This window comes from Tatumella saanichensis (assembly GCF_000439375.1).
GTDB lineage: Bacteria > Pseudomonadota > Gammaproteobacteria > Enterobacterales > Enterobacteriaceae > Tatumella > Tatumella saanichensis.
Genome location: NZ_ATMI01000003.1, coordinates 1 through 115,343 on the forward strand (window position 1 = coordinate 1; position 115,343 = coordinate 115,343).

The 115,343-nt window shown below is 52.2% G+C and carries 105 protein-coding genes, 6 tRNA genes, 5 other RNA genes and 6 pseudogenes (1 of these 122 running past the window's edge); 65 read left to right on the top strand and 57 right to left on the bottom strand.

What is annotated here, in order from left to right:
- Positions 1 to 568 (top strand): annotated as a pseudogene (locus tag DW47_RS16170) (IS3 family transposase); the annotation flags it as partial.
- 853 nt (positions 569 to 1,421) lie between these two features.
- Here DW47_RS16170 and suhB read toward each other — a convergent pair.
- Entirely contained in the window at positions 1,422 to 2,225 is an 804-nt protein-coding gene (gene suhB / locus DW47_RS0102015) for an inositol-1-monophosphatase (protein ID WP_029684656.1), read from the bottom strand.
- 119 nt (positions 2,226 to 2,344) lie between these two features.
- On the opposite strand from suhB, the gene trmJ reads away from it, so the two are divergent.
- The 11 genes from trmJ (at position 2,345) to DW47_RS0102070 (ending at position 10,920) form a co-directional block, all read left to right on the top strand.
- Positions 2,345 to 3,082 carry a tRNA (cytosine(32)/uridine(32)-2'-O)-methyltransferase TrmJ gene (trmJ, locus tag DW47_RS0102020; protein WP_029684657.1) on the top strand — a complete coding sequence of 246 codons (738 nt, stop codon included), beginning with the start codon at positions 2,345 to 2,347 and terminating at the stop codon, positions 3,080 to 3,082.
- 127 nt (positions 3,083 to 3,209) lie between these two features.
- A complete protein-coding gene (gene iscR, locus DW47_RS0102025; protein ID WP_029684658.1) occupies positions 3,210 to 3,710 on the top strand; it encodes a Fe-S cluster assembly transcriptional regulator IscR in 501 nt (166 codons plus the stop codon).
- 78 nt (positions 3,711 to 3,788) lie between these two features.
- Entirely contained in the window at positions 3,789 to 5,003 is a 1,215-nt protein-coding gene (locus DW47_RS0102030; RefSeq protein WP_029684659.1) for an IscS subfamily cysteine desulfurase, read from the top strand.
- Positions 5,004 to 5,025: 22 nt separating this feature from the next.
- Complete coding sequence (iscU, locus tag DW47_RS0102035) at positions 5,026 to 5,412, top strand: Fe-S cluster assembly scaffold IscU (protein WP_029684660.1); 387 nt, start codon at positions 5,026 to 5,028, stop codon at positions 5,410 to 5,412.
- A gap of 15 nt (positions 5,413 to 5,427) precedes the next feature.
- Positions 5,428 to 5,751: an iron-sulfur cluster assembly protein IscA gene (gene iscA / locus DW47_RS16775; protein WP_029684661.1), complete on the top strand. Its 324-nt coding sequence runs from the start codon at positions 5,428 to 5,430 to the stop codon at positions 5,749 to 5,751.
- A gap of 78 nt (positions 5,752 to 5,829) precedes the next feature.
- Complete coding sequence (hscB, locus tag DW47_RS0102045; RefSeq protein WP_029684662.1) at positions 5,830 to 6,345, top strand: co-chaperone HscB; 516 nt, start codon at positions 5,830 to 5,832, stop codon at positions 6,343 to 6,345.
- A 14-nt stretch (positions 6,346 to 6,359) separates the two neighbouring features.
- Positions 6,360 to 8,210: a Fe-S protein assembly chaperone HscA gene (gene hscA, locus DW47_RS0102050; RefSeq protein WP_029684663.1), complete on the top strand. Its 1,851-nt coding sequence runs from the start codon at positions 6,360 to 6,362 to the stop codon at positions 8,208 to 8,210.
- Positions 8,211 to 8,212: 2 nt separating this feature from the next.
- Positions 8,213 to 8,548 carry an ISC system 2Fe-2S type ferredoxin gene (fdx, locus tag DW47_RS0102055; RefSeq protein ID WP_029684664.1) on the top strand — a complete coding sequence of 112 codons (336 nt, stop codon included), beginning with the start codon at positions 8,213 to 8,215 and terminating at the stop codon, positions 8,546 to 8,548.
- Positions 8,549 to 8,600: 52 nt separating this feature from the next.
- Entirely contained in the window at positions 8,601 to 8,801 is a 201-nt protein-coding gene (gene iscX, locus DW47_RS0102060) for a Fe-S cluster assembly protein IscX (RefSeq protein ID WP_029684665.1), read from the top strand.
- Positions 8,802 to 8,831: 30 nt separating this feature from the next.
- Positions 8,832 to 10,103, top strand: coding sequence for an aminopeptidase PepB (gene pepB, locus DW47_RS0102065; RefSeq protein WP_420911392.1), 1,272 nt, complete (start codon positions 8,832 to 8,834; stop codon positions 10,101 to 10,103).
- A gap of 61 nt (positions 10,104 to 10,164) precedes the next feature.
- Positions 10,165 to 10,920 carry an enhanced serine sensitivity protein SseB C-terminal domain-containing protein gene (locus tag DW47_RS0102070; protein ID WP_029684667.1) on the top strand — a complete coding sequence of 252 codons (756 nt, stop codon included), beginning with the start codon at positions 10,165 to 10,167 and terminating at the stop codon, positions 10,918 to 10,920.
- Between the two features lie 28 nt (positions 10,921 to 10,948).
- Here the strand turns inward: DW47_RS0102070 and sseA are convergent, their stop codons facing one another.
- Positions 10,949 to 11,791 carry a 3-mercaptopyruvate sulfurtransferase gene (gene sseA, locus DW47_RS0102075; RefSeq protein WP_029684668.1) on the bottom strand — a complete coding sequence of 281 codons (843 nt, stop codon included), beginning with the start codon at positions 11,789 to 11,791 and terminating at the stop codon, positions 10,949 to 10,951.
- Between the two features lie 303 nt (positions 11,792 to 12,094).
- On the opposite strand from sseA, the gene ndk reads away from it, so the two are divergent.
- The 10 genes from ndk to DW47_RS0102125 all read left to right on the top strand — a co-directional run bounded on the left by ndk (position 12,095) and on the right by DW47_RS0102125 (position 22,571).
- The gene (gene ndk / locus DW47_RS0102080; RefSeq protein ID WP_029684669.1) at positions 12,095 to 12,526 is read left to right on the top strand and encodes a nucleoside-diphosphate kinase; all 432 of its coding nucleotides are present in this window, start codon (positions 12,095 to 12,097) and stop codon (positions 12,524 to 12,526) included.
- 185 nt (positions 12,527 to 12,711) lie between these two features.
- The gene (rlmN, locus tag DW47_RS0102085) at positions 12,712 to 13,881 is read left to right on the top strand and encodes a dual-specificity RNA methyltransferase RlmN (RefSeq protein ID WP_029684670.1); all 1,170 of its coding nucleotides are present in this window, start codon (positions 12,712 to 12,714) and stop codon (positions 13,879 to 13,881) included.
- 77 nt (positions 13,882 to 13,958) lie between these two features.
- Complete coding sequence (locus tag DW47_RS0102090; RefSeq protein ID WP_051150800.1) at positions 13,959 to 14,396, top strand: tetratricopeptide repeat protein; 438 nt, start codon at positions 13,959 to 13,961, stop codon at positions 14,394 to 14,396.
- Positions 14,397 to 14,639: 243 nt separating this feature from the next.
- Positions 14,640 to 15,692 carry a cytoskeleton protein RodZ gene (gene rodZ, locus DW47_RS0102095; protein WP_029684675.1) on the top strand — a complete coding sequence of 351 codons (1,053 nt, stop codon included), beginning with the start codon at positions 14,640 to 14,642 and terminating at the stop codon, positions 15,690 to 15,692.
- Positions 15,693 to 15,727: 35 nt separating this feature from the next.
- Entirely contained in the window at positions 15,728 to 16,849 is a 1,122-nt protein-coding gene (gene ispG, locus DW47_RS0102100) for a flavodoxin-dependent (E)-4-hydroxy-3-methylbut-2-enyl-diphosphate synthase (protein ID WP_029684676.1), read from the top strand.
- A gap of 109 nt (positions 16,850 to 16,958) precedes the next feature.
- A complete protein-coding gene (gene hisS, locus DW47_RS0102105) occupies positions 16,959 to 18,233 on the top strand; it encodes a histidine--tRNA ligase (protein WP_029684677.1) in 1,275 nt (424 codons plus the stop codon).
- A gap of 39 nt (positions 18,234 to 18,272) precedes the next feature.
- Positions 18,273 to 18,890 carry a YfgM family protein gene (locus DW47_RS0102110; RefSeq protein ID WP_029684678.1) on the top strand — a complete coding sequence of 206 codons (618 nt, stop codon included), beginning with the start codon at positions 18,273 to 18,275 and terminating at the stop codon, positions 18,888 to 18,890.
- 20 nt (positions 18,891 to 18,910) lie between these two features.
- Positions 18,911 to 20,092: an outer membrane protein assembly factor BamB gene (gene bamB, locus DW47_RS0102115; RefSeq protein ID WP_029684679.1), complete on the top strand. Its 1,182-nt coding sequence runs from the start codon at positions 18,911 to 18,913 to the stop codon at positions 20,090 to 20,092.
- 172 nt (positions 20,093 to 20,264) lie between these two features.
- The gene (der, locus tag DW47_RS0102120; protein WP_029684681.1) at positions 20,265 to 21,752 is read left to right on the top strand and encodes a ribosome biogenesis GTPase Der; all 1,488 of its coding nucleotides are present in this window, start codon (positions 20,265 to 20,267) and stop codon (positions 21,750 to 21,752) included.
- A gap of 324 nt (positions 21,753 to 22,076) precedes the next feature.
- Positions 22,077 to 22,571, top strand: coding sequence for a DinB family protein (locus tag DW47_RS0102125; RefSeq protein ID WP_029684682.1), 495 nt, complete (start codon positions 22,077 to 22,079; stop codon positions 22,569 to 22,571).
- Positions 22,572 to 22,603: 32 nt separating this feature from the next.
- Here the strand turns inward: DW47_RS0102125 and xseA are convergent, their stop codons facing one another.
- Positions 22,604 to 23,995: an exodeoxyribonuclease VII large subunit gene (xseA, locus tag DW47_RS0102130; RefSeq protein ID WP_029684683.1), complete on the bottom strand. Its 1,392-nt coding sequence runs from the start codon at positions 23,993 to 23,995 to the stop codon at positions 22,604 to 22,606.
- Between the two features lie 157 nt (positions 23,996 to 24,152).
- Between xseA and guaB the strand changes: the two genes are divergently transcribed.
- The 4 genes and pseudogenes from guaB to DW47_RS16780 form a co-directional block, all read left to right on the top strand.
- Positions 24,153 to 25,619, top strand: coding sequence for an IMP dehydrogenase (gene guaB / locus DW47_RS0102135; RefSeq protein WP_038027047.1), 1,467 nt, complete (start codon positions 24,153 to 24,155; stop codon positions 25,617 to 25,619).
- Between the two features lie 70 nt (positions 25,620 to 25,689).
- A complete protein-coding gene (gene guaA, locus DW47_RS0102140; protein WP_029684685.1) occupies positions 25,690 to 27,270 on the top strand; it encodes a glutamine-hydrolyzing GMP synthase in 1,581 nt (526 codons plus the stop codon).
- Positions 27,271 to 27,469: 199 nt separating this feature from the next.
- A pseudogene (locus DW47_RS16180) lies at positions 27,470 to 28,393 on the top strand (IS5 family transposase).
- 50 nt (positions 28,394 to 28,443) lie between these two features.
- A pseudogene (locus DW47_RS16780) lies at positions 28,444 to 28,678 on the top strand (IS1 family transposase); the annotation flags it as partial.
- A gap of 125 nt (positions 28,679 to 28,803) precedes the next feature.
- On the opposite strand, the gene DW47_RS0102150 reads toward DW47_RS16780, so the two are convergent.
- A complete protein-coding gene (locus DW47_RS0102150) occupies positions 28,804 to 29,379 on the bottom strand; it encodes a CGNR zinc finger domain-containing protein (protein WP_029684686.1) in 576 nt (191 codons plus the stop codon).
- Positions 29,380 to 29,590: 211 nt separating this feature from the next.
- On the opposite strand from DW47_RS0102150, the pseudogene DW47_RS16785 reads away from it, so the two are divergent.
- From DW47_RS16785 to DW47_RS0102165, 3 genes and pseudogenes are all read left to right on the top strand, one after another.
- Positions 29,591 to 29,785 (top strand): annotated as a pseudogene (locus DW47_RS16785) (alpha/beta fold hydrolase); the annotation flags it as partial.
- A 197-nt stretch (positions 29,786 to 29,982) separates the two neighbouring features.
- Entirely contained in the window at positions 29,983 to 30,375 is a 393-nt protein-coding gene (locus DW47_RS0102160) for a VOC family protein (protein ID WP_029684689.1), read from the top strand.
- 321 nt (positions 30,376 to 30,696) lie between these two features.
- The gene (locus DW47_RS0102165) at positions 30,697 to 32,709 is read left to right on the top strand and encodes a 2Fe-2S iron-sulfur cluster-binding protein (protein WP_029684690.1); all 2,013 of its coding nucleotides are present in this window, start codon (positions 30,697 to 30,699) and stop codon (positions 32,707 to 32,709) included.
- A gap of 214 nt (positions 32,710 to 32,923) precedes the next feature.
- Here DW47_RS0102165 and DW47_RS0102170 read toward each other — a convergent pair whose 3' ends face one another.
- The 4 genes and pseudogenes from DW47_RS0102170 to DW47_RS16190 all read right to left on the bottom strand — a co-directional run bounded on the left by DW47_RS0102170 (position 32,924) and on the right by DW47_RS16190 (position 34,680).
- Positions 32,924 to 33,130, bottom strand: a complete 207-nt coding sequence (locus DW47_RS0102170; protein WP_038027023.1) for a thiamine pyrophosphate-dependent enzyme — start codon at positions 33,128 to 33,130, stop codon at positions 32,924 to 32,926.
- Between the two features lie 27 nt (positions 33,131 to 33,157).
- Positions 33,158 to 33,848 (bottom strand): annotated as a pseudogene (locus DW47_RS17180) (IS1 family transposase).
- A gap of 168 nt (positions 33,849 to 34,016) precedes the next feature.
- Entirely contained in the window at positions 34,017 to 34,334 is a 318-nt protein-coding gene (locus DW47_RS0102180) for a helix-turn-helix domain-containing protein (RefSeq protein ID WP_029684694.1), read from the bottom strand.
- Positions 34,324 to 34,680, bottom strand: a pseudogene (locus DW47_RS16190) (type II toxin-antitoxin system RelE/ParE family toxin). The gene DW47_RS0102180 and the pseudogene DW47_RS16190 overlap by 11 nt, the downstream one beginning before the upstream one ends.
- A 435-nt stretch (positions 34,681 to 35,115) precedes the next feature.
- Here DW47_RS16190 and DW47_RS0102190 point away from each other — a divergent pair.
- Positions 35,116 to 35,886 carry an ABC transporter substrate-binding protein gene (locus tag DW47_RS0102190; protein WP_029684695.1) on the top strand — a complete coding sequence of 257 codons (771 nt, stop codon included), beginning with the start codon at positions 35,116 to 35,118 and terminating at the stop codon, positions 35,884 to 35,886.
- Between the two features lie 58 nt (positions 35,887 to 35,944).
- Here DW47_RS0102190 and DW47_RS0102195 read toward each other — a convergent pair whose 3' ends face one another.
- Entirely contained in the window at positions 35,945 to 36,616 is a 672-nt protein-coding gene (locus DW47_RS0102195; RefSeq protein ID WP_029684696.1) for a GntR family transcriptional regulator, read from the bottom strand.
- Between the two features lie 113 nt (positions 36,617 to 36,729).
- Here DW47_RS0102195 and DW47_RS0102200 point away from each other — a divergent pair, with 113 nt between their 5' ends.
- Positions 36,730 to 37,410 carry a DUF2848 domain-containing protein gene (locus tag DW47_RS0102200; protein ID WP_029684697.1) on the top strand — a complete coding sequence of 227 codons (681 nt, stop codon included), beginning with the start codon at positions 36,730 to 36,732 and terminating at the stop codon, positions 37,408 to 37,410.
- 327 nt (positions 37,411 to 37,737) lie between these two features.
- On the top strand, positions 37,738 to 39,039 hold the full coding sequence (locus tag DW47_RS0102210) for an MFS transporter (protein WP_029684699.1): 1,302 nt from the start codon (positions 37,738 to 37,740) through the stop codon (positions 39,037 to 39,039).
- A 195-nt stretch (positions 39,040 to 39,234) separates the two neighbouring features.
- Here DW47_RS0102210 and DW47_RS0102215 read toward each other — a convergent pair whose 3' ends face one another.
- Complete coding sequence (locus DW47_RS0102215; protein ID WP_051150801.1) at positions 39,235 to 39,720, bottom strand: hypothetical protein; 486 nt, start codon at positions 39,718 to 39,720, stop codon at positions 39,235 to 39,237.
- Here DW47_RS0102215 and DW47_RS0102220 point away from each other — a divergent pair.
- Entirely contained in the window at positions 39,710 to 40,018 is a 309-nt protein-coding gene (locus tag DW47_RS0102220; RefSeq protein ID WP_029684701.1) for an HNH endonuclease, read from the top strand. The genes DW47_RS0102215 and DW47_RS0102220 overlap by 11 nt on opposite strands.
- 80 nt (positions 40,019 to 40,098) lie before the next feature.
- Here DW47_RS0102220 and DW47_RS0102225 read toward each other — a convergent pair whose 3' ends face one another.
- The 4 genes from DW47_RS0102225 to ycgZ all read right to left on the bottom strand — a co-directional run bounded on the left by DW47_RS0102225 (position 40,099) and on the right by ycgZ (position 42,076).
- A complete protein-coding gene (locus DW47_RS0102225) occupies positions 40,099 to 40,857 on the bottom strand; it encodes a DUF3750 domain-containing protein (protein ID WP_029684702.1) in 759 nt (252 codons plus the stop codon).
- A 292-nt stretch (positions 40,858 to 41,149) separates the two neighbouring features.
- The gene (locus DW47_RS0102230; protein WP_051150802.1) at positions 41,150 to 41,407 is read right to left on the bottom strand and encodes a biofilm/acid-resistance regulator YmgB/AriR; all 258 of its coding nucleotides are present in this window, start codon (positions 41,405 to 41,407) and stop codon (positions 41,150 to 41,152) included.
- Positions 41,408 to 41,506: 99 nt separating this feature from the next.
- A complete protein-coding gene (locus DW47_RS0102235) occupies positions 41,507 to 41,722 on the bottom strand; it encodes a hypothetical protein (protein ID WP_152473126.1) in 216 nt (71 codons plus the stop codon).
- A 117-nt stretch (positions 41,723 to 41,839) separates the two neighbouring features.
- Positions 41,840 to 42,076, bottom strand: coding sequence for a regulatory protein YcgZ (ycgZ, locus tag DW47_RS0102240; RefSeq protein ID WP_029684705.1), 237 nt, complete (start codon positions 42,074 to 42,076; stop codon positions 41,840 to 41,842).
- 395 nt (positions 42,077 to 42,471) lie between these two features.
- Between ycgZ and DW47_RS0102245 the strand changes: the two genes are divergently transcribed.
- Positions 42,472 to 43,512, top strand: coding sequence for an FUSC family protein (locus DW47_RS0102245; RefSeq protein ID WP_051150804.1), 1,041 nt, complete (start codon positions 42,472 to 42,474; stop codon positions 43,510 to 43,512).
- 413 nt (positions 43,513 to 43,925) lie between these two features.
- Positions 43,926 to 46,364: a glucose/quinate/shikimate family membrane-bound PQQ-dependent dehydrogenase gene (locus DW47_RS0102250; protein ID WP_029684707.1), complete on the top strand. Its 2,439-nt coding sequence runs from the start codon at positions 43,926 to 43,928 to the stop codon at positions 46,362 to 46,364.
- 59 nt (positions 46,365 to 46,423) lie between these two features.
- On the opposite strand, the gene mgtE is transcribed toward DW47_RS0102250, so the two are convergent.
- The 6 genes from mgtE to purM form a co-directional block, all read right to left on the bottom strand.
- Entirely contained in the window at positions 46,424 to 47,854 is a 1,431-nt protein-coding gene (gene mgtE / locus DW47_RS0102255; protein WP_029684708.1) for a magnesium transporter, read from the bottom strand.
- Positions 47,855 to 47,998: 144 nt separating this feature from the next.
- Entirely contained in the window at positions 47,999 to 48,622 is a 624-nt protein-coding gene (gene tehB / locus DW47_RS0102260) for a tellurite resistance methyltransferase TehB (protein WP_029684709.1), read from the bottom strand.
- A gap of 11 nt (positions 48,623 to 48,633) precedes the next feature.
- Positions 48,634 to 50,160, bottom strand: coding sequence for an exopolyphosphatase (ppx, locus tag DW47_RS0102265; RefSeq protein WP_029684710.1), 1,527 nt, complete (start codon positions 50,158 to 50,160; stop codon positions 48,634 to 48,636).
- Between the two features lie 6 nt (positions 50,161 to 50,166).
- Positions 50,167 to 52,227, bottom strand: a complete 2,061-nt coding sequence (gene ppk1, locus DW47_RS0102270) for a polyphosphate kinase 1 (RefSeq protein WP_029684711.1) — start codon at positions 52,225 to 52,227, stop codon at positions 50,167 to 50,169.
- Between the two features lie 162 nt (positions 52,228 to 52,389).
- Positions 52,390 to 53,028: a phosphoribosylglycinamide formyltransferase gene (gene purN, locus DW47_RS0102275; RefSeq protein ID WP_029684712.1), complete on the bottom strand. Its 639-nt coding sequence runs from the start codon at positions 53,026 to 53,028 to the stop codon at positions 52,390 to 52,392.
- Complete coding sequence (gene purM / locus DW47_RS0102280; RefSeq protein WP_029684713.1) at positions 53,028 to 54,068, bottom strand: phosphoribosylformylglycinamidine cyclo-ligase; 1,041 nt, start codon at positions 54,066 to 54,068, stop codon at positions 53,028 to 53,030. Before purM ends, purN begins: the two co-directional genes overlap by 1 nt.
- 241 nt (positions 54,069 to 54,309) lie before the next feature.
- Here purM and upp point away from each other — a divergent pair, with 241 nt between their 5' ends.
- The 3 genes from upp to hda all read left to right on the top strand — a co-directional run bounded on the left by upp (position 54,310) and on the right by hda (position 57,249).
- Positions 54,310 to 54,936 (top strand): uracil phosphoribosyltransferase, encoded by a 627-nt coding sequence (gene upp, locus DW47_RS0102285; RefSeq protein ID WP_029684714.1) that lies wholly within the window; start codon positions 54,310 to 54,312, stop codon positions 54,934 to 54,936.
- 237 nt (positions 54,937 to 55,173) lie between these two features.
- Positions 55,174 to 56,445: a uracil permease gene (uraA, locus tag DW47_RS0102290; protein WP_029684715.1), complete on the top strand. Its 1,272-nt coding sequence runs from the start codon at positions 55,174 to 55,176 to the stop codon at positions 56,443 to 56,445.
- 102 nt (positions 56,446 to 56,547) lie between these two features.
- Entirely contained in the window at positions 56,548 to 57,249 is a 702-nt protein-coding gene (gene hda, locus DW47_RS0102295) for a DnaA inactivator Hda (protein WP_241430678.1), read from the top strand.
- On the opposite strand, the gene arsC is transcribed toward hda, so the two are convergent.
- The 4 genes from arsC to DW47_RS0102315 form a co-directional block, all read right to left on the bottom strand.
- Positions 57,246 to 57,602, bottom strand: a complete 357-nt coding sequence (arsC, locus tag DW47_RS0102300) for an arsenate reductase (glutaredoxin) (protein WP_029684718.1) — start codon at positions 57,600 to 57,602, stop codon at positions 57,246 to 57,248. The genes hda and arsC overlap by 4 nt on opposite strands.
- Before the next feature lie 6 nt (positions 57,603 to 57,608).
- Positions 57,609 to 59,084 carry a beta-barrel assembly-enhancing protease gene (gene bepA, locus DW47_RS0102305; protein ID WP_029684719.1) on the bottom strand — a complete coding sequence of 492 codons (1,476 nt, stop codon included), beginning with the start codon at positions 59,082 to 59,084 and terminating at the stop codon, positions 57,609 to 57,611.
- 164 nt (positions 59,085 to 59,248) lie between these two features.
- Entirely contained in the window at positions 59,249 to 59,713 is a 465-nt protein-coding gene (gene bcp, locus DW47_RS0102310) for a thioredoxin-dependent thiol peroxidase (RefSeq protein WP_029684720.1), read from the bottom strand.
- Positions 59,714 to 59,860: 147 nt separating this feature from the next.
- Positions 59,861 to 60,436 (bottom strand): glycine cleavage system transcriptional repressor, encoded by a 576-nt coding sequence (locus DW47_RS0102315; protein WP_029684721.1) that lies wholly within the window; start codon positions 60,434 to 60,436, stop codon positions 59,861 to 59,863.
- A 142-nt stretch (positions 60,437 to 60,578) separates the two neighbouring features.
- On the opposite strand from DW47_RS0102315, the gene dapA reads away from it, so the two are divergent.
- The 6 genes from dapA (at position 60,579) to ypfH (ending at position 67,201) form a co-directional block, all read left to right on the top strand.
- Positions 60,579 to 61,457, top strand: a complete 879-nt coding sequence (dapA, locus tag DW47_RS0102320) for a 4-hydroxy-tetrahydrodipicolinate synthase (RefSeq protein ID WP_029684722.1) — start codon at positions 60,579 to 60,581, stop codon at positions 61,455 to 61,457.
- Positions 61,458 to 61,471: 14 nt separating this feature from the next.
- On the top strand, positions 61,472 to 62,500 hold the full coding sequence (gene bamC, locus DW47_RS0102325) for an outer membrane protein assembly factor BamC (RefSeq protein WP_029684724.1): 1,029 nt from the start codon (positions 61,472 to 61,474) through the stop codon (positions 62,498 to 62,500).
- Between the two features lie 141 nt (positions 62,501 to 62,641).
- Positions 62,642 to 63,355, top strand: a complete 714-nt coding sequence (gene purC, locus DW47_RS0102330; protein ID WP_029684725.1) for a phosphoribosylaminoimidazolesuccinocarboxamide synthase — start codon at positions 62,642 to 62,644, stop codon at positions 63,353 to 63,355.
- A gap of 166 nt (positions 63,356 to 63,521) precedes the next feature.
- Positions 63,522 to 64,403 carry a KPN_02809 family neutral zinc metallopeptidase gene (gene ypfJ / locus DW47_RS0102335; RefSeq protein ID WP_029684726.1) on the top strand — a complete coding sequence of 294 codons (882 nt, stop codon included), beginning with the start codon at positions 63,522 to 63,524 and terminating at the stop codon, positions 64,401 to 64,403.
- The gene (locus DW47_RS0102340) at positions 64,400 to 66,415 is read left to right on the top strand and encodes a tRNA(Met) cytidine acetyltransferase TmcA (RefSeq protein ID WP_029684727.1); all 2,016 of its coding nucleotides are present in this window, start codon (positions 64,400 to 64,402) and stop codon (positions 66,413 to 66,415) included. The genes ypfJ and DW47_RS0102340 overlap by 4 nt, the downstream gene beginning before the upstream one ends.
- 90 nt (positions 66,416 to 66,505) lie before the next feature.
- On the top strand, positions 66,506 to 67,201 hold the full coding sequence (ypfH, locus tag DW47_RS0102345; RefSeq protein WP_029684729.1) for an esterase: 696 nt from the start codon (positions 66,506 to 66,508) through the stop codon (positions 67,199 to 67,201).
- Positions 67,202 to 67,242: 41 nt separating this feature from the next.
- On the opposite strand, the gene DW47_RS0102350 is transcribed toward ypfH, so the two are convergent.
- From DW47_RS0102350 to DW47_RS0102360, 3 genes are read right to left on the bottom strand one after another with little or no spacing between them, the layout of a single operon-like run.
- On the bottom strand, positions 67,243 to 67,431 hold the full coding sequence (locus DW47_RS0102350; RefSeq protein WP_029684731.1) for a YpfN family protein: 189 nt from the start codon (positions 67,429 to 67,431) through the stop codon (positions 67,243 to 67,245).
- A gap of 19 nt (positions 67,432 to 67,450) precedes the next feature.
- A complete protein-coding gene (gene dapE, locus DW47_RS0102355) occupies positions 67,451 to 68,578 on the bottom strand; it encodes a succinyl-diaminopimelate desuccinylase (protein WP_029684732.1) in 1,128 nt (375 codons plus the stop codon).
- Positions 68,578 to 68,961, bottom strand: a complete 384-nt coding sequence (locus tag DW47_RS0102360) for an ArsC family reductase (RefSeq protein ID WP_029684733.1) — start codon at positions 68,959 to 68,961, stop codon at positions 68,578 to 68,580. Before DW47_RS0102360 ends, dapE begins: the two co-directional genes overlap by 1 nt.
- Positions 68,962 to 69,514: 553 nt before the next feature.
- On the opposite strand from DW47_RS0102360, the gene ansP reads away from it, so the two are divergent.
- Positions 69,515 to 70,978, top strand: coding sequence for an L-asparagine permease (gene ansP, locus DW47_RS0102365; protein ID WP_029684734.1), 1,464 nt, complete (start codon positions 69,515 to 69,517; stop codon positions 70,976 to 70,978).
- 222 nt (positions 70,979 to 71,200) lie between these two features.
- Here the strand turns inward: ansP and ampH are convergent, their stop codons facing one another.
- The 3 genes from ampH to amiA all read right to left on the bottom strand — a co-directional run bounded on the left by ampH (position 71,201) and on the right by amiA (position 74,366).
- Positions 71,201 to 72,340 (bottom strand): D-alanyl-D-alanine-carboxypeptidase/endopeptidase AmpH, encoded by a 1,140-nt coding sequence (ampH, locus tag DW47_RS0102375; protein ID WP_029684735.1) that lies wholly within the window; start codon positions 72,338 to 72,340, stop codon positions 71,201 to 71,203.
- A gap of 211 nt (positions 72,341 to 72,551) precedes the next feature.
- Entirely contained in the window at positions 72,552 to 73,463 is a 912-nt protein-coding gene (gene hemF / locus DW47_RS0102385; RefSeq protein ID WP_029684736.1) for an oxygen-dependent coproporphyrinogen oxidase, read from the bottom strand.
- A 36-nt stretch (positions 73,464 to 73,499) separates the two neighbouring features.
- Positions 73,500 to 74,366 (bottom strand): N-acetylmuramoyl-L-alanine amidase AmiA, encoded by an 867-nt coding sequence (amiA, locus tag DW47_RS0102390; RefSeq protein ID WP_038027032.1) that lies wholly within the window; start codon positions 74,364 to 74,366, stop codon positions 73,500 to 73,502.
- A 219-nt stretch (positions 74,367 to 74,585) separates the two neighbouring features.
- Between amiA and DW47_RS0102395 the strand changes: the two genes are divergently transcribed.
- The 11 genes from DW47_RS0102395 (at position 74,586) to DW47_RS0102445 (ending at position 84,339) form a co-directional block, all read left to right on the top strand.
- Positions 74,586 to 75,011 carry a GNAT family acetyltransferase gene (locus tag DW47_RS0102395; RefSeq protein ID WP_029684739.1) on the top strand — a complete coding sequence of 142 codons (426 nt, stop codon included), beginning with the start codon at positions 74,586 to 74,588 and terminating at the stop codon, positions 75,009 to 75,011.
- Positions 75,001 to 75,489 (top strand): DUF2919 domain-containing protein, encoded by a 489-nt coding sequence (locus DW47_RS0102400; RefSeq protein ID WP_029684741.1) that lies wholly within the window; start codon positions 75,001 to 75,003, stop codon positions 75,487 to 75,489. Before DW47_RS0102395 ends, DW47_RS0102400 begins: the two co-directional genes overlap by 11 nt.
- A gap of 63 nt (positions 75,490 to 75,552) precedes the next feature.
- Positions 75,553 to 76,164 (top strand): RpoE-regulated lipoprotein, encoded by a 612-nt coding sequence (locus tag DW47_RS0102405; RefSeq protein WP_029684742.1) that lies wholly within the window; start codon positions 75,553 to 75,555, stop codon positions 76,162 to 76,164.
- Positions 76,165 to 76,249: 85 nt separating this feature from the next.
- Positions 76,250 to 77,149, top strand: coding sequence for a Dyp-type peroxidase (locus DW47_RS0102410; RefSeq protein ID WP_029684743.1), 900 nt, complete (start codon positions 76,250 to 76,252; stop codon positions 77,147 to 77,149).
- Between the two features lie 202 nt (positions 77,150 to 77,351).
- Complete coding sequence (cysP, locus tag DW47_RS0102415) at positions 77,352 to 78,365, top strand: thiosulfate ABC transporter substrate-binding protein CysP (RefSeq protein ID WP_051150805.1); 1,014 nt, start codon at positions 77,352 to 77,354, stop codon at positions 78,363 to 78,365.
- Positions 78,365 to 79,198, top strand: coding sequence for a sulfate/thiosulfate ABC transporter permease CysT (gene cysT / locus DW47_RS0102420; protein ID WP_029684745.1), 834 nt, complete (start codon positions 78,365 to 78,367; stop codon positions 79,196 to 79,198). Before cysP ends, cysT begins: the two co-directional genes overlap by 1 nt.
- On the top strand, positions 79,198 to 80,073 hold the full coding sequence (gene cysW / locus DW47_RS0102425) for a sulfate/thiosulfate ABC transporter permease CysW (protein ID WP_051150806.1): 876 nt from the start codon (positions 79,198 to 79,200) through the stop codon (positions 80,071 to 80,073). The genes cysT and cysW overlap by 1 nt, the downstream gene beginning before the upstream one ends.
- The gene (cysA, locus tag DW47_RS0102430) at positions 80,063 to 81,148 is read left to right on the top strand and encodes a sulfate/thiosulfate ABC transporter ATP-binding protein CysA (protein WP_029684747.1); all 1,086 of its coding nucleotides are present in this window, start codon (positions 80,063 to 80,065) and stop codon (positions 81,146 to 81,148) included. The genes cysW and cysA overlap by 11 nt, the downstream gene beginning before the upstream one ends.
- An 82-nt stretch (positions 81,149 to 81,230) precedes the next feature.
- Positions 81,231 to 82,121, top strand: coding sequence for a cysteine synthase CysM (gene cysM / locus DW47_RS0102435; RefSeq protein WP_029684748.1), 891 nt, complete (start codon positions 81,231 to 81,233; stop codon positions 82,119 to 82,121).
- A 107-nt stretch (positions 82,122 to 82,228) separates the two neighbouring features.
- A complete protein-coding gene (locus DW47_RS0102440) occupies positions 82,229 to 82,909 on the top strand; it encodes a response regulator transcription factor (protein ID WP_029684749.1) in 681 nt (226 codons plus the stop codon).
- Positions 82,906 to 84,339 carry an ATP-binding protein gene (locus tag DW47_RS0102445; protein WP_029684750.1) on the top strand — a complete coding sequence of 478 codons (1,434 nt, stop codon included), beginning with the start codon at positions 82,906 to 82,908 and terminating at the stop codon, positions 84,337 to 84,339. The genes DW47_RS0102440 and DW47_RS0102445 overlap by 4 nt, the downstream gene beginning before the upstream one ends.
- On the opposite strand, the gene DW47_RS0102450 is transcribed toward DW47_RS0102445, so the two are convergent.
- From DW47_RS0102450 to cysZ, 12 genes are all read right to left on the bottom strand, one after another.
- Positions 84,336 to 84,716, bottom strand: coding sequence for a DMT family transporter (locus DW47_RS0102450; RefSeq protein WP_029684751.1), 381 nt, complete (start codon positions 84,714 to 84,716; stop codon positions 84,336 to 84,338). The genes DW47_RS0102445 and DW47_RS0102450 overlap by 4 nt on opposite strands.
- Entirely contained in the window at positions 84,713 to 84,883 is a 171-nt protein-coding gene (locus DW47_RS17635) for an EamA family transporter (protein ID WP_241430676.1), read from the bottom strand. The genes DW47_RS0102450 and DW47_RS17635 overlap by 4 nt, the downstream gene beginning before the upstream one ends.
- 150 nt (positions 84,884 to 85,033) lie before the next feature.
- Positions 85,034 to 86,677 (bottom strand): lipid IV(A) 4-amino-4-deoxy-L-arabinosyltransferase, encoded by a 1,644-nt coding sequence (gene arnT / locus DW47_RS0102460; RefSeq protein WP_029684753.1) that lies wholly within the window; start codon positions 86,675 to 86,677, stop codon positions 85,034 to 85,036.
- The gene (gene arnD, locus DW47_RS0102465; RefSeq protein ID WP_029684754.1) at positions 86,674 to 87,579 is read right to left on the bottom strand and encodes a 4-deoxy-4-formamido-L-arabinose-phosphoundecaprenol deformylase; all 906 of its coding nucleotides are present in this window, start codon (positions 87,577 to 87,579) and stop codon (positions 86,674 to 86,676) included. The genes arnT and arnD overlap by 4 nt, the downstream gene beginning before the upstream one ends.
- A complete protein-coding gene (arnA, locus tag DW47_RS0102470) occupies positions 87,576 to 89,561 on the bottom strand; it encodes a bifunctional UDP-4-amino-4-deoxy-L-arabinose formyltransferase/UDP-glucuronic acid oxidase ArnA (protein WP_029684755.1) in 1,986 nt (661 codons plus the stop codon). The genes arnD and arnA overlap by 4 nt, the downstream gene beginning before the upstream one ends.
- The gene (gene arnC / locus DW47_RS0102475; protein WP_029684756.1) at positions 89,558 to 90,544 is read right to left on the bottom strand and encodes an undecaprenyl-phosphate 4-deoxy-4-formamido-L-arabinose transferase; all 987 of its coding nucleotides are present in this window, start codon (positions 90,542 to 90,544) and stop codon (positions 89,558 to 89,560) included. Before arnC ends, arnA begins: the two co-directional genes overlap by 4 nt.
- Positions 90,531 to 91,685: an aminotransferase class I/II-fold pyridoxal phosphate-dependent enzyme gene (locus DW47_RS0102480; RefSeq protein ID WP_029684757.1), complete on the bottom strand. Its 1,155-nt coding sequence runs from the start codon at positions 91,683 to 91,685 to the stop codon at positions 90,531 to 90,533. The genes arnC and DW47_RS0102480 overlap by 14 nt, the downstream gene beginning before the upstream one ends.
- Positions 91,686 to 92,411: 726 nt before the next feature.
- Complete coding sequence (crr, locus tag DW47_RS0102485; RefSeq protein ID WP_029684758.1) at positions 92,412 to 92,915, bottom strand: PTS glucose transporter subunit IIA; 504 nt, start codon at positions 92,913 to 92,915, stop codon at positions 92,412 to 92,414.
- Positions 92,916 to 92,957: 42 nt separating this feature from the next.
- A complete protein-coding gene (gene ptsI, locus DW47_RS0102490; RefSeq protein ID WP_029684759.1) occupies positions 92,958 to 94,685 on the bottom strand; it encodes a phosphoenolpyruvate-protein phosphotransferase PtsI in 1,728 nt (575 codons plus the stop codon).
- A 159-nt stretch (positions 94,686 to 94,844) separates the two neighbouring features.
- Entirely contained in the window at positions 94,845 to 95,102 is a 258-nt protein-coding gene (ptsH, locus tag DW47_RS0102495; protein WP_029684760.1) for a phosphocarrier protein Hpr, read from the bottom strand.
- Between the two features lie 367 nt (positions 95,103 to 95,469).
- Positions 95,470 to 96,441, bottom strand: coding sequence for a cysteine synthase A (gene cysK, locus DW47_RS0102500; RefSeq protein WP_029684761.1), 972 nt, complete (start codon positions 96,439 to 96,441; stop codon positions 95,470 to 95,472).
- 108 nt (positions 96,442 to 96,549) lie between these two features.
- Positions 96,550 to 97,350, bottom strand: coding sequence for a sulfate transporter CysZ (gene cysZ, locus DW47_RS0102505; protein ID WP_051150807.1), 801 nt, complete (start codon positions 97,348 to 97,350; stop codon positions 96,550 to 96,552).
- Between the two features lie 212 nt (positions 97,351 to 97,562).
- On the opposite strand from cysZ, the gene zipA reads away from it, so the two are divergent.
- The 3 genes from zipA to DW47_RS0102520 are packed head-to-tail and all read left to right on the top strand — an operon-like array spanning position 97,563 to position 100,888.
- Positions 97,563 to 98,594, top strand: a complete 1,032-nt coding sequence (gene zipA / locus DW47_RS0102510) for a cell division protein ZipA (protein WP_029684764.1) — start codon at positions 97,563 to 97,565, stop codon at positions 98,592 to 98,594.
- A 60-nt stretch (positions 98,595 to 98,654) separates the two neighbouring features.
- Positions 98,655 to 100,673 carry an NAD-dependent DNA ligase LigA gene (ligA, locus tag DW47_RS0102515; RefSeq protein ID WP_029684766.1) on the top strand — a complete coding sequence of 673 codons (2,019 nt, stop codon included), beginning with the start codon at positions 98,655 to 98,657 and terminating at the stop codon, positions 100,671 to 100,673.
- A gap of 2 nt (positions 100,674 to 100,675) precedes the next feature.
- Positions 100,676 to 100,888, top strand: a complete 213-nt coding sequence (locus DW47_RS0102520; protein WP_029684767.1) for a DUF3820 family protein — start codon at positions 100,676 to 100,678, stop codon at positions 100,886 to 100,888.
- 29 nt (positions 100,889 to 100,917) lie between these two features.
- On the opposite strand, the gene DW47_RS0102525 is transcribed toward DW47_RS0102520, so the two are convergent.
- The 4 genes from DW47_RS0102525 to DW47_RS0102540 form a co-directional block, all read right to left on the bottom strand.
- The gene (locus tag DW47_RS0102525) at positions 100,918 to 102,453 is read right to left on the bottom strand and encodes an efflux transporter outer membrane subunit (protein ID WP_029684768.1); all 1,536 of its coding nucleotides are present in this window, start codon (positions 102,451 to 102,453) and stop codon (positions 100,918 to 100,920) included.
- A 15-nt stretch (positions 102,454 to 102,468) separates the two neighbouring features.
- Complete coding sequence (locus DW47_RS0102530) at positions 102,469 to 104,040, bottom strand: DHA2 family efflux MFS transporter permease subunit (protein WP_029684769.1); 1,572 nt, start codon at positions 104,038 to 104,040, stop codon at positions 102,469 to 102,471.
- Positions 104,037 to 105,173, bottom strand: coding sequence for an HlyD family secretion protein (locus tag DW47_RS0102535; RefSeq protein ID WP_029684770.1), 1,137 nt, complete (start codon positions 105,171 to 105,173; stop codon positions 104,037 to 104,039). The genes DW47_RS0102530 and DW47_RS0102535 overlap by 4 nt, the downstream gene beginning before the upstream one ends.
- Before the next feature lie 229 nt (positions 105,174 to 105,402).
- Positions 105,403 to 106,410 (bottom strand): bile acid:sodium symporter family protein, encoded by a 1,008-nt coding sequence (locus DW47_RS0102540; RefSeq protein ID WP_029684771.1) that lies wholly within the window; start codon positions 106,408 to 106,410, stop codon positions 105,403 to 105,405.
- Between the two features lie 91 nt (positions 106,411 to 106,501).
- On the opposite strand from DW47_RS0102540, the gene DW47_RS0102545 reads away from it, so the two are divergent.
- The gene (locus DW47_RS0102545; protein WP_029684772.1) at positions 106,502 to 107,422 is read left to right on the top strand and encodes a LysR family transcriptional regulator; all 921 of its coding nucleotides are present in this window, start codon (positions 106,502 to 106,504) and stop codon (positions 107,420 to 107,422) included.
- A 79-nt stretch (positions 107,423 to 107,501) separates the two neighbouring features.
- Here the strand turns inward: DW47_RS0102545 and DW47_RS16800 are convergent.
- The 9 genes from DW47_RS16800 to DW47_RS0102565 form a co-directional block, all read right to left on the bottom strand.
- A non-coding RNA gene (locus tag DW47_RS16800) (RtT sRNA) lies at positions 107,502 to 107,624 on the bottom strand.
- Positions 107,625 to 107,668: 44 nt separating this feature from the next.
- Positions 107,669 to 107,791, bottom strand: a non-coding RNA gene (locus DW47_RS16805) — RtT sRNA.
- 62 nt (positions 107,792 to 107,853) lie between these two features.
- A non-coding RNA gene (locus DW47_RS16810) (RtT sRNA) lies at positions 107,854 to 107,976 on the bottom strand.
- 44 nt (positions 107,977 to 108,020) lie between these two features.
- Positions 108,021 to 108,143: non-coding RNA, RtT sRNA (locus DW47_RS16815), on the bottom strand.
- Positions 108,144 to 108,187: 44 nt separating this feature from the next.
- Positions 108,188 to 108,310, bottom strand: a non-coding RNA gene (locus tag DW47_RS16820) — RtT sRNA.
- A gap of 44 nt (positions 108,311 to 108,354) precedes the next feature.
- Positions 108,355 to 108,430 (bottom strand) — tRNA-Lys (locus DW47_RS0102550).
- A 3-nt stretch (positions 108,431 to 108,433) separates the two neighbouring features.
- Positions 108,434 to 108,509, bottom strand: a tRNA-Val gene (locus DW47_RS0102555).
- A 27-nt stretch (positions 108,510 to 108,536) separates the two neighbouring features.
- Positions 108,537 to 108,612, bottom strand: a tRNA-Val gene (locus tag DW47_RS0102560).
- A 47-nt stretch (positions 108,613 to 108,659) separates the two neighbouring features.
- Positions 108,660 to 108,735 (bottom strand) — tRNA-Val (locus DW47_RS0102565).
- Positions 108,736 to 109,005: 270 nt separating this feature from the next.
- On the opposite strand from DW47_RS0102565, the gene gltX reads away from it, so the two are divergent.
- On the top strand, positions 109,006 to 110,421 hold the full coding sequence (gene gltX / locus DW47_RS0102570) for a glutamate--tRNA ligase (protein ID WP_029684773.1): 1,416 nt from the start codon (positions 109,006 to 109,008) through the stop codon (positions 110,419 to 110,421).
- Between the two features lie 34 nt (positions 110,422 to 110,455).
- Here the strand turns inward: gltX and DW47_RS0102575 are convergent, their stop codons facing one another.
- Positions 110,456 to 110,815 carry a YfeC-like transcriptional regulator gene (locus tag DW47_RS0102575; protein ID WP_029684774.1) on the bottom strand — a complete coding sequence of 120 codons (360 nt, stop codon included), beginning with the start codon at positions 110,813 to 110,815 and terminating at the stop codon, positions 110,456 to 110,458.
- A gap of 283 nt (positions 110,816 to 111,098) precedes the next feature.
- Here DW47_RS0102575 and DW47_RS0102580 point away from each other — a divergent pair.
- The 3 genes from DW47_RS0102580 to DW47_RS0102590 all read left to right on the top strand — a co-directional run bounded on the left by DW47_RS0102580 (position 111,099) and on the right by DW47_RS0102590 (position 112,669).
- Positions 111,099 to 111,174: transfer RNA gene (locus tag DW47_RS0102580), tRNA-Ala, on the top strand.
- Positions 111,175 to 111,215: 41 nt separating this feature from the next.
- Positions 111,216 to 111,291, top strand: a tRNA-Ala gene (locus DW47_RS0102585).
- Positions 111,292 to 111,487: 196 nt separating this feature from the next.
- Positions 111,488 to 112,669: an AI-2E family transporter gene (locus tag DW47_RS0102590; RefSeq protein WP_029684775.1), complete on the top strand. Its 1,182-nt coding sequence runs from the start codon at positions 111,488 to 111,490 to the stop codon at positions 112,667 to 112,669.
- A 196-nt stretch (positions 112,670 to 112,865) separates the two neighbouring features.
- On the opposite strand, the gene DW47_RS0102595 is transcribed toward DW47_RS0102590, so the two are convergent.
- Positions 112,866 to 114,053, bottom strand: a complete 1,188-nt coding sequence (locus DW47_RS0102595; RefSeq protein ID WP_029684776.1) for a NupC/NupG family nucleoside CNT transporter — start codon at positions 114,051 to 114,053, stop codon at positions 112,866 to 112,868.
- A gap of 381 nt (positions 114,054 to 114,434) precedes the next feature.
- Between DW47_RS0102595 and DW47_RS0102600 the strand changes: the two genes are divergently transcribed.
- Positions 114,435 to 115,343, top strand: the 5' portion of a protein-coding gene (locus DW47_RS0102600; RefSeq protein WP_029684777.1) for an Nramp family divalent metal transporter. The gene runs 330 nt beyond the window's last position; only the first 909 of its 1,239 coding nucleotides appear in the window; the start codon lies at positions 114,435 to 114,437; its stop codon lies off the right edge, out of view.

Consider the following 115,343-nt stretch of genomic DNA (forward strand, 5'->3'; position numbering starts at 1 on the left):
ATCGGTTTTATCGGCATCCTAATCTGCTCAAACCCGGTCCGGGGCAGATTAAGGTGCTTCATCCGGAACAGGTCTGGGTGCAGATATTACTTATCTGCAACTGCGCACCGGAACAGCTAATCTGAGTCTTGTCACCGATGCCTGCTCAAGAAAGATCGTGGGTTTTTATGTTGGTGAAAATCTGCAGACAGAAAATGTGATCAGGGCTTACAGACAGGTATTAAGGAAAAGGAAAACCAAAGAGCCACTCATACATCACTCTGACAGAGGAATACAATACTGTTCAACACGTTATCAGTCTCTGCATCAGAGAAATGGTATTACCTGTTCCATGACTGACGGTTATGACTGCTATCAAAATGCACTGGCAGAGCGAATAAACGGGATATTGGAAAACGAATTTTTGCTAAGTCGTCCGGCAGACCTTGCGCAAGCACGGATCATGGTAGAAGGATCTGTGGCGATCTATAACCATGAGAGGCCACATCAATCCCTAAAATACAAAACGCCCGATGAAGTTCATCAGGCGTTTTACAGACAGAAAGCTGTCAATCTATACCAGGACTAGTCACGGTACCGCAGTGGGACGCACTTAGCGCAGTATCTGGCGTATCGACTGATACCGGTGTTCTTTGAAAGGACGTTCGGTTTCTATCAGCGGCAGCCAATGGAGGAGCAATTTCATGCAGTAGGGGAGATCACTACAGCTACCCCGCGCGGTGCCCGATCCTTAAAGAAACTCTCCAGACTCTGATAGATAAATGTCACCGGTAGCAGTAGGGCCTTCCGCAGGCAGCGTTCCGTCTCCTATTCCCGCAGTGGTTGATTACTGAAGGGATCACTCACTGCCGTTCCTGATAACCACTGCTTTGCATGACACCTGCGATCAATATCAGAGCGATAGCTGTGGTTACTGTGCAGCTAAGCGCTGCAACAGACACGGGATAACCTCTGCCGTTACCCATTAGGGCCATGCCATTGAGGCAACATATGCCGTAGAGGAAAGAAGAAACAGATACGCTGATGTAACGCTGTCTCTTCAAGAGAATAGCGCTGGCCGGGTAAGGCATAAAAACGTAGCTGAACTAAGCGGCTTAAGGAGGCCGTTTAGGCAGTGGCTTTATCGGCGTTGAAGGCGTCAGCATCCCTTGGCGCAAAGGCTCAGTCACGGGCAGTTAAAGGATATTCGGCAATCAGTAAGCGCAAAATAAGATAGCGGTGGCGTTGAGGACGGGATAATTCAGGCATCACTACAGGCTGCTGGCGCCTCGTTATCTTCGCAGAAAGGATTATCAGTTCAGCGTAGTTAAAGATAACCGGTCGGCAGGGGCCTTTGCTTAGTGATTGAAGCGGAGTCATATTTCAGGGCCGGAAGCCCTGTGAAAAGAGCCGGACCGCGCGAGGGTCCGGCACTGTCTGCATTAGCGCTTCAGCGCTTCACTTAATTCATCACGCATTGAGGCTAGGATAGCACGGACCACACGCGGGTTACCGGCGACTAGGTTACCGGACTGTAGGTAGCCATGACCACCGGTGAAGTCGGTGACCAGTCCGCCAGCTTCACGTACCAGCAATTCACCTGCGGCGAAATCCCACGGTTTCAGGCCGATTTCAAAATAACCATCAGTACGGCCAGCGGCAACATAGGCCAGATCCAGGGCTGCAGAACCCGTGCGACGGAAATCGGCACACTGAGTAAACAGTTTACTGACAATGTTGATAAACGGCACAGAGTGCTGTTTCGCTTTGAACGGGAAACCGGTCGCCAGGATAGTCCCATCCAGATCACGGGAGTTGCTGCCACGCAGGCGGTAACCGTTTAACTGTGCTCCCTGACCACGGGCGGCGGTAAACAGTTCGTTACGCATCGGATCGTAAACGACAGCCACTTCGGTACGGCCTTTGACGCGAACAGCTATGGAGACAGAGAAGTGTGGGAAACGTTTGATAAAGTTGGCAGTACCATCCAGGGGATCAATAACCCATTGCACATCCTTATCTTCGCCAGCCAGTTCACCACTTTCTTCGGTGATGATGGAGTGCTGAGGGTAAGACTTACGAATGATTTCAATAATCAGGCGTTCTGCTTCGCGATCGACATTGGTCACGAAGTCGTTGCTGCCTTTCTGACTGGTTTCGACCGAATCAGGCGTTTCGTAGTGTTTGGCAATTAAATTACCGGCCTTACGCGCAGCGCGCACGGCGATGTTCAGCATCGGATGCATCAGTTATTCCCACTGGATGTTAAAGAACGAAAAAACGGCAGGAAGTATAGCAGTCAGTTCAGACAATGTCTCTTTTTATGTTAATATCACTCTATCATTTTTACAGCGGCTTCTAATCTATGTTGCAGAATATTCGTATCGTGCTGGTAGAGACTTCACATACCGGGAATATGGGCTCCGTCGCCCGTGCCATGAAAACCATGGGCCTGTCGAACCTCTATTTGGTTAATCCCCTGATCACCCCTGATTCACAGGCGATCTCCCTGGCCGCGGGAGCCAGTGATCTTATCGGTAATGCGTCTATTGTCGGTTCTTTGGATGAAGCCATCGCCGGTTGCAGTCTGGTGGTCGGCACCAGTGCCCGTTCACGTTCTCTGCCGTGGCCGATGCTCGATGCCCGCGAATGCGGCGTTAAAAGTGTCGAAGAAGGGCAGCAGGCCCCGGTTGCGCTAGTGTTTGGTCGTGAGCGTGTAGGCCTGACCAATGAAGAGCTGCAGAAGTGTCATTACCATGTCGCTATTCCGGCGAACCCGGAATACAGCTCGTTAAACCTGGCGATGGCAGTACAGCTGATAGCTTATGAAGTGCGTATGGCGTGGTTACAGGCGCAGGCTGCCGAGAAACCGGCAACGGTTTACGAGGAATCACCGTATCCGCTGGTGGATGATCTGGAACGTTTCTATACCCATCTGGAAACCCTGATGCTGGACAGTGGCTTCATCCGCAAAGACCAACCTGGGCAGGTGATGAGTAAACTGCGCCGTCTGTTTACCCGTGCCCGTCCGGAGCGCGATGAGCTGAACATTCTACGCGGCATGCTGGCCTCTTTTGGGAAAAAGCCCCGCGACCCGCAGTGACGGCAAAGGGAATACTTGAGTCATTTACGTGGTTAAATAGTTGACCAAATCACTCAAGAATGTCAGACTGAATGCATGAACTTTATTAACACTCCGATAACCGGACTCTGATCGAGGTCATGCATTTATGAGACTGACATCCAAAGGGCGCTATGCTGTCACTGCTATGTTAGATGTGGCGCTTCATTCTAATGAAGGCCCTGTTCCTCTGGCTGACATTTCTGAGCGGCAGGGTATCTCCCTTTCTTACCTTGAGCAGCTGTTTTCCCGACTGCGTAAAAATGGCCTGGTCTCCAGTGTCCGTGGGCCAGGCGGTGGTTATCTGCTGGGTAAACAACCTAGTGATATTGCTGTCGGCACCGTAATCAGTGCGGTGGATGAGTCTGTAGATGCCACCCGTTGCCAGGGCAAAGAAGGTTGTCAAGGCGGTGATCGCTGCCTGACACACGTACTGTGGCGCGATTTAAGCGACCGCATCAGCGATTTTCTGAACAATATCACCCTCGGTGAGCTGGTACATAACCAGGATATCCTCGAGGTGGCAGACCGCCAGAACAACGATAATAGGCGTTTCCGCGATAACCGTATTTCGGACGCTATAGATGTCAAACTGCGAGCTTGCAGTTAATGATTCTATGTCCTGGTGGTGCAGCCTTCCGCCCGGTCATAATTTTTGCATTGAAGTGATGTACGGAGCTTAAGAGCAATGAAATTACCGATTTATCTTGATTACTCTGCGACGACCCCGGCAGATCCGCGCGTTGCGGAGAAAATGATGCAGTATCTGACCCTGGACGGGGTGTTTGGTAACCCGGCTTCCCGTTCTCACCGTTTTGGCTGGCAGTCTGAAGAGGCGGTAGATATCGCCCGTAATCAGATCGCTGATCTGGTCGGTGCAGATCCACGCGAAATCGTGTTCACCTCCGGTGCTACCGAGGCGGATAACTTGGCTATCAAAGGCGCAGCACAGTTTTATCAGAAAAAAGGTAAGCACATCATTACCTGTAAAACTGAGCACAAAGCGGTACTGGATACTTGCCGTCAGTTAGAGCGTGAAGGCTTTGAAGTCACTTATCTGACGCCACAGACCAACGGTATCGTTGATCTGGCGGACTTGGAAGCGGCGATGCGTGACGACACCATTGTGGTTTCTATCATGCACGTTAACAACGAAATCGGTGTGGTACAGGATATCGCGGCCATCGGTGAAATGTGTCGTGCCCGTGGCATCATCTTCCACGTCGACGCTACCCAGAGCGTCGGTAAACTGCCAATCGACCTCAGTAGCCTGAAAGTGGACTTAATGTCTTTCTCTGCCCACAAATTGTATGGGCCGAAAGGGATTGGTGCGCTGTATGTGCGTCGTAAACCCCGTATCCGTCTGGAAGCGCAGATGCACGGTGGTGGCCATGAGCGTGGTATGCGTTCTGGTACCCTGGCAGTGCACCAGATCGTCGGTATGGGTGAAGCTTACCGTATTGCTAAAGAAGAGATGGACAGCGAGATGGCGCGTCTACGCGTCCTGCGTGACCGTCTGTGGAATGGCGTAAAAGATCTGGAAGAAGTGTACCTGAATGGTGATTTAGAGCACGGTGCGCCTAACATTCTCAATGTCAGCTTCAACTACGTTGAGGGCGAATCTCTGATCATGGCGTTAAAAGACTTGGCAGTCTCTTCAGGTTCAGCCTGTACCTCTGCGAGTCTTGAGCCTTCTTACGTCCTGCGTGCGCTGGGAATGAACGACGAACTGGCCCATAGTTCTATCCGTTTCTCCTTAGGTCGCTTCACCACTGAAGAAGAAGTCGACTACGCCATTGACCTGGTGCGCAAATCTATCGGTCGTCTGCGTGACCTGTCTCCACTGTGGGAAATGTTCAAAGCAGGCGTGGATTTAAACAGCATTGAGTGGGCGCATCACTAATAGTCTTCAGGAGATACAGAAAATGGCTTACAGCGAAAAAGTTATCGATCATTATGAAAATCCACGTAACGTGGGCTCATTTGACAACGCAGACGTGAACATCGGCAGCGGCATGGTGGGTGCACCGGCCTGTGGCGACGTGATGAAGCTGCAGATCAAGGTCAGCGACAACGGTATTATCGAAGATGCCCGTTTCAAAACCTACGGCTGTGGTTCCGCTATCGCCTCTAGCTCCCTGATCACCGAATGGGTGAAAGGGAAGTCACTGGACGAAGCGCAGAGCATCTCTAACATGCAGATTGCGGAGGAGCTTGAACTGCCTCCGGTAAAAATTCACTGCTCTATTCTGGCAGAAGATGCGATCAAAGCCGCAATTGCTGACTACAAGAGTAAGAAAACCGATAAGTAAGCGAGGGGGTTTGAAATGGCTATTTCCCTGAGCGATTCAGCCGCAGCCCGAGTTAACGCTTTCTTAGTTAACCGTGGCTCTGGTTACGGTTTACGGTTAGGCGTCAGAACCTCAGGTTGCTCGGGCATGGCGTACGTGCTCGAATTTGTGGACGAACCACAACCTGAAGATACGGTATTCGAGGAGAAGGGTGTCAGAGTTGTTGTTGATGGCAAAAGCCTTGTCTATCTCGATGGTACGGAACTGGATTTTGTAAAAGAAGGCCTGAATGAAGGCTTTAAATTCAACAATCCTAATGTCAAAGATGAATGCGGTTGTGGCGAAAGTTTCAACGTATAATCTCTGTATCATGCTCTGAGCCGATGCCCCAGCCTGCTGGGGCGTTTTTTTTATTCACTTTCCTGCTCTGGACCGGCTATGAACTATTTTACTCTGTTTAATTTACCTGAATCCTATGAGCTTGATACGGCGGCACTGGCTGACACTTTCCAGGCACTACAACGCCAGTATCATCCTGATCGCTTCGCTACGGCACCTGAAACCGAACGGTTGAAGGCACTGCAACATGCGGCCACCATTAATCAGGGCTATCAGGCGCTGCGTAAGCCGTTATCTCGGGCTGAATATCTGCTGTCACTGCACGGGTTTGATATCAATAACGAACAACATACCCTGCGTGATACCGCGTTCCTGATGGAACAGCTTGAGTTACGTGAAGCGCTGGTATCGATTGAACAGCAAAAAAACAGCGATGCCCTAGTGCCGTTTTTCCGCCAGTTGGACGAGATGGAACAACAGCGTAGCCAACTGATGCGTCAGCAGTTCAACGATCAACACTGGCCGGAAGCGGCGGATACCGTGCGTAAGTTACGATTTCTCGCTAAACTGCGGGTCGAAGCAGAGAATTTAGAAGAGAAACTGCTGGATTATTAAACGGGAAGCTCGTTATGGCGTTATTACAAATCAGTGAACCGGGGTTAAGTGCCGCACCGCACCAGCGTAAACTGGCGGCCGGTATTGACCTTGGAACGACTCACTCTCTGGTGGCCACCGTACGCAGTGGTCTGGCAGAAACGCTGCCCGATGACCAGGGACGTCACTTACTCCCTTCAGTGGTGCATTATCAGGCTAGCCAGTCACGTATCGGCTGGGATGCCCGTGAACAAGCGGCTGCTGATCCCCGTCATACCTTTAGTTCGGTCAAACGTCTGATTGGCCGCTCGCTGGCCGATATTCAGCAACGTTATCCGCATCTGCCTTACCAGTTCAGCGCCAGTGAAAACGGCCTACCGATGATGGAAACCCCCGCAGGACAGGTCAACCCGATCCGTGTCTCCGGCGACATTCTGTCTGAGTTGGCACAGCGTGCCCGGGCATCACTGGGCGGTGAACTGGACGGGGTGGTGATCACCGTCCCGGCCTATTTTGATGATGCACAGCGTCAGGGGACCAAAGATGCCGCCCGTCTCGCGGGATTGCATGTTCTGCGTCTACTGAATGAACCGACAGCTGCGGCGGTAGCCTATGGCCTGGACACCGGTCAAGAAGGGGTAATTGCCGTTTACGATCTGGGCGGCGGCACCTTTGATATCTCGATCCTGCGTCTTAGTCGAGGCGTCTTTGAAGTGCTGGCGACCGGCGGTGATTCCGCTCTGGGTGGTGATGATTTCGATCAGTTGCTGGCGGACTGGATCTGTCAGCAGTCAGGGCTGAGTGTGCAACAGGATCTTGCTTTACAACGTCAGGTGCTGGATGCGGCGACCGCGGCGAAAATTGCCCTCAGTGGCCACCCGACGACCACTATTAACGTCGGGGGTTGGCAAGGAGAGATCAGCCGTGAACAGTTTACGGATCTGATTACGCCGTTACTGAAGAAAACCCTCGTCGCCTGTCGTCGTACTTTGAAAGATGCTGGTGTTAGCGCGGATGAAGTATTGGAAGTGGTCATGGTCGGCGGCTCGACCCGTACTCCGGCGGTGCGCGACAGTGTTGGCGAATTCTTTGACCGTCAGCCACTGACCTCCATTGACCCGGATCGGGTCGTGGCATTGGGTGCCGCGATCCAGGCAGATATTCTGGTGGGTAATAAACCGGATAGCGAAATGCTGCTGCTGGATGTGATCCCGCTGTCACTGGGTCTAGAAACCATGGGGGGCCTGACCGAGAAAGTGATCCCACGCAACACCACGATTCCTGTGGCCCGCGCTCAGGAATTCACCACCTTTAAAGATGGTCAGACCGCGATGAGTATCCATGTGGTGCAGGGCGAGCGTGAACTGGTCAGCGACTGCCGTTCACTGGCGCGGTTCGCCCTGCGCGGCTTGCCGGCGATGCCTGCTGGCGGCGCGCATATCCGAGTCACCTTCCAGGTGGATGCGGATGGCCTATTGAGTGTCACGGCGATGGAAAAATCCACCGGTGTGGAAGCTTCTATTCAGGTGAAGCCGTCTTATGGCCTGACTGAAAATGAGATCGCGACCATGATCACCGATTCGATGACCCATGCGCGGGATGATGTTGAAGCTCGCCAGTTGGCAGAGAAAAAAGTGGATGGTCTGCGAGTTCTGGAAAGCCTGGACGGGGCATTACAGGAAGATAGCGCGCTGCTCTCCGAGCAAGAATTGCAAGAAATCCGTGGGGCACAGCAGGCGCTGCGTGACTCGCTGGAAAATAACGATGAGGCACAGATTGCTGCCGGAATTAAACATTTGGATCATGTGACTCAAGAGTTCGCTGCACGCCGTATGGATAACTCTATCCGTCGCGCGTTGACCGGACACTCTGTGGATGAGGTTTAAGAATGCCTAAGATTGTAATTTTACCCCATAAAGACCTGCTGCCGGACGGCGGCGTCTACGATGCCACCCCAGGCGAAACTATCCTGGACGTCGCCCTGCGCAACGGTATTGATGTTGAGCATGCCTGTGAGAAATCCTGCGCTTGCACTACCTGTCACTGTGTGGTCCGTGAAGGGTTTGACTCTCTGGCGGAGAGCAGCGAAGATGAAGATGACATGCTGGACAAAGCCTGGGGGCTAGAGCCTGACAGCCGCCTGAGCTGCCAAGCACGTGTCACCGACGAAGATCTGGTGGTTGAGTTCCCACGTTACACTGTCAACCACGCACGCGAACATTGATGAACCCTGCGGGCTGGAATTTTTCCGGCCCGTTTTGTTTTAAGGAGCCACTATGTCATTGAAATGGACCGACAGCCGGGCGATTGGTGAAGCGCTCTATGATGAGTATCCTGATACTGATCCGAAAACTGTACGTTTTACTGACCTGCATCGTTGGATTTGTGAGCTGGACGGCTTTGACGATAATCCCGACGCCTCTAACGAAAAGATCCTTGAAGCCATTTTGCTAGTCTGGCTGGACGAGTACCAATAATTAAGGAGTGATGCCATGACCTCATCAGTAATGCCAATCCGCCTCAGCCAGCAGGCTGCCGATGCCCGCTGGGGGGAAAATGCCCTGATTTCCAGCGACCCGCAGGGGATCACCCTGCATCTTACCGGTAATGATCCCTTGGCGCAGATCCAACGTGCTGGCCGTAAAATTGATGGTCAGGGGATCCGCCAAGTGTCTCTGGCCGGTGATGACTGGGATCTAGAGCGCTGCTGGGCCTTCTGGCAGGGCTACCGCGCCCCGAAAGGCCAGCGTGATGTAGAGTGGCCGTCACTGAGTGATGCGGATCAACAAGAGCTGACCCGTCGCCTGAAAGTGGTCGACTGGGTCCGTAATGTGATCAACCTGCCGGCGGAAGATCTGGCCCCTGAAGATCTGGCCAGCGCCGCCATCGATCTGCTCAGTGACCTGGGTGGTGATGCGATCAGCTACCGCATTACTAAAGGGGAAGATTTGCGCGAGCAAGGTTATATGGGGCTGCACACCGTGGGCCGTGGCTCAACCCGTCCGCCAGTGTTACTGACCCTCGATTACAACCCAAGCGGCGACGAAGCGACGCCGGTGGACACTTGCCTAGTGGGTAAAGGGATCACCTTTGATACCGGCGGTTACAGCCTGAAGGGCAGTACCTTTATGGAGTCGATGAAGTCGGACATGGGCGGGGCGGCAACGCTGACTGGCGCACTGGGGTTGGCGATCAGTCGTGGTCTGAACAAGCGTGTTAAACTGATCCTCTGCTGCGCCGACAATATGGTCAGCGGCGGGGCACTGCGTCTTGGTGACATCATCCGTTACCGCAATGGCAAAAGTGTCGAAGTCATGAATACCGATGCCGAAGGGCGTCTGGTGCTGGCGGATGGCCTGATTGATGCCAGTCAGCTTAAACCCCGTCTGCTGATCGATGCTGCCACCCTGACCGGTGCCGCGAAAGTGGCTCTGGGTAATGACTACCATGCGCTGTTCAGTTTTGATGATGCGCTGGCGGGCCGGTTACTGGAGAGTGCTGGCAACGAAGGCGAGCTGTTTTGGCGTCTGCCGCTGGCAGAGTTTCACCGTCAGCATCTCCCTTCTGGTTTCGCCGACCTGAACAACATTGCCAGCCCAGCGCATACCGCCGGTGCCAGCAGTGCGGCGGCCTTCCTCTCTTACTTTGTCGAAGAGTATCAGCAGGGATGGCTGCACATTGACTGTTCCGCCACCTATCGTAAAGGGGCGGTTGAACAATGGTCAGCCGGTGCAACCGGTCTGGGTGTGCGTACCGTCGCGAACCTGTTACTGAAATAATCAGTCAGGTTCTTTTCAGGGCAGGCGAGAGCCTGCCCGATTTCTGTGGGTAGATCTTCCTATGCAACACTCCCTCGATGTGCTGTTACGTCAGGCGGCTGCCGAACCCGCCAGCCGACCGGCTTTTTTTCGGCAATTGTTAACCGCCACTGTCTGGGTAGTTGCCCATGATGATGGTGGCCAGCCCCGCTTTGATGCCGATTTCCGTTATGACCTAGAAGGCTACGCGATACTGCCTTTCTTCAGCAGTGAAACGGCGTTGGAGCAGGTATTGGGGGCGGCACAGCCGCGCAGCACCTTGAACGTCAGCCAACTGTTCCGCTTGGTTGACGGACAGACGCTGTGCCTTAATCCCGGGTTGAGTGAAGGTAAGGTGTTTACGGCGACGGAAATCAGGGAATTGCTGAACAGTGAAGGCAGTGTACTGGCGGGGATGGAGTCTGCAGCCGATACCGGTTCCCTGCTGTTGTCAGCGGTGGAGCAGCCGGATCCGCAGTTATTGGCTTCGCTCTCGGCATTGTTCCGGCAGGAAAAAACCGTCAAACGGGCCTTTCTGGCTTACTGTCGAGAGGCGGCTGACAGTGAAGGCAACTTACTGATTGGTATCGAAGCCGGTGAGGGGATTGAGCAGGTGATCCAGGCTGCTGGACAGGTGGCACTGGATACCTTACCGCAGGATACGCTGATTGATATTTGTGAAGTCAGGGGGCAGGAGGACGGTGTCAGTCACTTTTTCTCTGCTCACATCTCACCGTTTTATCAGCGTCCCCACGGCAGTTTCTTACGTGGCGTTGCATTGCCCCCCTCAGCGAACTGAACGCGCACGGGGCTTTACCCCGTGCATCTCAGCGTACTCCGGGCAGATCGTCGCGGCTTCCCCATTCTCCCCAAGAACCGTCGTATAAGCTAGCCTGTGGATAGCCAAGTTGCTCCAGCGCGGCCAGCAGTACTACTGCCGTCACCCCGGATCCACAACTGACAATAATCGGTTGCTTAAAATCGACGCCAGCCTGCTGAAAGGCCTGCTTCAGCTCATCATTCTCCAACAATTGGCCGTCGCGGACTAAGGTATTCCACGGCACGTTAAGGCTGCCGGGAATATGACCACGATATAAGCCTGGGCGCGGTTCGTCCACTTCAGCATTAAAGCGTGCCGCCGAACGGGCATCAATAATCTGTGCGCCCCCTTCATGGCTGATCAGCAGCACATCGTTCAATGAACGGATCTGATCCGGCTGCGGGACTGACTCGAACTCTGACTGGGCAACACTGACTTCGCCTTGCTCGAGAGGGTAACCTGCTGCCTTCCAACCGGCTAATCCCCCGGCGAGGATCGAGACTTGGTTGACCCCAAAATGGCGCAGCATCCACCAAGCCCGTGGCGCGGAGAACAGGCTGCCGTCGTCGTAGACCACCAGATGCTTATCATCACAGATGCCCAGTTCACGCATTGCTACCGCAAAGGCTTCAGGACGCGGCAACATGTGCGGGGCGGGATGGCTGTGATCGGACAGGGCTTCAATATCGAAAAAAGGGGCGTTCGGCAGATGCTCGGCCAGATATTCTGCGGTAATGTTACGGGTCAGTTCCTGGCCCGGGGGCAGCATACGCGCATCGATAACCTGTACATCTTCATCCTGGCGGTGTTCAGCCAGCCAGTCGCGGGTGACAAATAGTCCCTGGTTCATAGCCTCTCCTGTGGATGGTTAACTGTTATGAGTGTCGGTGATTTTCGCGGTGACCTCAAGACACGAACAGAAAAAGCTGCCGTTGTGCACGGCTCTGGCAACAAATTCCCCGCTCAGAGAGGGGATAGTGTTGGACTGTGGCGTTTTTTTTCAAAAAAAATGTGATTACCCGTAGGCAATGGCTGCATAGCCCCCTATAATTTGCGCCGTTTCTTCACCGGATAAATGATTTTACTCGCTTATCATTCTCGTCGTGACGACGAGAGACGGTGACATACTTTGGAAGTTCAGACTGAGGTCAAAATGACAATCGAACGTACTTTTTCTATCATCAAGCCAAATGCAGTTGCCAAAAACGTGATTGGTGCTATCTACAACCGTTTTGAAAGCGCTGGCTTCAAAATCGTTGGTGCTAAAATGCTGCACCTGACTAAAGAGCAGGCTGAAGGCTTCTACGCAGAACACAAAGGTCGTCCTTTCTTCGACGGTCTGGTTGAGTTCATGACTTCTGGTCCGGTTGTTGTTTCTGTTCTGGAAGGCGAAAATGCTATCCAGCGTCACCGTGACCTGATGGGGGCAACTAACCCTGACAACGCTCTGGCCGGTACTTTACGTGCCGATTACGCTGACAGCTTCACCGAAAACGCGACCCACGGTTCTGACTCTGCTGAGTCTGCAGCACGTGAAATCGCGTACTTCTTCGGCGAAGGTGAAGTCTGCGCGCGTACCCGTTAATCTGGCGGTGCGGGAGGTGACTGTTAACATACAGTGACAAATGCGCCTGTAAAAGGCCCAGCCAGCGTGGCATCCCGCAACAGATGATGTACAATAAGCACCCCTGCAGAGTTTCTGCGGGGGTGTTCCTTTTTTCACTCTTCATAACCGAGCCATAACGTGTAACAACGAGGCCAGAGATAACTATGTCCGAACCTGCAGCGACTCCTGTGTCCGATACTCCTGTAACCGTGACCCCGAAAACCTCCAAAATTAACCTGCTGGATTTAAACCGTCAGCAGATGCGTGAATTTTTCCGTGAAATGGGTGAAAAGCCGTTTCGTGCCGATCAGGTGATGAAATGGATGTACCATTACTGCTGCGATGATTTCGAGCAGATGACGGATATCAACAAAGTCCTGCGTCAAAAACTGGCCCAGGTCGCAGAAATCCGTGCCCCAGAAGTTGCCGAAGAGATGCGTTCCTCCGACGGCACTATCAAATGGGCGATCCGCGTCGCCGATCAACTGGTAGAAACTGTTTATATCCCAGAAGATGACCGTGCCACCCTGTGCGTATCCTCACAGGTCGGCTGTGCCCTGGAGTGTAAGTTCTGCTCCACGGCGCAACAGGGCTTTAACCGCAACCTACGGGTCTCAGAGATTATTGGCCAAGTGTGGCGTGCCGCTAAAATTATCGGTGCGGCTAAAGTGACCGGTCAACGTCCGATTACCAACGTCGTGATGATGGGTATGGGTGAACCACTGCTCAACCTGACTAACGTGGTACCCGCCATGGAAATCATGCTTGATGATTTCGGCTTCGGGCTGTCAAAACGCCGCGTCACCTTATCTACCTCCGGTGTGGTCCCGGCGCTGGATAAGCTGGGGGATATGATCGATGTAGCACTGGCCATCTCGCTGCATGCTCCGAACGATACGCTGCGTGATGACATTGTACCGATTAACAAAAAGTACAATATCGAGGCGTTCCTACAGTCGGTAAAACGCTACATGACCAAATCCAATGCCAATCAGGGCCGCGTCACCGTGGAATACGTGATGCTGGATCATGTCAATGACAGCACCGATGATGCCCATCAGTTGGCTGAAGTCCTGAAAGATACGCCGTGCAAGATCAACCTGATCCCGTGGAATCCCTTCCCGGGCGCCCCTTATGGGCGTAGTTCTAACAGCCGTGTCGACCGTTTCTCCAAGGTGCTGATGGATTACGGTTTTACCACTATCGTGCGTAAAACCCGTGGCGATGATATCGATGCTGCCTGTGGTCAGTTAGCCGGTGATGTCATTGACCGTACCAAACGTACGATGCGCAAAAAAATGGCCGGTGAAGAAATCTCTGTGAAGGCGGTCTAAGCTTTAACCGTGACGGCTTTTGCCGATCCCCGAGACTGTGTGAGGCTGTTGAGAAACACTGAGCACAGGAGCACAGCATGGCGGGGAAAGGGGAAAGCATTGTTTTACTGATTGTGTTGCTGGGGTCAGGCTGTCAGTCGGTTGTACCGGTCGCGGGCGGGGAAACCCGCCTCACCCTCGGCCTTGAGTATCTGGCGATGGGGGAATACCGAGCCGCAGAGCGTAACCTATTACGAGCGAAGCGGGCGCTGCCGGGGGATTATCGACCGGTGTTGGCCTTGGCTCGGCTTAATCAGACTGAGGGCCATGTCAGTCGCGCCATTGTCTGGTACACTCAGGCAGAAGAGATGGCTCCGGAAAATGGTTATGTGCTTAATAATTACGGTGCGTTTCTTTGTGCTTTAGGGCAGTATGATGAAGCTCGGCGGCGTTTCACCTTGGCTGGGCAATCCCTTGAGCCGGGCGGACTGACAGATACCGAGCCGTTCTCAGCGACCTGCTTTCCGCATGAATGACCACGGGTCACTGTGACGGCAAGCTGAGTCGCGATGGTTAACAAAGGCTGTTTTGCTGCTGAAACCTAATAGGCTGATGCGGTTGCCGGCGACGTCTGACTTGGCAACTGTTGCGATGGCAGAACGTTTTTGGTTAAAGATCTTTTACGCCGCGCGACACTATTCTCCCCGGGACACCCGGCGTTACGGAGAGGTTCGCGTGGATCAATCCACTTTCGATACAGCACCAGCGTTATTTAGCGAATGAATACTGAAGCCAACCAAGAAAAAACCGCAGCTCATTCCACCGGCGAACGCCTGCGTCTGGCCCGTGAAGCCAGAGGATTGAGTCAGCAAAATGTTGCAGAGCGTCTTTGTCTGAAACTGTCCACGGTGCGCGATATCGAGGAGGACAAAACCCCTACCGATCTGGCCGCCACCTTCCTGCGCGGTTATATCCGCTCCTATGCGCGACTGGTGCAGGTGCCTGAAAGTGACATTTTACCGATGTTATCCGAGCAAGCCCCGGTACGTGCCGCCAAAATTACGCCGATGCATAATATCTCTCTCGGTGGCAGTCGCCGTCGTAAAAAACGAGATGGTATGCTGATGACCTTTACCCTGCTGGTGATCCTGGTAGTGGTCGGTCTGACGGTGGCCTGGTGGTGGCAAAACCATAAAGCCTCGCAGGCTGATCTGAATGCCATGACCAATACCTCTGCGAGCGGCAATACCAGTGGCCAGTCAATTCCATTGACCGGCAGCAGTGATGATTCCTCTACCAATGGTACGTCGGTCCCGTTGGATACGGACAACAGTGCGCCGACTACCAGTGACTCACCGGCAGCGACCGCCAACAGCGGTGCTGATAATGCGCCGACGGCAGACAGCAACAACAGTGCAACGACTGCTACCGGCACTGACGACAACCAGACGCCAGCGGCGAGCAGTGCGGTTGTCTCACCCTCTCAGGTGACCACACCGACTTCCGCCCCTGTGCCGACTCCGGCTCCGACCAGCACCACGGACACCTCCTCACCAGCACAACCGGCAGCAGCGGTAACGCCAACCAGCGGTGATGCACTCGTGATGAACTTCCACGGTGATTGCTGGTTACAGGTCACCGATGCTAGCGGTAAAAAACTGTTCAGCGGACTGCAACATAATGGCGGTACTCTGAACCTGACCGGAAAAACCCCTTATCGTGTCCGGATTGGCGCACCTCGTTCTGTCTCTGTACAGTTTCGTGGTCAGCCCGTTGATTTAAGTCGTTTTGTTCGTACTAACCAGGTCGCCCGCTTGACGATCGGTGCCTAGTAAGACACCGTCTCAGGGACTTGTGGAGAGAAACTATGCATAACCAGGCTCCAATAAACCGCCGTAAATCCACTCGGATTTATGTGGGGAAGGTGCCAGTCGGCGACGGAGCGCCTATTGCCGTTCAGTCAATGACCAATACCCGTACTACCGATGTTGAAGCAACTGTTAATCAGATAAAAGCGCTGGAACGTGTTGGTGCTGATATCGTCCGTGTGTCGGTACCGACCATGGATGCGGCAGAAGCGTTCCGCTTGATTAAACAGCAGGTGAATGTGCCGTTGGTGGCCGATATTCACTTTGACTACCGTATTGCCTTGAAAGTGGCAGAATACGGCGTCGACTGTTTGCGTATTAACCCCGGCAATATCGGTAATAATGACCGTATCCGTCAGGTGGTTGATTGCGCACGTGATCACAATATCCCGATCCGTATCGGCGTTAATGCCGGATCTCTAGAGAAAGATCTTCAGGAAAAATATGGTGAGCCAACTCCGCAGGCGCTGCTGGAATCGGCAATGCGTCATGTTGACCATCTGGACCGACTCAACTTTGATCAGTTTAAAGTCAGTGTCAAAGCCTCGGATGTTTTCTTAGCGGTTGAATCTTACCGGCTATTGGCGAAACAAATTGATCAACCCCTCCACCTCGGTATCACCGAAGCGGGTGGCGCCCGAGCGGGGTCCGTGAAATCGGCCATCGGTTTGGGGCTGCTGTTGTCTGAAGGGATCGGTGATACGCTGCGTATTTCCTTAGCAGCGGACCCGGTTGAAGAGATCAAAGTGGGCTTTGATATCCTGAAGTCACTGCGTATCCGCACTCGCGGGATTAACTTTATTGCTTGTCCGACCTGCTCCCGCCAAGAGTTTGATGTTATTGGTACGGTTAACGCCCTAGAGCAGCGACTGGAAGACATTATCACCCCAATGGATGTCTCTATTATCGGCTGTGTGGTCAACGGTCCGGGTGAAGCGACAGTTTCCACCCTCGGGGTCACCGGCGGCAATAAGAAGAGCGGCTTTTATGAAGACGGTATACGCCAGCGTGATCGACTGGATAATCACGATATGATTGATCAGCTTGAAGCCCGTATCCGAGCCAAAGCCTCTATGCTCAACGAAAATCAGCGTATTGATGTGCGTGAGGTTGAAAAGTAACGGTAAATGTATTCCTGACAGAGTGCATTTGTTTGATAATTGGGCCTGTGCGGTATTCATCCTATAAGGTATGATGCCGGACAGGTTTTTTGTTTTAAGAGATTTTGACGTGGCAAAGAATATCCAGGCGATTCGCGGAATGAACGATTATCTGCCAGCAGATACCGCACTGTGGCAACGCATTGAGCAGGTTCTGAAGCAGGTTCTGGCAGGGTACGGATTTAGTGAAATCCGTCTGCCGATTGTGGAACAAACTCCTCTTTTTAAACGCGCCATCGGTGAAGTGACCGATGTGGTTGAAAAAGAGATGTACACCTTTGATGATCGTAACGGCGATAGCCTGACTTTGCGCCCAGAAGGGACCGCGGGCTGCGTGCGTGCCGGTATTGAACATGGTCTGCTGTATAATCAGGAACAGCGTCTGTGGTATATCGGTCCGATGTTCCGCTATGAGCGTCCACAGAAAGGCCGTTATCGTCAGTTTCATCAGATCGGTGCAGAAGTGTTTGGTCTGACCGGGCCGGATATCGACGCGGAACTGATTATGATGACCGCTCGCTGGTGGAAAGCGCTGGGTATTGCTGACCACGTTAGTCTAGAACTGAACTCTATCGGTTCGCTGGATGCCCGTGCTGAGTACCGTGAGGCTCTAGTGGCGTTCTTAGAGCAGCATAAAGCGTCGCTGGATGAAGACTGTCAGCGCCGGATGTACAGCAACCCACTGCGGGTGCTGGACAGCAAAAAACCGGATATTCAGACCTTACTTAACGATGCGCCACAGCTAGGCGACTACTTGGATCAGGATTCTCGCGATCACTTCGACGGCCTGTGTGCACTGCTTGACCAAGTCGGCATCCAGTATACGGTCAACCAGCGTCTGGTGCGTGGCCTCGATTACTATAATCGTACCGTGTTTGAGTGGGTCACCACCAGTCTTGGTTCCCAGGGTACAGTCTGTGCCGGTGGGCGCTATGACGGGCTGGTAGAACAGTTGGGCGGTCGCGGTACACCGGCGGTCGGTTTTGCTATGGGTCTTGAGCGCCTGGTTCTTTTAGTTCAAGCGGTTAATCCGGAATTTGAACCGAACCGTAAAGCGGATGTCTATGTTATCTCTTCCGGCAGTGGTGTTCAGGCAGCGGCGATGAAATTGGCAGAAGAAGTGCGTGACGCAGCGCCGCAGATCCGACTGATGACCAACTTCGGTGGTGGCAACTTTAAGAAGCAGTTTGCCCGCGCCGATAAATGCGGTGCTCGCCTGGCTCTGGTGCTGGGTGAAGATGAAGTCAACAACGGTCAGGTAGTGATTAAAAACCTGAGCACCGGCGAGCAGCAGACGATTCGTCGTGAGGATGTTTCTGATGCTTTGCTGGGTGCGCTACAGTAAGCCCAGGGCAAGTATTACGCGTTAACAGGAGTCTATGACGTGGAAGTTTACAGCACTGAACAAGAGCAGACGACTGCTCTCAGAAATTTCTTTACCCACAATGGTAAAGCGCTGGCCGCAGGCCTGGTGATTGGTGTCGTCGCTATCGCAGGCTGGCGTTTTTGGGTCAGCCATCAGCAGAGCAATGGGTTGGAACTGTCAGCCCGCTATCAGCAGTTGAGCGAGGCAATAGATGCCAATAAACCTGCGACACTGGATGCCATGTCTGCATTTGTTAATGATACCCATAGCTCCTATGGCGCGCTGGCCGCGATGGATCTGGCAAAAGTCTACGCAGATGCCGGTCAGCTGGATAAAGCGTCTCAGCAACTGGCTCAAGGCATCAAAGATAGCGAAGATGCTAACCTGCAGGCAGTATTACGTCTTCGTCTGGCTCGCGTGCAGTTACAGCAGAACCAGGCCGACAACGCCCTGCAGACCTTAGACACGGTCAAAGGCGATGGCTGGACCGCACTGGTTGCTGATGTTCGCGGTGATGCGCTGCTCAGCAAAGGTGACAAACAGGGGGCCCGTGCCGCCTGGAGTAAAGGCATTGATTCTGATGCATCCCCTGCACTGAAGCAGATGATGCAGATGAAATTGAATAATTTAAGCTAAGCCAGTCAAAGAGAGAGCGCATGGAATTACGTAAATACCTGCTGCCGGGACTTGTTTCGGCCACTTTACTCAGCGGTTGTTCGCTATTCAGTGGCGAAGAAGACGCCGTTAAAATGGCCCCGTTGCCGAAAGTTGATAACCAGTTTACGCCAACCCAGGTATGGGAAAAATCGGTAGGTGATGGCGTCGGTGATTTTTACTCAAACCTGCACCCGGCGTGGCAGGGTGATACCGTTTATGCGGCCGATCGCTACGGGATTGTTGAAGCGCTGGATGCGGCCACCGGGAAACAGAAATGGAAAGTCGATCTCTCCACCCGTACTGGCTTCTTCTCCTCGAACATTCCAGCACTGCTGTCCGGTGGGATCACCGTGGAAGGGGATATGCTGTATATCGGCAGCGAGCACGGCAAAGTGTTTGCTCTGAATAGCAAAGATGGCTCTATTGCTTGGCAGACTCAAGTTGCCGGTGAAGCACTCTCTCACCCGGTGGTCAGTGATGGCTTGGTACTGATCCATACCAGTAATGGTATGTTCCAAGCACTTGACCAAACAACCGGTGCCAGCAAATGGGAAGTAAACCTGGATGTTCCGGCACTTTCTCTTCGCGGTGAATCTGCGCCAGCAGTGGCCTTTGGCGGCGCGATTGTTGGTGGCGATAACGGAACCGTTAGCGCGGTGATTATGAACCAGGGGCAGATGATTTGGCAGCAGCGTATTTCGCAGCCAAGCGGTGCCACGGAAATTGATCGCCTAAGTGATGTGGATACCTCGCCAGTGATCGTCAACGGTGTCGTCTATGCGTTGGCCTATAACGGTGATCTCTCTGCCCTTGATCTGCGCTCTGGCCAGATCATGTGGAAACGGGAAATCGGCGGCGTGAAAAATCTGATTGTCGATAACGGCCACATCTATGTGGTTGACCAGAATGATCGTGTAGTCGCTCTTAATACCGACGGTGGTGTTGAACTCTGGCGTCAGAGCGGGTTATTACACCGTAACCTGACCTCTCCGGTGCTTTACAACGGTTACCTGGTGATGGGGGATGGTGAAGGCTACCTGCACTGGATCAATACCGATGATGGCCGTTTTGTCGCTCAGCAGAAGGTGGATACCTCTGGGTTCCAGACGCAGCCAGTGGTTGCCGGTGATAAGCTGGTGATCCAGGCGAAAGGCGGTGAAGTTTACGCGTTTACTCGCTAATCACCTTTTGAAATAGCGAGACTTCGGTCGCGCAAAAGGCGGCCTCTGTGATGCAGAGGCCGTTTCGTTTTTCTCCGGCCGGCAGATTTTCTCGGGAATAGCCTGAACTCTGTATCAGGAATCGTTATAATCTCCTGATTCGGTCGTAAATTTTTAGTCATGAGGCTTTATTATGGTACCTGTGGTCGCGCTGGTTGGACGTCCCAACGTAGGAAAATCCACACTTTTTAACCGCTTAACACGCACACGCGATGCGCTGGTGGCGGATTTCCCTGGTCTGACACGTGATCGTAAATACGGGCGCGCAGAAGTTGAAGGCAGGGAGTACATCGTTATTGATACCGGGGGTATCGACGGCACCGAAGAAGGGGTCGAAACCCGTATGGCGACTCAGTCACTGATGGCTATCGAAGAGGCCGATGTGGTGCTGTTTATGGTCGATGCCCGCGCGGGTGTTATGCCTGCAGATGAGCAAATTGCTCGTCACCTGCGTTCCCGTGAAAAACCGACCTTCCTGGTGGCCAACAAAACCGACGGTATGGACCCGGATAATGCGGTGATTGATTTCTATTCATTGGGGATGGGAGAAATCCACCCGATCGCCGCCTCTCATGGCCGTGGTGTGACCCAGTTGCTGGAAACGGTACTTCTGCCGTGGATGGAAGAAGACGTCAGCGAGCCGTTAACCGAAGAACAAGAGAACGAAGCGTACTGGGCAGCTGTTGAAGCCGAAGAGCAGGATCTGATCCCAGAAGACGAAGAGGATGATTTTGACCCGACCACATTGCCGATCAAACTGGCGATTGTCGGCCGTCCAAATGTTGGGAAATCAACCCTGACCAACCGTATCCTCGGTGAAGATCGCGTGGTGGTCTACGACATGCCAGGTACTACCCGTGACAGCGTGTATATTCCGATGGAGCGTGATGAGCGTGAATACGTGCTGATCGATACCGCTGGGGTACGTAAGCGCGGTAAAGTGCATGATGCGGTCGAAAAATTCTCGGTGATCAAAACCCTGCAGGCTATCGAAGATGCCAACGTGGTGTTGTTGGTGATCGATGCCCGTGAAGGGATTTCTGATCAAGACCTTTCACTGCTGGGCTTTATCCTGAATAGTGGTCGTTCGCTGGTGATTGTGGTCAACAAATGGGACGGTCTGTCTCAGGAAATCAAAGAAGAAGTGAAAGAAGCCCTGGATTACCGTTTAGGCTTTATCGACTTTGCCCGTGTCCACTTTATCTCTGCACTGCATGGCAGTGGTGTCGGTAACCTGTTTGAATCCATTACAGAAGCCTATGACAGCTCTACCCGTCGAGTGAACACGTCACTGCTGACGCGTATCATGAAAATGGCGGAAGAAGATCACCAGCCACCGTTGGTGCGTGGTCGCCGTGTAAAATTGAAATACGCCCATGCCGGGGGTTATAACCCGCCAATCGTGGTGATCCACGGTAACCAGGTGAAAGATCTGCCTGATTCCTACAAACGTTACCTGATGAACTACTTCCGTCGTTCATTGAACGTGATGGGGACGCCGATCCGCATTCAGTTTAAAGAGGGTGAGAACCCGTATGCAGGTAAACGTAACCTGCTGACCCCGACACAGCAGCGTAAACGTCAGCGTCTGATGTCGCACCTGAAGAAAAACAAGCGTTAAGAGTAAAAGAGAGCTGATTTAGCTCTCTTTTTTAATTTGGCTGAATGGAAAAAATCCGTTTTGACGCCACGACGGGGTTACCGTTTCGGCCAAGCCCTTTGTTCTGGGTGCATTTTGAAGCCGAGTAGCATAAGCAGTCCTACTGAGCTCACTGTATAGATTGTACCCTAAGAAGTGAAAACGGAGGGGGCAGTGGAATGTTTTATCGCAGTCAGGGATTATGTTGTTCATTACAGGTTCTCTTCAGTGCTGGAAGAGTGAAATAAGCAGTGCCATTTCTGAAATATCACAGAGGTGAGCGCCAACGGGAAATCATAAAATATGCTGGATAAAGGATCACTGCTCAGATTATTCAGTTTTAAACGCTGGGCTGACACTGAAACACTTAACGTTGTACAAAAAATTGATGCCACCGTCAGTCCTCAGCAGCATCATCAAATGCTGCGCTTAATGAACCATATTTATGTGGTTGATATGATCTTCCGCGCCAACCTGACCGGACAAGATCACGGTTATACTGCGCTGAATACGCCGGAAACGCCCTCAGCGGAAACGTTGAAAGCTGCTCTACGCGACTGCGCCGACTGGTATCAGGGCTTTATCCGCGACTTGCCTGTGGACAGTGGGGAGCAGGTCATTAGCTTCCGTTTTGTTGATGGGGGGGACGGGCAGATGAGACTGATAGATATGCTGAACCATGTGCTTTTTCATGGGGCTTATCATCGCGGAGTCGTCGGATGGCTGATCTCCGGCTGCGGAGAAACCGCGCCGAAAGATGTACTCACCGTCTTTCTGCGTGACCATCAGGGCACAGAGTAAAGCCGTCACTGAGACCGCGACCGGGCGTGGAACTATTCTCCGGGGCGGCCAGGGGATCTCGGTTTACGTTTTACTGTCTTTTGCTTAGTGACGGTGGTGATTTCACTCTCCACCCAGCCATCGCTGAGTCGAGTGCGCAGGGTTTCACCAGGGGTCACCTGGCTGGTCTGCTTAATCACCTCTCCGCTGCTGGCGGTGGTGACACTGAAGCCGCGTGCCAACGTGCCCAATGGGCTGGCACTTTCCAGCCGTACCGCCAGGGTACCGAACTGGCGACGGGTGTCATTCAGGTGCTTTTCCATCGCCTGCTGTAGACGATAGCGGCTGTCACTGAGGCGGCTGGCGCCCTGATAAATCAGTGACTGGGGCTGCTGACGCTGTAAACGGCGGTGTAGCTGTTCGATACTGACAGAGGCGCCTTGCAGGTGCTGCTGCATTGCCGACTGGAGTCGACGCTGCTGCTGTATCAGCAACGTCTGCTGACGAGCCAGTCGTAACTGTGGATGTTGTTGATTCAGGCGATGCTGCAGCTCAGTAAACTGCCTCTGACGGCGTGCCAGATAGTAATCCATCGCCATTTCCATCTGCTGCTGCTGTGACAATAACTGACGCAGTAATTCAGCTTGATTACGGCTCACCAATTCCGCCGCCGCGGAAGGGGTTGGCGCACGCAAGTCGGCGACAAAATCACAGATGGTAATATCGGTTTCATGACCCACTGCACTGACCACCGGAATACGGCTGGCGTAGACCGCGCGGGCCACCCGCTCATCATTAAAGCACCACAGGTCTTCCAACGAACCACCGCCACGGCCAACGATCAGCACATCACACTCTTGGCGCTGGTTGGCTAACTGAATGGCCCGGACAATGGCGGGTGCCGCTTCATTACCCTGCACCGCTGTTGGATAAATCACTACCGGCAGTGAAGGGTCACGGCGGTTTAATACCTGCAGAATATCATGCAGCGCCGCGCCGCTGGCTGAGGTCACCACTCCCACCTGACAGGCAGGAGAGGGCAGTGGTTGTTTATGCTGGGCGGCAAACAGCCCTTCTGCTTCAAGACGGGTTTTCAGTTCAAGAAACTGCTGCTGCAACAGGCCTTCACCGGCTGGCTGCATACTTTCGATGATCAGCTGATAATCGCCGCGGGGCTCATAGAGTGCCACGCTAGCACGCACTAGTACCTGCTGGCCGTTTTCCGGACGGAAGCTGACCCGCTGGTTATTGCCGCGAAACATGGCACTGCGCACCTGGGCATTGTCATCTTTCAGGGTAAAGTACCAGTGGCCGGAAGCAGGGCGGGTAAAGTTCGAGATTTCAGCGGTCAGCCAGATGCGTCCCATCTCATGTTCCAGCAAACGGCGGACCGTTGCGTTCAGCCGGCTGACTGAGAAAATTTTAGTGTTTTCGTCATGCAACATGTGATGGAGATCAAATAGTAAATCAGCGGGTTAATTAATCGATACTACATTGCCTGAACAGAGGATCAAGAGTTTTTGTAAAAAAAGCTGGAGGCAATCGATTACCCCCTGTATAATGCCGCGGCAATATTTTATCACTTCAGGTCGGGATATTGCTATGCTACGAATCATTAAAGAAGCCCTCACATTTGACGATGTTTTACTCGTTCCTGCACATTCCACCGTGCTGCCAAATACCGCAGAACTTGCTACAAAACTGACAAAAAACATTCGCTTAAACATTCCGATGGTTTCCGCCGCAATGGACACCGTGACCGAAGCCCGTTTGGCGATTGCGCTGGCACAGGAAGGTGGCCTTGGCTTTATTCATAAAAATATGCCGATCGAGCGTCAAGCAGACGAAGTGCGTAAAGTTAAGAAATATGAAACTGGCGTAGTGTCTGAACCTCAGACTGTCCTGCCAACCACTACCCTGGCAGATGTTAAGCGTCTGACCGAAATCAATGGTTTCGCCGGTTATCCAGTGGTTAACGCTAGTAACGAACTAGTTGGTATTATTACCGGCCGTGATGTGCGTTTTGTCACCGACATGACCCTGCCGGTTTCTGCGGTGATGACACCAAAAGAGCGCTTAGTGACAGTCAAAGAAGGCGAGTCCCGCGACGTGGTTCTGCAGAAAATGCATGAAAAACGTATCGAAAAAGCGCTGGTGGTCGACGATGCCTTCCATCTGACCGGTATGATCACCGTTAAAGATTTCCAGAAAGCCGAACGTAAACCTAATGCCTGTAAAGATGCTAAAGGCCGTTTACGTGTTGGTGCGGCAGTCGGTGCCGGTGCCGGTAACGAAGAGCGTGTCGATGCGCTGGTTGCCGCCGGTGTTGATGTCCTGCTGATCGACTCCTCACACGGTCATTCAGAAGGTGTTTTGCAACGTATTCGTGAAACCCGTGCTAAATACCCAGACTTGGAAATCATCGGCGGTAACGTCGCCACCGCCAACGGTGCCAAAGCACTGGCTGATGCCGGTGTCAGTGCTGTTAAAGTCGGTATCGGCCCTGGCTCTATCTGTACTACCCGTATCGTTACCGGTGTCGGTGTGCCACAGATTTCGGCAGTAGCAGATGCTGTTGATGCGCTGGAAGGCACAGGTATTCCAGTTATTGCTGACGGCGGTATCCGTTTCTCTGGTGATATTGCCAAAGCCATTGTGGCCGGTGCCTCCTGTGTGATGGTTGGTTCAATGCTGGCCGGTACTGAAGAATCGCCGGGTGAAATCGAACTTTACCAAGGCCGTTCGTTCAAGTCTTACCGTGGTATGGGTTCACTGGGTGCGATGTCAAAGGGGTCTTCCGACCGTTACTTCCAGACCGACAACGCCGCTGACAAACTGGTACCGGAAGGTATCGAAGGTCGTGTGGCCTACAAAGGTCGTCTGAAAGAAATCATCCATCAGCAGATGGGTGGCCTGCGCTCCTGCATGGGTCTGACCGGTTGTCAGACTATCGATGACCTGCGCACCAAAGCGGAATTTGTCCGTATCAGCGGCGCGGGCATCCACGAAAGTCACGTACATGATGTGACCATCACCAAAGAAGCGCCAAACTATCGCACAGGCTCTTAATTTCACCTGAATCCTCACGCCCGGTCACACCGGGCGTTTTTAGTAAATTTATTGCCCGGAAAAAACTGCAATGACGACGGAAAATATTCATAAACATCGTATTCTGATCCTCGATTTCGGATCGCAGTACACACAGCTGGTGGCACGCCGTGTTCGTGAGCTGGGTGTTTACTGTGAACTTTGGGCCTGGGATGTGACCGAAGAACAGATCCGCCAGTTTAATCCAAACGGCATTATCCTTTCCGGTGGCCCGGAAAGTACCACCGAACACGACAGCCCGCGTGCTCCAGACTATGTGTTTAACGCTGGCGTACCGGTACTGGGTGTCTGCTACGGTATGCAGACCATGGCGATGCAGCTGGGTGGTCAGGTTCAGGGATCGACCGAGCGTGAATTTGGTTTTGCACAGGTTGCGGTTAAATCTGAGAGTGCGCTGGTCAAAGGGATCCAAGACAGCCTTGACGCCGCAGGCGTTCCGCAGCTGGATGTGTGGATGAGCCACGGCGATAAAGTCACTGCTATCCCGCAGGGCTTTGTTACCGTCGCCAGCACCGAAACCTGCCCGTTTGCCATTATGGCTAACGAGGAAAAACGTTTCTACGGTGTGCAGTTCCACCCAGAAGTCACCCATACCCGTCAGGGCATGGAATTGCTGAAGCGCTTTGTGATCGATATCTGTGACTGTGAAGCGTTGTGGACCCCGGCAAAAATTATCGATGATGCGGTCGCCCGTCTCAGCGAGCAGGTTGGTGACGACCAGGTGATCCTCGGTCTGTCCGGCGGTGTAGACTCCTCTGTCACAGCGCTGTTACTGCACCGTGCGATCGGTTCTCGTCTGACCTGCGTATTTGTCGATAACGGTCTGTTACGTCTCAACGAAGCAGAGCAGGTAATGGAAATGTTCGGTGACCAGTTCGGTCTGAACATTGTGCATGTTAATGCCGAAAACCGTTTCCTGGATGCTCTGGCGGGTATCGACGAGCCAGAAGCCAAACGTAAAACCATTGGCCGTGTATTCGTTGAAGTGTTTGACGAAGAAGCGCTTAAACTGGACAACGTAAAATGGTTGGCTCAGGGGACTATCTATCCGGACGTTATCGAATCTGCCGCTTCGGCGACCGGTAAAGCGCACGTGATCAAATCACACCACAACGTGGGCGGCTTACCAAAAGAGATGAAGATGGGGCTGGTTGAACCGCTGAAAGAGCTGTTCAAAGATGAAGTCCGTAAAATCGGTCTGGAACTGGGCCTGCCTTACGACATGCTGTACCGTCACCCATTCCCAGGACCAGGCTTAGGTGTCCGTGTACTGGGTGAAGTGAAGAAAGAGTACTGCGACCTGCTGCGTCGTGCAGATGCGATCTTTATCGAAGAACTGCATAAAGCCGACCTGTATAACAAAGTCAGCCAAGCCTTCACCGTGTTCCTGCCGGTACGTTCGGTAGGTGTCATGGGCGATGGCCGTAAGTACGACTGGGTTGTTTCCCTACGCGCAGTCGAAACCATCGACTTTATGACCGCACATTGGGCACATCTGCCGTATGACTTCCTTGGCCGCGTCTCCAACCGCATCATCAATGAAATCGACGGTATCTCCCGTGTTGTCTATGACATCAGCGGCAAGCCACCGGCAACCATTGAGTGGGAATGATTTAACGCCTGGCAACAGCCTGCACAGTTAAGCAATAAAACACTCTAAGCCCGCGTCACTGCGGGCTTTTTTGTTTTTGTGTCTGGCACTTTCTGGCAATCTTCTGCATTGCCAAGCACCGTGACTTTGTTGAATAAATCGAACTTTTTCCTAATGGAAGGATCAGATCTTCCATCATCCCGATAACGCAGGCAGTACAGTGGCAAAGCAGAAGTTCAGAATCACTAACTGGAAGGCCTACAACAAAGCCCTTATCGAGCGTGGTTCCCTCACTTTTTGGCTTGATGAAGAGGTTGTTCAGGCATTGTATGAGCCAGCAAAGCCCACATCACGTGGGCGACCTCCGCGCTATTCTGACCTCGCCATCACCACCGTCCTGGTAATTAAACGCGTATTCCGTCTGACCCTACGGGCCGCTCAGGGATTTATTGATTTCATTTCTGCCCTGATGAACGTTCCGTTGCGTTGTCCGGATTACACCTGCGTCAGTAAACGGGCAACTTCGGTTAATATCAGCTTTAAAACGCCCACCCGGGGTGAGATATCTTATCTGGTGATTGATTCCACAGGGCTTAACGTCTTCAGTAAAGGCGAATGGAAAGTTAAAAAACACGGTAAAGAGCACCGCCGTATCTGGCGTAAGCTGCATTTGGCTGTGGATGCCAAAACACATGAAATTATCTGTGCTGACCTGTCGCTGAACAACGTTACAGACTCAGAGGCCTTCCCTGGACTCATCCGGCAAAGCCACCGGAAAATCAGGTGCGCCGCTGCAGACGGCACTTACGATACCCGGTAATGTCACGATGAACTGCGGCGTAAAAATATCTGCGAGCTCATCCCTCCCCGGAAGGGTGCGGGTTACTGGCCTGTTGAATATGCAGACCGAGATCGTGCTGTTGCGGATCAGCGCCTGAGCAGGAGCAATATACGATGGAAATGGACAACGGAATATCACCGTCGGCCAATAGCGGAAACCGCGATGGACCGGGTAAAGCAGTTGTTGGGTTGTTCACTGCTCCTGCGTACCTACGACGCTCAGGTAGCAGAGGCTATGGTCATGGTGCGGGCGCTGAACAAAATGACAAAGGCCGGAATGCCTGAAAGCGTGCGCATTGCATAAAATACAACCTGCTGCGGGGAAGCCCAGCCAAAATCTGATTTATTCAACAAAGTCCTTTTGAGGTAGTGGTCTGGATGACGGATGGCTGGCCGTTGTATGAGTCATGCCTGAAGGATAAATTTCACGTTATCAGCAAGCGCTACACACAAAGAATTGAGCAGCATAACTTGGATCTCAGGCAGCATCTGGCAAGGCTAGGAAGGAAGTCTCTGTCATTTTCAAAAATCAGTTGAACTGCATGAAAAAGTTATCGGGTACTACATGACAATAAATCACTATCAATAAATTGGAGTCATTACCCAGTTCACGTTACATTCATTGCGCAGAGAATAATGTGTCCGCAGACCCGGACACTGATGTTGTTACCTGCATGTCCTGAAGCCGCACTTTCAGAGGTGCGGCCTGAGTTGCTATGAAGCTTTCCTGTTTCGGAATGCAGCCACTTTCATGCGATTGCCGCAGGTGGCCATGCTGCACCAGCGCCGGCGATGGGATTTACTCAGATCGTGAAAGAGTAAAATGCAGTTATGGGCTTCACACTGCCGCACGTATTTGAACTTTTCATCCGTGACCAGCTTCACAAGCGCATCGGCTATGGGCCAGAGGAGGCCTGCTGGGCTGCCAGCACTTGAACAAACATCCACACGATAGCGTTGTGTATCCTGCTCCCATTTCAGCCGCGTTTCAGGGCACCCTGTCTCAAGAATTCGGTTAATCACCGTCAGGTCTGACTCACTGGACTTCATGGCAGCATGCACGACCGCGCGAGCTGCACCGCGCAGCTGGCGGGCCTCCTCGAGTAACCCAAGCGGAGCCATAGTTCCTTTCGGCACAAGGCCCACAGTTTGCAACCAGTCGATAACGCTCAGAGCGTCATCAAAGCAATCATGCCGGTCTTCGCCCGTCCCGTATTCACTGTTGATGAAGTCCAGCGCGAGATTATCGGCCAGGAAGAGAGGGGGGGAAGAAAGATTTTTGATTTCCATATACACCTGTAACCCATTAAATAATTTTGACAGGTTACCGGAATTTTATGTAACCTTCAATTCGGTATTTTAATGGTTACTCGGGATTGCTATGGCGTCTTCACCTTCGGGATTATCGACTGTAGATAACACAACGGCGCAGGTGCACCACCGCTACAAGCGGGCGGGCGATGTTAATGTCTTTTGCCGTGAGGCCGGCGATCCGAGTTCGCCAGCCCTGCTGGCAGTCTGGGGAAAGCACGAACCGTTTTTCATGGCCGCAGGCGCTGAGGCCTGGAAGCGCGATATCCCGGATGCAGAGGTAAACTTCTATGATACAGGCCACTTCGCGCTCGAAACGCATGCGAAAGAGATAGGCGACGATGCTTGGGAATTTCTTGACCGTCATGTCCGTCAGGCGGGTTGATCCGCTTCAGACGTTCAGCAGCCCGGAGCCGGGCGAGCAGGAATGGCGGGTGGACTCGCTAAAAGAAACCGGTAGCCACTGTTTTCCCGATGAGAGGCGTGGCTGTCCGAAGCTAAACAAAAATTTCACATACCACAGGCGCGCTGGTCGGTTGACGATCGAGCCTTAACAGAGCCATTAACAAGAGGACAGGAACAATGCCGTTAACTCATGGTGTACAACATGTTGGTTTAGCCGTATCAAATCTTGAAGAGAGCGCAGCGTTCTTCACTGATTTACTGGGCTGGCAGGAAGTCAAACGACGTGACGATTATCCGGCCATCTTCGTGAAAGACGGTGCAGTGATGCTCACACTCTGGAAGACGCAAACGGAAGAACCCGTTCCGTTCAATCGTAAAAACAATGTCGGACTCCATCACCTGGCTTTGCAGGTGGAGACTAAAGAGGGCCTTTACCAGATCCTTGAAGTGTTGAAGGCAAATCAGGTTGAAATTGAATTCGAGCCCACCCTGCTCCGCGAGGGGCAGTCTATGCACATGATGTGCTACGAGCCGAGTGGCATACGGGTTGAATTCTATTACTCAGGTTAAGTAATTTCTGAGGCCCTGTGCCAGGGACATTACCTTGATGCCATATCAGGGAGAAGTTCCTGGCGGCTGTTGTCCGGGCTATTACCATCCTGTTAGCCGGATTGCTCACCGCAGGATGGCGGCAAGGCTGCTCCCCCGCGTGAGCCATGCACTGAGAATGCCGGGGTATGGAATAGTCCGCTTCACGTCCTCGGGCATTCAACAGGTTTTTTGTACCTTCAGTGAAGGCATTTTTCTCGCTTCAGGTGCCAGAAAATATTTTGCTTCGTCGGAGCGAGTTCTGGTCTTACAGCAACGCTAGACGATCCTAGGAGGTGTCCCATGCAGCAGACACGCAGTGTCTTTCATAACGGTGAGCGTGCAGTACAGGCACGTGCCGAAGTGCCAGATGAATGGCTTAAGCAGGTGGAGGGCTTTGTGCGCCCCGAGATGCCTCTGCAACATCGTAACTTCTTTGAAAATCTCCAGATGCTGATTCTGGGACTGCTCGATTCAGACGGCCGGCCGTGGTGCGTTCCGGCTCTCGGGTCACCAGGATTCCTGGTTTCCCCCACTCCGGACACACTCGAGATCCACCGGGACCCCGTTCTTTCGCAGGAATTCGGCCTGGATCTGTCACCCGGCGCCAGCGTTGGCGCGCTCGGGATTGACCTGTTCAGCAGACGCCGCAATCGAGTCAATGGCCGGATACAACATGCCTCAGCAGGTGTAATGACCATCATGGTCGATCAGAGCTTCGGAAACTGTCCGCAGTACATTCAGGCCCGCCAGCTACCTCCTAGCAAGGACGAGCCGGAAGCTGCGAGTCGCCGGCGCGGCAGCATAACCGATCCGGCAGTTCGTCGGATTATTGAGGCCGCTGACACTTTCTTTATCGCCTCCCGTGAGGCTGGTTCGCTGGATGGTGGAAGCGCCGGTATCGATGCCTCGCACCGGGGCGGGCGTCCGGGATTTCTCGGTATAAACGGGAACGGAACGCTCTCCTTTCCCGATTTCTCCGGCAATCGCTTTTTCAACACGCTGGGCAACATCGAGAATGACGGCCGGGTTGGCCTGTTCGTTCCGGATTTTGAAACGGGTGAGGCAGTGGTGCTCACGGGGCGCGGTTCCGTCGACTGGGATCCCGACCGTATCAGGTCGTTTGAAGGTGCCGAGCGCATCGTAGACGTGGTACCGGAAGAAATCTGGCATGCCAGTGCCGTGCTGCCGGTTATCGGGCCCGAATCCGAGCCGTGGCCCGGACTTGTTGCCACGGGTACCTGGAAAGATGCGCGTCTGACCGCACTCAAAACGGGTGGCTACAGGCGCTTCCGGGTAGCGTCGAAGATTAAAGAGAGCGATAACATCACCTCTTTCTACCTTACACCTGCAGATGGTGGTTCGGTTGAGATGCATCAGGCGGGACAGTTCCTGCCGGTACGACTTCGAAGTAATGGTGAGATAATTCAGCGTAGTTACACAATTTCGCAGGGACCAAACGGGCAGAACTATCGCCTCTCGGTCAAGCGAGAAGAATACGGTGTAGCGTCCCGGCTGCTGCACGACCATTGTGAAGCCGGGGACGTCATCGAGGTAGGGTCACCTGCGGGCAGCTTCGTGCTGGATGACAGCACCCAGCCGATCGTCATGCTTTCCGGGGGCGTAGGTATAACACCCATGATGGCTATGCTTGATGCGCAGATACTGGCTCTTGAAAAAGGGGCATCCCGGCGCATGGTTTACTTCGTCCATGCGACACAGAACAGTGCCAGCCAGGCGTTTCGTCTCAAGCTCAGGGCTATGGCCCAAAGATACGACTGGCTTCGTCTCTTCACGACATACAGTGCTCCCGGCCCGGAGGACAAACTGGGGGATACATACGACACTGAGGCGCGGCTCAGCGTGGATGCTCTCAGCAGGCTGCTACCCTTTGGCGGCTATCAGTTTTACTTGTGCGGGCCGGAAAGTTTTATGCGATCGCTTTATGCGGGGTTACGGGAAATTGGAGTGGATCCTTCGCATATCCACCATGAATTCTTCGGTGCTGGCGAGCTCGGTGACCCCGGGGAGGAATTCCCGGCCGCAGTACTCCCTGAGAGTGCACAAGTCACTTTTACCTCATCGGAAGTCCAGGCCGAATGGACGAGTCAGAGCGGGACTCTTCTGGACGTTGCTGAAGTTGCGGGTCTCAGGCCCGACAACAACTGCCGCTCAGGAAAATGTGGCTCGTGCGCCGCCAAGCTGGTTTCCGGAAGCGTGCACTACCCACGCCAGCCAGCGATCGCTCCCGCCGACGGCGAAGTGCTGGTTTGCTGTGCTGTTCCTGCGGAAGGGCGCGTAGAAATAGAACTGTGAACGTTTCCGGTTTTTCGGGGGCGGGTTTTGAGCTAGTCGGGCAGCCCCGCCTGACTCACTCAGGCTGTGGCAGTTTTCCTCTGTCCATTTTGTGTGGTATCGGCACAGGACGCGGGCTGGCCACGTTTTTACATACCCTGAACCGAAAGCGACAGCACGCCGGCGGCCGGATTTTACCCAACAGGCTCCGTAATCCGGCGGCTTTGAATCCCCCTCAGACGGCCAGCGACCTTGCACGCAATTCGTCATTCAGGATCCGATCATTCTCGCCGTAGTCGACCGGGCTGTCGATTACGTGAACGCCTAGGGTCTTAATGCAGTGTTCCAGCAGGGGGAGCAGGGCTCCGGCGCTTTCAAAACGGTAACCACTGGCGCCGTACGCTTCTGCATATTTCACAAAATCCGGGTTGCCGTAGCCCACACCGAATTCGGGGGTAATGACTCCAATTTATTGATAGTGATTTATTGTCATGTAGTACCCGATGACTTTTTCATGCAGTTCAACTGATTTTGAAAATGACAGAGACTTCCTTCCTAGCCTTGCCAGATTCTGCCTGAGATTCAGGTTATACCGCTTAATTCTTTTTGTGTAACGATTACGGATGACGTGAAATTTATCCTCCAGGCGTGACTCATACAACGGTCGTCCATCCGTCATCCAGACTACTACGTCAAAAGGCGACAGCAGCGTCAGAAACTGCTCCAGGGTTGCTATCGTCCGCTCACCGAAAACGTGGCTACATCGCACCTGCGTACCCTGTTGTAGGCATAAAACCACCAACGCTGGCGTGATTTAGAGCCGATGTAGCCCCCATTGTTCATCCATTTCTGCGCAGACAATTACATCACTGCTCGGATGTATCCGTGAGGTTACTGAAAGGGGCTTGCATTTTTTTAAATGCCGGAAAGTAGTGTTTCAGACCAATGAAAATAATGTATGCACTGGCTCGACATCCAACGCCATTCATTACCATATCAATGATTTTCTGGTGTGTACCGTGTTGGGAGGCTGTATAGGTGAAAGTGAGTTGCCATGTCTTACGACACTGCTTGCAGAGATAGTGCTGATGACCGGCAGTACTTTTACCGTTACGGACAACGCCCTCAGTCCCAGCACAACGCACAGAAATGGAAGCCACAGAAGTACCTCGTAAACACCATCATATGCTAACTCAATAAGTTGGTAGCATTACCCGGAATTCAGAGGGAGATTGGTTTGGATAAATACCGTCAGTGATATAATTTATATCGCTTATTAACTATCCGATTTTATTATTCAAATAGCCCGAATACGAGCTGCCTTGTGATTAGGCAAGCACGACTTTTACGCTGCCCGGTGTCAGGCGCGGCTTTCCGACTACAATTTTCACATCGCGTCCTAGGCTAGTCAGGCATTCCATCATTTTAGCTTCACTGATGCCGCGGAATTGTCCACTCAGCATGTTGGAGAGCTTGGGTTGTGTCATTCCCAGCAGTTTTGCAGCTTGTTGTTGTGTCAGTTGACGGCTTTTGATGATATTACCAATAGCGGTGGCAAGTTGGGCTTTGACCCGCATTTCTTCGGCATCGTTCCTGCCGAGATCGGCATAAACGGTGCCGCTGCTGACTTCAATATCATCGCTCATAGTATGCTCCTTTGGCATGGTTTTCTGCGGCCTTCAGCCTTTCACTGATTTTATCCCTATCGGGCTTTGGTGTGGCAATTCCCGATAACGCCTTTTTCTAGAATGCGTGTAACACGTAAATGGCATTACCAAACTTAACGGTATATACCGCCCGATACGTATCACCGAGAAAGTCTTCTACTACCTCGAGTACACCAGCGCCACCAAATCCTTTGAGTGGCTTGGTCTGGGAATGTTTACCGCCTTGCTGCACCAGATACAGGGCATAGCCAAAAATATCCTGTATATCGTCGGGCAATGATTGAAGATCTTTCTTACTACTACCGACCCAATGCAGTGGCTTCATCCGTGTTATCCCTGCGCTAGATTATACCTATATGGGTATAAAATATCATGGCGGATGGTCAATGTATAGCCAAACTGTGAGAGGAATATCTTGGGTGTGTTTATGCCGTTAGCTCCCCAGGATATCCCGCGCAGCTAAGCGTAGTGCGGCTCCTGTTATCCGAATTGAGTGGTTGCACAGAGTCGCTCAGTCGATACTGTTAAAGAGTACCCCTTTTGACCCTCTGGTTTCAGACTACCAGCACGGGTTAAGTCACAGGTAATGACCCATTTAATTAATAACGCCCTAAACGTGAGGTTTAGCGACTTACCCCGTATGGATATAAAGGTGGCATCCATAAGAAATCCCTATGGCATTTCGCGTAGTGGATCGGTGGTGGCTATGTTATCAACTGTCTGTCGTTAAAAGCATTTACCGGTCTCTGGGAGAATGAAAATGAAAAAAGGTCTGACGCTGAGTCTGTTATTGTCAGTGGGGGCATTCAGCCATTTATCTTATGCTGAGCAGACCCTGAGTTTTGGTGTGGATCCGACTTTCCCGCCGTTTGAATCTAAGGCTGCTGATGGCTCCTTACAGGGCTTTGATATTGAACTAGGGAATGCGATCTGCGCCCAGGCCAAAGTAAAATGTCAGTGGGTGCAATTAGGCTTTGATGGCAGTATTCCTGCGCTGCAAGCCAAAAAGTTTGATGCCATTCTTTCTGCCATGTCGATGACGGAGAAGCGTCGTCAGCAGGTCGATTTCAGTAATATGATTTACAGTACCCCCAGCGCAGTGTTAGCTCCGGCCACTAGCCCGATCAGTACCGATATTCGCAGCCTGCGTGGCAAAACCATTGGTGTGGCTCAAGGCACTATTCAAGAAAGCTATGCTCAATCGCAATGGGCGTCTCAGGGTGTGAATATTGTTTCATATCCGAATCAGATGGACGTTTATCCTGATCTGGTGGCGGGGCGTCTGGACGCTAGCGTTGCCAATGCGGTGTCAGCACAACAGGGTTTCCTGAAATCACCGGAGGGTAAAGGGTTTGTGATTAAACAAATGTTGAATAATAAAGCCATTCTCGGGGCCGGGGTGGGCATCGCGGTACGGAAAGGGGATAGCGAACATCTTAACTTGATCAATACCGCGCTGGCAGAAATTCATGCCAATGGCACCTACGATAAGCTTGAGAAAAAGTACTTCGCTTTTAAGGTCTATCCTTAATAGGACATCCCGTCTCTGTCCAGTAGGTGGAGACGGGCCGACTTGGTTAAGTTTCGGGTTAGAGAGAGAGCAGAGCTTTCTTAAAGGATAATGTATGACGTCGGGCAGCAGTGACGCACTGTTGTTGATCTCTGCCGGCAAGGGCATCAATGATCGCATTATGTTCTGCCACGACCTCCTGAATATGCCCAGCATTGGACAGTGTTTTTGCCCAAAATCGCTGTGCCTGTGCATGGATGACATCAAGTAGTTCTGCCAGCCTTTGATTTCCAGCAATGTCAGCCAGTTGCTGATGAAAACGTTGATCCAGCAACATTAATGTTTCTCTGTCTGCCGTGTTTCCCGCCACGGCTATCTGCTGATTCAACTCGCGCAACTGTCGGATCGAGCGATCACTGACTTTTCCTGCTGCGAGCTGCATGCAGAGAGCTTCATTGACCAGACGTACTTCAATTAACTCTAAGGCATCATCCATGGAGAGTGGGGAAACCATAACGCCTTTGCGTGGCAGAATTTTTAGCAGTCCTTCGGTGGCTAACCGGTGTATGGCCTGATTTATCGGTGTACGGCCCAGTTGTAAATCTTCCATCACCGCCGCGGTGTTCAGATACTCTCCGGGTTTGTATTGGAGTGTAATGAGCCGGTGCCTGAACATTCGGTAGGCCTGTTCGTTTAGAGAAACTTTACTTTTTAGCGGGCGGTTATCCGTAGTGATCCATGTTTGGCTCATCGATTGATCCCGTTTTCTGTTGATATCCCATATTACCTTACATTCTGGCATGAAAATCGCTTATTTAATATGCCAGTGAAATTTCACTGTATTTTCAATTGTAGGGGAAAGCGATGCAATTACAGTTCGAGATCAGTACAGAACAGGACTCAACGATGACTGTAGAGGTTAACCACCTGGTGATTGCGGGTTGGGCTGGCCGAGATAAAGACGCAGTGATGCACCATATTAGGGAGCTTGAGGCCTTGGGTGTGCCCGCTCCTGGTGCAGTGCCGTTGTTTTACCGAGTGGCAGCGCAGCAGCTGACTCAGGACGGTGTCCTGGAAGTGGTTGGTGAGCAAACATCTGGAGAAGCCGAACCGTTTATCTTCTTTACCCAAGGTGAGTGGTGGGTATCACTGGCCTCTGATCATACCGACAGGCAGCTTGAAACGGTCAGTGTGGCGCTGTCTAAACAGGTTTGTATCAAACCTGTGGCGGCCATGGCATGGCGAATGAGTGAGGTGCTTGAGCATTGGGATAGCTTACAGTTGTCCTCACAGATCAAAGAACAGGGTGAGTGGGTAAACTATCAGCAGGGCACACTGGCAGCATTACTGCCACCGGGCGACCTGATCGAACGTTATTCTGCTATCAAAGAAGCCGGAGAGGGACTCGCCATTTCATGTGGGACATTAGCTGCCCTTGGCGGGATCCGACCCGCTAACGAATTTCGGATGGAATTATATGATCCGGTACTGAAGCGCACGATTTCTCACCAGTACACCACTGAGTGTCTACCGGTAGTGGCCTAATAACCGCAAAGCTCTCCATCATCAGATCAGTGAGTAGCAACTCGAGCCTTCACCAGGGCAAGCCACTGTCATAACACATCGCCCACAGAGGCAGCAGGACAGTTTACCAGCATGATGCTTGAGGTCGGACGATGTTTACCGTCTCAGCAGGGTATTCAGACCACTTATTTAGGGGGCGATTTCTGATGAAAGTAAAGTTGTACAGAGGTCATTACCCTGAGTCACCCCATAACGATCAACAGGCTAAACTGGCAGTCTTTGACAGAATGGCCCAGTACCGTGAATGTGGAATGTCATCAATACATCAGATTTATCAGGAACAGACAGATGAATAAAAATAATCCTCAGGGTAGGGCCGGTAAGCAAAAAGTGACCGTTGGACGTCTGGCTGCGGCCAGTTCAATTGGTACCGCATTAGAATGGTACGACTTCACAATTTATAACATCATGGCAGCACTGGTGTTTAACCATGTTTTTTTCCCTGACTTCGACCCTTTAGTCGGTACCATCTTGGCTTTTTCGACCTATGCGGTGGGCTATATCTCCCGTCCATTAGGGGGCTTTATTTTTGGTCATTTGGGAGATGTTGCCGGACGAAAAATAGTACTGATGGTAACGCTAGTGATTATGGGGATCACCACCGCATTGATGGGTGTATTGCCAGGATATCAGGCCTGGGGGGTCTGGAGTCCAATACTGCTGGTGTCCCTGCGCTTTATTCAGGGGGTAGCGTTAGGTGGCGAATGGGCTGGTGCGGTATTGCTCTCTATGGAACACGGTGATGCGGATAAGAGAGGGAGAAATGCTTCTTTTGCTCAAGTCGGCCCATCCTGTGGCACCCTGATTGGCACCGGCATTATTACGCTAGTGACCGTACTGATCAGTGTGGACAGTTTTCAAGACTGGGGTTGGCGCATACCGTTTCTACTGAGCTTAGTGCTGGTGGTCTGCGGATTATGGGTTCGTCGCGGTGTTGAAGAAACTCCAGACTTTGTTGAAATGCAGCAACAAGAAAAAACAGCAGAGATGCCGCTGAAGGAGGTGTTTGTTAACTATCCTAAGCAACTCCTCATCGCTGGCGGGTCCCGGGTCGGTGCGGATGTGATGTATGCGTTAGTGGTGGTTTTCACCCTAACTTATGTGACCACAGTATTGCATCTGCCGCGGCCGCTAGCCTTGATTGCGACGATGTTGGGAGCGATAGGTAATGCCATCACTGTTCCAGTATTTGGTGCGCTGTCAGATAAGTGGGGACGGCGTCCGGTGTATATGGCGGGAGCGGTGCTGGCAATAGCCTGGTCGTTTATCTTTTTCGGTCTACTCAACAGTGAAGAGCCGGTGTTGATTGTTCTGGCGGTCATCGGTGGTTTGCAGGTACATGCCATGATGTATGGCCCACAGGCCTCGTTCATTACAGAACAATTTCCAACCCATGTTCGTTATGCCGGATCATCACTGGCCTATACTCTTGCAGGTATTGTTGGCGGAGGATTTGCGCCATTAATTATCACCTCGCTGTTTAAAAGCACTGGGACGACCCTGTGGGTGTCGCTGTATGTCAGCTTGGCATTATTAGTGACATTGCTTGCGTTATGGAAAGCCAAAGAGACTGCGTATCGTCGTCAGTAATGTTGTTGCGGTGACCCTCAGCCTAGTGGGATGACTCACTAGGCTGACAGGGCACGGTATACTATGCCTTATCGGTTTGGTGTTCCCCTCAGATGACTCTACTACAAAGATTTCCTTACCTGTTTCGCAGGGGGCAGTACGCGTAAGACATTGCTGGACTTCACTTGTGAGCGTTATCGTGGCGGATCCTCGCGATTATTGTGTTGTGGTGAATATGCGCTCGAGCCAGGCGGCGAAAGCGTTGATTTGCGCGACCTGTTGCTCATTGAAATCCGTTGGCTGCTGACAGGCTGCCAGCAGTCGTTGCGTCTCATCACTTATCTGTGGGTAGCGCGCCTTAAGTTTATCCGCATAAGCGAGAAGTGAGCCTGGCCAATCAGTGTCGTCTGCCTGACGCAGAATATTGGTTGCCCTTAAAAATTTTCGGGCTGCGGCACGAATGAGTAACCTGCGTTGCAGCTGATCATCACTGTTTTCCGCTTCGTTTAAATAGCGACTTATCACCGGCATAAAGTCACCATTAATAGCAATCGCAATGGCTTTCGAGGGGGTGAAAGGCTGGAAATAGTGTCGCAGATCCTCACCATAGAGGCAGCAACATTGGTGCCCAAGAAAGCGTAACGAAGCTAAGCTGCAAAATGGTAGGACACTCTGGCCGCGCAGTAAAAAAGTGGCGACCAATGCATTAGTGAAGGCCGGTTACCGGTGTGAATGTGGGGATCACCCATTGTTTAAGCGCCGCACTTCAGACTTAAATTATACCGAGCCGCACCATTCAATCCCGATGAGTAGCCAGCCACAGTTTACGCATTCGCTGGATATCGAAGAGAACATTGTTTCATTATGCTGTAACTGCCATAAGCAGATACACCTCGGGGCAGGGCATGAGTCGATGCTGGAACACCTGTTTAACCAGCGTAAAGCATTATTGGCGGAATGCGGGCTGACCCTCAGTTTTCAGCAATCATTAGCACTGTAGTAATAAAACCTCCTGAAAATGATCCGCGAATGAGGATCCGACAATCAGGATCGCGATCGTCAGATCCTCGTGCAGGGGTATTATTGGCTGCTGCTGCGTTGAATACTGCCGATAAACGGCAGCCTTAACGCCAATGGCGAAAATTGGACACCCATATCCAGCCCCAGCAGGTTGATTTCAACACCCTCCACTGGTCCGATATTCACCCCCACCAATCCCATCAGTGAGAATTGGAAACCTCTCCCCGAAGGGGGGAGGCCAACGGGATCGGTCAGTGAACGGTAGTCTTTACCGATGGCATTGGCCGGTAGGTTCAGTTGCAACGCGGGTACATCGCGGCCGATATGGGCAAGGAAAGTGTTACTGTTTGGCCCCGGGTAAGCATGATAGGTCGTTTTCCACGGGTAAGACGTAATCGCTCGTTCAATTTGTGGGATCAGGGCGGCAGCCTCTGGACCGCGTTTATCCACTAATAAGTGAGGGCGGGCACCAAACCAGTAATCATCAGCCCCATGGCGATTACGGCGGATTTTCTCACCGGCCCCCCATTCGGTGACTTCATAGCGGGTATAGCGAGTTTCCCCGACTCGTTTGAAAATAATCCATGGATGGACCGCGACCTTACCGCGCCAGCCATAAGTCGGTGCATCATAAACTTGTACTATTGCAGTGTTAGCCAACTGGCGCGGATCCGGCGCTTGTCCAGAAGAGGTTTGGCGTGCTGCCCACCAGCCTTGTCCTTCCGCAACTCCCGGATGGGTGTCGTGCATCATACTGGCAGCAAGAGAGAAGATAATCACCACAAGAAACAGCAGACCTGAAACTTTCAGTATCGGCATCGCATACTCCTAAAAAGGGGGATTACATTAACTATAGTTTATGGAGTTAACCGGATGACTGAGCACGGAAAAGCGTGAGTATCGCAAGGTAAAACCTTAAGACCTTAAGGATGAGGACAACGGGGGACTCAATGGCACGATAACAGCTAAAAAAATCCTCAGTCAGGCAGGGAAAAGGGATAAGCAGTAGTAATAGGAACTTAGGGTGAACTGTGACGACAGGGTATCTGGAAATTAATGACCACTTTCTTCACATAGAGAGACAGAAGAAAGCGGTCATTATGCGAGGCTATTAGATGTGTTGGTCGTCAGGGGTTTTGGAAACCACCATTTCTAACGCATTTCGCAGAATATCCAGTTGCATCGGATCAGACGTGTTTTCCAGTTCGGCAATCAGGTACAGAATGATAGCTTTATTGGTCGCTTTACGACCGCTGAGAACAATATCGTTCACAATGGCGCTCAGTACGGCAGTTTCGGCGCTAGGATCATCAGTAGATGAGTGAAAGTAATGAACGATGTCTGCTTCCGGAGTTGTTGTCTGTTGCACGTTGTTATCCACTCGTAGTTTTGAAAGTTTTGAGCGACTGAAATACTCAGCCAGGAAATTAAAATTTGTTCTTGATGAAGCCTATAAAAATTGCCGGTTTTAGTGTTTTTTAAATCCTGTTACCGGAAAAACAGAAAACGATGACCGTTCTGCTTTTGCCGAGCGCCTGGCGGATGAGAAGTGTGCATTAACTTCCGCCAAGGCAAAAATCAGTGCATTTTTGCGTTCAGGCTGTGTTTCACTGGCCATCATCTTTCGCAGACGATGAGCTAATGTGGCTCCGTTAAGCGCGGCGTTTTGTTGGAGCAGGCTCATAATGGCCTCACCGAGCAGAGTTTCCGTTAATTTTTCCTGTTTGCTTCGCATGACTGATTGACTGAATCTCTCTGTTCAGAAGATTTACTGGTTATCCGGATTGACCCATTCGGCGGATTAATCCGTTAGTACCAGGCTGATCAGGTGTTGATAGTGCTGTGTCTGTTCAACGCTGGTAGCTTGATTTAGTCGGCTGAGCAGTGCCTGACAGATCGCTTTGCGGTTGATGTTTTTGCCGCTGGCCAAGATCTCCAAAACGATCTCCCCGAACGTTTCTTCTCCGGAAAGCTCTTCGGCGTTGAAATAATGGATAATTTCTGCTGCACTTCCCTGACTGATACTGTTCTGCCGCATGCTGACCTCTCTGTAATGTTGACTTGCTTTGATGAACAGCAATCCTTGAAATTGATCGCCGGGTTGTACAACTATGCAAACCTCGCACAATCTTGCTCAATGTGTACAACCAATATAAAGTTGTACAACTTTATGTTTTGTCAAAATGTGCTTTTTTATTAACGAAAGCTTTACTTTTATCGATTAACTTTACGATTGGTCGATTTATAGATGCCTCTCATCCTTACAGAGTCTCCATTACAGGAAGTGTATATACAGACATGATTTATAATAAAATTTTTGGTTTTATTGGTTTTATGTAAGGTAGCGAATAACATTATTGGCAAGTAAATTTTTTTGTCGAATAGCAGGCTAACTATCTATATTAGCAGCTAATTATTAAAGGATTTCCGACGATGAACAGTCTCTCTTCGCAAGTGAAACATGACCTGAGATTGGGGTTACTCTGCCTGCCAGTGATGGTAATTATTTCACTGGTCGGACTAATCAGCGGCCATGTTCCTGCCGCCAGTATTGCAGCGGGTGGTGCCATGACGCTCTCATTCGGTGCTAATAAGACCTGGGGCGGGTCATCGTTTGTAATGCTGTTTATCACAACCTTGGGATTGATGCTGTCCGCCTGGCTTGGGACCTTGGCCGGTAACAGTGTGCCTGTCTATATCATTGGCGCCATCCTTTATACCGGCTTGTATGTGATGATGGGGAATATCGACAGTAGTGCGTGGTGGATGTTACAGCAATGGGCAATTGCGTATCTGATCTCTGGCTACTTTTCCGACTCCTTGGTCCATGATGCCGAGCGTGCTGCCATGATTGGCCTTGGCAGTGCTTTACAGATGTTATTTTTGGCAGTGGTCTATGACCATACCAAATTTAGAGTTAAGGATATGAGCCCGCGGCTATGGCTGATGTTTCTACAGAAAAATACTGCTGGGTACCGCAAAAAATTACATGTTCAGTGGTCTGTGTTCACCGGAATATTGGGAATGGGGGTCGTATTACTGATTGCGCGGGGGGTGGATGTACCTAATGGTTATTGGGCAGGGATGACCCTGTTACTCTGTTTACGCAATAGCTACCATGACTCGTTGGGACGGGCTCGTAGTCGAGTGATAGGCACATTATTGGGTGGGGTTTTTGCGGCGTTAATGCTGAATTATTATCCCGTACAATGGTTTATCGTCAGCGCCTTTATCTTTTTTGGCTTTATTTCATTCACGCTCTCTTACTCGCTGATCCAAAAATCCTACTTGGTCTACAGCATTTTTATGACTATGACAGTGGTATTTATGATCTCGGCGTTTACTGGCCCGCAGACAGGAATTGCGCTGCATCGTATTGAAGCAACTCTGCTCGGAGGTGCGGTGGCGATTGCGGCGTTTGTGATCACGCGAGTGATCACCCGTAGGGATATCGCCACCGGTGAGGAGCAGTAAAGTCGGTTAATCAACAGTTGTATCGCTTTGCCCCTTGTTACAGCCCCTGTCGGGGCTGTTTTTATTTGTATCCAAAAGGAGACGCTACTTTACGCAGAAGTTCCTGTGGCAAAGCTGACCCCACCCATCATTTCGAGACCGTGATTGTACTCTGGCGGTAGCGGTAGCGGAGGCGGCAGATATATCAGTATTGCTGTTTTTAAATACCCTTTTAATTACAATTTAGAAACATCTATCCTAGGGCAATTTGCGGAAATACCCCTACAAAGTGGCTTTGTAATCGCTACCATCGACCAATATATGAACAATTAAGTGTATGTGTGTCACTTATGTCAGTTTTTAGGTTTTATAAATGTATTAAAAATGTTTTTAAAATGTATAATCTGGGCGCAAATTTTATCAGGGACTGCACTATGAACTTGTTATCAAAAGATAAGCCATTGTGGCTAAGAGCCGGCAGCTTGCTGCTAGCGGTGCTATTGATCGCCACAGCACTGTTTTTCATCATCGGCGGGGTGAAGTTACTCAGCCTAGGGGGAAGTGCTTACTTCCTGATTTCCGGTGTACTGATGCTGATCAGTGGTATTCAGTTGCTGCGCCTGCGTTCTTCCGGCGCGTTGCTCTACCTGATGACCACAGTTGGCACGGTTATTTGGGCTTTAGCGGATGCTGGCCTCAGTTTCTGGCCATTAATTTCCCGCCTGATGTTCCCGGGAGGGCTGGCGATCCTGGCCTTCTTCCTGCTGCCGTCACTGCGCCGTTATGAGAACCGTGCCAGCCTATGGAAAGGTTCATACCTGCTCGGGCTGCTGTCCGTCGTTGGCTTTGTCGCGGCATTTGCTGGGATGTTTGTCCCGCATGATCCGGTTGAATTCTCCGGACAGCAGAAGTCGCTGGTGCCGGTTGCCAAAGACCAGATGCAGAAAAATTGGGACAACTACGGTAATACCCCGGGGGGTAGCCGTTTTGTGGCCCTAGACCAGATCAACCGTAATAATGTCACCGAATTGAAACCGGCTTGGACCTTCCATACGGGTGATACCCCGTTAAGTCCAGACGGTAACGGTGCTGAAGATCAGCAAACTCCGTTACAGGTTGGTGATAAGGTATTCCTGTGTACGCCGCACAATAACGTGATTGCGGTGGATGCCGATACCGGTAAACAACTGTGGAAAGCTGAAATTAATGCGAAATCCTCAGTGTGGATGCGCTGCCGTGGTCTGGCTTATTTCGATGCGACACAGCCGTTACCACAACCTTCAGTTCCAGGCAGCACAGCTCCTGCACCGGTTGCCGCTGTAGAGACTAACAGCTGCCCGCGTCGTATCCTGATGAATACCATTGATGACCGTCTGATTGCACTGAATGCTGACAACGGTCAGCTCTGTCAGGATTTCGGTAACAACGGTACTGTCAATCTGCTGGAAGGAATGGGGCATTCGCCTGATCCTCAGTATGTCCTGACTTCTGCGCCAACTCTGGCTGGAACCACTGTGGTGGTCGGCGGACGTGTCTCTGATAACGTCAGCACCGATATGCCGGGTGGGGTGATCCGGGGTTATGATGTAATGACCGGTAAGTTACGTTGGGCCTTCGATACTGGTAATAAAGATCCTAATGCCGCTCTGCAACCGGGCCAGCATTATGTCAGAAGTACCCCGAACTCTTGGGCACCGATGTCCTATGATCCCTCCATGAACACCGTGTTTATGCCGATGGGCAGCTCTTCTGTGGATATCTGGGGGGCTAACCGTACCGCACTGGACCACAAATATGGCGCGTCAATCCTGGCGGTCGATGCCACTACCGGTAAAGAGAAGTGGGTCTATCAGACGGTGCACAACGACCTGTGGGACTTCGACGTTCCGATGCAGCCGAGCCTGATTAACTTCAAAACCAGCGATGGCTCTGAAAAACCCGCGGTCGTCGTCGGCACCAAAGCCGGACAAATCTACGTGCTGGATCGCCTTACCGGGCAACCACTGACCAAAGTGGAAAATGTGGCGGTGAAAGGTGGCGGTATTCCGGGTGAGCAGTACAGCTATACCCAGCCACGTTCCGTCGGTATGCCGCAAATCGGTGCTCAGACCCTGAAAGAGTCTGACATGTGGGGTGCGACGCCGTTTGACCAGTTAGTCTGCCGTATCAGCTTTAAATCAATGCGTTATCAGGGGCTGTACACGGCACCGGGTACTGATAAATCACTGAGCTTCCCAGGTTCGCTGGGAGGGATGAACTGGGGCAGCATTTCAACGGACCCCGTAAACCACTATATCTTTGTCAACGATATGCGTCTGGGTCTATGGCAGCAGCTGATCCCCGCTGATCCGAACGCCAAAACCGGTGTGAATACTGGTGGTGAAGCGGTGAATACGGGGATGGGTGCGGTACCGATGAAAGGTGCGCCGTATTCAGTGAATAAAAACCGCTTTATGTCACCGCTGGGTATTCCGTGTCAGGCACCGCCATTCGGCACCCTGAGTGCTATCGATATGAACACTCAAAAAATCGTTTGGCAGGTACCGGTGGGTACGGTACAGGATACAGGTCCATTCGGTATTAAGATGGGAATGAAAATGCCTATCGGTATGCCGACACTGGGCGGTACTCTGGCAACTCAGGGGGGGCTGGTGTTTATTGCCGGCACCCAGGATTACTACCTGCGCGCCTATGACAGCTCAACCGGTAAAGAAGTATGGAAAGCACGTCTGCCAGTGGGCAGTCAGGGTGGACCAATGAGCTACGTCTCGCCGAAAACAGGCAAGCAATATGTCCTGATTTCTGCCGGCGGTGGTCGTCAGTCTCCGGATCGCGGTGACTATGTGATTGCTTACTCCCTTGACGGTAAGTAAGTAGCCGCCAATAAAAAGCCCCCGTACTTTACCGTACGGGGGCTTTTTTATCCTCGCGATCAGTGTAATAGGAACAAGGTCGCCAGTCCGAGGAAGATAAAGAAGCCGCCGGTATCGGTCATGGCGGTGATCAGCACACTGGAGCCCACCGCTGGGTCACGTTTTAACTTGGTCATAATTAGCGGGATCATTACCCCCATAAAGGCAGCTAGGATCAAGTTAAGTACCATCGCCAGCATCATGACACCGCCGAGGGCGACATCGTGGTACATCAACCAAGTAATGCCTCCCATAATACCGCCCCATAACACACCATTGATCAGTGCGACGCCTAATTCACGCAGAAACAGAAATGAAAAGTTACTAGGTTCGACTTGGCGTAATGCCAGAGCACGGACAATCATGGTGATGGTTTGATTACCGGTATTACCGCCGATACCCGCCACAATCGGCATCAGTGTTGCCAGTGCAACCAGGTGTGCAATGGTATTTTCAAATAATCCAATCACCCGTGAGGCGACAAAAGCGGTACAGAGATTGAGTGCCAGCCAACCACAACGGTTACGTACTGCTTTGGTAACTGGTGCAAACACATCCTCTTCCTGACTGACGCCACCCATTTTACGGATATTATTTTCGTTCTCTTGGTTGACCATATCGATAATGTCTTCAACGGCGATACGACCGATCAGTCTCTGCTGTTCATCGGTGACGGCGGCTGAAATCAGGTTATAACGTTCAAAGGCGCTGGCCGCATCTTCGGCTTTGTCTTCCAGATGGAAAGTGACCGGTGACGGGTTCATGACCTCGCTGACCAGACGCTGCGGATTATTCAGCAGAATATCGGTCAGCAGCAGCTCACCCAGCAGGGTATTGTCATTATCGATGATAAACAGTTTATCGGTCCCGTCAGGGACAGAGCCTCTGCGGCGCAAAAAGCGCTGTACTACCGCTAGACGAGTATCTTTATGGAGGGTGATAAAATTAAAGTCCATCACCCTGGCGACGCCATCAACATCATTTTTGATGATATTAAGCAGGTCTGCTCGCTGTTTCGGTCGCAGTGAGGTCAGCAGCCTGCCGGTGAGGTCTCGCGACAGAAAGCGCGCCAGCCATGCCTGATCATCAATATCCAGTGGCTGAATGGCGCGCAGCAAGTCTTTATCGCTCATCCGCTCGGTCAGGCTTTCCCAGACATTCTCAGAAGCCTCCACCAGAATACGGCCGCGACGATCGACCGGCACCAGATGCCAAAGGGCCAATCGAGCATCTTCTGGAAGGGATTCGAGAATATCGGCCATATCCGCGGCGTGCAGCGACGACGCAGCCGAAAATAGGGTCTGGCATTCGGCATTCAGGCGCGGGTCCTTCAGTGACTCATCGTCGGATGAGCGTTTAAGCAAAGCATTAATCAGTGCAGAGTTGTTCAGCAGGGTAGTGATGATCTGGTGGCGTCTTTGCTGTAACTTTTCGGAGTGAGGTCCTGACATAAAACATCCTCTGTTTTGGGTAACACAGTTATTGAGTGTAGACAGTGACGCAGGGAGCGGAGATATTTCGGTGGTTGTGTCTACCACCGGCGTCAATTAACCACCGCCAGTAGGAATATTATCCCTGCGGACGTGAACGTCTGGCTATTTAATCGAGTTTTTCTGTGCCAGCAAGGTGGCAAAACGCATTTTTATCCGTTGACCATTGGCATCGCGTTTATGCAGTTCACCAAAGTGCTGGTTATACCTGAGAATATGCCAGTTACGGTAATAGTGGCTCAGCTCACCCGATTTAAAGGTAAACGGAAAGTCCAGTGGGCAGGGGGCGTCTGCGGTATCCATGGCCGCAACGATCAGGTTAAAGCCTTCTTTGGCGGTGGCTGCCTGCATATCGGCAATCAATTGCGGGATGGTGTGTGGTTGTAGAAACATCATCACCACCGTCGATATCACCAACTGATAGCGGCCATTAAAGCGGTGCTGATTGAGATCAATCTGCTGCAGGTTGATACCCTGCAGCTGTTCCTGCTCAATGATCTGCTGCAACTGTGCCAGGCTCGCTGGGTTATTATCCCAAGCGGTCACCTCAAAACCGTGACTATTAAGGTACAGGCTGTTGCGTCCTTTGCCACAGCCGATATCCAGGGCTGCGCCGCCGGGGGGGAGATGGCGCATGGCTGACCGCAGCTCTGAATGCGGTAGGGTCAGTTGATACTTGTCGGCAAAATAGTCATCGGCAAGACTGGCCGGTAAGGATTGCTCGTCCATATTTCGCACCTCTATTGCTGCTCACGCAGGATCAGTTGCCATCCGGTGACATCTTGCCAGTAACTCTGTTCTCGCTCCAGATCCAGATGCACTAACGCATTCTGGCTAAAATAGCCGTGTGGGAAAATCAGCGTCCAATGACCGTCATCGGTCGACAATGTCAGTGATTCAGGGCGGGTGGTCGCCTGACGCTGATTACTTAACAGTGCCGCCAGCCGTAGGATAAAGATCAGTGGTAAAAACTGTTTCTTCTTAAAGGATAAGAAGCGTGGAAACTCATCCGGCTTGACCCCTTTACGGTGATAGCGTACTAGGGTGGCCAGCAGCAGTTGCTGAGACTGGCTAAACCCCGGCATATTCGAGTGCTGTAGAATATAAGAGGAGTGGCGCTGCATACCGCTATGGTTGATGGATAAGCCGACTTCATGGAGCATCGCTGCCCATTGTAATAGGGCGGTTAATTGTGGATTGGCCAGTTTTGGGTTCTGCTCCGCCCATTGCTGATGCAGGTGTTTGACAATTTCCAGCACCCGCGCGGCCTGCTCACTGTCGATAGCATAGTGATTGGCTAAGCTCTGAGCGGTTCGGGTACGGATATCCTGATGGCGGAAGCGGCCTTCCATTTCATAGAGCACCCCTTCACGCAGCGCACCATCGGAGAACAGTAACTCACGGATCCCCAGCGCATCAAAGACGCCGCGCAGGATAGCGAGACCCGGTACGAAGACACTTTTACGATCCTCGGACAGGCCCGGTAGGTCTAAATCGTCGAAATTGTCGACACGCATCACTTCATCGTATAAACGGTCCAGCCCCTCAGGGGTAATACATTTCTCTTTATCACCCAGCGCACTCAGTACTTCACAGGCCGCTTTGATGGTGCCCGAGGCCCCGAGGGCATATTTCCAACCATGCAGACGGAACTGCCATGACAGGCTTTCCAGTTTCTGCGCGGCGGCCAAGCGAGCGCGCTTAAAATTGGCCGCAGAGATTTCTCCGCCGGGAAAATAGAGTTGGCCGAAGCTGACACAGCCCATACGACGGCTTTCCACTAGCTGTGGTTCAAAGTCTTCGCCAATCACCAACTCCGTTGAGCCGCCGCCAATATCGATCACCAGTTTACGGCCTTTTTCTGGCTGAGTGTGTTCCACGCCCATAAAGATCAGTCGTGCTTCTTCGTTACCGGCGATAATTTCAATTGGGTAGGGGATCACTTCTGCCGCGCGCTGTAAGAACTCTTCAGCATTACTCACCACCCGCAAGGTATGGGTGCCGACAATAGAAACACTGGCCGCATCAAAGCCCTGTAGGCGCTCGGCAAACAGCGACAGGCAGGCCAGTCCGCGACGAATACCTTCTTCACTGAGGCGGTTATCGGCGCCAATGGCATCCGCCAGATGGACACGTTGTTTCAAACGGCTGAGCACCTGTAATGCCCCATCTACAACCCGGGCGATCACCATATGAAAGCTGTTAGATCCGAGGTCAATAGCTGCAAATTCCTGAGGTTTAACGGCTGGTTTAGTCATTTTTGGCATAGGAAATTATTCAGGTTGTTCTAGGTTTTTGATGTAGTCATAAATGGCCTGCTGGGCACGTACTTTGCGGCGATTTCCCCGTGGCACATAACGATTACTCAGCTCTTTATCAATGATCCGCGCTTTTACCGTATCGCTAAATAGGATGGCGATAATATCGAGAATACGTTGCTTAATATGGGGATCAAGGATGATCACTGCCACTTCGATACGGTAGTCAATGTTACGGGTCATCCAGTCAGCGGAGGAGAGATAGACCTTTTTGTCGCCACCATTTTCGAAGATATAGACACGATCATGCTCCAGATAACGGTCAAGGATACTGATCACCCGAATATTGGTACTGATCCCTGGCAGGTCAGGGATCAGCGAACACATGCCCCGTACCAGCAAATTCACTTTGACGCCCGCCCCTGAGGCCGCATACAGGCGATCAATGAGTCCTTTGTCCACCAGATTATTTATTTTAAGGGTAATACCGGATGGTTTTCCTTGCTGGGCGTTAGCAATCTCTTGGTCAACCAACTGGTAAAGCATTCTCCGCGAGTTTTGAGGTGAGACCATCAGATAGTCGAAAGAAACCGGTCGGTAAGGATTTTCGATAAAGTTAAATACCCGCCGGACTTCGTTGGTAATACGTGGATCTGCGGTCAACAGTGAGTAGTCGGTATAAAGACGGGCGGTTTTTTCGTTAAAGTTGCCGGTGCCGATATGGGCATACCGTACCACTTCATTGTCTTCGCGGCGATAGATCAAAAATAGTTTGGCGTGAATTTTCAGGCCAGGGGCTGAGAAAATGACATGGACGCCCGCTTCGGTCAGCCGTTTCGCCCAGTAGATATTGGCGGCTTCATCGAAACGAGCCTGTAGCTCCACCACCACGGTGACTTTTTTACCATTATGGGCTGCGTGGATCATCGCGTCCATAATCCGCGAGTTTTTGGCCACACGATAAATATTGATTTTGATGGTCAGTACCGCGGGGTCAAACGAGGCCTGACGGAGAAACTCTAGTACATGCTCAAAGGTGTGATAGGGATAATACAGCAAAATATCCCGCGCCCTGACCGCATCAAAACCGTTACGGTAACCATCAAAGCCGAGATGGCGGATCGGCGGCAACGGTTTATTTTCCAGATTACGCTGGCCGACATTCGGGAATTGAATGAAATCTTTAAAGTTGTGATAGCGACCGCCCGCCAGAATAGAATCCTGGTTGGAGACAGACAGCTTTTCACACAACAGCTCTACCATTTCCACTGGCATATCGCGCTGGTAAACAAAGCGTACCGGTTCAGCGGTGAGGCGCTGTTTTAGGCTGGAGGACATCAGTTCCAATAAACTAGATTCCATTTCCGTGACCAAATCATATTCGGCATCACGGGTCATTTTCATAGAATAGGCATTCAGCTCATCGTAATCGAAAAAGCCTTTAAAGATTTCATTCAGGCAATAGCGCAGGATGTTATCCAGCAGGATCATTGGCTTGCGGCGGCGCGGTGGCTCTGCCGGTAGATTAATAAAGCGCGGCACCTTGTCGGAAGGGATTTCCAATAACGCATACCGCTTTTGTCCGCCGCGGATCAGCTCAACCGCCAGATAGGTGTAATCGTCTTTTAGGAACTGGGTCAGATCGGTGTCTTTGTTGATTAAGATCGGCGTGACATGCTGGCGCAGGTGCTGGCGGAAGTAGTTACGCAACCAAATTTGCTGGTTGGCGGAAAGCTGGCGCTCATTGATCAGGAAGATCTGGTTACGGGCCATCTCCAGTAACAGTTCGTTATACAGTAGATCGAACTCTTGGTCCGCCTTGACCACCCGTTGCTGAATTTTTTTTAGCAGGTGACGGGGAACCGTCACCGAGTTCTGTTCTTCACCGATAAGGATACGGCGCTTGAGGTCAGCAAAACGGACCTTATAGAATTCGTCGAGGTTGCTGGAGTAGATCCCCAGGAAACGCATGCGTTCAATCAGCGGATTGAGTTTATCGGCCGCTTCTTGCAGCACCCGTTCATTGAACGACAACCAGCTTAATTCTTTTTCTATATACAGTTTTTCCTGACCCATCCCGACTCCGTATTGCTGTGACAGAATTCTGGCTCCAGTATCCGCCGACATTATGGCGAGAACAGGGCGGCAATGTCCAATAATGGCACAGTGGATCATCAATATAAGGGAGGAGGCGGCGACACTTACCGTGAAATAGGCGACCCGTAGGCAGCCTATTGATCAGAAATGTGCGGCACCTTGCGGGGGTAACGGCTGACCGTCCAGCCAAGCCTGACCGGCGATTAAGGCCAACCTGCCTTCAACAAGCCACTGGATCACCTGCGGATAGAGCCGGTGTTCAGCGGTTTTGATGCGTGCTTCCAAGTCGGCGACCGTATCACCAGGGAGTACGGCAATCTGCGATTGGGCAATGACCGGGCCGCCGTCCAATTGTTCGGTGACAAAGTGCACCGACGAACCGTGCAACGTATCGCCGTTGTCCAAAACTTGGCGATGAGTATGGAGTCCGGGATAGGCGGGCAGTAGGGAAGGGTGGATATTGATTAATCGCCCAGCATAGTGGTTAACAAATTCTGCGCCGAGAATACGCATATAACCGGCCAGCACCAGCAAGTCAGGTTCAAAGCGGTCAATATCCGCCATCAGTTGTCGGTCAAACTGTTGGCGGTCCGGCAGTTCGGCGGCAGAAAGAGAAAAGGCAGGGATCCCTGCTTGGCGTGCAAAATCAAGGCCACCCGCAGTCGCCTTGTTACTGAACACCGCAGAAATCTCTGCCTTTATCTGACCTGACCTGCAGGCGTTACTGACCGCCTGCAGGTTACTGCCGGTGCCGGAGACCAAGATCACCAGCTTTTTCATCACTGAATAACGACCTGCTCGTCATCTGAACCGGCGGCTTCAATCACACCGATTTTCCATACCTGCTCACCGGCTTCCTGCAGGAAGGCTAGGGCCTTATCGGCATCCTGCGGGCTGAGGGCAATTACCATGCCGACTCCACAGTTAAAGGTACGGTACATTTCATGCTGGCTGACGTTACCGGCCTGCTGTAACCAGCTGAACACCGATGGCCACTGCCAGCTGGACCCATCGATCACCGCACGGGTATTTTCCGGCAGGACACGCGGGATATTTTCCCAGAAACCGCCGCCAGTCAGGTGAGCAATCGCATGCACATCGACCTGCTCAATCAGGCTGAGGATATTTTTCACGTAGATACGGGTTGGCGCCAGCAGGTGATCGGCCAGTGGCTTGCCGTCCAGCTGTTTGGTGGCCGGATCGGTCTGACTCACTTCTAAGATCTTACGCACCAGCGAGTAACCGTTGGAATGCGGACCGCTAGAGCCCAGTGCCAGCAGCACATCACCGGCACTGACTTTACTGCCATCGATGATTTCTGATTTCTCAACCACTCCGACACAGAAACCGGCCACATCGTAGTCTTCACCATGATACATCCCCGGCATTTCAGCGGTCTCGCCGCCGACCAAGGCACATCCAGACTGCGAACAACCTTCAGCAATACCGGTGATCACCGCAGCGGCAGTGTCCACATCTAGCTTGCCGGTGGCGTAGTAATCGAGGAAGAACAGTGGCTCGGCACCCTGAACTACTAGGTCGTTGACACACATCGCGACCAGGTCGACACCGATATGGTCATGGCGCTTCAAGTCCATTGCCAGACGCAATTTAGTGCCTACGCCATCGGTACCTGATACCAGCACAGGTTCGCGATATTTTTGTGGTAAGGCACACAGGGCACCAAAACCGCCAAGTCCACCCATGACTTCAGGGCGGCGGGTTTTTTTAACAACCCCTTTAATACGGTCAACCAGAGCATTACCAGCATCGATATCAACACCGGCGTCTTTATAACTGAGAGTGGTTTTGTCGGTCACTGCAGGATCCCCACGCGAATTGCGGTTGGTGGTTTAAATAGAGCGCGGCTATTCTAACAGTGCAGGCAAACGTTTGCGAGTCTGTTGTGCACCTCACTGCACCCTGCTGGCAGCGGGTGGTTTTTTTCAGTGCAAATCCTCAGCACTACAGTAGGTTTGACGCAGAGTAGTACCCGATAGCCTGAAAAAACGCTATAATCCGTCGATTTTTTTTAGCTCAACCTGTTCCGGGAGAAGAATAATGAAGATCGTGGAAGTCAAACACCCGCTGGTGAGACACAAACTGGGGCTGATGCGTGAACATGATATCAGTACAAAACGGTTCCGTGAGCTGGCCTCTGAAGTCGGCAGCTTACTGACCTATGAAGCGACCGCTGATCTGGAGACCGAAACGGTCACCGTCGAAGGCTGGAATGGTCCGGTTGAGATTGACCAGATCAAAGGTAAAAAAATTACTGTTGTGCCGATCCTACGTGCCGGACTGGGCATGATGGATGGGGTGCTGGAGCATATTCCTAGTGCTCGTATCAGCGTGGTTGGGGTATACCGGGATGAGAAAACCCTGGAGCCAGTACCCTACTTTCAGAAATTGGCCTCGAATATCGAAGAGCGTATGGCGCTGGTGGTTGACCCGATGCTGGCTACCGGTGGCTCAATGATTGCCACTATCGACCTGCTGAAACAGTCCGGCTGTGACGCCATTAAAGTGCTGGTGCTGGTTGCGGCTCCGGAAGGGATTGCGGCGCTGGAAAAAGCCCATCCAGATGTGGAGCTGTATACGGCATCCATCGATCAGGGGCTTAACGCGCACGGTTATATTATCCCTGGACTGGGTGATGCCGGCGATAAGATTTTCGGCACCAAATAACCGATGCGGGATCTGTCCCCCACGCGCGCAGCGCCTTCACAGCCCACCAGCAGGCCAGAGAGCCTGGGGCGTGTTGCTGTGCGCCGTTCGATACGGGGACAGAGCCTGCCATCACAGAAAAAACGGTGCGGGCACCGTTTTTTTTCGCCGGTCTATTCCGGCCGGCACTGCTTTTTTGAAACCGACAGCCGTCGGTTTTTTTATGCCTGGCAAAAATAATAATGACGGGGATTTCTGATGATACGACGCACCATAGAAGTGAATGAACGGCCACCGCTGTTGCAAACGCTGCCACTTAGCCTACAACACCTCTTTGCCATGTTTGGTGCCACGGTGTTGGTGCCGATCCTGTTCCATATCAACCCTGCGACGGTATTGTTGTTCAACGGCATCGGTACTTTAATCTATCTGTTTATCTGTAAGGGGAAAATCCCTGCTTATCTCGGCTCGAGTTTTGCCTTTATTTCTCCGGTGCTGTTATTGCTTCCCCAAGGTTACGAGTTAGCCCTAGGGGGCTTTATTCTCTGTGGGGTGCTGTTCTGTGTGGTGGCACTGATTGTCAAAAAAGCCGGTACCCGTTGGTTGGATATTATGTTTCCACCGGCGGCCATGGGGGCCATTATCGCCATCATTGGTTTGGAATTGGCCAGTGTTGCCGCAGGCATGGCCGGATTACTGCCGGCAGCGGGCAGTGCTGTAGACGGGAAAACGGTACTGGTCTCGCTGGTGACGTTGGGCGTTACGGTGTTTGGCTCAATCCTGTTCCGTGGCTTTCTGGCGATTATCCCGATCCTGATCGGCGTCGTGGTTGGTTATCTGCTGGCCTCTTGCTTGGGGATGGTGGACTGGACACTGGTGGAAAAGGCGCACTGGTTTGCGCTGCCGACCTTCTATAGGCCACGTTTTGAGTGGACAGCCATGCTGACGATTTTACCGGCAGCGCTGGTGGTGATTGCCGAACACGTCGGTCACCTGGTGGTGACCGCCAATATCGTCAAACGCGATCTGCTGAAAGATCCTGGTTTACACCGCTCAATGTTCGCTAATGGGCTGTCGACAGTGATTTCTGGTTTCTTCGGCTCGACCCCCAACACCACTTATGGTGAAAATATCGGTGTGATGGCGATTACTCGTGTTTACAGTACCTGGGTGATTGGCGGCGCGGCGGTGATCGCCATTCTGCTGTCCTGCATCGGTAAATTGGCCGCCTTAATTCAGGCTATTCCGGTGCCGGTGATGGGCGGAGTATCACTGTTACTCTACGGTGTGATTGCCGCATCTGGGATCCGAGTACTCACCGATGCCAAAGTGGACTACGCGAACCCGAAAAATCTGATGCTGACTGCTATTATTCTGATTGTCGGTGTCAGTGGCACACGCATTCAGATTGGCGCGGTGGAATTAAAGGGCATGGCGCTGGCAACCATTGTCGGGATACTGCTGAGCCTTATTTTCCACCTGATTTCGGTGTTGCGTCCTGAACAATCGCAGCAGGACCCTCAGGCGTAAGGGATTTATTCTGAATCGGGTAACCACGGGCTGCCCGATTCATCTTCGCCGAAAAGTTGTGGTAGACTGGACACGTTTTTTGCCATGTATGCTGAGGTACACCTGAACACGCCGGCGCAATTATCATTGCCTCTTTACCTTCCTGACGATGAAACCTTTGCCAGTTTCTGGCCCGGGGCTAATTCGTCGCTGCTCGCAGCCCTAAAAGCAGCTTTAACCCAGCAACATGGTGGTTACCTCTATTTCTGGTCCCGTGAGGGCGGGGGACGTAGCCACCTATTACATGCCGCCTGCGCAGAAATTTCGTCCCGTGACCAAGCCGTAGGCTATGTTCCTCTGGATAAGCGTACCTGGTTTGTGCCAGAAGTGTTGGAAGGCATGGAACACTTGGCATTAGTGTGTATCGATAATATTGAATGTATTGCCGGTGATGAAGCTTGGGAGATGGCTATCTTTGATCTCTATAACCGCATCTTGGAGACCGGTAAAACTCGGTTACTGATCACCGGTGACCGACCTCCGCGTCAGCTTAATCTCAAATTGGCTGATCTAGCTTCGCGGTTGGACTGGGGACAAATCTATCGCCTACAGCCGCTGTCCGACGATGAGAAATTACAAGCCCTACAGTTACGTGCTGGGCTACGGGGATTTGAATTGCCGGAAGATGTCGGACGTTTTCTGTTGAAACGTCTAGACCGGGAAATGCGCACGCTGTTTGAAACCCTTGATAGGCTGGACCATGCGTCGATCACCGCCCAGCGCAAACTCACTATACCTTTCGTCAAAGAGACGCTCGGACTTTAGTCACCGAGGATCTCCAGGACTTGTTCTGGCGGACGCCCTAATCGGGCTCGTTCGCCATTGACCACAATCGGCCGCTCAATCAGTTTTGGATGCTCCGCCATCGCCGCAATCAGCTGTGGTTGACTGAGACTGCTGTCTCCCAGACCAAGACTTTTATACAGCTCGTCCTTGGTGCGCATCATCTGTCGGGCATCGCTGAATCCGGCCTTGTCTAACAGGCTCTGCAGGGTGGTGCTATCCGGTGGCGTTTCCAGATAGAGGATCACCTCAGGCTCGATACCCTGTTGGTGTAGGAGTTGCAGAGTCTCGCGACTCTTGGAGCAGCGTGGGTTATGGTAAATATGAACAGTCATTGATTATCACCCTTTCTGATACTGACGGAAACGTTGCTGCAACTGACGCAGCTGGTCGATACGGGCATCATAACGTGCTTGCTTGAGACTGCCAAAGGGCACCTGCGCGCTCGCGCTGCTCAGGGCACGGATCGCCTGGGATAATTTGCCGTCTAAAGCTAACCCCTGTGCCTGAGCAAATAACACTTCATCATTCAGTCCTAGCGCGGCATCAGCCTGTGCCAGTAAATCCCAACCGTTAGGGTCATCGGGATAATCCCATGTGTAGCGATTAAGTAGGGTGCGAGTGGCGGCATTATCACCGGCTTGCAGGCTGGCATTGGCCAAGTTAAGCAGCAGCACTGGGCTTTTCGAGGTGGCTGCGCCGACAGCATTCAACATGCGGACCGCCGCTTGAGGCTGCTTTAGCCCAATGTCAATGTCCGTCATTATGTCGAGGAACCATGGGTTATTCGGCTGCTGTGCCAACAGTGGCTGAATAATGGCGCGCGCATTGCTGAATTTTTTAGCCTCAAGAAACTGGACGGCTTTACCATAGCGGGCCGCTAACTGCTGGCGGACATTCCCCTTTGCGTACTGCTCCAGCACATCATCCAGCATCCCGTTAGCGGGGCTTTGTGTCGTACCATACATGCCGAGAATACGCACTTTGGCAAAATAGAAGTCCTGCGAGGAGTGCACTACCGTACGTGGCATCTGATTGGCACGGTTACGGGCATCGGCCAAGCGGCTGTCCGGTAAGGGATGGGTCAGCAGCATTTCTGGCGGCTTGGAATCATAACGTGACATATCTGCCAGCTTCTGCATAAAGTCCGGCATTGCCTCGGGGTCGAAACCGGCGCGTTGCAGTACTTGAATACCAATCCGGTCAGCTTCTTGCTCGTTTTGGCGAGTAAAACTAATGACCCCTTGTTGACTCCCCGCCAGAGTGCCGGTCAGTGCCGCCATACCAGCCTGAGGGTTCGCCATGGCCAACAAAATAGACCCGAGGGCGCCGACCCAGGTAAGGGGCGCGTTGCGTTTCTGTTCCTCCATCGCCCGAGCCAGGTGACGCTGGGTGACGTGAGAAATTTCGTGGGCCATGACCGACGCCAATTCGCTTTCGTTATCGGTATAACGGAACAACGCAGAGTGAAGCACGACATTGCCACCGAAAAAGGCAAAAGCGTTCAGTTCATCGTTCTGGATCAGGTAAAAATGGAAAGGCGTTTTCACCGACCAAGCATGGGAGACCAGCCGCTGCCCGAGGGTATTTATGTATTGGTCGAGAATAGGATCGTTGATCAGTGGGGCACTGGCCCGCAGCTCGCGGACGTAAAAATCGCCCATCTGTAGCTCTTCGTTTACGGACAAGGTCGCGCCAGCGGTGGTGCCGATATCTGGCAGCGTATCCGTTACGTCGGCAAAGGCCGGGGCCACAGACAGGCTACAGGTACTGGCAACCAGCAGTGCAGCAACGAATTGTTTAACGGTCAGTGTCATGGTTCATCCCTGTTTATCAGTACCCGCGGCAGATCCGCTGGCAATAGCACGGGATCTGATCCCGCAAGCAAGGGGCTAAGGGCAGTGTATAGCAGAGTGTTGGGTGAGAGAAGCGGGCGTTTGGAAAATCAGACCGCCGGCCAATTCGGCGGTCGTAGGCCGTATTAGCCCTGCAGGTAGCTCAGTACGATGTCGTGATGGTTTGAGGTTTTGAATTCATCAAACACCTTTTCAACGGTACCGTCCGTGTCAATCAGGAAACTGGTGCGATGGATACCGTCATAGGTTTTGCCCATAAACTTCTTCTCGCCCCAGATGCCAAATGCTTCACATACTTTGTGGTCTTCATCGGACAGTAAGGTGAAGTTCAGTAACTCTTTTTCAGCAAAGCGTGACAGTTTTTCAGGTTTATCGGTGCTGATACCCAGCACCTGGACACCGGCTTTATTCAAGGCTGCCATATTGTCCCGTAATCCGCAGGCCTGCACAGTACAGCCTGGGGTCATCGCTTTAGGGTAGAAGTACACCAGCACTTTTTCCCCCTGGAAGTCGGTCAGGCTCACCTCTTCACCGTCCTGATCGGGTAAGCTGAACTGAGGGGCTTTATCACCGGCTTTCAATGGATTCATAACAACTCTCCGAATCTGATTCAGGGCGTTCGCTGCCCGTGGGTCTGTAATCTGCCTGTCACGCTGTTTTCTGCGAGGCGGGCTAGTTAATGTTATAGCGCAAAGTCGGTAAAAACGCAGGTGACCTTTGACGTCTTATCGGGTGGCTTAAGGCACTGTAGCGGCCGAAATATCCCCATCGAGAATACTGAACTGGCGTATACTGCCCTGTGCATGCAGTTCTGTACAGAGGAGTTGAAAAGCCTGCTCGAACTCCGGCCGCTGGCTCTGATCGGTACTGTGGGCGGTCATCTGAATATACAGGGTAGCGGCGGCTTCGGGACGGCCCGGCTGGGTACGAGATACCAACTCGGCGATATTCATCCCATGAGTATCCATCAAATTGGTAAAGCGTTCGATAATGCTGGGTGAGTCTGCGACCTTGACCTCAATACGGGTAGTCTCTGGACGGGGCGGGTGGGCTTCCACGTCGGTACGTTTCATAATGATCAGCAGTTCCAGCTCCGCCCCTTTAATCGGTAGGGTGGATTCGATTAGCCCAATCGCATTCCAACTGCCGGACAGTAGCATAATAAAAGTAAACTCATTCCCTAACAGAGCGAGGCGACTGTCATCAATATTACACCCGCAGCGGCTGACATGGCGGGTAATAGTGTTGACGATGCCAGGCCGATCCGTGCCCAGCGCAGTGATGACCAGATGATGTTGCGGTGATTGCGCCAATGTCCTGTTTCCTGTTTTTTTCTAATAACCTAAAGGTAAACATAAAAAAAACTGCTGACAAGCACATGAAGCGTCTGGCTTGCTTGCTTTTCACGTCAGGTAAACCGTACCATGAAGTAATTGTTGGTTAAGGGGATCGCGAATGTTTACCGGAAGTATTGTAGCGCTGATTACGCCGATGGATGAAAAAGGCCATCTTTGTCGTGAAAGCCTAAAAAAACTTATTGATTATCATGTTGATAGCGGAACCTCCGCGATCGTTTCTGTCGGCACCACCGGCGAGTCCGCCACCCTCAGCCACGAAGAACATGTCGCGGTCGTGAAGGCCACCCTGGAACTGGCCGATGGCCGTATTCCAGTGATCGCCGGTACTGGCACGAATGCCACCGCAGAAGGTATCTCTCTGACCCGCCAGTTTGAAGACAGCGGTGTCATCGGCTGTCTGACGGTAGTGCCTTATTATAACCGTCCGACTCAGGAAGGGATGTTCCAGCATTTTAAAGCTATTGCCGAAAGCACTGATCTGCCGCAAATGCTGTATAATGTGCCGTCCCGTACCGGGTGCGATATGCTGCCCGAGACCGTTGCACGTCTGGCCGAGATCAAAAATATTATCGGTATTAAAGAGGCAACAGGGAACTTATCCCGTGTGAGTCAGATCCAAGAGCTGGTTGATGACAAGTTTATTCTGCTGAGCGGCGATGACGCCAGCGCCTTAGACTTTATGCAACTGGGTGGTTCGGGAGTGATTTCCGTGACTGCGAATATCGCGGCCCGCGAAATGGCTGATGTCTGTAAACTGGCTGCAGAAGGGCAGTTTACCGAGGCCCGTCGCCTTAACCAGCGTCTGATGGCATTACATCACACGTTATTTTGTGAACCCAATCCTGTCCCGGTGAAGTGGGCAGCCAAGCAGCTGGGATTGATCGCCAAAGACACTTTACGCCTGCCGATGATACCGCTGACTGCAAAGGCAGAGCCAGTGATCGAGGCAGCATTGCGTGAAGCTGGCCTGCGATAATTTAGGGAGTTTTAATGGCTTATTCAGTTAAAAAATCGGCAGTGGCGAAAGCGGCCGGTTTGTCAGTGGTACTATTATTGTCTGCTTGTTCTCATGATCAGCACTACAAGCGAGAAATCAATGGCAACGAAGACTATCTGAACGCTGCGGGTCTTAATGACTTGAACGTACCTTCCGGAATGATTTTACCGCTGGAAAGTGGTCAGTATCAGGTGCCGCAGGCGAGCAGCCAAGGCGCTACCGGTAAGATGCTAGATATTCGTCCGCCGGCACAGCCACTGGCCTTGCTGAATGGTTCGCGGACTCAGTTTTCCGGCACTGACGCGGTACTGGTTATCCAAGGAACTCCGTCGGATATCTGGTCACAGGTGATTACTAGCCTGCAAGATAAGAAAGTGACTATTGCTGAACGTAATGACGCGGAACAGCAACTTTCGACCGACTGGATCAACTGGAATCGTCCGGACGAAGATCAACAGTACCGTGGTCGTTATCAGGTCGCCGTGCAGCAGCAGAGCTACCAGACGGTGGTGAGAGTGCACCCGCTGACCCTAGAACAGAAAGGGGTTGCGGTGACCGGTCAGTCTGAGATCCAGCGCTATACCGCTCAACTGCTCAACGACATTTCTGCTGAAATGAGCCGTGTACAGGCTGAACGCCTAAATAATGCGAATAATGTTTCGGGTAGTATCGACGTGCAAAGTGGTGCTGATGATACTGGCTTGCCAGATATCATCGTACGTGCGCCATTTGCGGCGACCTGGGATCGTTTACCGGCCGCTCTGAAACGTGCCGGGATGACCGTGTCTGATAAAGATCGTTCAGAAGGCAGCCTGAATGTTAGCTATAAAGCACTGAGCAGCAGCGATTGGGATGCCCTGGGCGCCAAAGATCCTGGCTTGGATAACGGTAAGTACAAGTTACAGTTAGGCGATCTGGATAACCGCAGCAGCCTGCAGTTTATCGACCCACGGGGCCATGTCCTGACTCAGTCGCAAAATGATGCGCTGGTGTCGGTGTTACAGGCCGCGTTTAACAAATAAGTGGTCATGGCCGGAGATTCTCCGGCCTTTTTTTTTAAAACTTTGGCATAATAGGGGCTGGCAGGTAAACGATTGCGTAGCGCGATGGTTTAGCTAAAATCAGCACCATGCGAAAGTTCTTTCATGTTTGGAGTTAACAAGATGCAAAAGCAAGCTGAGTTGTATCGCGGCAAAGCAAAAACAGTCTTCAGTACCGATAACCCTGATTTACTGATACTGGAATTCCGCAATGATACATCAGCCGGAGACGGGGCCAAAATCGAGCAGTTCGACCGTAAGGGAATGGTAAACAACAAGTTTAACTATTTCATTATGCAGAAACTGCAGCAGGCAGGTATCCCGACTCAGATGGAAGCCCTGCTGTCTGACACCGAAGCCTTGGTAAAAAAATTAGACATGGTTCCAGTGGAATGTGTGGTGCGTAACCGTGCCGCGGGATCACTGGTGAAACGCCTGGGCGTGGAAGAGGGAATTGCCCTGACCCCGCCACTGTTTGACTTGTTCCTGAAAGACGACGCGCATCATGATCCGATGATCAACGAATCTTACTGCGAAACCTTTGGCTGGGTCAGCAAGCCGCACCTTGATCGGATGCGTGAACTGACGCTGAAGGCTAACCAAGTACTGAGTCAATTGTTTGATGATGCCGGTTTGATCCTAGTGGACTTTAAACTGGAATTTGGCCTGTACAACGGGGAAGTGGTGCTGGGCGATGAGTTCTCTCCAGATGGTGCCCGGCTGTGGGACAAATCGACCATGGCGAAAATGGACAAAGACCGTTTCCGCCAGAGTCTGGGCGGTGTGGTTGAAGCTTATGAAGAAGTGGCACAGCGTTTAGGGGTTCCGCTGGACTGATCTGCTCCGCTGAACACCGATGACGCCGCGCTAGCACTCTGCTGTTAGCGCGGCGTTTTGCTGTCTGGAATAGGGGCTGTGCTTTTCCCTCTGCGGGTTGACTGGTCATCTGACACAGATACCACTAAAATCATCAGAATGTAAAAAAACATAACAGAGGTAGCTTATGCGCTGGCAAGGACGTCGTGAAAGCGACAATGTTGAAGACCGACGTGATCAATCATCCCCACAGGGAAGCGGCGGAGGTGGCATTCGTCTGCCGCGGGGCAAAGGCGGTATCGTGGTATTAATTGTCGTGCTGGTGGCAGGGTATTACGGCTATGACCTTACCCCACTGCTTGGCGGTGGTTCACAAAGCACCCAGGTAAGTCCCCCATCAACCACCACTAAACCTGCTGCGCACAGCGCGGCGGATGATCAGGCGGCGAAGTTCACGTCGGTGATCCTAGCCTCGACGGAAGATGTCTGGGGACAGATCTTCAAAAACATGGGGCGTCAGTATGTGAACCCGAAACTGGTGATGTACCGGGGTCAGACCCGTACCGGTTGTGGTACCGGCCAGTCAGTGATGGGACCGTTCTACTGTCCGGCCGATCAGACCGTCTATATCGATCTTTCTTTCTACGATGAGCTGAAAAATAAACTCGGTGCCGGCGGTGATTTCGCTGATGGCTATGTGATCGCCCATGAAGTGGGGCATCATGTTCAGAAACTGCTGGGGATCGAAGAGAAAGTGAGGCAGCAGATGCAAAACAGCAGCCAGACTCAAGCCAACCAGCTGTCGGTGAAACTGGAGCTTCAGGCAGACTGTTTCGCCGGGGTATGGGGCCACTATATGCAACAACAAAATGTGCTGGAGACCGGTGATTTGCAGGAAGCCTTAAATGCGGCTCAGGCTATCGGCGATGATAAATTGCAACAGCAGAGCCAAGGTCGAGTGGTCCCAGACAGCTTTACCCACGGCACCTCACAGCAGCGTTACAGCTGGTTTAAACGCGGTTTCGACAGCGGGCAGCCGGGACAATGTAACACCTTCAGCGCCGGATGATCTCGTTGGCAGAACAGACTGCGGTGATGCAGCGTGCCGGTATTCGCCGTCTGTGTGTCATCAGTGGCGAGGCGGATTGGGTGGTCCATTCAGCCTGTGAGTTTTCTACCTCCTTGCCCGGGGACTGGCTGACCTTAAGTGCTGATCCACAGTTTCCTCAACGGGTCCCGGCGGCTACGGCAAGTAAGCGACTGCTGGGGCAGGAGTTTCTACACGCCATTTTTGATGCCAGACAGGGCTTCCATGCTGAAGCCCTGGCGGCGTTGGCGGGTACATTGCGGGCAGGTAGCTGGTTACTGCTATTACTGCCGCCCCGTGAACAGTGGCCGGAGTGGCAGGATCAGGACAGCCTACGCTGGTCTGAAGCTGACCATCCGTTGCCGGTGCCGAACTTTATGCAGCATCTGCAACAGACATTGGCTGCAGATGGACATGTCAGTTATTGGTATCAACATCAGCCGCCGCATTTCGCCGAGCTTCCCCCAATGCCAGCATGGCACTGCCGGGGGCCTGAACAACAGCAGGCATTACTGGAAACACTCAGCCGTATGGCGGCGGGTATCGCCGTGGTCACGGCTCCCCGTGGCCGCGGAAAATCGGCGCTGGCGGGGATGTTGGCCAAACGTTATCCCGGCGCACACCTTTCTGCACCGGCGCGGCTGTCGGTGGAGGTGTTACAGCGTTTTGCCGGCAATGACGCGGCGTTTTTTGCCCCCGATGCCTTGGTGGCAGTGCAGGATGATCCCGGCGACCGGTGGCTGATCATCGATGAGGCTGCTGCGATCCCCGCGCCATTATTACAGAAGATGATTAAGGGATACCGGCGGGTGTTGCTGTGCACCACGGTTCAGGGTTATGAAGGCACAGGTCGTGGTTTTCTCCTGAAGTTCTGCGCCGGTTTACCCGATGTCTACCACTTCTCGTTATCTGAGCCATTACGTTGGTCGGCACAGGACCCACTGGAAGCCTTTATTTCGGCGCTATTTTTGTTTGATGACCGCCTACCGCTACCGCAAGCCGGCAGCTACACCCTGGCTGCGCTGCCTGCTGAATGTTGGTCTCGCTGTCCACAGCAGGCGCAGGACGTCTATCGGCTGCTGACGGCGGCACATTATCGCACCTCACCTCTGGATTTACGCCGGATGATGGATGCCCCCGGTATGCAGTTTCTGTTAGCACAGGGGCCCGCTGGGGCGAGTGGAGCGCTATGGTTGCTGAACGAAGGTGGACTGGATAACGCTCTCAGTGAAGCGGTGTGGGCCGGCTACCGGCGGCCAAAAGGCAGTTTGGTGGCGCAGTCTCTGGCAGCCCATGCCGGGTTTCCTGAGGCGGCCCAATTGAACTCAGTGCGCATCAGCCGCATCGCCGTACAGGGCAGTGCCCGACGCCGGGGCATTGGTCGGGCATTGGTGCAAGAGGCGATCAGCCGCGCCGCAGGTCACGATTTTGTGTCGGTAAGCTTTGGTTATACCGGTGAATTGTGGCAATTTTGGCAGAACTGTGGATTCCGTCTAGTGAGGCTCGGGACGCAACGGGAAGCCAGCAGCGGCTGTTATACGGCCATGGCGATCCTGCCGTTGTCTGAGGAGGGAATTAGCCTGCTGTACAGGGCGGAGCAGCGTCTGCGGCGGGATGCAGCCAGCCTGAGAATGCGTTGGTTTTACGGCGAAGAGGGCGATTGTTTGCCTGTCGACAATGCCAGCGTAACAGATGGCATTGATCAGGCAGATTGGCAGGAGTTGGCTGGATTTGCCTGGGGCAGTCGGCCGTTTGAAGTTGCTTTCCCGGCGCTGCTGCGTTTACAGATCCTGAGTAGAACTGAGCACAGACTGGTGCAGGGGATCGCCCTCCAGGAAAATGACCCTACTGAACAGGCACTAGTGTCCGCGTGCGGGGGGCGCAAAGCATGGCTAAGGGCATTGCGTGAAGAAGTCGCCGCGATCCTGACTGTCCAGCAGCCGTCCGTTACCAGTCATTGGCAGCAGAGACTGAGTGCGTTGCGGCAAAAATAGTTTTTTCAGAAAGTCTGAACCTCATCATCAGTATCCGCAGCCGATCAGTCCTCCAAAGCGCGCTATAGTGTACAGACAAGGAGGACAACTATGGTTCCTGAATATGTCATCGTCCAGTCGCCACCGGGTCCGGTAGCACAGTTATTTCTGCTGTTTCACCGCAGCGGAGATAATCCGGTTTCTATGTCGGAAATCGGCATGTGGTTTGCCCGTGATTTCCCGCAGGCCAAAGTGGTATCAGTGGGAAGTCCGCATCCGTTAGCCATCGGCGGCAGTGAATGGTACAGCGATCAGCAGGGGTCTCTGACCTTGCAGCAGAAGAATATCGATAATGCTTTAAGCGGATTTATTCGTAAGGTCGAAGAGTGGCAGGCGGAGAGCGGTGTCAGTTCAGCAGCCACCGCGTTGATTGGTTTCTCACAAGGAGCGACCTTGATCCTTGAAGCGTTGAAACACTCCCCTGACCTAGCTGGAAGGGCAGTTATTTTTAGTGGTCGCTATAATACGCCCCCGGAAACCAGCAGCTGTCATACCACGATCCATCTTATCCACGGCGATGAAGATGAAGTAATTCCATTACAGCATGCGCAGCAGGCGGAGGAGTGGATAGTCAGTACTGGCGGGGATGTGACCCTGGATCTGGTGGAGGGTCTGCCCCATGCCATCAGTGAGCGTAGCCTGCAACTGGCGCTGCACCATCTTAAATATACCATTCCGAAGCGCTATTTCGATGAGGCTCTTAGCGGCAGTACGCCGGAAGATAAGGATGTGATCACTCTGATATAAACGGAGTAATGCCCGTCAGCCGCAGCAGACGGGCACAGAGGTTACTGTTTTTTGGGCCAGTCGTCGTCATCGTCCCATTTATCGTTAAAATCACGATGGGGCGGTAACTTCGGCTTATTGTCGAGGAATTTCTTGGTATCGACCCGACGTAGGTCTTTATAGACATTAACCAGTATTCCGACCATAACCAGTATGATCAGCAGCCACCAGTGAGATTTTATCCACTCCATGACAGCACTCCTTTAGTGATCAGGCGATCAGCCGATCCATGATCCGCTGATACATCCGGCTCAGTGTTTGTAGATCAGAGGCTTTTACACACTCATTAATCTTATGAATTGTGGCATTCACCGGCCCCAGTTCCACCACCTGTGCCCCCATACGGGCGATAAAACGTCCGTCTGAGGTGCCGCCATTGGTGAGTAACTGTGGCTTAATCTCATTATAGTGCTGAACGGCTTTAACTACCGCATCCACCAGCTTACCTTTTGGCGTCAAGAATGGCTGGCCGGAGAGGTTCCATTCTAGGGTATAGCGCAGCTGATGGCGGTCGAGCAGCGCCTCAACCTGCTCACGGATCTGGGCATCGGTCAGTTCGGTACTGAAACGGAAATTGAACTGCACGCTGAAATCCCCTGGGATCACATTATTGCTGCCGGTACCGGCATGGACGTTGGCGATTTGCATGCTGGTCGGTGGGAAAAATTCGTTGCCTTCATCCCAGCGGGTGGCCACCAACTCATTCAACGCAGGCAGCGCACGGTGCACGGGGTTCTCCGCTAGGTGAGGATAGGCAACATGTCCCTGCACACCATGTACTGTTAGGTTAGCGGTGATCGAGCCGCGACGGCCATTTTTCACTACATCGCCGACCATTTCGGTGCTTGACGGTTCACCCACTAGACAGTAATCCATCCGCTCTTGACGGGCCATCAGAGCCTCGACGACTTTTACGGTACCGTTAATCCCGCTGGCCTCCTCATCTGAGGTAATCAGAAAGGCCAAACGGCCACGATGATTGGGGTGTGCCGTCACGAAACGCTCGGCGGCAACCACCATCGCTGCAAGAGAGCCTTTCATATCTGCTGCGCCGCGGCCATACAGCATACCGTCACGGATCGTCGGTTCGAATGGCGGGTTCATCCAGTGACGTTCATCACCCGCTGGCACTACATCGGTATGACCGGCAAAAGCCAAGGTTTCACCCTGTCCTCGGGTCGCCCAGAAATTTTTAGTGTCGCCGAAGTTCATCGGTTCAATGGTGAAACCGATAGCTTTTAGGCGATCGATGAGGAGGGTCTGACAACCGGCATCTTCCGGACTGACAGAGGGGCAACGGATCAGCTGTTGGGTCAGCTCAATGACCGGGCAAAACATTATTGATTCTCCTGAAGAAACGTCTGATAAGTGGTGGCAGAAAAACCACACAGCATCTTGCCGTTGGCAGCCGCTAACAGTGGGCGTTTGATCACCGTGGGATGAGCCTGCATCAGGCTGACAGCACTATTGTTGTCGGTGACTTGTAGACGGACGTCTTCTGGTAGGTTACGCCACGTGGTGCCACGTTTATTAATCAGGATATCTGCGCCCAGTGTTTGCACAAAGCCGTGCAGTAATGCGGCATCTGCGCCATCCACCCGGTAGTCGTGAAAGCGGTAGGCAATCTGATGTTCGTCCAGATAACGGCGAGCTTTACGGACCGTATCACAGTTTTTAATGCCATACAGGGTGAGGCTTGAGTGAGGCTGAGTGTTTGTCATTATTGGGAACTACCTGTCGTCAAAAACGGGTCAGCCAGCGGTGTGTGGCTGATCTCAAACTGATTTTCTGCGTACTGGTAGTGATAATGCCGTATAAGCGTTGTTTAATCTACCCTCGACGCTGACCCGGCAGCATTACACCGCCCGATACACAGATATTTATCGCCAGCATTTACAGCGGTGAGGCGGCCGATGCATGCTGAAAAGCGGGAGACAGGCCGGACGGGCTGATACTGCCGAGAAACGGCAAAATGGTCGGAACATCGCTTTACACTTTCACCCAACAGCCATTACTGGCTAGTAGGATTAGCATCAATTCATTTCATAACAACAACTTATGATGAGTTTTCTTCATGTTCGCATCATTACAGAAATAAACCTGCGATGACAGTACTTTACCTTAGGGCTATTAAACGGGTAGGATGCGACGCCCGATTTTTTTCTTATAGCAGAAAAGACTGATTCTGCCAGGGCCAGCCGGGATAGCCCATCTGTGTCGCAACGCAAACGATTACTGTTATGTTAGCGGATGGTCAGGACAAACAGGAAAATTATGAAACATACAAAAAAAACAGCCGAAGAAGTACGTGCGGCAAAGCGGAAGTGGCTTAATTCTCACGATTCCGGTTACCGCAAAGAGATGGGGAACCGTCAGGTTCAGATGATTGCCATTGGCGGTGCTATCGGAACCGGCCTGTTTCTCGGTGCCGGTGGGCGCTTGCAGGCTGCCGGTCCGGCACTGGCGTTGGTCTATCTGGTGTGCGGTATTTTCTCGTTCTTTATTCTGCGTGCCCTGGGCGAACTGGTGTTACACCGACCGTCGAGTGGTAGCTTTGTCTCGTATGCCCGTGAATTTATGGGTGAAAAGGCCTCTTATGTCGCCGGGTGGATGTATTTCGTTAACTGGGCAATGACCGGGATTGTCGACATCACGGCGGTTGCACTGTATATGCATTACTGGGGCGCATTTGGTGACGTACCGCAATGGGTGATTGCGCTGGGCGCACTGGCGGTGGTCGGTACCATGAACATGGTCGGTGTGAAATGGTTCGCCGAAATGGAGTTCTGGTTTGCGCTGATCAAAGTGGTCGCCATCGTGGTATTCCTGATTGTCGGTGTGGTGTTCCTAGGGAGCGGTAAGCCCTTGGCTGGTGGCCAGCCGGGCCTGCATCTTATCACCGATAATGGTGGACTGTTCCCGCACGGGCTGTTGCCTGCTCTGGTACTGGTGCAAGGTGTGGTGTTCGCCTTTGCCTCAATCGAATTGGTAGGGACTGCCGCTGGGGAATGTAAAAACCCGAAAATCATGGTACCGAAAGCGATTAACAGTGTGATCTGGCGTATTGGTCTGTTCTATGTCGGTTCTGTGGTGCTGCTGGTGCTGTTATTGCCTTGGAATGCTTACCAGTCAGGTGAGAGTCCATTTGTGACGTTCTTCTCTAAACTGGGTATCCCTTACGTTGGCGGTGTTATGAACGTGGTGGTGCTGAGTGCGGCCTTATCTAGCCTGAACTCCGGTCTTTACTCTACCGGTCGTATCCTGCGTTCGATGTCGATGGGCGGTTCCGCACCGAAATTTATGTCGAAAATGAGCCGTCAGCAGGTCCCATATGCGGGGATCCTGGTGACCATCGCGGTTTACATCTTCGGGGTGGTACTGAACTACTACGTCCCTTCACAGGTGTTTGAAATCGTTCTGAACGTGGCATCACTTGGCATTATCTCTTCTTGGGGCTTTATCGTGTTATGTCAGCTGAAGCTGCGTAAAGCGATCAAAGAGGGCAAAGCGGAAGATATCAGCTTTAAATTACCGGGTGCGCCTTTCACCTCTTGGCTTACGTTACTGTTCCTGGTCGGCGTGCTGGTGTTGATGGCCTTTGATTATCCGAACGGTACCTACACCATTGCCTCAATACCGCTGATTGCTCTGTTGCTGGTGGCTGGCTGGTTTGGTGTGCGTAAGCGTGTTAACGCCATTGCGGCGCAGCAGCATGAGCATCATACGCATCAGGAGTGATCCTGAGCATTGATGGAAGATAAAAACCCTGCTTCGGCGGGGTTTTTTATTGCTTGTGCGGCGTTGTGGATAAAGGCACACGTCATGGCCGAATTCGGGCTGGAACAGGGGACGCGACAGTATGAGGGTGTTGACGTAATTGGAGGTCAGGGGAGGGGAGGATAATGCCTCAGGGACAGACCGGGATAACCGTGCGGGCCATCACTGGCCCGCAACAGCAGATTAACGGTGATTACGCACCAAAGCGGTAATCAAATCGTTAACACCATCACTCATCGGCATAAAATGGCTACCCGGCGCACGGGCGACCACGATAAACACGCCGACATTGTTCTGTGGTGACATGGCGATATAGGTCATAAAACCGCCACCCCCGCCGGTTTTCTCGATAAGTGCCGGTCTTTCCGGTGTTGCCGGCATATGCAGCCAGCCCATACCAATGGCATCCGCATGGCCGGCCACATCCATTCCGTTCACCCGTAACAGGGACGAACGGGGATATACCATACGCTGCAGATCAGCGGCTAACGGTGAGCGCGGGTGCCCGACGGCGGTCAGGAACTGCTGCATCCAGCGTCCCATATCATCCGGTGTGGAATAGACCCCGCCACTGCCAATCGCAGCCAGGGTGTTATCACAGGGGCTGGCATTTTCCGCAGGGATCATCAGACGACGGCATTGATCCGGTGACGGCGTAAAGGTGGTATCTTTCATGCCCATTGGCCGAGTGATTAACTGGCGGAATAGCACCGGGTAGGGGGCTTTACCTGCCCGCGACAGGGCATCCGCCAGAAAATCGAAGCCAAGGTTGGAGTAGGCGACTTCAGTGCCTGGTGAATAACGCAAACGGGTATGTGACAACCAGGCCCAGCGTTCGCTGCGGATCGGCCAAACAAACACCGGACGGTTCGCTTTGCCCCCTGGCATTTCCCGCGGTAAGCCGGCGCTGTGTGTCGCCAGTTCAATCAGACGGATAGGATTACCTTGCCATTCAGGTATCCGTGTGCCGGGAGGTGCATAGCGGCTGAGGGGGTCATTAAACCGGACTTTCCCGCTGTGGACCATCTTGACCAGCATTTCGGTGGTCATCAGCTTACTGAGGGAGGCGATACGGATCACCGAGTCGGGGTGCGGACGAAGTCTACTGCCGGGGCGGGTCTGGCCGAAACCTTCGAATAGGTGTTGATTGCCATCAATGACCACCATCGCCATGCCAGAAGCACGGGTATCATGGTAAATCTGGGCCGCATAGCGGTCGGCGATGGTAGAGGTCAGTTCCTGGGTCGGCGCCACATGGGCCTGACTTTGAAATGAGCAGAGTGACGCCAGTAGGGTCAATAGTAGGGTAGTACGCTTTTTCAATCGTTTATATCCGCAATTTCGGTCAGAGAAAGGGTAAAAACACAGTGTAATCGCTTTACTTGCTACCGGAACAGCACTGGGCGCTTTTTTATGTATCCTGATATGAGCCGAGTAATGTTTTTTTATGAAACTGCATACTTCTGCACCAACCGCAGCGTGTGCCGGTCCGCGTTATGGACAAAAAAAAGCGGGGCTGGCCCCGCTTTTGTAATTATTCAAGCCACTCTTTTACTGGCAGGAACCTTTCATAGAGATCAGCCTCAGGGCTGCCCGCTTCTGGCTGCCAGTTATATTCCCAACGAACGTTGGGGGGCATCGACATCAGGATAGATTCGGTACGCCCACCGGTCTGTAGACCGAACAGGGTGCCTCTGTCCCAGACCAAATTAAATTCTACATAACGGCCACGACGATACAGTTGGAACTGGCGTTCACGTTCGCCCCAGGTTAAGGCTTTACGACGTTCAACAATCGGCAGGTAAGCGTCAGTAAAGCCACAGCCTACCGCCTGCATAAAGGCGAAGCAGTGGTCAAAATCCGGTGTGTTGAGGTCATCAAAGAACAGGCCACCGATACCGCGTTGTTCGTCACGGTGGCGCAGATAAAAGTAGCTGTCACACCAAGCTTTATAGCGCGGATAGATGTCCTCGCCGAAAGGCTGACACAGGTCTTTGGCAGTTTTGTGCCAATGTACCGCATCGTCAGTAAAGCCATAATAAGGCGTTAGGTCAAAGCCACCGCCGAACCACCAGATAGGCTCGGCACCGGTTTTTTCGGCAATAAAAAAGCGTACATTGGCGTGACTGGTGGGCACATAAGGGCTGTGCGGATGGATCACCAAAGAAACGCCCATAGCTTCAAAGCTGCGGCCCGCCAGTTCTGGACGGTGTGCCGTCGCCGACGCTGGCAAGTTGCTGCCGGACACATGAGAAAAGTTTACCCCAGCCTGCTCAAACACTGTGCCGTCACGCAGTACCCTAGAACGTCCGCCACCGCCACCTTCCCGTTGCCAGACATCTTCTGCAAAGCCGGTGCCGCCATCGGCCTCTGCCAGTTGCTGACAAATTGAATCCTGCAATGACAGCAGGAATTGTTTTACCTGATTCTTATCCGGAACGCTCATATCACTTCACTGGTTAAGGGATTTCAGGGGATTATACTAACTTACCTGACGGCTGTGGGCGACAGACTCATTATAATAGTTAACGATCCCCTCGGTGATAGCATTGGCGATTTTGCGGCGGAAGACAGTGGTGCCCAGCAGCTTCTCTTCAGCGGGATTGGTGATAAAAGAGGTTTCCACCAGTACTGACGGAATTGACGGTGATTTCAGTACCGCAAAGGCAGCCTGTTCAGTGACCTGACTGTGTAAATGATGCACCGGACGAATGCGCTCAATGACATGCTTACCTAACGTCAGGCTGTTCTTAATGGTATTGGTCTGCACCAAGTCAAATAAGATCTGCTGCAGATAGTGATCTTTCTCTTGCACTTTTAAGCCAGCGACATCATCGGCAGAGTTTTCACGCTGTGACATGTAGCGCGCCATGGCACTGGTAGCACCACGGTTCGACAGGGCAAATACCGAGGCACCATGAGCATCAGGACTGGTATAGCCATCGGCGTGGATGGACATAAATAGATGCGCACCGTGCTGGCTGGCAATTTCAACCCGCTGATAAAGAGGAATAAAGTGGTCAGAGTCACGGGTCATTCGTGCTTCAATATGCGGATGATTATTCAGCATCTTACGAACATTACCGGCGATCTCCAGCACCACATGTTTTTCCATTGATCCTTCTTCCCCGACGGCTCCGGAATCAATACCACCATGCCCCGGATCCAGCATCACGATAAATTTGCCATTAGTGGCCGGTTTATGGGGCTGCGGACGACGTGAAGCGTTAGCTTTGATCTCGGTATCCCGGGCCAGTACAGCCCGTGGTGATAATGCAGCCAGCGCCAGGCCGGAAAAAAGTAACTGGCGGCGATTGACCAGTTGTTTTAGCGGGGATAATTTTTTCATCTGCAGTTCCATCCGGATAATATTTGGCTTAACACATGTTTGTTATATCGTAACAACCGAAATTTTGCGACAAGGCAAATATTTCAGCCTTTTACCGAGTATTGCAGTTATGGTCTTTACAAATAGCGGCTTTTCGCTGATCGTTTGCGGTTTAAGGGTTTGCAGGGCAACACTAAAACGCCATAATCTGCCAATTATCGTTGAAAAAGAGGCATCGCGATGGAAATTCGTGCATTCCGCCAAGAAGATTTTGATGAAGTGATTACGCTGTGGGAGCGTTGCGACCTGTTACGGCCATGGAATGATCCAGAGATGGATATTGAGCGAAAGATGCACCATGACCCGGATCTGTTCTTAGTGGCAGTGCTGGGCGGGCAGATCGTCGCCACTGTGATGGGCGGTTACGATGGTCACCGTGGTTCAGTGTATTATCTGGGGGTTGATCCAGATTATCGCGGCCGGGGCTTTGCCAATGCGCTGATGACGCGGCTGGAAAAAAAATTGATTGCCCGGGGCTGCCCGAAAATCAATCTGATGGTTCGTGAAGAGAATGATGTGGTGCTCGGCTTCTATGAAAAACTGGAATATGAAACCGTGGACTCGATGATCCTTGGTAAGCGACTGATCGAAGACCGTGAATACTAAGCCCCATGGGCAGGGGAGTGGAGGGAACCTTTATTCCCCAGACAGCTATAACGCCCACGGCCAGTTAAAACTGCCATTGCTGTTTTGGCTGGTATTGCTGCTACAGGCCCGTACTTGGGTGATCCTGGTAATGGCCGGTGCCTCGCGGCAACAGGGCGAGGCACTACTGGGCTTATTCTACCCAGATACTCAGGCTTTTTATGCCGGACTTAGCAGCGGACTGATAGCGCTGTTGGTATTTTTGCTGTCCGGCCACCGTCACCGGTTTCTGCGGCTGTGGGCGGTCAGTCGGCTGGCGTTAGTGCTGGTGTCGCTGCTGATGTTTGGCGGCCAGTTGACTGGCCTAACAGGATCTTCCTTTGAACAATCGCCGTTGCCGCTGGTGTTACTGATTTTTGATCTGCTGTCGGCGCTGTGGTTACTGGTGGACCGTCGTCTGCGTGACGGTTTTCGACCGGAAATGGCGGCACGTGACTAAACTTTTTCACCGAATCTGACTCCAAGCAGACATCAGAACATTCTACCAAGGACTGAAATCCCTATGAAAGCCTTAAAAACCGCGACTCTCGCCGCTGTGGTTGTGTTATCCGGTTGTGCCTCTTCCGGCAGCAGTGCACCGCAACATGACAGCGTGCACTGGTGGAACCCGCTTAGCTACTCCTGGTCCTCGGCATTACCCTGGAATTGGTTTGGCAGTGATGTGCAGGTCACTGAGCAGGGCGTGGGTGGCCTTAATAGCTTAACGCCGATGACCTCGTCAGCGATCCGTGAAGCGCTGGGGAGCGGTTACCAATTGCGTGAAGGTATGCGTACCCGAGACGGCAATATCGTTAACTTCTGGCAGGCGCAGCGCGATGGCAAAGTGATGCTGGATATCCAAGGGCAGGACAATGTTTCTCGGGTAGTGGTGACCGACCCCCGAGTCACCTCTGTCAAAGGGGTGAAGCTGGGGTCCAAATTCTCTGATCTCTACAGTCAGGCCTTTGGTCACTGTCAGCCGGGAGAGACTGCAGGGACTGTGCTGTGTCAGGCACCAAGCAGTGAGCATATTCAATACCGCTACCAAGGGGAAACTGCGCTGGCACAAGGTATGATGCCGGCAGATGCTACCCTGCAAAACTGGACGCTGAGCGAGATTATCTGGCATCAGTAAGCAAGGCTTAGGTCGAAAAGAGTGCCGGTAACGGCCTTTTTCAGGTACTCTCTGCATTACTATGTTTTTGATTGTGGAGATAAAAGTGAGTTCTTTTCAGAGTGGTATTCTGCCGGAACATTGTCGAGCTGCCCTGTGGCTAGAAGCCAATGTCGCCGGCGATGTCACCGCTATTGGTGCAGCATGCCAGCAGTTTTTGGCAACCTTATCAGAGATGCAGCAGCAATTCCCTAAAGCGCAACTCAGCGCGGTGATCGCTTTTGGCCCCGCGCTTTGGCGCGATTTAAGCGGGTCAGCCACGTCAGCACCGGAGTTGAAAGACTTTGTGCCATTAGGTAAGGGGCTCGCGCCGGCCACCCAACGGGACCTGCTGGTCCATATTCATTCCTTGCGACATGATCTCAATTTTACCCTTGGGCAAACTGCATGCCGTGTATTTTCTGGGCTGGTAGCAGTACAGGAGGAGACACAAGGATTCCGTTGGACTGAAGATCGTGATCTCAGTGGTTTTATTGACGGCACCGAAAATCCTCAAGGCATGCAGCGTCAGCAGGTCGCGGTGATCGCGCAGGGGGAGGATGCGGGGGGAAGTTATGTGTTTACCCAGCGCTGGCAGCACAACTTGCAACGCTGGGATCGCCTGCCGCAACAGCGTCAAGAAGCGATCATAGGTCGAACCAAGCAGACCAGTGAAGAGTTAGCCGCGGATCAACGGCCCGTGACTTCCCATGTCAGTCGTGTTGATTTATCCGAGAACGGTCAGGGCCTGAAAATTCTGCGTCAGAGCCTCCCTTATGGTAGCGTCAGCGGCATTAATGGTCTCTATTTCATCGCCTACTGCGCCCGGCTACACAATATTGAACAACAGTTACTGAGTATGTTTGGTGAACGTGATGGTAAAGCGGATGCTATGCTGCAGTTTTCCCAGCCGGTGACGGGCAGCTATTATTACGCACCTTCCTTGACTCAGTTGCAGTTATTGTAATCCCGCCTTGCTGACAACCGTTGTCTGCTGGCCTGTCACGGTCTGGATACTTTTCATCCTAAATGTTCCCTGTGTTGGCCTTATGCTTTTTAAGACTTTAAAAGGAATAAAAAGTCTATAAAACTGCTACAGCTTTTCCCTGAGAAAAAAATACACTTATGTTGCGGATTTCGGGTCATTTTTACGGCGCAGGAGCTGACGCATGAAGGATTTCGGGAAAAAATGGCAGCAGCTGAGTTTGCTGATGCTGATGACAGTTGGCTCGGCACAGGCAACAACCCTGCTAAACAGTTCTTATGATGTGTCCCGTGAACTGTTCAGTGCGCTAAATCCGCTGTTTATCCAGCAGTGGGATCAGGCTCATCCCGGGGACCCACTCACTATTCGCCAGTCACATGGCGGCTCCTCTAAGCAAGCGCTGGCTATTTTGCAGGGAATGCGGGCGGATGTGGTCACCTACAATCAAGTGACCGATGTACAGATCCTCCATGATAAGGGCAATTTGATCCCCACAGACTGGCAACAGCGTTTGCCGGATAACAGTTCGCCGTTCTACTCCACCATGGCGTTTCTGGTGCGTAAAGGGGATCCGAAACAGATCCACAGTTGGGCCGATTTAGCTCGACCGGGGGTTAAACTGATTTTTCCTAATCCGAAAACCTCGGGTAATGGCCGCTATACGTGGCTGGCAGCCTGGGGTGCCGCCTCTCAGGCAAATGGTAATAATACTGCCCGTACTGAGGCCTATATGACTCAGCTGTTAAAAAACCTGCTGGTGTCTGATACCGGAGGACGAGGGGCGACCACCAGCTTTGCCGAACGCGGGCTGGGAGATGTATTAATCAGTTTTGAGTCAGAAGTGAACACTATCCGTCAGCAATATCCGGATGACCAGTTTGAGGTTATCGTGCCGAAAACCAATATTTTGGCGGAGTTCCCGGTGACGTGGGTGGATAAAAATGTAGCGGAAGACGGTAATGCTGCGGCAGCGAAAGCCTACCTGCAGTTCTTGTACAGTCCGCAAGCTCAGAAAGTACTGACCGGTTTTTACTACCGAGTGAATAACCCGGACTTAATGGCTCAGCAGGGCGCCCGCTTCCCAAAAGTGTCCTTATTCCGTGTAGAAGATCAGTTCGGCAGCTGGGCTGAGGCGATGCAAACCCAGTTCGCCAGCGGTGGAGAATACGATAAATTGCAGGCAGCAGGACATAAGTGATGATACAAATGCGTCAAAAGCGGGTATTACCCGGATTCGGGCTCAGTTTAGGCACCAGCCTGTTCTTTACCTGCCTGATATTACTTTTACCGATCAGTGCATTACTGATCCAGTTATCCAAAATGACGTGGGCGGATTATTGGCACGTCATTACTGATCCCGAGCTGGTGGTCGCCTATAAAGTGACTGCCATCTCAGCGGCGGCGGCGGCGTTATTTAATGCTGTATTTGGCATGCTGATGGCCTGGATCCTCACCCGTTACCGTTTTCCTGGTAAAACCCTGCTCGACGGGCTTATGGACTTACCATTTGCGCTACCTACCGCAGTGGCTGGGCTAACGCTGGCCGGATTATTTGCCCCATCAGGCTGGTATGGCCATTTCCTCGGTCAGTTCGGTATTAAGGTTTCTTATACTTGGCTGGGGATTGCGGTGGCGATGGCATTTACTAGCCTACCCTTTGTGATCCGTACCGTGCAGCCGGTACTGGAAGAGCTGGGACCGGAATATGAAGAAGCGGCAGAAACATTAGGTGCAACCCCTTGGCAGACCTTCCGTCGGATCATCCTGCCGGAAGTGGCTCCGGCCCTGATGGCAGGTACGGCACTGTCCTTCACCCGGAGTCTCGGGGAGTTCGGGGCGGTGATCTTTATTGCCGGTAATATTGCGTGGAAAACCGAGGTGATCTCACTGATGATTTTTATCCGTCAGCAGGAGTTCGATTTCCCGGCATCGAGTGCCATCGCATCGGTGATTATGGCAGCCTCATTGATCCTACTGTTTATCATTAACGTTCTGCAAAGCCGTTATGGCCGTCGTATCGGAGGGCACTGATGAACACCTCTGTTAACAGAAACTCCGTGGCACGTAAAAACAGCCAAGCTGGAAAATATCTACTGATTGGTCTCGGCATACTGTTTTCAACACTGATGCTGGTGATCCCATTAATATCTATTTTCTGGGAAGCCCTCGGCAGCGGCATTATGGCGGCGTGGCATAACCTTGAAGATCGTGACATGCTGCATGCTATCTGGCTGTCGGTGTTGATAGCCCTAATCACCGTGCCGGTAAACCTGGTGTTTGGCACACTACTCGCCTGGCTGGTCAGCCGCTTTAATTTCCCAGGACGACAACTATTACTGACGCTGTACGATATTCCGTTTGCCATGTCTCCGGTAGTGGTGGGGTTACTCTACTTGTTGTTTTGGGGAATTAATGGCCCAGCTGGACACTGGCTGGATGCCCATAATATTCAGGTGATGTTTGCCTGGCCGGGCATGGTACTGGTTAGTATCTTTATTAGTTGCCCGTTTGTAGTACGTGAATTGGTACCGGTAATGCTCAGTCAGGGCAGCCAGGAAGATGAAGCCGCGGTCTTGCTGGGGGCCAGTGGTTGGCAGATGTTTCGCCGCGTCACATTGCCTAATATTCGCTGGGCACTGCTCTACGGTTTGGTATTAACTAATGCCCGTGCTCTCGGTGAGTTTGGTGCGGTATCGGTGGTGTCCGGATCGATTCAAGGCCAAACCTATACACTGCCGTTACAGGTCGAATTATTACACCAAGACTACAACACCGTAGGTGCCTTCACCGCCGCCGCGCTGCTGGCACTGATGGCGATTATGACCTTATTCTTGAAAAGTGCACTGCAATGGCGCCTGGAACGTCAGCATCAGCGCCAGCAACAGGACAGCAATTATGAGCATTAATATTGATAAGATTGTAAAATCTTTCGGCAACACCCGTGTATTGAACGATATCTCGCTGGATATCGAATCTGGTGAAATGGTGGCGCTACTTGGGCCTTCAGGCTCAGGGAAAACGACCTTGTTACGCATCATCGCCGGATTGGAACACCAGAACAGCGGCACGATTTCTTTCCATGGCCGTGATGTCAGCCATCTGCATGCCCGTGATCGCCATGTCGGTTTTATGTTCCAGCATTATGCACTGTTCCGTCATATGACGGTGGCCGACAATATTGCCTTTGGGCTGACGGTACTACCCCGTCGCGAGCGCCCGTCGGCTGCAGATATCCGTAAAAAAGTCAGCAACTTGCTGGAAATGGTACAGCTTACGCACTTAGCTAATCGCTATCCGGCCCAGTTATCAGGTGGCCAGAAACAGCGTGTGGCGCTGGCCCGAGCGTTGGCGGTTGACCCGCAAATCCTGTTATTGGATGAGCCTTTTGGTGCGTTGGATGCTCAAGTGCGTAAAGAACTGCGCCGCTGGTTGCGCCAATTACATGAAGAGCTGAAATTTACCAGTGTCTTTGTTACCCATGACCAAGAAGAGGCGATGGAAGTCGCTGACCGGATTGTGGTGATGAGTCAGGGAAATATTGAGCAAACCGGTACCCCTGAACGCGTTTGGGAACAGCCAGAGTCTCGTTTTGTGCTGGAATTTCTGGGGGAGATCAACCGCCTCCCTGGGCAGATCCAGGGTGAACGCCTACAGGTGGCCGATCACCATTGGCCGATCAGCGCCAACCCGTATAGCGGAGAGGTTGAGCTGTTCCTACGTCCGTGGGAAACCGGCGTGTCCCTTGAGGCTTCAGCCAGTACGCCGCTGGCGGTAAAAGTGCTGGAAGTGAGCCCACGCGGTCACTACTGGCAGGTCGTTGCCGCCCCACAAGGCTGGCAGGGCAGTGATCTGACCTTGGTGCTGGATCAGCACGCTAGCCCGCCGGTTCGCGGTGAGCAGTTATTTATCGGTATCGATAAGGCAAGAATTTATCAGGGGGACCAGAGGCTGCAAGCTGTTGCCTTTGCCAAAAGCGCCTGATATTTTCATTCCATCGTCTGTAAAACAGCCCGGCTCCTTGCAGCGCCCGGGCTGTTTTCGTTTCTGCCTACAGGATACCCCGGTGATTACTCTGGAAAATACGATTGGCCATACGCCACTGATCCGTCTGCAGCGTCTGGTACCGGCCAATGGCAGTGAAGTCTGGCTCAAACTGGAAGGAAATAATCCTGCCGGTTCGGTAAAAGACCGCGCCGCCTACTCAATGATCCACCGTGCAGAATGCCGCGGCGAGATCTCCCCTGGGGATACGCTTATAGAGGCGACCAGCGGTAATACCGGTATTGCTTTGGCGATGATTGCGGCGCTGAAAGGCTATCGGATGGTATTGCTGATGCCGGATAATATGAGTCAGGAGCGTCAGGCGGCGATGCAGGCTTATGGCGCAGAACTGCGGCTTATCAGTGCGCAGCAGGGTGGCATGGAAGGGGCTCGGGATTTAGCCGCGGCCATGGCGGCACGGGGGGAAGGTAAGGTACTCGACCAGTTTAATAATCCGGATAATCCCCTAGGGCATTATGAAACAACCGGACCTGAAATCTGGCAACAGAGTGGCGGGCAGTTGACCCATTTTGTCTCAAGTATGGGGACCACAGGCACTATCACCGGGGTTGGACGTTATCTCAAAGAGCAAAACCCGCAGATCCAGGTTGTTGGGCTGCAACCTGAGGAAGGCTCGCAGATCCCGGGGATCCGGCGCTGGCAGGCGGCTTATTTGCCGGGGATTTTTCAGCCCCGTTGGGTGGATCGTACCTTGGATATGTCCGAAATCGTGGCGTCTGAAACCATGCGGAACTTGGCCCGCCAAGAAGGCATATTTTGCGGTATGAGTTCCGGTGGCGCGGTCGCCGGAGCCTTACAGATTGCCAATGAAAGTCCAAGCAGTCGTGTGGTGGCGATTGTCTGTGATCGTGGAGACCGCTACCTTTCGACTGGTATTTATCAGCCTCGATGAAGAGCGTCGCGGGTCGGTGAAAAGGGGATGTAAGGATAACGTAAATCAGGCAGTCAGCAAGCATCTGACAAGGCAAAATAATGGAAAACCGAGACAGAGAGGATGCCATGAAAATATTACTGGTCGATGATGACAGCGAACTAGGTGCGATGCTGAGCCAGTACCTAGAAGGCGAAGGGTTTAGTACTGAGTTAGTGATGACCGGCAAACAGGCGGTGACTAGTGCAGCCTCTGGCCAGTATGACGCCATGATCCTCGATATTATGCTGCCGGATATGAGCGGTATCGATGTGCTGCGTCAGGTGCGGCAACAGGGGCGGTTACCCGTAATTATGCTGACCGCCAAAGGGGATAATATTGACCGCGTGATAGGCTTAGAGATGGGGGCAGATGACTATGTGCCAAAACCTTGCTATCCCCGTGAATTGGTGGCCCGCCTGCGTTCAGTGATGCGCCGTTTCGAAGAGCAACCGTTGGTGGCCGAGAAAAAGGAACAGCTAAGTTGTGGCGAACTGACCCTCAACCCGTCGACCCGCGTGTCGGCCTGGCAAGGCAAGGCGTTTGACCTGACCGCATCTGAGTTTAATTTACTGGAATTACTGATGGCTGCCAGTGATCGCGTCGTGTCCAAAGATGAACTCTCGGAAAAAGCCCTTGGACGTCAACGTGAAGCCTATGATCGCAGTGTTGATGTGCATGTCAGCAATATCCGTCAGAAACTCAGTAAGCTGACCCATGACCGAGTAAATATCGAAACCGTTCGCAGCATTGGTTACCGCATACGATGAAAGCCGATTACCCCGGGCGACTGTTTTGGAAAATGCTGCTGGTTTTCCTGCTGGTGTTTATCATTCTCAGCCAGATTTTATGGCTGGGCTTCAGTATGTTCGGTACCGCTGAACCGCCAGGGCAGAAAGAGATCCGTCGGGTACTCGATATGCAGATGGCCTCCGCCGTTTCTGCGTTACAGCTTAACGGACCGCAGGGCATAGCCTCACTCACCGAAGGCTGGCCTGCTGAGATGAAAAGTGTGTTTAAGGTACAGACTGACAGCGGTGCGGGCTGCCAAGACGCGGCTGCACTGTTGCCTGTGCCGGTGGATCTGCCACCGCTGAGAGTGGCGAGTTCTGCACAGCCGGATAGCCGTGGTGCCGAGGCTGACGATCCGCCAGCCTCTCGGGATGCGCGCCTAGTACCGGATATTCTCTGTCGGCAGGTGAGCGGGCCGCTGGAGCAGCGTTATACGCTGTTTTTCAATACCCGTGCATACCGTCAAGTGGCGCCGTTGCGTGGTTCGGCAATCCAGCGTTTTCTACATTTACCGATGCCGATGCTCATTTTGTTTGTTCCGATGGGACTGATGTTCAGTCTGCTACTGGCCTGGAACTTAACCCGGCCAATGCGTCTACTGCGCGAAGGCTTCCGCCAAGTCTCTACCGGTGATCTATCGGTACGTCTTTACCCGAAGATGCAGCGCCGTCGCGATGAATTGACCACGGTCGCTTATGACTTTGACGCGATGGTCGAGCGCCTTGACCGGTTAGTGAAAACTCGTGAAGAGTTATTGCATGATATCTCCCATGAGTTGAGAACGCCGCTGGCACGCTTACAGTTGGCCACAGCGCTGGCGCGACAGAACCCGGAAAATGTGGAAACGTCACTGGCGCGTATCGATGACGAAGCCAGCAAATTGGATAAAATGATCGGTGAACTGCTGACCTTGTCGCGGGCCGAGCATGGCTACTTGGAAGGGGAACAGTTCTTTGACCTTACTAGTTTGTTGGACGTGGTGGTAGCCGATGCTCGCTTTGAGGCACAGGTGCCGCAGGTAGAGATTGCGGTACGCTACGATGCCCAAGCGGATTATACCGTGCAGGGCAATGCTGAGATGATCCGCCGCTGTATCGAAAATATTATTCGTAATGCCCTGCGCTTTTCTGGCCCAGGACAAACCATCTCTTTGCGGCTAACCTCTACCGCGGAGTGGCTGACGCTGATCATTGCCGATCAGGGTCCGGGCGTCGCGCATGAAAAACTGTCCAGTATTTTTGACCCTTTTGTCCGAGTTCAGTCGGCACAATCCGGTAAGGGCTATGGCCTAGGGCTTGCGATTGTCCGTAAAGTTGTTCTGGCGCACCACGGAGAGGTCCGGGCCCGTAACCGCCCTAGCGGTGGCTTGGAAATTACTCTGCGCTTGCCGCACTGGCAGTCCCGTTAAGGCCGTTTGGGGGGAGATGGGGGGCTCGGAACACAGACCAGTAGCACCCCAAGGATCACCAGTGTCATGCCGGCTAGTAGTGTTGGCGTCATGGGAAATGGGTCGGGTGCCAGCAGCGGCACCAGCAGATAACTGAGACACAGCAATGAATTGGCTTGGCTTAATGGTAGTGTCTTTAAGGCGAGAAACCAGCAAGCGGCCGATAACAGATAACCCCCAATACCAGCCAGTAGATAACCGCCGACCGGTGCCAGCAGTCGCGAAAGAGTTTGTCCACTCTGAGTTAGGGCAGGCAGTGCCACGCTGCCTTGTTTCAGGCACAGTTGGGCGAGGGTGACCAGCGCAACACTGGCTAATGCCGCAATATATCCTTTCATAAGCTAGCCCCCAGTAGACTGATCCCTAGCATAATACAGCCGATCCCCCACCATTGGCGGCAGCTAATGCCCTCCTGCCATATAAAACGAGCAGCCAGGGTAACCAGCACCAGATTAAGGCTGAGCAGTGGATAAGCGAGGAACAGTGGCGTGTGCCGTAATACCATTATCCAGAGGATAAATGCCCCCCCCCAACCAACAGCCCGCCAGCAGCAGCCAGAATAATAGTTTCCAAGGCGCTGAAGCGGCCATAAGGCTAGCCTGCTTTTGGCACAGTTGACTCAGAGTGGTGCATAATACGGTGAATAGTAGCAGCGTCATCGGCGAGGTCCATACCACAGCAGCAAAAAGCGACCTTGGCGATAACGGTAATCAGGTTGCGGCCAAGGCGTTGGTGGGGTAGCGGGTGGACGAGGCAAGAGTATCAGTAATGCGACCCCCTGCTGACGCCGGGCCTGCAACCAAGAAGTAAATTCTTGAGCGACGACCAGTCGTCCCTGCGCTTGGGGTTTATTTAACCCGTAGGCAAGTTCTCCGGGAGAGCCGTAAAGGCTGATATCACTGCGTTCGGCATACCAACCGGCAGCGGTCGCTAAACCGGGGTTGGTGGCAATAATATAGCGGCTGGCTGACAAGGGAACCTCGATGGTTTCCAGAAAGCTGCGCGGTTGTTTGGCGTCCCGTACTGTATCAGGGATAACGTAGCCTGCCACCAATGCAAGGAGCAGCGGGCACCCAGCACTCAGCGGCCAGAGGCGGCGGGGGCTACGCAGAGTTAATGCTCCGGCTACCGCCCAGCCGGCAAATGCCAGCAGTAATAATAGTACCTTGTAGGATTCTTGCGGGCTATACAAGGTAAGGGCTGGAACATAACAACTGACCACTAAGGCGATGCTGCCTAGTAGTCCGAACATCAGATTAATGATCCCGTTTAGTTTTAGACTGAGCAAGCTGAAACCGTGGCGGGCACTGATTGCCATTAATATTGCTAAGGGTGCAAAGCAGGGCAGTAAGTAGGTGGGCAGTTTGCCGCGGGTAATGCTGAAAAAGAGTAGCGGCATGACCACCCAGCCCAGTAGGTAGAGGGTCACCGGTTGACGATGACGTTGCTGCCAGCCGTAACCTAGAGCGGCTGGGATCAGCCCCGCCCAGGGTAAAGCACCTGTCAGCAGAAACGGCAGGTAATACCAGATGGGTGAACGATGCTGGGCATTGTCACCGGCGAAACGTTGAATATGCTCTACCCAGAAAAAATAACGCCAGAAATCCGGAGCCTGCCAGGCGATTGCCAGTGACCAAGGCAGCAGGATAACTAGGGCACTCAGTACCGCCAAAGGACCGTACATCAGGACGTCGCGCCATCGGCGAGTAAAGATAAGCCAAGGCAGCAGACTCAGGGCGGGCAGCAGTAAGGCGAGCAAGCCTTTGGTCATCACCCCCATTCCGCAAGCCAATCCCAGCCAAAGGTAACCCACCGCCTTACCGGCACGGCTGGTTGCCTCACAAGCCTGCCACAGTGCCAACATGGCGGCGCATAACCACAGTGCTAGCATCGGGTCCAGCAGGCTGTAAGTGCCAATGGCATACACCAGAAAGCAGCTGAGATAGATCAGGGCGGCCAGCATTGCGCTGTGACTGCTGTGCCACTCGCGGCGACAGAAGCGGTAAATGAGTATTGCGCAGAGCGTGACTGACAGCACCGAGCCTGCCCGTACTGCCAGCGGACTCGTGCCAAATAGAGCCTGAGCCAGTGCATCGATCCAGTAACCGGCAATCGGTTTTTCAAAGTAGTCCATACCCAGCAGTTGCGGCACAATCAGATTACCGCTGGTCAGCATCTCACGGCTGATTTCCGCGTAACGGGTTTCATCAGGGATCCATAAGTCGCGGCTGTTTAACGGTAGCAGATAGCTGATCAGATATAACAGCAGGAGCAGTAATGGCGAGAAGGTTCGTATCATGGAAGGCTGTTCTCACCGGCAGATTGACAGCCCACCCAGCCTTCACGACCTGGGACGTGGCCACGGATCACCTGCGCCACCGGTAGGGTAGTGACATCCTCCGGCAGCAGTGCACTCAAGGGAACGAACTGTATTCCCCTTACTTGCGCCTGCCGCAGCAGTTGCTTGAATTCCTGCAGACAGGCGATACCTTCCACTTCCGCATGCAGCGTATAAACGGCTACTCCGTTTAGCCTCTCCATAGCATCCAGAATAAAGGGGTTATAGTCAGTGGCAGAGACGGTTCTGCCTATAACTTCATCTCGAGTCGGCAGGCTAACGGGGATTTGTACACTCCCGTAAGCACTGCCCGAAAGCTGTGGTAAGAAGGGCGACACCCCGCGGCAGTCGCTGTTGTAGAGGAAATCGAATGGCTGTTTGGCGCGGATAACCCGTATATCTGCTCGCCAGCCGGGTACTGCCGAACAACGCACCGGCTGACCAGTAATGGCTTCCAATGCCTTGATACCATGCTCAAGCTCACGGCTCAGGCGCTCCGCTGACCAGTAACCAGCATGGCGCTGCCAGCCATAATGATCCCAGGCATGTAGCCCAGTTTCATGGTAGGCGGCACAGCGACGAATGATCTCGGCATTGTCAGGGCCGATTATTCGACCCGGCCAGGCGCTACCGGCCAATAAAATATCCCAGCCATACAGAGACGGTGCATTAGAGCGTAGCATTTTCCACAGAAAGGCGGGTTTGATCAGCCGCCACAGATGACGGCCCATGTTGTCTGGGCCGACGCTAAAAAATACAGAGGCACGGATCTGTTGCTGTGCTAGCAGATCCAGCAGGGCGGGCATACCGTGGCGGGTGCCGCGCCAGGTATCAACGTCAATCCGTAAGCCGACGGCTTTCATTGGCGGGCCTGTCGTCTAGCGACCAGATCCCGTAGGAAAAAGTCTAGCGTCTGTGCGACCGTCTGTTCTGTTGGGGTCTGTGGCTCCCAGCCCAGCAACTTTTTGGCATTACGAATATCCGGCTTACGGTGGGTGACATCTTGGTAACCTTTACCGTAATAGCTGCTACCGGGGATTTGGCGTACACCGGCGAACGGCGGAAACTGGTGGCGTAGCGGATGCTGTTCAAAACTCCGGCACAGCATATCAGCCAGTTCAGCGATACTGGCTTCGTTGTCTGGATTACCGATATTGATGATACGCCCATCGCAGTTGTGCTGTTTATTTTCGATAATACGGAACAAGGCCTCAACGCCGTCATTGATATCGGTAAAACAGCGTTTTTGCTGGCCACCGTCTACGAGCTGAATCGGTGTGCCTTCCACCAGATTAAGGATTAATTGAGTAATTGCCCGTGAACTGCCAATCCGCGCCGAGTCGAGTGTATCCAGCCTGGGGCCCATCCAGTTAAACGGACGAAATAAGGTAAAGCGTAGCCCCTGTGTCTCGCCATAGGCCCAGATCACCCGATCCAGAAGCTGTTTAGAGACCGAGTAGATCCAGCGAGGTTTATTGATCGGTCCGACCACCAAATTAGAGTGATCTTCATCGAAAGTCGGGTCAGTACACATGCCATAGACTTCAGAGGTGGAGGGGAAGATGATCCTTTTGCGGTGGCGAACACAAGCACGGATAATTTTCAGGTTCTCTTCAAAATCTAGTTCGAAGACCCGTAATGAGTTTCGGGTATATTCAATCGGTGTAGCGATCGCCACCAGCGGTAAGACCAAGTCACATTTTTTGATGTGGTATTCGATCCATTCCGTATGGATACTGATATCGCCCTCAACAAAATGAAAACGCGGGTGGCCGATAAAAGCGCTGATAGCATCACTGCTGATGTCCATACCGTAGACCTCATAGCGCGTCTCTCTCAGTAGCCGTTCTGTCAGATGATTACCGATAAAACCATTTACCCCGAGGATCAGCACTCGTATCGGCTGCCGTTCAGGCAGTAATGGCTGGCGGCAGAGCAGCGATCCTTCGGTCAGGCCGAGGTGCCGGGCCAGCGCTGGACCGGGTAGATAGACGCCCTGTTGCTGCTGGCCATTGAGGACTTCCAGGCTGCCTTCACCACAGGCAATAGAGAACGGGTCAACCGATAACACTTGGCCGGGAAGTTGATGGTGCGGTGTCTGGCAGATGGATGAACGCCAGATAATAAAATGCTTATCGCCGCTGTCGCTGAAGGCTCCGGGCCAGGGCGCATTGAGGGCTCGGACCAAATTATGGATATCCGTGGCTGGTAACTGCCAGTTAATACGGCCATCAGCAGGGGTGCGGCGTGTCACCCAGCTCGCTTGGGAAGCATCTTGCGGCTGACGTGGCGCGTGGCCTTCAAGGATCAGTGGCAGGGTTTCTGCCAGCAATTTTTCAGTAGTCACCACCAGTTTTCGGTGCAGGCGTAATGCATCATCCAGCGGGTCGATAGTCACTGGTTTCTGACTGACAATATCCCCAGCATCGGCCTCCGCCACCATATGGTGTAGGGTGACACCGGTCTGCTTTTCCCCGCGCAGTAGAACCCAATTAAGCGGTGCGCGGCCACGATAACTCGGCAGCAGTGAGCAATGCAGGTTATAGGCGCCAACTGAAGCGAGATCGAGGATCTCTTGGCTTAATAACTGACGATAATGAAAGGAGAAGATCGCTTCCGGCTGTAATTGACGGATATGATCGACCCACAGAGGATGGTTTATGTCCTGCGGGCAGCACACCGTAATCCGGTGCTCTGCCGCTAGCTGAGCCACTGAATCGAAAAATAGGTGTTCACCGGCCGCATCCGGGTGGGTGAAAATAGTCGTGATGTCAAAGCCCTGCGCCAACAGAGCACGGATGCCGGTACAGCCGATATCGTGATAGGCAAAAACAACGGTTTTCATTGTTGAGGTTCCTTTTCTGTCTTCGCTCTCTTTCCATGAGTGATGACCTGTCTGACAAAGTAACGAGGGCGGGCACGCACATCGCCATAGATACGGCCGATATACTCCCCTAACAGGCCGAGGCCGATAAACTGGGCGCCACTGAAGATGAACAGTACGGCGAACAGGGTAAATACGCCATCAGCAGCCCAGGATGCGCCCAAGGCGAGACGTAATAGCAGTAACAGTACTGCCAGTAGAAAACCGACAGCAGCCAGCAGTGCACCGAACAGGCTTAACATTCGTAACGGGGTAGTAGTGACGCAAGTCACGAGGTCATACATAAGGTTAATCAGTTGCATCAGACTGTATCGTGAGTTGCCATGAAGGCGGCCATCATGTCTGACGGTTATCTCGCGGGTGGTACGTGCAAAGCTATTGGCCAGCAGGGGGATAAAAGTACTGCGTTCTGGGCACTGCAACATGGACTCGACAATCGGACGGCGATAGGCACGCAGCATGCAGCCATAATCCCCCACTGGTTTGCCGGTACTGCTGCTGACCATACGGTTAATCAACTGTGAGGCCAGACGGCGAAAGAAGCTATCCTGGCGGCGCTGGCGACGAGTGTTAACCACATCAACGCCCTGATGGGCCGCACTGATCAGCTGAGGGATCTCCTCAGGAGGATTTTGTAAGTCAGCATCCAATGTGATGATCAGATCACCGCTGACATAGGCAAAACCGGCCATAATCGCCGCATGTTGGCCGTAGTTACGGTTTAGTAAGATAGTGGTAATGCCGCTGTCCGGTTGACGGGCAGCCTCGCATAGCAGCTGCGGTGAGTGGTCATCGCTGCCATCATCCACCAGTATTATTTCCCATTGGCAATCTAGCTGCGAGCAAACAGTGCGGAGACGGCGTAGCAACTCCGGCAAGCACTGTTGCTCATTACAGACCGGGATCACGATGGAGACTTTGCGAATAGGTTCAATTTCCCGCACGGAACACCTCGCCAATGTCCTGAACGGCATCGATGACCCGTTGGCACTGCCCATCGGTCATTTGCGGGAACAGGGGGATCGAACACAATCGCGCGCTGTTCCACTCGCTGTGGGGTAGTGACAGATGCGGCTGCTGTTGCCGATACCAGGGATGCTGATGGACCGCCAGAAAGTGGATACCGGTACCGATTTGCCGTTGTTTCATTTGCAGCATAAAGTCATCGCGGCTCAGTCCACAGTGATTAGGGTCAATGCGCAGAATAAACAGATGCCATGCATGACGATGAGGCCAAGCCGGTAGGCTCAGTGGCAGGAAGGGAGAGCCTTGTAACTGTTGCAGATACTGCTCTGCAATCTGCTGACGGCGGGCAGTGATTTGTGGTAGCTGAGTCAGCTGGTGGCGAGCAATGGCGGCTTGAATATCGGTAAGATTATACTTGAAACCGGGGGTTATCACCCGTGCATGTGCGGGACGTCCTGCCGTTTGACGATCAAAGCTGTCACTCTCCAGCCCGTGGAAACGTAGACGGCGTATCTTTTCCGCCAAGTCCCGATCAGAAGTGACGACCATTCCACCTTCGGCACAGGTAATGTTTTTTATTGCATGGAAGGAGAACAGCACCGTATTGCTACGGCCTATAGGACGGCCCCGGTAGTTGCAGCCGAGAGCATGGGCCGCGTCTTCGATGACCGGGATGTGATAACGTGTGGCGAGGGTATTAATGGAGTCCATATCAGCAGGTGCACCGGCAAAATGCACGGGGATAATCGCCCTAGTGCGTGGTGTGATCGCCTGCGCCAAGCCGTCGGCGCTGACCATCAGTGAGTGACGGTCAATGTCTACCATCACCGGTGTCGCTCCCAGCAGAGTGATAATGTTGGCGGTGGATACCCAGGTCATCGAGGGGGTAATCACTTCATCACCGGGACCGATACCCAGCGCCATTAGGGTAAGATGTAAGGCCGCGGTGGCAGAGCTGACTGCGACGGCATACGTAGCCCCCGTTAGATCACAGACTGCCTGCTCCAGTGCGTGGTTTTCCGGTCCAGTAGTGATCCATCCGGAGTCAATGACCCGGCGAACCACCTTGATATCATCCTCATTGAGGGAGGGTTTGGAAAAGGGGATAAAATCACTCATTATGCTATTCCCTGCATTGTGAGTTGAATCAATATTCTTCGGTATTATTTTGTCAGCCAGACAAAATATCTCGAGACTTAATAAAGGGCTCCTGCAGAGGATCGTAAAATAAAAAACATGCCTGCAGGCAGAGTTTCGGTTTTTATTCTACAGTAGCTAAAATAAAGATGCTTTTAATTTATCTTTATCTTGATCATTTTAATATTATTACAGTCGTGTTTTTAGTTTAAGAAAAAATCTCATTTAAAATCCGTGAATGATTACCTCTGAGCGCCCCCGCTAAGGGGGCAGCGCTGCCAGGGATGGCTATTGGCATTAAACAGGCTACGTCAGCGGCGTGTTTTAGCGTACTGACAGAACAGTATGTCTTTTTATGCAATATGACTGTCGGTTTTATGGCTCCAATAATAGTGAGCTCTACACGCCAAGTAAATCCTCGGTGGACGTAATGGATTAATGACTATCGCAGGCTTAATAATTATTATTTTTGATAGAGCAGCTCTATATTCTGTCGTGCCAGGCTATATTCACTATATAAGTATTATTAATACGCGAGTATTTCTGACCGCTATCATCTTTATGGGAAGGGAAAAGGGTGGCTACTGCGATCAGTCTTCGGTGCGCAGTGAAGTGTGACCGCTATGGCGCATCTCAGGCCACGGCGTTAGCGAGAAAAAAAACGCCGGTCAGGAACCTCTGCCGGCGTCTAGGATCACTCGTAATGGCTTATTTCTTAATACGGATCACCGGAGTTTCACCGGCAGTGACCGGGCCGGACAGTTTCACCAATTCGTGGATCTCATCCATATTAGAGATCACCACCGGGGTCAGTGTAGACTTGGCTTTTTCTTCCAGTAAAGGCAGATCAAACTCAATGATCACATCACCTTTTTTCACTTTCTGACCTTCAGCGGCAATACGTCTGAAACCATCCCCTTTCAGCTCGACCGTATCGATACCGAAGTGGACAAACAGCTCTATACCGCTGTCAGATTCAATGGAAAACGCGTGGTTAGTCTCAAAGATTTTACCGATAGTGCCGTCAACCGGTGCCACCATTTTGTCCCCGTTGGGACGGATTGCGATGCCGTCACCGACGATTTTTTCCGCAAATACGACATCGGGCACATCTTCGATATTAACAATTTCGCCTGACAATGGGGCGATAATCTCCACAGAACCAGACGTGCTGTCAGATTTATCGCCGAATAATTTAGCAAACAATCCCATGATCTTCTCCTGAGCAGTAATTTCGGGCCAACGTTCAGCAGGTTAGCAGAGTGTTTTTTCTTTGATGAACTGGTTGACCAGCGCCATCAAATCTTCAGCGGTTGGCTGTTCCAGGGCCTGTTCTGCTAATGCCTTCGCATCCTCAAAATTAGTATTGCGAATAATTTTCTTGATACGTGGAATTGAAATGGCACTCATACTGAACTCGTCCAGCCCCATTCCCAGTAATAATAGTGTAGCACGTTCATCACCCGCCAGCTCACCACACATGCCGGTCCACTTACCTGCCGCATGCGAAGCATCAATCACTTGCTTAACCAGTGCGAGGACCGATGGGCTCATAGGATTATAGAGGTGCGAAATCCGGTCATTACCACGGTCTACGGCCAGCGTGTACTGAGTCAGATCATTGGTACCGATACTGAAAAAGTCGACTTCTTTAGCCAGATGGCGGGCAATAACCGCCGAGGCCGGGGTCTCTACCATGATACCAACTTCAATACTTTCATCGAAAGCTTTCCCTTCTTCTCGCAACTGCGCTTTCAGGGACTGCAGTTCGTCTTTCAGTAGACGGACTTCTTCCACCGAAATAATCATCGGGAACATAATGCGCAATTTACCGAAGGCAGAAGCCCGTAAAATCGCTCGCAGTTGCCCATGAAGGATCTCTTTACGATCCATAGCAATACGGATAGCACGCCAGCCGAGGAACGGGTTATCCTCTTTTGGCAGATTCATGTAAGGCAGGTCTTTATCACCGCCGATATCCATAGTGCGGACAATCACCGCTTGGGATCCCATGGCCTCAGCCACTGCTTTATAGGCGGCGAACTGCTCCTCTTCGGTGGGCAGAGACTCGCGATCCATAAACAGGAACTCAGTGCGGTACAGCCCAACACCTTCAGCACCGTTGCGCTCGGCACCGGCCACATCGCGCACGGTTCCGATATTGGCACAGACTTCCACCTGATGGCCGTCCAGCGTGATCGCCGGTAAGTCTTTCAGTTTCGCCATTTCGGTTTTTTCACTAAGGTAGTGATCCTGAATTTCTTTCAGGCTCTCAACCGTATCAGCGGGTGGATTGATAAAGACTTGGTTATTGACGGCATCGAGGATCAGCGCATCGCCGTTTTTCACCTGAGAAGTGATACTACCTGTACCGACAATCGCCGGAAGTTCCAATGAACGGGCCATGATCGAGGTATGTGAGGTTCGTCCCCCCAGATCAGTGATAAAGCCCAACACTTTATTGAGGTTCAACTGAGCCGTTTCTGATGGGGTCAGGTCTTTGGCTACCAGAATGACTTCCTCGCTGATGGCACTTAAATCGACAATGTTCAGTCCGAGAATATTTTGTAGCAGGCGTTTACCGATATCACGGACATCGGCTGCACGCTCTTTGAGGTATTCATCATCGAGTTCTTCCAATGCTGTTGCCTGGTCCTCGATAACTGTTTTTACCGCGGCATCGGCAGTCTGGTGATCTTTTTTAATCAGATCGACAATCTCCAGCTCCAGCTCTTCATCTTCCAGCAACATAATATGGCCTTCGAAGATCGCTTCTTTTTCCGCGCCGAAGGTTTCACCGGCTTTGATTTTTATCGCCTCAAGTTGAGTGGCTGCCTTACTGCGGGCATCAAGAAAGCGCGACACTTGAGCACTGACCTGATCCTCTGAAATTTTGAGTGTATTGATGATTATTTCATCTTCTTTCAGCAGTAGAGCCTTACCAAAAGCGATACCGGGTGATGCGGGAATGCCTGAAATCATAACCTTACCTTTTAAGTACCATGGCAGGGGAGCATTAGCATGATGCTAAACGCCGTAACCAGACTAATTTAGGGAAGCAACCACGCGGACACCTTGTCCGCGATCAAAGATGCGACAGTCACTGAAGCTAATCTACACTGTTTATGCCGAATAACAACGTTACTCAAGTTCAGCCAGCAGGCGAACCAATTGTTCAATTGCCTGCTGTTCATCTTCACCTTCGGCAGACAGCGTGATCACCGTTCCTTGCGTCAGCCCCAGCGTCTGCAGCTTAAACAGGCTTTTTGCGCTGGCGGATTTGCCATTTGAGGTAACCGTAATATCGGATTGGAAGCCTTTGGCTTCTTTGACAAACTGTGCGGCCGGACGGGTGTGTAAACCGTTAGGTGCGGTAATGGTGACTTCCTGCTGAAACATAAAAATATCCCCCAAGGTTAACGGAGTATTGAGCGGACACCTAGCAGAGATCCCGATTGCGGGCGTTACGTAAACGGGTCTGAAAATCAGGCCAGGTGACCTATTCTGATCGCGCCGCTACTGGCGGAAACGCTGTGCGGTCATTATGCCGTGGTTTTGAAATCGGCCCTACCGGTAAATGTGCTGGGTTTGATCCGCTTCATAACAATGGCTAATTATTTCGCGCTTCAAAATAAATAGTTGCGTTTTGATAACAGACCTTCCCCTCTGAAAGCAATACGAATATAAATAAAAGTGAGATCCCGAACACAAAAAAGCACCCAGAGGGTGCTTTTTTAAGAGCGGTTTAGTAGAGGTAACTTGCTGATTACTGGTTAAGTTCTTTGTCAGTAAATAAATCCGCAAACAGAGCCGTACTCAAATAACGCTCACCAGAAGACGGGAGGATCACCACGATATTCTTATCGGCTAATTCGGGTTCCTGTTGCAATTTCAACGCAGCGGCCACCGCCGCCCCAGAGGAAATCCCAGCCAAGATACCCTCAGACTCCATCAACTGACGGGCGGTAGAGATTGCTTCTTCGTTGGTAATGGTGACTACTCGGTCGACCAGCGACAGATCAAGGTTTTCCGGAATAAAGCCGGCACCGATACCTTGGATCTTGTGGGGACCCGGTTTGATCTCTTCACCGGCAAGCGCTTGGCTAATCACCGGTGAATCTGACGGTTCGACCGCTACACTTATCAGGGATTTTTTGCCCTGAGTATTCTTTAGATAGCGGCTAACGCCAGTAAGGGTGCCGCCGGTCCCTACGCCAGCAATGAACACATCCACATCGCCGTCGGTATCTTCCCAAATTTCAGGACCGGTAGTTTTTTCGTGGATTTGTGGGTTTGCTGGGTTGCTGAACTGTTGCAACAACACGTATTTGGCTGGGTTGCTGGCGACAATTTCTTCGGCCTTACCAATAGCGCCTTTCATTCCCTGAGCACCTTCGGTGAGCACTAAGTTAGCACCCAGCGCTTTCAGCAATTTGCGACGTTCAACCGACATCGTTTCCGGCATAGTCAGGGTCAGCTTATAGCCACGGGCCGCCGCCACATAGGCGAGGGCAATACCGGTGTTACCGCTGGTGGGTTCAACCAGTTCGACGCCCGGTTTTAAGATCCCGCGTTTCTCCGCATCCCAAATCATATTGGCACCGATACGACATTTAACGCTAAAGCTTGGATTACGCGATTCAACCTTTGCCAGAATACGCCCGTTACCAATACGGTTAAGTCTGACCAACGGAGTATGGCCAATGGTTAATGAATTATCTTCGTAAATCTTACTCATAGCTTGTCCTTAACTCTTTGAAATTTGGAGAACCCCATGAGAATACGCTTTCCTGGGCGTCAGGGAAGTAAGTAAAAGCTATATCGTTATGTCACAGGGCAATAACGTTCAGGCATGGCTGCGATCCGAGACAGCTTTCTTCTCTACAGCAGCTGGCCCAAGCTCATTATCACGATAATGATCGACCCACATTGCCGTGGCCCCGCAAACCGCCACCGGCATGATCATCAAGTTAACAATCGGCACTAGGGTAAACAGGCTGACCAGTGAACCGAACTGTAGATGCATACTGCGGTGGGCAGCCAGCTGCTGGCGCATTTTATCAAACGGCACCCGATGGTTATCGAAAGGGTAATCGCAATACTGGATTGCCATCATCCAAGCACCGAATACAAACCATAGCAGAGGGGCTAGGGTCTGACCAATGACGGGAATAAAGTGTATCAGCAGTACCGCCAGCGCCCGCGGCAGGTAGTATTTCAGTTTCAGCCATTCCCGCCACATGACGCGGGGCAGGTCTTTAATCAATTCAGACCAAGAGATCTCCGGCAGAGGTTTACCGGTCAGACGGTTTTCCAGCTGCTCCGCCAGTAATCCGCAGAAGGGCGCGGCTATCCAGTTCGCCAATGTTGAGAAAAAATAACTGAACAGCAGGACCAGTGACAGGACAGCCATCGGCCAAATTAAGTAATCTAACCACTGTAGCCAGCCGGGTATATGGGTCATTAAGTTTGGGATCCAAACTTTCAGTTTATAGAAACACCAGACGATGGCACTGCCCATCAGTAACACATTGACCAGTAACGGCACAATGACGTAGCGGCGGATACCCGGTAGTAATGCTAAATTCCAGCCCCGTTGAAAATAGTCCAGACCATTCTGGCTCTTTTTCGGATGTCCTTCCGACATAATGATATTCTCCTGCATAAATCAGTGGCACATGATAGCGCTGTTTATGTAGTAGGGCAGGGCTTTTTGGTTGAAAAACCAGCAATTGCACGATCTGTCGCAGATAATTTGTCATAAAGTCGTGCGCAGACTTGCACTTGTACCGCCCTGCAAATACATTTAAGGGTAAAGGTGCCTGATTCAGGCAAAGTATTGGAACAACAGAGAATACAATGATGCAGGATTTGCGTCTGATATTAATCGTTGTTGGTGCGGTCGCCATCGTTGCACTTCTCCTACATGGTCTGTGGACCAATCGTAAGGAGCGGTCTTCCGTTTTCCGTGATCGCCCGCACAAACGTTTTAAACAACGTAACGATGAAGACCTTAGTCTGGAAGAAGAGGACAGTGTCTCTGATTTTCACGCTAGCCGTGACGTTGAGGATGACCCCGTGGTTTCTGCGAAGAGTGCCGCCCGTCCTGTTGAAGAGAAACGCCCCTCTTCCGGTGGAATGAAAAACTCACTCCGTCACCGGCCTGAGCCTGTGGCTGATCCGCTTATGGATGCTCATACTGCCTATCAGGCTGATGAGGAAGTTCCTCAATCCGAATCCGAGGCGGCACCGCCCCCTGCGCCGGTGCGTACTGCTCCACCGGTTGCCGACAGTGCCTATACCGCACCGGGAACTCAACCTGCGCACGTCGCTGTTGAGCAGCCAGCTGTGGAAGAAGCCCCAGTAGTGGAGCCACTACCGGAGCATGATGTCGCAGCACCTGAAGCGGATGATGCAGTTGAAGATGTTCGCGAAGAAGAACCCAACAGTGAAACCGCTCCGGCCACTCAGGCTAAAGAAACGGTGCTGGTGCTGCACGTCTCTGCCCACACTGGTGGTGAACTGAATGGCGAACCTTTGTTGCAGGCTATTTTGCAGGCGGGCTTCCAGTTTGGTGAGATGAATATTTTCCATCGTCACCTGAATCCCTCTGGCAGCGGCCCGGTCCTGTTCAGCTTGGCGAATATGATGAAACCTGGTTCGTTCGATCCTGAGCAGATGGGCGACTTTACGACCCCAGGTGTATCACTGTTTATGATGGTCCCTGCTTACGGCGATCCTTATCAGAACTTTAAACTGATGTTGCAGTCTGCTCAGCGTATTGCAGACGATGTCGGGGCGCTGGTACTGGATGACGAGCGGCGGATGATTACCCCGCATCAGGTTGACCTGTATAAGTCACGTATACGGGATGTCTTGCAGGCTCAGTAATCACCGGCTTTGTTAACATAAACCCCCGCTTGTCGGGGGTTTTTTATCTTATGGGGTTGTATGAACAGCATACAAGAAAAGTTAGATCAGTTGCGTGTCCAGTTGCGCCATCACGAATACCTCTACCATGTGCTGGATGCGCCTGAGATCCCGGATGCTGAATACGATAAACTGATGCAGGCGCTAAAAACGTTGGAACAGCAGCATCCTGAGTTGATTACCCGTGACTCGCCGACCCAGCGTGTGGGGGCTGCCCCGTTAACCGCATTTGAATCCATTCGCCATGAAGTGCCTATGTTGTCGTTGGACAACGTTTTTGATGACCAGAGTTTTTTGGCGTTTCATAAACGAGTCACTGATCGTCTGAAAGGGGACTCGAGCCCAGAATACTGCTGTGAGCTGAAGCTAGATGGTTTGGCGGTCAGCCTGTTGTACGAACAGGGTGAACTGGTGCAGGCGGCAACCCGCGGTGACGGTACCACTGGGGAAAATATTACCGCTAATATCCGTACCGTCCGTGCGATCCCCCTACGACTGCGCGGTGATGGGATCCCTGAGCGTCTGGAAGTCCGTGGCGAAGTGTTTATGAACCAGAAAGGCTTTGAGCAGCTGAATGAGAGGGCGCGCAAAAGCGGAGCAAAATTGTTTGCTAACCCGCGTAATGCCGCTGCAGGCTCGCTGCGTCAGCTTGACCCGCGTATCACCGAAAAACGTCCGCTGACCTTCTGCTGCTACGGCGTCGGTGTTACGCAGGGTGGTGAACTGGCGGATAGCCATTGGCAGCGTTTGCAGCAACTGAAAAGCTGGGGGCTGCCGGTCAATGATTATGTCTCCGTCTGTCGAACCCCTGAAGAGGTGCTGGCCTTTTATCACCGTATCGGTGAACAGCGTGAAACCCTGGGGTTTGATATCGATGGAGTCGTTATCAAAGTTAACTCCCTAGTACTACAAGAGCAGCTAGGTTTTGTCGCCCGGGCTCCCCGCTGGGCCACGGCGTTTAAATTCCCTGCTCAGGAGCAGGTCACTGTGGTGCGTGACGTGGAGTTTCAGGTAGGCCGTACTGGGGCGATAACACCGGTAGCAAGGCTTGAACCGGTACAGGTCGCTGGCGTAGTGGTCAGCAACGCCACGTTACACAACGCTGATGAAATTGCCCGATTGGGCATTTGTATCGGTGATAAAGTGGTGATCCGCCGTGCCGGTGATGTGATCCCGCAAATTGTTAATGTGGTGCTGAGTGAACGTCCTCCAGAGACTCGGGAGATCATGTTCCCGACGCATTGCCCGGTCTGCGGATCGGATGTTGAACGGATCGAGGGAGAAGCGGTGACCCGCTGTACCGGAGGCCTGATTTGTGGGGCTCAGCGTAAAGAAGCCTTAAAGCACTTTGTCTCCCGTCGGGCGATGGACGTTGATGGCATGGGCGATAAAATCATCGACCAGCTTGTAGAGAAAGAGTATGTGCAGACTCCCGCGGACTTGTTCCGTCTCAGCGCCGGTAAATTGACCGGGCTTGAACGGATGGGGCCGAAGTCGGCACAGAATGTGGTCGATGCCCTGCAGAAATCGATGGACACTACCTTGCCACGCTTTTTGTATGCCCTGGGGATCCGCGAGGTCGGTGAGGCAACCGCTCGCAGCTTGGCCCAACATTTTATTGAACTGCCGGCCTTGATGGATGCCTCACTGGAAGCCCTAACGGAAGTGCCGGATGTCGGACCGGTAGTGGCCAGCCATGTGCGCCATTTTATGGATGAAGAGAGTAACCGCGAAGTGATCCGTCAACTAGTGGAGGACATCGGTATTCGTTGGCCGGCAATCGCTGCGGCTGAGAGCGTAGGGGAAGATAATCCTTTCACAGGTAAAACGGTAGTGCTGACCGGCTCCCTGAGCCAGATGACGCGCGATGAGGCCAAAGATCGGTTGACGGCGTTGGGGGCCAAAGTCAGCGGCAGTGTGTCCAAGAAAACGGATATGCTGATCGCCGGGGAGGCCGCAGGCTCAAAACTGGAAAAGGCCAATGCACTGGGGATCAGGGTACTTGATGAGCAGCAGATGATCGATCTGCTAGAGGGGTAATTCTGGATAAGCAGAACCTGGTCGAACTGGCCAACCAGCGTATGCCGTTTGGCAAATATCAGGGGCGGGTGCTGATTGATCTGCCAGAAGAATATTTGCTGTGGTTTGCCCGCAAAGAGTGTTTCCCAGAAGGGACCCTCGGTCAGCTGATGCAATTGGCATTGGCGATAAAAATTGAAGGTTTGCAGGGTCTGGTCGATCCGCTACGTAAATAACAGACGGGGCCACTATGGGCCCCGTTTTTTTACTTAGGCAGATCGACGTTGGCGGAGGGAGTATCGCCGAACACCTTATAGTTGGGTAATGACAGTTGTTGGTTGTCCTGCCAACCGCCGCCTAAGGCTTTATAGAGGACCACCAGATCGGTGGCAGTTTGCGCCTGGACGTTAATCAACTGCAGGCGTGTCTGAGCCAGTTGGCGTTGGGCATCAAGCGCATTAATATAGCTGCTCAAGCCTTTCGAGTAACTTTCACTGGCCAGTGACCAGGCCTGTTGCAGGGCATCGGCAGAAGATTGTAATGCGACAAGCTGTTGCTGATCAGCCCGGTAGCTGACCAAGGCATTTTCCACTTCCCGCAGGGCATTCAATACCGTATTTCGGTAGTTGAGAGCCGCATTAGCCTGGCTGGCGCGGGCCAGCCTAACCTGAGACACCAGGCGTCCGCCTTCAAAGAGAGGTAAGGAGATACCGGGGCCGATACTGTAGAAGTGACTGCTCCAATCATCCAGGTAGCTGGCATCGGTATTACGCACCCCAAGCTGCCCAGTTAGAGAAATATCGGGGAATAACTGGGCGATCGACACACCGATATTGGCGGTTTGGGCGTGCAGGTCGGCCTCTGCCTCACGGATATCCGGACGGCGGCGCGCGAGAGTTGAGGGCACACCCACGGCAATATCCGCGGGTAGGGCGGGTAGGGCTTTGGCGGGGGCCAGTTCTGCATCTAATGTCCCCGGTGCCTGACCCAGCAAGACCGCTAATCCGTTCATGGCTTGGGTGATTTGCGACTGATATTGCGGCAGATCGGCCTGTAAGGCGCTGACTTGGGCAGTGGCACTCTGTAAATCGGTGGCAGGTGCCAGTCCGTTTTGCATTTGGCTTTCGGTCAGTTGCTGTGTCTGGCGAGCAATCGCGATCTGTTGTTCAGCCACTGCGGTCATCGCTTGAGCGGCCCGCAGTTGCAGGTAGGTCCTCGCCACTTCTGCTTCCAAGGAGACCATAGCATCGTTACGTTGTTCGATGGCAGCTTGCTGCTGGGCTGCCGCCATCTCACGCTGACGCCGTACTTTGCCCCACAGATCCAACTCCCATTGACTGTCGAAGCCCCCCTGATAGAAGTTAACGCTGCCGGTAGCATTGTTCACCACTCCGGCAGCTTGATCATTGAGATTGTCATACACGCCGTGGGATTTCAGTAAGCCTTTAAGACCCAGCTGTTGTCGGGCATAGCTGGCCTGACCGCTTAGGGTAGGGAACAGCCCGCTGGTCGCCTGTGCAACCTGTTCACGTGCACCAGCAATACGTAGCATAGCCTGTTGCAGGCTCAAGTTACCGGCAATGGCACGCTGTATTAGGCTATCGAGTTGCGGATCATTAAAGCTTTTCCACCAGCTAATGGCCGGATCTGCTCCATCAGGCCGGGAGGCCTGTGAAGAGGACATTCCGTGCCAATCGGCAGGTAACTGGTTTTTAGGCGGATGAAAATCCGGGCCCAGGCTGCATCCTGCCAGGATCAGACTGATAAATAATGCACTAAAGCGGTAGCTGACAGAGGGCATGGTGATTTCCTTTTTTTAATGGCCCGCGGCGCTGCCTTCGCTTTTCACTGGCGATAACAGCAAACAAAACGGTAATAGGATCAGGCCTATGATACAGAGTCCGTAAAACACATCGCAGTAAGCCAGAAAGCGTGACTGACTGATCATCTCCTGATAAAGCCTGCCCGCGGCGATAGAAGAGACATTACCGGCCATATCTGAAAAGTTACGGATCGCGTTACTCATCTGCTCCACAGACTGATTAAAGGCGGCATCCAATGAGGTCATATGGGCTGACAGATAGGCAGAGTGGGTTTGCGACCGCTCGGTGATGGCGGCGGTTGACAGTGATATGCCTATCGACCCAGCGACGTTACGAAACATGGTAAATAGGGCAGAGGCATCGCCATTTAGCTTTTGCGGAATGGAGATAAAGGCAATGGTGGTCAGAGGAACAAACAAAAATCCTAGGCCGATAGACTGGACACTGCGCATGATCACCAACGAAGTGAAATCCAGATCAGGAGTCAAACGCATCCCTGAATACAGAAACGACAGGGTCAAGCAACTGAAACCGAAAAGAATGATATAACGGGTTTGCACCACTGGCATTAGACGTAACACGATGGGAATAGTCAGAATAATACAGACCGCCCCAGGGGTAAGAACCAGCCCTGACAGGGTGGCGGTATAGCCCATATCCTGCTGCGCGAGCTGCGGGATCACCACCGAGCTGCCATACAGAATAAAGGCCATCCCCGCCATCAGCAGGCCGGACACCCAGAAATTCCGATCGCGCATGACCAGGATATCCACCACCGGATTACGGGCATACATTAGCCAATAGACGGCGCCGGTGATGCCAATAGCGGCCAAGCTGGCGAACAGTATAATAAAGTTTGATGAGAACCAATCCGCATCCTCGCCCCGGTCAAGGAAAACCTGTAGGCAACCGAGGCCAAGGGTTATCAGACCGATACCGACGTAGTCGATACGCAGGCTCCTTTTGTCGGCTTTACGCTCCCAAGGCGGGTCTTCAAGTAATTGATAGATAGCTAAGGCAGTGAGGATCCCAACGGGAATATTGATAAAAAATATCCAGCGCCAGCTGTAGTTATCGGTGATCCAACCGCCCAGCGTTGGACCAATCACAGGCGCAACGATGATCGCAATCGACGACAACCCGAAGGCTTTACCGCGATCTTTTTTATCGAAATAGTCCAGTAGCACCGACTGCTGCACAGGCTGTAAGCCGCCGCCAAAGAATCCCTGCAGGATACGGCAGAGGATCAATTGCCATAACTGTGTCGAGATCCCGCACAGAAATGAGCACAGCGTAAACATCACAATGCACAGTAAGAAATAACGCTTGCGGCCAAAGAAGCGGCTAAGGAAAGCCGAAATCGGTAACACGATGCCGTTAGCCACCAAGTACGAGGTCAGTACCCAGGTAGACTCGTCGTAGCTGGAGGAGAGGGACCCCGCAACATGGGGCAAGGCCACGTTGACGATGGTGGTGTCTAGCACTTCCATAAATACCGCAAAGGTGACAGTCATCGCTACCAACCACGGATTTGCGGAAGGCCGCCAGCTGCTGGCGTCGCTCATCGTACCGTCACCTCGGGTTCAACCGAAAGTCCCAGGGGGAGCGGGTGGTTAGGGTCCAGTCCCTGATCAATATCGATTTTCACCGGTACACGCTGCACAATTTTCACAAAGTTACCGGTGGCATTCTCTGCTGGGAATGCGGAGAAATGAGACCCAGATCCCATTTGAATACTGTCCACGTGCCCTTGTAACTTGAGGTCCGGGAAGGCATCAACGCTGAGGGTCACTTTGTCGCCCGGTTTCATATATTGCAGTTGAGACTCTTTGAAGTTAGCCGTCACCCAGATATTTGGGGAAACCAGTGAAAACATACTGCTGCCGGCCTGGACTAAGCTACCTTGATCGACATTACGGCGGGTCACATAACCGGACGTTGGGGCAGTGATGCGGGTATAGGAGAGGTTCAATTGCGCAGTATCGAGTTGAGCCTGTGCCTGAGTCACTTGCTGACGCTTTGCCTCGACCAGGGTCTGTTGTTGGCGCAGTTGTAGTTCAACCTGTGAAGCGACGGCGACCTGTGCTTCGGCATTCTGATATTCGGCTTGTGCGGAACGCCACTGTGCGGTGGCTGCATCAATATTGTTTTGTGAAGTGGCTTTCGGATCAACACCATGTTGACGGTGATAGGCAGCGGCGGCATTGTTCAGCTCAGCTTTTGCCCGAGCAAGGTTAGCCAAGGCCTGCTGTTTCTGAGCCGGGTACTGGACTTTTGCCAGTGCATACTGTGCTTGTGATTGTCCGTACTGGGCCTGTGCCAAGGCCAGTTGCGCTGTAGCCTGGTCTTGTTGAGCAATGGCATCCCGTGGGTCAATCACCGCCAGTAGGTCCCCTTGGTTGACTTTCTGATTATCGCGAACCAGAAGCTGGGTAACGTAGCCGGAAACGCGAGGGGAAATGACCACCGCGTTGCCGTCGGTAAAGGCATCATCGGTAGTTTCAATACCTCGGTTCATCAACCAGTAAATGACTGCAGCAATGACGATGAGGATCACCACAATAACGAGGATCACCAACGGCTTTTTTCCTGGACGTTTACGTTCATCCTTAGCGTTAGGTTGCTTATCTTCTGCTGAACTGTCTCGGTGATCCTCACCGGAGGAAGGTGCCTGCTTACCCTGAGTGTCTTCGGTCATGCCTGTTCCTGCCTTTAAACGTGAAAGTGTGACAAAACGCTTTAACTTCAGTTTGTTATACTAGGAATGTGCTGCACACAACAGCCTGAACCTTGCCGCGGATTGCCACAAAACTGCTTTTATCATTAGCGTTGAAGGCAGAAAAATCAATAGTGAGAGGAATTTAACTGTGAAAGGCTGCGATACAATCAAACTGTCGCTGCCGGTAGACAGCGACAGTTACTATAGGTTAGTCGTTAGCCGCCGTTGCGGCATCTGCATTCTGCTGTGCGTCTTTTTCGCTCAGTTTTCGGTAATGGCGAGCAATAAAAGAGCATGCCATTAACTGAACCTGATGGAAGATCATCAGGGGCAGAACAAGGATACCAATAACGCTGGCTGGAAACAGGATATTGGCCATAGGTACGCCGTTGGCTAGGCTCTTTTTCGAGCCACAGAACAGAATGGTAATTTCATCTGGGCGTTTGAAGCCAAAGGCGCGGGCTGCTACCACGTTAATGATTAACACGACTGCCAGCAGTCCCAGGCAGCCGACCACAATCAGCAGCAGGGTCATCACATTAACCTGGTGCCAAATACCGTTTACCACGGCTTCACTAAAGGCGGAGTAGACGACCAGCAGAATCGATGTCTGATCAGTTTTACCGATCAGTGAGCGATGTTTCTCGACCCAGGCACCGATCCAGCGACGGGAAAAGTGACCGAGCAGGAATGGAACCAGCAGTTGCAACATGATTTTACCGACCTGCTCAAGACCGTTACCTGGGGCATCACTGTGTACATGCATGACGAGGCCGACCAGCAGTGGTGAGACAAAAATCCCTAACAGGCTGGAAGCAGAGGCGGCGCACACTGCAGCGGCGACATTGCCACCGGCCAACGAGGTGAAGGCAATGGAAGACTGTACGGTTGCAGGCAGAATACACAGGTAGAGAAAGCCGCTGTATAACTCTGCGGACAAAGGCAGTGGATGCCACCAGGCAAACAACAAGCCGAGGATCGGGAACATAATAAAGGTGCTGAACATGATCCACAGATGCAATCTCCAGTGGCTGCTGCCAGCAATGATTTTGTCACGGGACAACTTGGCACCGTGCATAAAGAAAAGTAGAGCAATTGCAGCGGTGGTTAGCCATTCAAAGAAGGGAACAAAGGCACCTTTGGCAGGGAGAAAAGTGGCTAATAATACCGTGATAATCAATTTCACCATCATCGGGTCGAGGCGTAGAAATCCCATTGTTATTTTCCGAGCAGAAATAAAAAAGATTGTGCGGGAAAGCTTCTTAGAAATAAAATTAATTTATAAAATTTATCTATGAATAAAATTCATGAATTATACCTTAAAGCAGTTACGAGTATTCGTGGCGGTGGCACGGCAGGGCAGTTTTAGCCTAGCGGGGCAGGTTATTGGCCTTAGCCAGTCGGCGGTGAGCCACAGTATCAAAGAACTGGAAGCGGAGGTTGGGGTCCGGCTATTGGATAGGACCACCCGCGAGGTTCAGCTAACACCTGCCGGAAAACAATTGGCCTCTAGACTAATGGTGCAACTGGAAGAACTGAATAATACTTTGCTGGAGTCAGGGCGTTATAATGGTCAGCGGAGTGCTACCGTTAGGGTCGCCGCCAGCCAGACGATTTCGGCACGTCTAATGCCGATGTGTTTAGCTCGGGCGCACAGCCGATTCCCGGATATCCGCATATTGCTCCAAGACAGTGTGCAGCAATCGGTTCTGCAAAGTGTGCTGAATGCTACCGCGGATTTCGGCATCGTGATTGATCCCCAAAACAGTGATGAATTTGAAAGTCAGCCGATCTTAAAGGATCCTTTTTTACTGTTGTGCCGTCAGGATGATGCGTTTGCTAAGAGCACCGATATCCATTGGCGGGACCTGGAGGATAGGGAGCTGGTATTACAGGATTATGCCTCCGGCAGTCGTGCTCTGATTGATTCCGTATTCCGCGAGCAACAACTGTCTTCAAAAGTGGTACAACAGGTTGGGCATCCGGTTACCCTTTATCCGATGGTGGAGGCGGGGATTGGTATCAGTATCTTACCGGCGCTGGCCTTACCGTTACCTGCAGGCAGTACGCTAGTGGTTAGACGCCTGTATCCTGAGGTGTTTCGGACCTTGATGCTGATCCGTCGTAAAAATCGTTCATTGAGTCCGGCCGCAGAAGTGATCTGGCAGTTGGTAAGTGAACAGGCCACCTATCTCGGCCAGCATCGAGATTTTATCCCGCTCAGCTAAATCGGTACTTTACTATTAAGGTCAACTGAACCTGTATAGGGCGACAAGCATTTACTGTTGAAGGGGGCTGATGGGGGTAAGAGGGGTCGTGCAGGATGACTCGCTACGCTCGCCCTACGGGCCGTTGCCGTGGGCAACGTTGTCTCACTGCGTTCGACACGAACCTGCGGCAGGTTCTCATCCAGCACGATTTAACGTTGGAGCACAGAAACGAAAAAAGCACCCATAAGGTGCTTTCTTCTGAATTGGTGGGTCGTGCAGGATGACTCGCTACGCTCGCCCTACGGGCCGTTGCCGTGGGCAACGTTGTCTCGCTGCGTTCGACTCGCCCCTGCAGCAGGTTCTCATCCCGCACGATTGAATTCCATTGATTAAATTTTATTAGAAACACAGAAACGAAAAAAGCACCCATGGGGTGCTTTCTTCTAAATTGGTGGGTCGTGCAGGATGACTCGCGTTGCTCGCCCTACGGGCCGTTGCCGTGGGCAACGTTGTCTCACTGCGTTCGACACGAACCTGCGGCAGGTTCTCATCCAGCACGATTTAACGTTGGAGCACAGAAACGAAAAAAGCACCCATAAGGTGCTTTCTTCTGAATTGGTGGGTCGTGCAGGATGACTCGCGTTGCTCGCCCTACGGGCCGTTGCCGTGGGCAACGTTGTCTCACTGCGTTCGACACGAACCTGCGGCAGGTTCTCATCCAGCACGATTTAACGTTGGAGCACAGAAACGAAAAAAGCACCCATGGGGTGCTTTCTTCTAAATTGGTGGGTCGTGCAGGATGACTCGCGTTGCTCGCCCTACGGGCCGTTGCCGTGGGCAACGTTGTCTCACTGCGTTCGACACGAACCTGCAGCAGGTTCTCATCCAGCACGATTTAACGTTGGAGCACAGAAATGAAAAAAGCACCCATAAGGTGCTTTCTTCTGAATTGGTGGGTCGTGCAGGATTCGAACCTGCGACCAATTGATTAAAAGTCAACTGCTCTACCAACTGAGCTAACGACCCGTTTGGTGGGTGATGACGGGTTCGAACCGCCGACCCCCTCCTTGTAAGGGAGGTGCTCTACCAACTGAGCTAATCACCCGAAAACGTTTTCAGGATATCATGAATCTGGTGGGTGATGACGGGTTCGAACCGCCGACCCCCTCCTTGTAAGGGAGGTGCTCTACCAACTGAGCTAATCACCCAGATTCAGATTTTCTTTCCTGTTGCAGCGGGTTACCTACCTAAGTAGTGGTGGGTGATGACGGGTTCGAACCGCCGACCCCCTCCTTGTAAGGGAGGTGCTCTACCAACTGAGCTAATCACCCCCGCTGTGTGGAGTCGCATTATAGGGATAGTTGATTTTGAGTCAACGCTTTTTCTGAATAAAATGTTTGTTCGTTTTAATTTTCGCCACCCTGCGGGGGTTTTGAACAAAAAGGCGTTTTTTTAACCCTTGCTAGGTAATTATAAAGGTTTAGGCCGCGCTCAGTGATTGAGGATTCACTGCCAAGTGTTAAAATACGTACACTGATTTCCGCTCTTTTTTTGGTTTTTGACATCGGTGTTCAAAAACCCGCGTCCTAAGGCAATGTTTAATGAAGATTAAGACTCGTTTTGCGCCAAGCCCTACCGGCTATTTACATGTCGGGGGTGCCCGTACCGCTCTCTACTCTTGGTTGTATGCCCGCCATAATAAAGGTGAGTTTGTTCTTCGTATCGAAGATACCGATCTGGAACGCTCTACGCCTGAAGCCATTGCAGCCATTATGGATGGTATGAACTGGCTGAATCTGGATTGGGATGAAGGCCCGTACTATCAGACTAAACGCTTCGATCGCTATAACCAGGTGATCGATGAGATGTTAGAAGCGAATACCGCCTATAGATGTTATTGCTCTAAAGAGCGCTTGGAAACGCTGCGCGAAACCCAGATGGAAAACGGCGAAAAGCCACGTTACGACGGGCGCTGCCGTGACAGCCATGAACATCACAGTGATGATGAGCCTTGCGTGGTCCGTTTTCGTAACCCTCAGGAAGGCTCGGTGATCTTTGATGATCAGATCCGCGGCCCGATTGAATTCAGTAACCAGGAATTGGATGATCTGATCATTCGCCGTACCGACGGTTCACCAACCTATAACTTCTGTGTGGTGATCGATGACTGGGATATGGAGATCACCCACGTCATCCGTGGTGAAGACCATATCAACAACACACCACGTCAGATTAATATCCTGAAAGCTATCGGGGCGCAGGTACCGGTGTATGCCCACGTTTCGATGATCCTCGGTGATGACGGTAAGAAATTGTCCAAGCGTCACGGTGCCGTCGGCGTTATGCAGTACCGTGATGATGGCTATCTGCCGGAAGCCTTGCTGAATTATCTGGTGCGTATGGGCTGGGCCCATGGCGATCAGGAGATTTTCTCCGTGGCAGAAATGACCGAGCTGTTCCGTCTGGATGCAGTGAGCAAATCTGCCAGTGCGTTCAACACTGAAAAACTGCAATGGCTGAACCACCACTACATCAATACGCTACCGGCGGATTATGTGGCGACCCAGCTTCAATGGCATATTGAACAGCAGAACATCAACACTGCTACCGGTCCGTCATTGGCGGAGCTGGTGGGTCTGCTAGGTGAGCGTTGTAAGACACTGAAAGAGATGGCGGAAAGCTGTCGCTATTTCTACGAAGACTTCGCAGAGTTTGATGCTGATGCAGCCAAGAAACATCTGCGACCTGTAGCTCGTCAGCCGCTGGAAACTGTTTCGGCTAAACTCGCCGCCATCACCGACTGGACTGCAGAGAATGTTCATCACGCCATCCAAGCGACCGCTGACGAACTCGAAGTGGGAATGGGTAAAGTGGGTATGCCATTGCGTGTAGCCGTAACCGGAGCAGGGCAGTCACCTGCACTAGACGTAACAGTCTGTGCCATCGGACAGCAACGTAGCATTGCTCGTATCGAACAGGCTCTGGCCTTTATCGCCACCCGCGAAGCTCAGGGTTAATCCAGCTAGACACCGGAAACCCTCGGGTTTCCGGTTATTCTCGGTCTTCAAGCAGACCCAGCCGTAGCAGCACGCCGCGGATCCCTTCCCGTAATAACAGTCCGCTGAGTTGTTCTTTCTCCCGCTGGCTCATCTGGTCGATGCTGCTTAGCAATAATGCAGTCAGACGCTGGTCACCGCTAAAATAGTGCCCAATAGGTTCTGCTGCAGGCCGTACGGTGCTAAGAAACTGTTCAACCTCAGCATCGATATGGATAAGACGCGCTTTACCACCTTGGACACCGGGTTTGTGCACCGTTTTCCAACCCTGTCGTTTGATCCATTTATTGATGGTTTGTCGGCTGTAGCCAGTTTCTATCGCCAATTGTTCCGGGGTCATCCATTCCTTTGTCACAGTGCATCCTTTGCTGAGAGTGATTACGTTTTCATCTTACAGGGAAAGGTAACGTGTCCCAGTCGAAAAGAAAAGTCCATACGCTGTGCTCGGAGACCCGGGTCGCGGAAATGGCCGGCTTTACGCTGTATCAGTAAACTTTATGAGTAACAATAGGGTGTTAGTTATCCTCGTTGCTGGCTTTTTCAGCAATCGGAAAGGGTTTTTAAATTTGCCGTTGACACCTTTGCGCCGGTTTCATATTATGCCGTCCGTCAGGTGACCCCTGACAACTTTTCGGACTGGGGGTATAGCTCAGCTGGGAGAGCGCTTGCATGGCATGCAAGAGGTCAGCGGTTCGATCCCGCTTATCTCCACCATCTTCTTGTTGAAGAGTAGGCTCCGAAAAGATTCCAGATGTGGGGGTATAGCTCAGCTGGGAGAGCGCTTGCATGGCATGCAAGAGGTCAGCGGTTCGATCCCGCTTATCTCCACCACTTCAGATTTCCTTTTCCAAAATATTCCTTATCTTTCTTTTCCCTTGTTCTCCTAGCCGTTCTCTTTTCCGATTATTTATTCGTCATTCTGGTGATTATCATCCCTGTCTCTGTAAGTTGATCACGGTAATATTGATTTATTACGTTCCTTCACTACAGTTAACAGCAAGTTATGTAATGATAATGAGAATAATCGATGAAAATTAAAGGTATTAACGAAGGCTTCTTCGTGCTGCTACTACTGCTCAGTACGGTTGCATTCTGTATGGTGCTTAAAGCTTATTACTCGTCCATTTTCTGGGCATTATTGCTAGCATTATTGTTCTATCCCCTAAAAACCCGGTTACGTAAAATGCTAGGGGAAAAGAACGGTCTTGCTGCGATAATTACTTTGCTAATCATCTGTTTGATCGTGTTCATCCCGCTGGTGGTAGTGATGAGTTCACTGGCCTATGAAGGAAGCACCCTTTATAACAGTCTGCAGCAGAATAACCATGTGCTGTCCACCTCGCTGCGCACGGTGATCCAGCATTTGCCAGCGTTTGCCCAAAACTTTCTGCAGCAGCATAATCTGACTAATGTCGATGCACTGCAACAGAAAATCTCCGGTCTCGCGATGCAAGGTAGTCAGACTCTAGCGAGCAGTGCACTGGTGATCGGTCAGGGGACCTTCAGCTTTACCGTTGGATTCGTCATCATGCTGTATCTGCTGTTTTTCTTCCTGAAAGACGGTGCTTATCTGACCGGATTGATCCTTAATGCACTGCCATTAACTAAATATGTTAAACATCACCTGTTTACTAAGCTGGCCGCTGTCTCTAAAGCAACGGTGAAAGGAACAGTGGTAGTGGCTATCGTACAGGGTGCCTTGGGCGGTCTGGCCTTCTGGTTCCTGGGCGTTGAAGGCAGTGTCCTATGGGGCGCACTGATGGCTTTCCTGTCACTGGTACCCGCGGTCGGTTCTGCCATTATCTGGGTACCGGTGGCGGTGTACTTCCTAGCAGCAGGGCCGTTATGGAAAGGGATCTTCTTGGTGGTGTTCTTTATCGTGGTCATTGGGCTGGTGGATAATATTCTGCGTCCGATCTTGGTGGGTAAAGAGACTCGCATGCCGGACTATCTGGTACTGATTGCTACCCTTGGTGGGATGGAGTTATTCGGGATTAATGGTTTTGTGATTGGTCCGTTAATTGCCGCACTGTTTATTGCCTGCTGGAACCTGTTGTCAGGACGAAACACTCAGCAGAACTCTGATAAGATCGATGAGGATTTCATCTCTGAAGGCCGTGAGTACGAGCTAAGCCAAGCAGAACTGACAAAAGCGAAAGAGTTAGCGGCGTTGGCAAAAGAGCGAGAGAAACAGAACGCTGCTCAGTAAAAGCCAGCAGTGTACTGAGGAAAAGCCCCTGACCGTATAGACGGGCAGGGGCTTTTTAGTGTCCGCAGAGTCGGTGCAGCAGGCAGAGTAAAAGACTACGGCCCATGGATACCGGCGGTTCTACCGTCATGTTGGTGTGACGGGCAAAAAAAACGGGGCTAAAGTGCCCCGTGGAGAATGGTATTTTGTGTACCGCTTACGCCAGAACCAGTCCGGTGATTGCCGCAGAAAGCAGGCTGACCAGGGTCGCGCCGTAAAGTAATTTCAGGCCGAAACGCGACACCACATTGCCTTGTTCTTCACTCAGGCCTTTGATGGCACCGGCAACAATCCCGATAGAAGAGAAGTTAGCGAAAGAGACCAAGAACACCGATAAGATGCCTTCCGAGCGTGGCGTTAACTGACCGGCCATTTTTTGCAGGTCCATCATCGCCACAAATTCGTTAGAAACCAGTTTGGTGGCCATGACACTGCCGACTTTCAGGGCTTCGTCAGCAGGCACACCGATAATCCAAGCAAAAGGATAGAACAGGTAGCCTAAAACGCCTTGGAAACTGATACCAAAGACGGTGGTAAACAGCGCATTGATTGCTGAAATCAGGGCGATAAAGCCGATCAGCATCGCAGCCACGATAATCGCGACTCGGAAGCCTGCAATGATGTACTCACCCAGCATTTCAAAGAAACTCTGACCAGCATGAGCATTGGTCAGCTGTAAATCGTCTTCGTCTTCCACTTTGTACGGGTTGATCACTGACAGGACGATAAAGGTGCTGAACATATTAAGGATTAGTGCTGCGACCACATACTTTGGCTGTAGCATGGTCATGTATGCACCAACAATCGACATGGATACGGTAGACATTGCCGTGGCGGCCATGGTGTACATGCGATTTTTCGACATTTTGCCAAGGATATCTTTATAGGCGATAAAGTTTTCAGACTGTCCGAGGATCAGTGAACTGACGGCATTGAAGGATTCTAGCTTACCCATGCCGTTCACTTTTGATAGCAGAGTACCGATAGCACGGATCACCAGAGGTAGGATACGGAAGTGTTGCAGAATACCGATCAGCGCTGAGATAAAGACGATCGGACACAGAACGTTGAGGAAAAAGAACGCTAAGCCTTTTTCGTTCATACCGCCAAACACAAACCCGGTGCCTTGCCCAGCATATTTCAGCAGTGTATCGAAGAAGGCCGCGAAATCTTTAACGAAGCCAAGACCGGCTTCAGAGTTAAGAAAGAACCACGCGAGCAGAACTTCAATGACGAGTAACTGAACGATATAGCGAATACGGATTTTCTTTTTATCTTTGCTGACCAGCAACGCAAGGGCTGCAATCACAACTAATGCCAGAAGAAAGTGAAAAATATGTGCCATGTGTGCTCCGGTTTGAGGAGAGTTATATTTTGCGGTGTATTCTATGTAACGTGGTACATAAAAACGAGATCCAAAACCCAATATAAGTAAAAGATCTTCCTGTTTTACAGGGGGGCTACCTCGTTAGCGACTGTTTTTTAGCGATGATGTATGTGAAACATCAATATTCTGTCTTTTTGTTGTTAATAGGTGAGTATTTTAGCCTACGAGATAACAGGGTAAAACGTTTGCTCATCATCAGCGGATCAGGTAACGTGAAGCAAGAAGTATAGCCAGTGCTATACTTTTTAGCAGCGACTATTGAAGCAATAAATATTACCGATTTTCCCAATCGCCATCGGAACGGTAAAGTCAGATCCACACATGTTTCCGGGAGTTCCCATGTCAGAGAGCCAGACCGCTGAGCGCAACAGAAAACAGAGAAAAGTGAAGCTGGCCCTGATGGGACCCGCTTTTATCGCCGCTATCGGTTATATCGACCCAGGCAATTTTGCCACCAATATTCAAGCGGGAGCCAGTTACGGCTACCAATTGCTGTGGGTAGTGGTCTGGGCCAATATCATGGCAATGCTGATCCAACTGCTGTCTGCCAAGCTTGGGATTGCGACCGGCAAAAATCTGGCTGAACATATCCGTGACCGTTTTCCCCGTCCGGCGGTGTGGTTTTACTGGGTACAAGCCGAAATTATTGCTATGGCCACCGATTTGGCAGAATTCATCGGCGCAGCGCTTGGCTTTAAGTTGTTGTTTGGCGTGACCCTGTTACAGGGTGCCATCATCACCGGTATTGCGACCTTCTTGATCCTGATGCTGCAACGTCGCGGGCAGAAACCGTTGGAAAAAGTGATCGGTGGGATGTTGCTGTTCGTCGCCGCGGCTTACGTGGCAGAGCTGTTTTTCTCACAACCCAATCCAGTAGGTTTGGTCAAAGGGATGATATTACCGAAACTCCCTGATTCTGATGCGCTCTATCTGGCGGCGGGTGTTTTGGGTGCCACCATTATGCCGCATGTGATTTATCTGCACTCGGCGCTGACGCAGCGCGAAGATGGAAGCAGTCGTAGCGAACGTTACAGTTCCACCAAGATGGATGTGGCAGTGGCGATGACCATTGCTGGCTTTGTAAACTTGGCAATGATGGCGACTGCTGCGGCGGTGTTCCATTTTAATGGTCACACCGGTATTACTGAGTTGGATCAGGCATACGTTACCCTGCGCCCGCTGTTGGGTGATGCCGCAGCGCTGGTCTTTGGATTGAGTTTAGTTACCGCGGGGCTTTCCTCGACGGTG

Coding starts and splice junctions, on each gene's coding strand:
- suhB (WP_029684656.1), bottom strand. CDS start 2,225: ATGCATCCGATGCTGAACATCGCCGTGCGCGCTGCGCGTAAGGCCGGT.
- trmJ (WP_029684657.1), top strand. CDS start 2,345: ATGTTGCAGAATATTCGTATCGTGCTGGTAGAGACTTCACATACCGGG.
- iscR (WP_029684658.1), top strand. CDS start 3,210: ATGAGACTGACATCCAAAGGGCGCTATGCTGTCACTGCTATGTTAGAT.
- DW47_RS0102030 (WP_029684659.1), top strand. CDS start 3,789: ATGAAATTACCGATTTATCTTGATTACTCTGCGACGACCCCGGCAGAT.
- iscU (WP_029684660.1), top strand. CDS start 5,026: ATGGCTTACAGCGAAAAAGTTATCGATCATTATGAAAATCCACGTAAC.
- iscA (WP_029684661.1), top strand. CDS start 5,428: ATGGCTATTTCCCTGAGCGATTCAGCCGCAGCCCGAGTTAACGCTTTC.
- hscB (WP_029684662.1), top strand. CDS start 5,830: ATGAACTATTTTACTCTGTTTAATTTACCTGAATCCTATGAGCTTGAT.
- hscA (WP_029684663.1), top strand. CDS start 6,360: ATGGCGTTATTACAAATCAGTGAACCGGGGTTAAGTGCCGCACCGCAC.
- fdx (WP_029684664.1), top strand. CDS start 8,213: ATGCCTAAGATTGTAATTTTACCCCATAAAGACCTGCTGCCGGACGGC.
- iscX (WP_029684665.1), top strand. CDS start 8,601: ATGTCATTGAAATGGACCGACAGCCGGGCGATTGGTGAAGCGCTCTAT.
- pepB (WP_420911392.1), top strand. CDS start 8,832: ATGCCAATCCGCCTCAGCCAGCAGGCTGCCGATGCCCGCTGGGGGGAA.
- DW47_RS0102070 (WP_029684667.1), top strand. CDS start 10,165: ATGCAACACTCCCTCGATGTGCTGTTACGTCAGGCGGCTGCCGAACCC.
- sseA (WP_029684668.1), bottom strand. CDS start 11,791: ATGAACCAGGGACTATTTGTCACCCGCGACTGGCTGGCTGAACACCGC.
- ndk (WP_029684669.1), top strand. CDS start 12,095: ATGACAATCGAACGTACTTTTTCTATCATCAAGCCAAATGCAGTTGCC.
- rlmN (WP_029684670.1), top strand. CDS start 12,712: ATGTCCGAACCTGCAGCGACTCCTGTGTCCGATACTCCTGTAACCGTG.
- DW47_RS0102090 (WP_051150800.1), top strand. CDS start 13,959: ATGGCGGGGAAAGGGGAAAGCATTGTTTTACTGATTGTGTTGCTGGGG.
- rodZ (WP_029684675.1), top strand. CDS start 14,640: ATGAATACTGAAGCCAACCAAGAAAAAACCGCAGCTCATTCCACCGGC.
- ispG (WP_029684676.1), top strand. CDS start 15,728: ATGCATAACCAGGCTCCAATAAACCGCCGTAAATCCACTCGGATTTAT.
- bamB (WP_029684679.1), top strand. CDS start 18,911: ATGGAATTACGTAAATACCTGCTGCCGGGACTTGTTTCGGCCACTTTA.
- der (WP_029684681.1), top strand. CDS start 20,265: ATGGTACCTGTGGTCGCGCTGGTTGGACGTCCCAACGTAGGAAAATCC.
- xseA (WP_029684683.1), bottom strand. CDS start 23,995: ATGTTGCATGACGAAAACACTAAAATTTTCTCAGTCAGCCGGCTGAAC.
- guaB (WP_038027047.1), top strand. CDS start 24,153: ATGCTACGAATCATTAAAGAAGCCCTCACATTTGACGATGTTTTACTC.
- guaA (WP_029684685.1), top strand. CDS start 25,690: ATGACGACGGAAAATATTCATAAACATCGTATTCTGATCCTCGATTTC.
- DW47_RS0102150 (WP_029684686.1), bottom strand. CDS start 29,379: ATGGAAATCAAAAATCTTTCTTCCCCCCCTCTCTTCCTGGCCGATAAT.
- DW47_RS0102160 (WP_029684689.1), top strand. CDS start 29,983: ATGCCGTTAACTCATGGTGTACAACATGTTGGTTTAGCCGTATCAAAT.
- DW47_RS0102165 (WP_029684690.1), top strand. CDS start 30,697: ATGCAGCAGACACGCAGTGTCTTTCATAACGGTGAGCGTGCAGTACAG.
- DW47_RS0102180 (WP_029684694.1), bottom strand. CDS start 34,334: ATGAGCGATGATATTGAAGTCAGCAGCGGCACCGTTTATGCCGATCTC.
- DW47_RS0102190 (WP_029684695.1), top strand. CDS start 35,116: ATGAAAAAAGGTCTGACGCTGAGTCTGTTATTGTCAGTGGGGGCATTC.
- DW47_RS0102195 (WP_029684696.1), bottom strand. CDS start 36,616: ATGAGCCAAACATGGATCACTACGGATAACCGCCCGCTAAAAAGTAAA.
- DW47_RS0102200 (WP_029684697.1), top strand. CDS start 36,730: ATGCAATTACAGTTCGAGATCAGTACAGAACAGGACTCAACGATGACT.
- DW47_RS0102210 (WP_029684699.1), top strand. CDS start 37,738: ATGAATAAAAATAATCCTCAGGGTAGGGCCGGTAAGCAAAAAGTGACC.
- DW47_RS0102225 (WP_029684702.1), bottom strand. CDS start 40,857: ATGCCGATACTGAAAGTTTCAGGTCTGCTGTTTCTTGTGGTGATTATC.
- DW47_RS0102235 (WP_152473126.1), bottom strand. CDS start 41,722: ATGAGCCTGCTCCAACAAAACGCCGCGCTTAACGGAGCCACATTAGCT.
- ycgZ (WP_029684705.1), bottom strand. CDS start 42,076: ATGCGGCAGAACAGTATCAGTCAGGGAAGTGCAGCAGAAATTATCCAT.
- DW47_RS0102245 (WP_051150804.1), top strand. CDS start 42,472: ATGAACAGTCTCTCTTCGCAAGTGAAACATGACCTGAGATTGGGGTTA.
- DW47_RS0102250 (WP_029684707.1), top strand. CDS start 43,926: ATGAACTTGTTATCAAAAGATAAGCCATTGTGGCTAAGAGCCGGCAGC.
- mgtE (WP_029684708.1), bottom strand. CDS start 47,854: ATGTCAGGACCTCACTCCGAAAAGTTACAGCAAAGACGCCACCAGATC.
- tehB (WP_029684709.1), bottom strand. CDS start 48,622: ATGGACGAGCAATCCTTACCGGCCAGTCTTGCCGATGACTATTTTGCC.
- ppx (WP_029684710.1), bottom strand. CDS start 50,160: ATGCCAAAAATGACTAAACCAGCCGTTAAACCTCAGGAATTTGCAGCT.
- ppk1 (WP_029684711.1), bottom strand. CDS start 52,227: ATGGGTCAGGAAAAACTGTATATAGAAAAAGAATTAAGCTGGTTGTCG.
- purN (WP_029684712.1), bottom strand. CDS start 53,028: ATGAAAAAGCTGGTGATCTTGGTCTCCGGCACCGGCAGTAACCTGCAG.
- upp (WP_029684714.1), top strand. CDS start 54,310: ATGAAGATCGTGGAAGTCAAACACCCGCTGGTGAGACACAAACTGGGG.
- uraA (WP_029684715.1), top strand. CDS start 55,174: ATGATACGACGCACCATAGAAGTGAATGAACGGCCACCGCTGTTGCAA.
- arsC (WP_029684718.1), bottom strand. CDS start 57,602: ATGACTGTTCATATTTACCATAACCCACGCTGCTCCAAGAGTCGCGAG.
- bepA (WP_029684719.1), bottom strand. CDS start 59,084: ATGACACTGACCGTTAAACAATTCGTTGCTGCACTGCTGGTTGCCAGT.
- bcp (WP_029684720.1), bottom strand. CDS start 59,713: ATGAATCCATTGAAAGCCGGTGATAAAGCCCCTCAGTTCAGCTTACCC.
- dapA (WP_029684722.1), top strand. CDS start 60,579: ATGTTTACCGGAAGTATTGTAGCGCTGATTACGCCGATGGATGAAAAA.
- bamC (WP_029684724.1), top strand. CDS start 61,472: ATGGCTTATTCAGTTAAAAAATCGGCAGTGGCGAAAGCGGCCGGTTTG.
- purC (WP_029684725.1), top strand. CDS start 62,642: ATGCAAAAGCAAGCTGAGTTGTATCGCGGCAAAGCAAAAACAGTCTTC.
- ypfJ (WP_029684726.1), top strand. CDS start 63,522: ATGCGCTGGCAAGGACGTCGTGAAAGCGACAATGTTGAAGACCGACGT.
- DW47_RS0102340 (WP_029684727.1), top strand. CDS start 64,400: ATGATCTCGTTGGCAGAACAGACTGCGGTGATGCAGCGTGCCGGTATT.
- ypfH (WP_029684729.1), top strand. CDS start 66,506: ATGGTTCCTGAATATGTCATCGTCCAGTCGCCACCGGGTCCGGTAGCA.
- DW47_RS0102350 (WP_029684731.1), bottom strand. CDS start 67,431: ATGGAGTGGATAAAATCTCACTGGTGGCTGCTGATCATACTGGTTATG.
- dapE (WP_029684732.1), bottom strand. CDS start 68,578: ATGTTTTGCCCGGTCATTGAGCTGACCCAACAGCTGATCCGTTGCCCC.
- DW47_RS0102360 (WP_029684733.1), bottom strand. CDS start 68,961: ATGACAAACACTCAGCCTCACTCAAGCCTCACCCTGTATGGCATTAAA.
- ansP (WP_029684734.1), top strand. CDS start 69,515: ATGAAACATACAAAAAAAACAGCCGAAGAAGTACGTGCGGCAAAGCGG.
- hemF (WP_029684736.1), bottom strand. CDS start 73,463: ATGAGCGTTCCGGATAAGAATCAGGTAAAACAATTCCTGCTGTCATTG.
- amiA (WP_038027032.1), bottom strand. CDS start 74,366: ATGAAAAAATTATCCCCGCTAAAACAACTGGTCAATCGCCGCCAGTTA.
- DW47_RS0102395 (WP_029684739.1), top strand. CDS start 74,586: ATGGAAATTCGTGCATTCCGCCAAGAAGATTTTGATGAAGTGATTACG.
- DW47_RS0102405 (WP_029684742.1), top strand. CDS start 75,553: ATGAAAGCCTTAAAAACCGCGACTCTCGCCGCTGTGGTTGTGTTATCC.
- cysP (WP_051150805.1), top strand. CDS start 77,352: ATGAAGGATTTCGGGAAAAAATGGCAGCAGCTGAGTTTGCTGATGCTG.
- cysT (WP_029684745.1), top strand. CDS start 78,365: ATGATACAAATGCGTCAAAAGCGGGTATTACCCGGATTCGGGCTCAGT.
- cysW (WP_051150806.1), top strand. CDS start 79,198: ATGAACACCTCTGTTAACAGAAACTCCGTGGCACGTAAAAACAGCCAA.
- cysA (WP_029684747.1), top strand. CDS start 80,063: ATGAGCATTAATATTGATAAGATTGTAAAATCTTTCGGCAACACCCGT.
- DW47_RS0102440 (WP_029684749.1), top strand. CDS start 82,229: ATGAAAATATTACTGGTCGATGATGACAGCGAACTAGGTGCGATGCTG.
- DW47_RS0102445 (WP_029684750.1), top strand. CDS start 82,906: ATGAAAGCCGATTACCCCGGGCGACTGTTTTGGAAAATGCTGCTGGTT.
- DW47_RS0102450 (WP_029684751.1), bottom strand. CDS start 84,716: ATGAAAGGATATATTGCGGCATTAGCCAGTGTTGCGCTGGTCACCCTC.
- DW47_RS17635 (WP_241430676.1), bottom strand. CDS start 84,883: ATGGTATTACGGCACACGCCACTGTTCCTCGCTTATCCACTGCTCAGC.
- arnT (WP_029684753.1), bottom strand. CDS start 86,677: ATGATACGAACCTTCTCGCCATTACTGCTCCTGCTGTTATATCTGATC.
- arnD (WP_029684754.1), bottom strand. CDS start 87,579: ATGAAAGCCGTCGGCTTACGGATTGACGTTGATACCTGGCGCGGCACC.
- arnA (WP_029684755.1), bottom strand. CDS start 89,561: ATGAAAACCGTTGTTTTTGCCTATCACGATATCGGCTGTACCGGCATC.
- DW47_RS0102480 (WP_029684757.1), bottom strand. CDS start 91,685: ATGAGTGATTTTATCCCCTTTTCCAAACCCTCCCTCAATGAGGATGAT.
- crr (WP_029684758.1), bottom strand. CDS start 92,915: ATGGGATTGTTTGCTAAATTATTCGGCGATAAATCTGACAGCACGTCT.
- ptsI (WP_029684759.1), bottom strand. CDS start 94,685: ATGATTTCAGGCATTCCCGCATCACCCGGTATCGCTTTTGGTAAGGCT.
- ptsH (WP_029684760.1), bottom strand. CDS start 95,102: ATGTTTCAGCAGGAAGTCACCATTACCGCACCTAACGGTTTACACACC.
- cysK (WP_029684761.1), bottom strand. CDS start 96,441: ATGAGTAAGATTTACGAAGATAATTCATTAACCATTGGCCATACTCCG.
- cysZ (WP_051150807.1), bottom strand. CDS start 97,350: ATGTCGGAAGGACATCCGAAAAAGAGCCAGAATGGTCTGGACTATTTT.
- zipA (WP_029684764.1), top strand. CDS start 97,563: ATGATGCAGGATTTGCGTCTGATATTAATCGTTGTTGGTGCGGTCGCC.
- ligA (WP_029684766.1), top strand. CDS start 98,655: ATGAACAGCATACAAGAAAAGTTAGATCAGTTGCGTGTCCAGTTGCGC.
- DW47_RS0102525 (WP_029684768.1), bottom strand. CDS start 102,453: ATGCCCTCTGTCAGCTACCGCTTTAGTGCATTATTTATCAGTCTGATC.
- DW47_RS0102530 (WP_029684769.1), bottom strand. CDS start 104,040: ATGAGCGACGCCAGCAGCTGGCGGCCTTCCGCAAATCCGTGGTTGGTA.
- DW47_RS0102535 (WP_029684770.1), bottom strand. CDS start 105,173: ATGACCGAAGACACTCAGGGTAAGCAGGCACCTTCCTCCGGTGAGGAT.
- DW47_RS0102540 (WP_029684771.1), bottom strand. CDS start 106,410: ATGGGATTTCTACGCCTCGACCCGATGATGGTGAAATTGATTATCACG.
- DW47_RS0102545 (WP_029684772.1), top strand. CDS start 106,502: ATGAATTATACCTTAAAGCAGTTACGAGTATTCGTGGCGGTGGCACGG.
- gltX (WP_029684773.1), top strand. CDS start 109,006: ATGAAGATTAAGACTCGTTTTGCGCCAAGCCCTACCGGCTATTTACAT.
- DW47_RS0102590 (WP_029684775.1), top strand. CDS start 111,488: ATGAAAATTAAAGGTATTAACGAAGGCTTCTTCGTGCTGCTACTACTG.
- DW47_RS0102595 (WP_029684776.1), bottom strand. CDS start 114,053: ATGGCACATATTTTTCACTTTCTTCTGGCATTAGTTGTGATTGCAGCC.